Below are 114,186 nucleotides of genomic sequence, written 5' to 3' on the forward strand. Positions count from 1 at the left end.
GCATCGCGCAAGGACTCGATGATGCTGCGCGCCGTCAGCTCAAGCAGCGTGGCCTGAACATCTTCGTCACGATAATGCGGCATGCGAGCGAGATGGCCATCCAGCCAAGGCAGGTTGAACACTTCGCGGCCAGTACTCTTAGGGCCGCTGCCGGCGAAGAAAGGGTCGCTCAGCAACGCGTCCAGCAAATCGGTCTGGACCACTCCAGTAGCTGCCCAGGCGCCGTCTGCGTCATAAGCCTGGCCGCGTTTACGCTCGACCCAGGCATCCAGCAATACATTGCCGGGGCCGCAGTCGAAACCGTGGACCGGCTTGTCGTGCTCGATCAGGCTGAGGTTGCTGAAACCGCCTACGTTGAGCACTGCCAGCCGCTGGCCAAGACGGCCGAACAGGGTTTCATGAAACGCGGGCACCAACGGAGCGCCTTGGCCGCCAGCAGCCACATCGCGCCGGCGGAAGTCGGCTACCACTGTGATCCCGGTCAGCTCGGCGAGTAATGCCGGGTTGCCGATCTGCACGGTAAAGCCACGGGCAGGCTCGTGGCGGATGGTCTGGCCATGGCTGCCGATGGCGCGGATGGCGTCAGGCTGCAGCCCCTGTGTTTTCAGTAGCTGCTGTATACCTTCCGCGGCCAGGCTGGCCCAGCGGTTTTCCGCCAACGCTGCACGTGCGATTTCGTCAGGGCCGCTGGCGCACAGGGCTAGCAGTTGCTGACGCAGGTCGGCGGGCATTGGCAGGTAGTGGGTGGCGAGCAGCTTCAGCTGCTCGCCTTGCTCGATCAGTGCAATGTCCAGGCCGTCGAGGCTGGTGCCAGACATTACTCCCAGGTAGAGCGCCATAGCTCAGCGCTTGTTCGCTGCGAGCATGGTGGCCTTTTCCTGATCCATGCGCGCGATCAGTGGCTTGCTCTGCTGCAAGAACCGCTGACGTTCGGCCTTGGCGATCGGATCGGACATCGGTACCTTCTGGCTCAGCGGGTCGACGTGGACGCCATTGACCTGGAACTCATAGTGCAGGTGCGGCCCTGTAGACAGGCCGGTGGTACCGATATAACCGATGATCTGCCCCTGCTTCACACTGCTGCCGGTCTTGATGCCTTTGGCAAAGCCCTGCATGTGCCCGTAGAGAGTTTTGTACCGGTTGCCGTGGGCGATGATCACTGTGTTGCCGTACCCACCGCGACGGCCGGCCAGCTCGATGCGACCGTCACCGGCTGCCTTGATTGGTGTGCCGCGTGGCGCGGCATAGTCGACGCCCTTGTGTGCGCGGATCTTGTTCAGAATCGGGTGCTTGCGGCCAGCGGAAAACCGCGAGCTGATACGGGCAAAGTCCACGGGGGTACGGATGAACGCCTTGCGCAAGCTGTTGCCGTCGGCTGTGTAGTAGCTGGTGTTGCCCTGCTTGTTGGTGTAGCGCACCGCAGTGTAGGTCTTGCCGCGGTTGGTGAAGCGGGCGGACAGGATGTTGCCTGTACCGATCACCTTGCCATCCATGACTTTCTGCTCGTAGACGACGTCGAATTCGTCACCCTGGCGGATGTCCTGAGCGAAATCGATGTCGTAGCCCAGTACTTTGGCCATGTCCATGGTCAGGCTGTGCGACAGGCCGGCACGCTGGGCCGAGGCCGACAACGAACTTTTGATCACGCCGTGGGCGTAGGCAGTACGTACCAACGGCTTGCTGATTTCGCGGTCGAAGCTGTAGCCCTTGGCGGTCTTTGTCAGGCGGATGGTCTCGAGGGTACTGACCTTGCTTTGCAGGCTGGCCAGTTGGCCGTCCTTGTCGAGTTCGAATTGCAGCACCTGGCCATGCTTGAGCTGGCTGAACTGCTTGGCCTGCTTATTGCTGGCCAGCAGGTCGTGCACCGCATTGGCTGGCAGGCCGACTTTTTCGAACAGGGTGGACAGTGTATCGCCACGCGCCACGGTGACTTCGCGATGCCCAGGCTCCTTGGCCTCTGGTTTCTGTTCTAGGGCTGGGAGTTCTTGAGTAGCTTGCTCGGTTTTGGAGTCGGCACCTTCGATTTGTGCGAACGGTGAGCCTTGATCTGCTTCGCTCTGCACCAGTGGCGCGGCACCGGGCTCGCCCTTCAGTTGCTCTGCCGGGCTTTCCAGCTCGAGGCTGAGGGTGGTCTTCTTGGCTTCGACTTCGCTGGACGGAAATACCAGCAGAGCCAGGCTGAGCAGGGCGGCGATGCCGCTGGCGGCCAGCAGATGGCTTTTCGGATAAAGCGGTGGCGCTTTAGGCGTTTCGTCGGTCATAGGTAAGGTGGCTTTTTGAAGAAAAGTGAATATGGAAAAGATGAATGACATGATGAAGATGAAATAACTGTATAAAATATAACCAAATCCAATTTCACGCAAGGGCGCGTAGACGCCGCGAGGCTGCGGTCAGGTCACATCCCGTTGCGAAACTTGTATTTGATGGCCGATCTTGTATGGTTGGCTCCCCTTGAATCTGAGCCTTGCGGGTCTGTCTATGAAGTCGGTTGAAGAGCAGCTGGCGCTTATCAAGCGCGGTGCGGAAGAAGTGTTGGTCGAGTCGGAACTGGTCGAGAAGCTCAAGCGCGGCCAGCCTCTGCGTATCAAAGCAGGTTTCGATCCGACTGCGCCCGACCTGCACTTGGGGCACACCGTGCTGATCAACAAGCTGCGCCAGTTCCAGGAGCTGGGTCATCAGGTCGTCTTCCTGATCGGCGACTTCACTGGAATGATCGGTGATCCGAGTGGCAAAAGCGCGACGCGCCCGCCGTTGACCCGTGAGCAGGTGCTGGATAATGCCGAGACCTACAAGCAGCAGGTGTTCAAGATTCTCGACCCGGCCAAGACCGAGGTCGCGTTCAACTCCACCTGGATGGACAAGCTGACACCGGCGGACTTCATTCGCCTGGCGTCGCAGTACACGGTGGCGCGCATGCTTGAGCGCGACGACTTCGACAAGCGCTATACCACCAATCAGCCGATCGCCATCCATGAGTTCCTTTACCCGCTGGTGCAGGGGTACGACTCGGTAGCCCTCAAGGCTGATGTGGAGCTGGGTGGTACCGACCAGAAGTTCAACTTGCTGATGGGGCGCGAGCTGCAGCGCGCCTACGGCCAGGAAGCGCAGAGCATCGTGACCATGCCGCTGCTCGAAGGGCTGGACGGCGTTAAGAAAATGTCCAAGTCGCTGGGCAACTATGTAGGTATCCAGGAAGCGCCTGGGGTGATGTACAGCAAGCTGGTGTCGATCCCGGACACGCTGATGTGGCGTTACTTCGAATTGCTGAGCTTCCGCTCCATGGAGGAGATCGAGCAGTACCGTGCTGATGTCGCCAATGGTGCGAACCCGCGCGACATCAAGATCAAGCTGGCGGAAGAGCTCGTTGCGCGTTTCCATGGTGAAGAGGCGGCTGCCAACGCCCACCGTGCGGCGGGTAATCGCATGAAAGAGGGAGAGTTGCCGGAAGATCTGCCCGAGATTGAAGTGACCGCGACTGAAGACTTGCCGATCGCTGCTGTGCTGAACCGTGCTGGCCTGGTGAAGAACTCGGCGATGGCGCGCGATCTGCTCAATGGTGGTGCGGTCAAGGTTGATGGGGCGGTGGTCGAGCGTGACTTCATGTTTGCGATTGGCGCCACTCATGTGTGTCAGGCGGGCAAGAAGGCGTTTGCCCGGGTTACGCTCAAGGCGGAGTGAGCGTCTGGTGGCGTAGCTATATATAGAAGCGGGGAGGCCTACAGGCCTCCCCGCTTTGTTTTAGGCGATATCAAGGTTTATTGAAATTAAGCCTTGACGGGCGTTCGAATCCCCTTATAATGCGCCCCACTTCCAGCGTAGTCGGAATGAGAAACTCCTTGAAATTCAAAGAGTTGCTTAATCCAGGTAGTACTGGTGGTGCTTCGATCGCCTGATCGATAGCGGTTGAAATGGTGGTTGACAGCGCTTCTAAGTGCTGTATGATTCGCCTCCCGCTACGAGAGATCGCAGCGAGCCAAGTGTTTGAAGTTGAACGAGTTTCTCGCAAAAACTTCAAAATAAACGCTTGACAGGCTCTGAGGAAAGCGTAGAATGCGCGCCTCGGTTGAGACGAAAAGCTCTTAACCAAACGCTCTTTAACAAATCGAATCAAGCAATTCGTGTGGGTGCTTGTGAGTATGGACTGATAGTCAGAAAGATTATCAGCATCACAAGTGACCATGCGAGAAATCACATAGTCATTTGAGATTGCTGAGCCAAGTTTAGGGTTTCTTAAAAACCCAAGCAGTATTGAACTGAAGAGTTTGATCATGGCTCAGATTGAACGCTGGCGGCAGGCCTAACACATGCAAGTCGAGCGGATGACGGGAGCTTGCTCCTTGATTCAGCGGCGGACGGGTGAGTAATGCCTAGGAATCTGCCTGGTAGTGGGGGACAACGTTTCGAAAGGAACGCTAATACCGCATACGTCCTACGGGAGAAAGCAGGGGACCTTCGGGCCTTGCGCTATCAGATGAGCCTAGGTCGGATTAGCTAGTTGGTGGGGTAATGGCTCACCAAGGCGACGATCCGTAACTGGTCTGAGAGGATGATCAGTCACACTGGAACTGAGACACGGTCCAGACTCCTACGGGAGGCAGCAGTGGGGAATATTGGACAATGGGCGAAAGCCTGATCCAGCCATGCCGCGTGTGTGAAGAAGGTCTTCGGATTGTAAAGCACTTTAAGTTGGGAGGAAGGGCATTAACCTAATACGTTAGTGTTTTGACGTTACCGACAGAATAAGCACCGGCTAACTCTGTGCCAGCAGCCGCGGTAATACAGAGGGTGCAAGCGTTAATCGGAATTACTGGGCGTAAAGCGCGCGTAGGTGGTTTGTTAAGTTGGATGTGAAAGCCCCGGGCTCAACCTGGGAACTGCATCCAAAACTGGCAAGCTAGAGTACGGTAGAGGGTGGTGGAATTTCCTGTGTAGCGGTGAAATGCGTAGATATAGGAAGGAACACCAGTGGCGAAGGCGACCACCTGGACTGATACTGACACTGAGGTGCGAAAGCGTGGGGAGCAAACAGGATTAGATACCCTGGTAGTCCACGCCGTAAACGATGTCAACTAGCCGTTGGAATCCTTGAGATTTTAGTGGCGCAGCTAACGCATTAAGTTGACCGCCTGGGGAGTACGGCCGCAAGGTTAAAACTCAAATGAATTGACGGGGGCCCGCACAAGCGGTGGAGCATGTGGTTTAATTCGAAGCAACGCGAAGAACCTTACCAGGCCTTGACATGCAGAGAACTTTCCAGAGATGGATTGGTGCCTTCGGGAACTCTGACACAGGTGCTGCATGGCTGTCGTCAGCTCGTGTCGTGAGATGTTGGGTTAAGTCCCGTAACGAGCGCAACCCTTGTCCTTAGTTACCAGCACGTTATGGTGGGCACTCTAAGGAGACTGCCGGTGACAAACCGGAGGAAGGTGGGGATGACGTCAAGTCATCATGGCCCTTACGGCCTGGGCTACACACGTGCTACAATGGTCGGTACAGAGGGTTGCCAAGCCGCGAGGTGGAGCTAATCTCACAAAACCGATCGTAGTCCGGATCGCAGTCTGCAACTCGACTGCGTGAAGTCGGAATCGCTAGTAATCGCGAATCAGAATGTCGCGGTGAATACGTTCCCGGGCCTTGTACACACCGCCCGTCACACCATGGGAGTGGGTTGCACCAGAAGTAGCTAGTCTAACCTTCGGGAGGACGGTTACCACGGTGTGATTCATGACTGGGGTGAAGTCGTAACAAGGTAGCCGTAGGGGAACCTGCGGCTGGATCACCTCCTTAATCGACGACATCAGCCTGCTGATGAGCTCCCACACGAATTGCTTGATTCTTTGTAAAAGGCGATCAGGACCTAAATATAGGTCCAGCGCTGTTCCTGATCAGAATTCAGAAATGAACATTTGGCTTGAATGTTGATTTCTGACTTTTGTCAGATCGTTCTTTAAAAATTCGGATATGTGATAGAAATAGACTGAACACCAGTTTCACTGCTGGTGGATCAGGCTAAGGTAAAATTTGTGAGTTCTGCTCGAAAGAGCAACATGCGAATTTTCGGCGAATGTCGTCTTCACAGTATAACCAGATTGCTTGGGGTTATATGGTCAAGTGAAGAAGCGCATACGGTGGATGCCTTGGCAGTCAGAGGCGATGAAAGACGTGGTAGCCTGCGATAAGCTTTGGGGAGTCGGCAAACAGACTGTGATCCAGAGATCTCTGAATGGGGGAACCCACTCAGCATAAGCTGAGTATCTTGTACTGAATACATAGGTGCAAGAGGCGAACCAGGGGAACTGAAACATCTAAGTACCCTGAGGAAAAGAAATCAACCGAGATTCCCTTAGTAGTGGCGAGCGAACGGGGACCAGCCCTTAAGTTGGTTTGAGATTAGTGGAACGCTCTGGAAAGTGCGGCCATAGTGGGTGATAGCCCCGTACACGAAAATCTCTTATCAATGAAATCGAGTAGGACGGAGCACGAGAAACTTTGTCTGAACATGGGGGGACCATCCTCCAAGGCTAAATACTACTGACTGACCGATAGTGAACCAGTACCGTGAGGGAAAGGCGAAAAGAACCCCGGAGAGGGGAGTGAAATAGATCCTGAAACCGTATGCGTACAAGCAGTGGGAGCCTACTTTGTTAGGTGACTGCGTACCTTTTGTATAATGGGTCAGCGACTTATATTCAGTGGCGAGCTTAACCGAATAGGGGAGGCGTAGCGAAAGCGAGTCTTAATAGGGCGTTTAGTCGCTGGGTATAGACCCGAAACCGGGCGATCTATCCATGGGCAGGTTGAAGGTTAGGTAACACTGACTGGAGGACCGAACCGACTACCGTTGAAAAGTTAGCGGATGACCTGTGGATCGGAGTGAAAGGCTAATCAAGCTCGGAGATAGCTGGTTCTCCTCGAAAGCTATTTAGGTAGCGCCTCATGTATCACTGTAGGGGGTAGAGCACTGTTTCGGCTAGGGGGTCATCCCGACTTACCAAACCGATGCAAACTCCGAATACCTACAAGTGCCGAGCATGGGAGACACACGGCGGGTGCTAACGTCCGTCGTGAAAAGGGAAACAACCCAGACCGTCAGCTAAGGTCCCAAAGTCATGGTTAAGTGGGAAACGATGTGGGAAGGCTTAGACAGCTAGGAGGTTGGCTTAGAAGCAGCCACCCTTTAAAGAAAGCGTAATAGCTCACTAGTCGAGTCGGCCTGCGCGGAAGATGTAACGGGGCTCAAACCATGCACCGAAGCTACGGGTATCACCTTTGGTGATGCGGTAGAGGAGCGTTCTGTAAGCCTGTGAAGGTGAGTTGAGAAGCTTGCTGGAGGTATCAGAAGTGCGAATGCTGACATGAGTAACGACAATGCGAGTGAAAAACTCGCACGCCGAAAGACCAAGGTTTCCTGCGCAACGTTAATCGACGCAGGGTTAGTCGGTCCCTAAGGCGAGGCTGAAAAGCGTAGTCGATGGAAAACAGGTTAATATTCCTGTACTTCCAGTTATTGCGATGGAGGGACGGAGAAGGCTAGGCCAGCTTGGCGTTGGTTGTCCAAGTTTAAGGTGGTAGGCTGAGATCTTAGGCAAATCCGGGATCTTAAGGCCGAGAGCTGATGACGAGTTGCCTTTAGGCGACGAAGTGGTTGATGCCATGCTTCCAAGAAAAGCTCCTAAGCTTCAGATAACTGGGAACCGTACCCCAAACCGACACAGGTGGTTAGGTAGAGAATACCAAGGCGCTTGAGAGAACTCGGGTGAAGGAACTAGGCAAAATGGCACCGTAACTTCGGGAGAAGGTGCGCCGGTGAGGGTGAAGGACTTGCTCCGTAAGCTCATGCCGGTCGAAGATACCAGGCCGCTGCGACTGTTTATTAAAAACACAGCACTCTGCAAACACGAAAGTGGACGTATAGGGTGTGACGCCTGCCCGGTGCCGGAAGGTTAATTGATGGGGTTAGCGCAAGCGAAGCTCTTGATCGAAGCCCCGGTAAACGGCGGCCGTAACTATAACGGTCCTAAGGTAGCGAAATTCCTTGTCGGGTAAGTTCCGACCTGCACGAATGGCGTAACGATGGCGGCGCTGTCTCCACCCGAGACTCAGTGAAATTGAAATCGCTGTGAAGATGCAGTGTATCCGCGGCTAGACGGAAAGACCCCGTGAACCTTTACTATAGCTTTGCACTGGACTTTGAATTTGCTTGTGTAGGATAGGTGGGAGGCTTTGAAGTGGGGACGCCAGTTCTCATGGAGCCATCCTTGAAATACCACCCTGGCAACTTTGAGGTTCTAACTCAGGTCCGTTATCCGGATCGAGGACAGTGTATGGTGGGTAGTTTGACTGGGGCGGTCTCCTCCCAAAGAGTAACGGAGGAGTACGAAGGTGCGCTCAGACCGGTCGGAAATCGGTCGTAGAGTATAAAGGCAAAAGCGCGCTTGACTGCGAGACAAACACGTCGAGCAGGTACGAAAGTAGGTCTTAGTGATCCGGTGGTTCTGTATGGAAGGGCCATCGCTCAACGGATAAAAGGTACTCCGGGGATAACAGGCTGATACCGCCCAAGAGTTCATATCGACGGCGGTGTTTGGCACCTCGATGTCGGCTCATCACATCCTGGGGCTGAAGCCGGTCCCAAGGGTATGGCTGTTCGCCATTTAAAGTGGTACGCGAGCTGGGTTTAGAACGTCGTGAGACAGTTCGGTCCCTATCTGCCGTGGACGTTTGAGATTTGAGAGGGGCTGCTCCTAGTACGAGAGGACCGGAGTGGACGAACCTCTGGTGTTCCGGTTGTCACGCCAGTGGCATTGCCGGGTAGCTATGTTCGGAAGAGATAACCGCTGAAAGCATCTAAGCGGGAAACTTGCCTCAAGATGAGATCTCACTGGGATCTTGAATCCCCTAAAGGGCCGTCGAAGACTACGACGTTGATAGGTTGGGTGTGTAAGCGCTGTGAGGCGTTGAGCTAACCAATACTAATTGCCCGTGAGGCTTGACCATATAACACCCAAGCAATTTGCTTCTGCAAATTGTGGTGGTGAAGACGAAAGAACCGAAAGTTCGCAACATCACAACTATCGCATATCCGAATTCGCTGGGCTGTCCATCTGGACATTCTGGCTACAGAATTTCTTGACGACCATAGAGCATTGGAACCACCTGATCCCATCCCGAACTCAGTAGTGAAACGATGCATCGCCGATGGTAGTGTGGGGTTTCCCCATGTGAGAGTAGGTCATCGTCAAGATTCATTTCGCAAAACCCCTATCTGCGCAAGCAGGTAGGGGTTTTGTCTTTTCTGGCTTTATACACGGGATTTGGCTCGTTTCGGGCGGCCCTTTTCCTATGCAAGCCCACTACCCATAGCTATCATGCCAGCCTTATTCCAAGTCGAGACTGGCATGCTGAAGTTGTTGAATCTCCTCAAGGATGGCCGGTTCCATTCCGGAGAAGCCTTGGGGGCAGCCCTCGGGGTGAGCCGCAGCGCCGTTTGGAAGCAGCTGCAGCATCTGGAGAGTGAGCTGAATCTCACCATTCACAAGGTTCGTGGGCGTGGCTATCAGCTAGCGGCGCCCTTGGCCTTGCTCGAAGCAAAGGCAATTGCCGAATTTGCTGGTGGTGAGCAATGGCCAATGTTCATCCACGAAACCATCGGCTCGACTAACGCTGAAGGGTTGCGGCTCGTGGGGGAGGGGCTGGCAGCTCCCTTTCTGGTGCTTGCCGAGCGACAGAGCGCTGGGCGTGGCCGTCGCGGTCGTCAGTGGGTAAGTCCTTTCGCGGAAAACCTTTACTACAGCCTGGTGTTACGTGTCGAAGGCGGCATGCGACAGCTCGAAGGGCTGAGTCTGGTGGTCGGCTTGGCGGTAATGCGCACCTTGGAAGGCTTCGGTGTTAAGGAAGTTGGGCTCAAGTGGCCTAATGATGTTCTTGTGCGTGGGCAGAAAATCGCCGGCATCCTGCTTGAGTTGGTCGGTGATCCGGCGGACGTCTGTCACGTTGTTCTTGGCATTGGCGTCAATGTGAACATGCAGGTAAACGTCCAGGTCGATCAGCAGTGGACATCCATACGGCGTGAGGTTGGCTCTCCCATCGATCGTAATCGCCTGGTGGCAATGCTCAGCCAGCAACTGCAGCACGAGCTGGCGCGTCACCGACGTTATGGTTTTGCCGCTTTTCAGGAGGAATGGGAGCAAGCACATCTATGGCAGGGGCGTAACGTATCGCTTGTTGCCGGCAGTACCCAGATCGATGGAGTAGTGCTTGGAGTGGATGGGCAGGGTGGCTTGCGCCTGGAGATCGATGGCGTGGAGAAGAGCTTCAGTGGTGGTGAGCTCAGTTTGAGGTTGCGTGATGATTCTTGAGCTCGATTGCGGTAACAGCTTCATCAAATGGCGAGTCATTCATGCTGTCGACGCTACTATCGTGGGTGGCGGCATTGTGGATTCGGATCAGGCGCTTGTGGCCGAGGTCGGTACTTTGGCTTCGCTGCGTTTGTCGGGTTGTCGTATCGTCAGTGTGCGCAGCGAGGAAGAAACGGCAGCGCTCTGTACGCTGATCGCTCAGGCGTTTTCTGTGTTGCCGCGTGTCGCGGAACCGGCTCGTGAGATGGCCGGGGTGCGCAATGGATATGAAGATTTCCAGCGCCTGGGCATGGATCGCTGGCTCGCGGCGTTGGGCGCTTTCCACTTGGCCAAGGGTGCGTGCTTGGTGATCGACCTGGGTACAGCTGCCAAGGCCGACTTCATTGGCGCTGATGGCGAGCATCTTGGGGGGTACATCTGCCCAGGTATGCCACTGATGCGCAGCCAGTTGCGCACGCACACTCGACGCATCCGCTACGACGACGCATCTGCGGAGCGTGCCTTGACCAGCCTTGCTCCTGGGCGCTCGACCGTCGAGGCGGTCGAGCGTGGCTGCGTGTTGATGCTGCAGGGCTTTGCTCGTACGCAGCTGGAGCAAGCACGCTCGCTGTGGGGGGAGGACTTTACTGTATTCCTCACTGGGGGGGATGCACCATTGGTGCGTGAAGCAGTACCGCAGGCGCGCGTGGTTCCCGACTTGGTATTCGTTGGCTTGGCAATGGCCTGCCCTTTGAGCTGAGGTGTTTATGCGTTGGTTGTTTCTGCTATTGCTGGTGCTCAACGTCTTCTATTACGTCTGGCACCAACAGGAAGCCCCGCTAAAAGCCAAGGATGTCGCCCCGCTCTCGTTGTACAAAGGCAATCAGCAGGAGATTCGTCTCTTGCGTGAAACGGGTGTGGCCACGCCGCCCCGTCGCCGCGACGAATGTCTGGTGGTGGGCGGCCTGGCAGGGCGAGATCAAATCGATGCCCTGCGCCAGCGCTTGTTGAGCTTGGATATCAGTGCATTGCCGGTATCTGGGCAGCTGCCCGGCGCTGATGGCCTCTGGCTCAAGATTTCCCCGGAAAGCGAGCGTTTGCTGGATCAAACGGTCCTCGCCACTCTTTCCAACGATTTCAAAGACTTAAAACATAAAATTATTTTCTGCCAGGGTATTGCAACTGGCGAATAGCTTGATAGAATGGCGCCCGCTTCACAGGGAACACCACTGAGGTGGTAGAGCTGGAGGCAGTGTCAAAGTTGCTAAGCTTCAGATTTGATTGAAAAAATTTGAAAATAAGCTTGACACTAGGGCGGCAGACAAATAGAATGCCGGCCACATCTGGAGGGATTCCCGAGCGGTCAAAGGGGACGGACTGTAAATCCGTTGCGAGAGCTTCGAAGGTTCGAATCCTTCTCCCTCCACCAGTTTTAGCGAGAGCCGCAAGCTCCGCGGGTATAGTTTAGTGGTAGAACCTCAGCCTTCCAAGCTGATGATGCGGGTTCGATTCCCGCTACCCGCTCCAAGTTTGCTGGGTTTTGCACAATGTGTTTCGCTCTTGTAGCTCAGTTGGTAGAGCACACCCTTGGTAAGGGTGAGGTCAGCGGTTCAAGTCCGCTCAAGAGCTCCATATAAACAAGGCAGATATGAAAATATCTGCCTTTGTTTTATCAGCGTAAGACTATTTCTTCTGCGGAGGATTGTATCGATGGCTAAGGAAAAGTTTGATCGTTCCCTTCCCCACGTTAACGTCGGCACTATCGGCCACGTTGACCACGGTAAGACCACTCTGACCGCAGCTCTGACTCGCGTTTGCTCCGAAGTTTTCGGTTCGGCAATCGTTGAGTTCGACAAGATCGACTCGGCTCCGGAAGAAAAAGCGCGCGGTATCACCATCAACACCGCTCACGTTGAGTACAACTCGACCATTCGTCACTACGCTCACGTTGACTGCCCAGGTCACGCTGACTACGTGAAGAACATGATCACCGGTGCTGCCCAGATGGACGGCGCGATTCTGGTTTGCTCGGCCGCCGATGGTCCGATGCCACAAACCCGTGAGCACATCCTGCTGTCCCGTCAGGTTGGCGTTCCGTACATCGTGGTCTTCCTGAACAAGGCTGACCTGGTAGACGACGCCGAGCTGCTGGAACTGGTCGAGATGGAAGTTCGCGACCTGCTGTCCACCTACGACTTCCCAGGCGACGACACTCCGATCATCATCGGTTCTGCTCGTATGGCCCTGGAAGGCAAAGACGACAACGAAATGGGCACTACCGCTGTCAAGAAGCTGGTAGAAACTCTGGACAGCTACATTCCTGAGCCAGTTCGTGCCATCGACCAGCCGTTCCTGATGCCGATCGAAGACGTATTCTCGATCTCGGGTCGTGGTACCGTTGTTACCGGTCGTATCGAGCGTGGTATCGTCCGCGTTCAGGATCCGCTGGAAATCGTTGGTCTGCGTGACACCACCACCACCACCTGCACCGGTGTTGAGATGTTCCGCAAGCTGCTGGACGAAGGTCGTGCTGGCGAGAACTGCGGCGTTCTGCTGCGTGGTACCAAGCGTGATGACGTTGAGCGTGGCCAGGTTCTGGTCAAGCCAGGTTCGGTCAAGCCGCACACCAAGTTCACCGCAGAAGTCTACGTTCTGTCGAAGGAAGAAGGCGGCCGTCACACTCCGTTCTTCAAAGGCTACCGTCCTCAGTTCTACTTCCGTACCACTGACGTGACCGGTAACTGCGAACTGCCGGAAGGCGTTGAAATGGTAATGCCAGGTGACAACATTCAGATGACTGTTACCCTGATCAAGACCATCGCAATGGAAGACGGTCTGCGCTTCGCTATCCGTGAAGGCGGTCGTACCGTCGGCGCCGGCGTCGTAGCAAAAATTATCGAATAAGTAGTTGATTTACTTGATCAGGCCGGTATAATGGCCGGCCTGATACAGCGTTACAGGTCAGTAGCTCAATTGGCAGAGCGACGGTCTCCAAAACCGTAGGTTGGGGGTTCGATTCCCTCCTGACCTGCCATTCACCTCAGTGTGATTGGCTTTCTTCTTACAGGATCCTCCCCGATGACTCCCAAAACTGAAGCCCAAGAATCGCGTTTTGATCTGTTCAAGTGGCTGGCTGTAGTGGCTTTGGTGGTTGTTGGTGTAGTGGGTAATCAGTATTACTCCGCCTCCCCAATCCTGTACCGCGTTCTTGCGCTTCTCGCCCTGGCTGCTGTTGCAGGCTTTGTAGCTCTGCAGACTGCGAAGGGTAAGTCGTTCTTTGCGCTTGCGAAGGAAGCTCGTACTGAGATCCGTAAAGTCGTGTGGCCGACCCGCCAGGAAACCACCCAGACCACGCTGATTGTCGTGGCTGTCGTGCTGGTTATGGCACTGCTGCTGTGGGGTCTTGATTCCCTGCTCGGCTGGGCGGTCTCCCTGATCGTTGGCTAAAGGTGTCCCGTGGCTAAGCGTTGGTATGTTGTGCATGCTTACTCGGGTTACGAGAAGCATGTTATGCGCTCCCTGATAGAGCGCGTCAAGCTGGCAGGCATGGAAGACGGTTTCGGCGAGATCCTGGTCCCGACCGAAGAAGTCGTCGAAATGCGCAACGGCCAGAAGCGCAAAAGTGAGCGTAAATTCTTCCCTGGCTATGTTCTGGTCCAGATGGAGATGAACGAAGGGACTTGGCACTTGGTCAAGGACACCCCTCGTGTGATGGGCTTTATTGGTGGCACTGCAGATAAGCCTGCACCGATCACTGATAAAGAAGCTGAGGCTATCCTGCGTCGCGTTGCCGATGGTAGTGACAAGCCGAAGCCGAAGACGTTGTTCGAGCCCGGTGAAGTGGTTCGAGTCATTGACGGTCCGTTCGCTGACTTCAATGGTAACGTCGAAGAGGTTAACTACGAAAAGAGTCGCCTCCAGGTGGCGGTGCTCATTTTCGGTCGCTCTACTCCGGTAGAGCTCGAGTTCAGCCAGGTCGAAAAGGTCTAGGCGGACGAAGCATCCCATACCCCGCAGCCCTGTGTGCTGCGGGGTTTTGTCGTCACTGGGATAAAACGCAAGTCATCCGGGGAGCCATCTGGCGTTCGTACCCGATATTGGAGTAGCTCATGGCTAAGAAGATTCAGGCTTACATCAAGCTGCAAGTTAAGGCCGGCCAGGCCAACCCAAGCCCACCCGTTGGTCCAGCACTGGGTCAACACGGTGTGAACATCATGGAATTCTGCAAGGCCTTCAACGCCCGTACTCAGGGTCAAGAAGCCGGCCTGCCGACTCCTGTGATCATCACTGTTTACAGTGACCGTAGCTTCACTTTCGAAACCAAGAGCACCCCTGCCTCGGTTCTGCTGAAGAAAGCTGCTGGCCTGACCAGTGGTTCGGCTCGCCCGAACACCGTCAAAGTCGGTACCGTGACCCGTGCTCAGCTGGAAGATATCGCCAAAGCTAAACAGGCTGATCTGACCGCTGCTGACCTGGACGCTGCTGTACGCACCATCGCTGGCTCTGCCCGCAGCATGGGCCTGAACGTGGAGGGTGTGTAATGGCTAAGCTGACCAAGCGCCAAAAGGCTATTGCTTCGAAAATCGAAGCTGGCAAAGTTTACAACTTCGAAGACGCAGCTGCGCTGCTGGCTGAACTGTCCACCGTGAAGTTCAGCGAATCTTTCGACGTTGCTGTCAACCTCGGTGTTGACCCGCGTAAATCCGACCAGGTCGTACGTAGCGCTACTGTGCTGCCACACGGCACTGGCAAGACCGTACGCGTTGCTGTCTTCACCCAGGGTCCAGCTGCTGAGGCCGCTCTGGCTGCCGGCGCTGACCGTGTAGGTATGGACGATCTGGCTGCCGAAATGAAAGGCGGCGACCTGAACTATGACGTAGTCATCGCATCGCCAGATGCCATGCGCGTTGTGGGTCAGCTGGGTCAGGTTCTGGGTCCTCGCGGCCTGATGCCTAACCCGAAAGTCGGTACTGTGACTCCTGATGTTGCCACGGCTGTGAAAAACGCCAAGGCCGGTCAGGTTCGCTATCGCACCGACAAAAACGGTATCATCCACACCTCCGTTGGCAAGGTCGGCTTCGAAGCTGGCAAGCTGAAGGAAAACGTTGAGGCCCTGATCGCTGATTTGAAGCGTATCAAGCCGGCTTCTTCGAAAGGTATCTACGTCAAGCGCGTTACCCTGAGCACCACTATGGGCCCAGGTCTGGTCATCGATCAGAGCTCGCTGAACGCGTAAGGCAATGATGGCGCGATCCGTCGCGCCATCAGCAAAATTGGGGTCCCTGCCTGGCGGGGGCTATCCAAGACCGTAGGCGGCGCAAGCCTTAAACCTCAAGCCTACGCAGATGGTGCTCCCGATTCGTTACCGAATCAGACACCAAAACGACATCCGGCTTCGGCCAGATGAAACGGTAAAAACCAGGAGTAAACCCGTGGCAATTAAACTCGAAGACAAGAAAGCCATCGTCGCTGAAGTCAACGAGGCTGCCAAAGTCGCTCTGTCCGCTGTCGTGGCCGATGCCCGTGGTGTGACTGTAAGCGCAATGACCGGACTCCGTAAAGAGGCCCGCGAAGCTGGCGTATACGTACGTGTCGTACGTAACACCCTGCTCAAGCGCGCAGTTGAAGGCACCGAGTATTCGATCCTCAACGACGCGTTCAAAGGCCCGACCCTGATTGCTTTCTCCAACGAACACCCGGGCGCTGCTGCTCGTCTGTTCAAAGAGTTCGCCAAGGGTCAGGACAAGTTCGAGATCAAGGCAGCTGCGTTTGACGGCAATTTCATTGCCGCCAACCAGATCGATGTACTGGCTACCTTGCCGACCCGTGACGAAGCTATCGCACGTCTGATGAGCGTTATTCAAGGCGCTACCAGCAAGCTGGCTCGTACTCTGGCGGCCGTTCGCGACCAGAAAGAAGCTGCTGCTGCCTAAGGCCGCGTAACCTCTTTCAAAATCATATGTTTAATTTGATGGCTGCGTAGGCTGTCACCCCAATACAGGATTTAAGTCATGTCCCTGACTAACGAGCAAATCATCGAAGCAATCGGCCAGAAAACCGTTCTGGAAGTTGTTGAGCTGATCAAAGCTATGGAAGAAACCTTCGGCGTTACCGCTGCTGTTGCCGCTGCTGGCCCAGCTGCTGCTGCTGCCGTTGTTGAAGAGCAGACCGAGTTCAACGTTGTTCTGGTTGAAGCCGGCGACAAGAAAGTGAACGTGATCAAAGCCGTTCGCGAGCTGACCGGTCTGGGCCTGAAAGAAGCCAAAGAGAAAGTCGATGGCGCTCCTCAGGTCGTAGCTGAAGGCGTTTCGAAAGAAGCCGCTGAAGACGCTAAGAAGAAGCTGGAAGAAGCAGGCGCTAAAGTCGAGCTGAAGTAATCTCGACTTTGCGACTCCAGCCGGAGCGTTGAGCAAAGGCTGATGGCTGGTGGCTTATGCCACCGGCCTTTTTCCGTTATTGGTGGCCGATCAGGTCGGCCCCGATAACAAGCTGCAAGACACCCATGTGGGTGGCGCAAACCAAGGGGTTTGCACGATTTTCTGGCTGCTCCCGCCGGGAGAAGCCAAACAAGCAGGTGACCAAGCTGGGGAACGCTGATGGCTTACTCATACACTGAGAAAAAACGTATCCGCAAGGACTTTAGCAAGTTGCCGGACGTCATGGATGTGCCTTACCTCCTGGCCATCCAGCTGGATTCGTATCGCGAATTCCTGCAAGCGGGAGCATCCAAGGATCAGTTCCGCGACGTCGGCCTGCACGCGGCCTTCAAATCGGTATTTCCGATCATCAGCTACTCCGGCAATGCTGCCCTGGAGTACGTAGGCTATCGCCTGGGCGAACCCGCCTTCGATGTGAAGGAATGTGTCCTGCGTGGCGTGACCTTCGCGGTCCCGCTGCGGGTCAAGGTGCGCCTGATCATCTTCGACAAGGAATCGTCGAACAAAGCGATCAAGGACATCAAAGAGCAAGAAGTCTACATGGGTGAAATCCCCCTGATGACTGAGAACGGTACCTTCGTTATCAACGGTACCGAGCGTGTGATCGTTTCCCAGCTGCACCGTTCGCCTGGTGTGTTCTTCGACCACGACCGTGGCAAGACGCACAGCTCCGGCAAGCTGCTGTACTCCGCTCGCATCATTCCGTACCGCGGCTCCTGGTTGGACTTCGAGTTCGACCCGAAAGACTGCGTGTTCGTCCGTATCGACCGTCGTCGCAAACTGCCGGCCTCGGTACTGCTGCGCGCCTTGGGTTACAGCACCGAAGAGGTTCTGAGCACCTTCTACACCACCAACGTGTTCCATATTTCCGGCGAGAAACTCAGCCTGGAACTGGTGCCTCAGCGTCTGCGTGGTGAAGTTGCGGTCATGGACATCCATGACGAAACCGGCAAGGTCATCGTTGAGCAGGGCCGCCGTATTACCGCGCGCCACGTCAACCAGCTCGAGAAGGCCGGTGTGAACCAGCTGGACGTTCCGATGGAATACGTCCTGGGCCGCACCACCGCCAAGGCCATCGTGCATCCGGCCACCGGCGAGATCATCGCCGAGTGCAACACCGAGCTGACCACCGAGCTGCTGATCAAGATCGCCAAGGCTCAGGTCGTTCGCATCGAGACGCTGTACACCAACGACATCGACTGCGGTCCGTTCATCTCGGACACCCTGAAGATCGACACCACCAGCAACCAACTGGAAGCGCTGGTCGAGATCTATCGCATGATGCGCCCAGGCGAGCCGCCAACCAAGGATGCTGCCGAGACCCTGTTCAACAACCTGTTCTTCAGCGCTGAGCGTTACGACCTGTCGGCCGTAGGCCGCATGAAGTTCAACCGTCGTATCGGTCGTACCGAGATCGAAGGTTCGGGCGTGCTGAGCAAGGAAGACATCGTCGAGGTTCTCAAGACCCTGGTCGATATCCGTAACGGTAAAGGCATTGTCGACGACATCGACCACCTCGGTAACCGTCGCGTACGTTGCGTCGGCGAGATGGCCGAGAACCAGTTCCGTGTTGGCCTGGTGCGCGTCGAGCGCGCGGTCAAGGAACGCCTGTCGATGGCTGAAAGCGAAGGCCTGATGCCGCAGGACCTGATCAACGCCAAGCCGGTTGCGGCGGCGGTGAAAGAGTTCTTCGGTTCCAGCCAGCTTTCGCAGTTCATGGACCAGAACAACCCGCTCTCCGAGATCACCCACAAGCGCCGTGTTTCCGCACTCGGCCCGGGCGGTCTGACCCGTGAGCGCGCTGGCTTCGAAGTCCGTGACGTACACCCGACCCACTACGGCCGCGTGTGCCCGATCGAGACCCCTGAAGGTCCGAACATCGGTCTGATCAACTCTCTGGCGGCCTATGCCCGCACCAACCAGTACGGCTTCCTGGAAAGCCCGTACCGCGTGGTGAAGGAAGGCGTGGTCAGCGATGACATCGTGTTCCTGTCGGCGATCGAAGAAGCTGATCACGTCATCGCCCAGGCTTCGGCCGCGATGAACGACAAGAAGCAACTGATCGACGAACTGGTGGCCGTTCGTCACCTGAACGAATTCACCGTCAAGGCGCCGGAAGACGTCACCCTGATGGACGTATCGCCGAAGCAGGTTGTTTCCGTTGCTGCCTCGCTGATTCCGTTCCTCGAGCACGACGACGCCAACCGTGCCCTCATGGGTTCGAACATGCAGCGTCAGGCTGTACCAACCCTGCGTGCTGACAAGCCGCTGGTCGGTACCGGCATGGAGCGCAACGTTGCCCGTGACTCCGGTGTCTGCGTGGTTGCTCGTCGCGGTGGTGTGATCGACTCCGTCGACGCCAGCCGTATCGTCGTTCGCGTAGCTGACGACGAAGTCGAGACCGGTGAAGCAGGTGTAGATATCTACAACCTGACCAAGTACACCCGCTCCAACCAGAACACCTGCATCAACCAGCGTCCGCTGGTTAGCAAAGGTGACAAGGTTGCGCGCGGCGACATCATGGCCGACGGCCCGTCCACCGACATGGGTGAACTGGCGCTGGGTCAGAACATGCGCATCGCGTTCATGGCGTGGAACGGCTTCAACTTCGAAGACTCCATCTGCCTGTCCGAGCGTGTGGTTCAGGAAGACCGCTTCACCACAATCCACATTCAGGAACTCACCTGTGTGGCGCGTGACACCAAGCTTGGCCCAGAGGAAATCACTGCGGACATCCCGAACGTGGGTGAAGCTGCGCTGAACAAGCTGGACGAAGCCGGTATCGTCTACGTAGGTGCTGAAGTCGGCGCTGGCGACATCCTGGTCGGCAAGGTCACGCCAAAAGGCGAAACCCAGCTGACTCCGGAAGAAAAACTGCTGCGCGCGATCTTCGGTGAGAAGGCCAGCGACGTTAAGGACACCTCCCTGCGCGTGCCGACTGGCACCAAGGGTACCGTCATCGACGTACAAGTCTTCACTCGTGATGGCGTAGAGCGCGACAGCCGCGCACTGGCCATCGAGAAGATGCAGCTGGACGAGATTCGCAAGGACCTCAACGAAGAGTTCCGTATCGTCGAAGGTGCAACCTTCGAGCGTCTGCGTTCTGCCCTGAACGGCCAGGTGGTCGACGGTGGTGCGGGCCTGAAGAAAGGCACCGTGATCACTGACGAAGTTCTGGACGGTCTGGAGCACGGCCAATGGTTCAAGCTGCGCATGGCTGAAGATGCACTGAACGAGCAGCTGGAAAAGGCTCAGCAGTACATCGTCGATCGCCGTCGCCTGCTGGACGACAAGTTCGAAGACAAGAAGCGCAAGCTGCAGCAGGGCGATGACCTGGCACCGGGCGTACTGAAGATCGTCAAGGTTTACCTGGCCATCCGCCGTCGCATCCAGCCGGGTGACAAGATGGCCGGTCGTCACGGTAACAAAGGTGTGGTCTCGGTCATCATGCCGGTAGAAGACATGCCGCACGATGCCAACGGTACTCCGGTCGACGTCGTACTGAACCCTCTGGGCGTACCTTCGCGTATGAACGTCGGTCAGATCCTTGAAACCCACTTGGGCCTCGCGGCCAAAGGTCTGGGCGAGAAGATCGACCGCATGATCGAAGAACAGCGCAAAGCCGCTGAGCTGCGTGGCTTCCTCACCGAGATCTACAACGAGATCGGTGGTCGTCAGGAGAACCTGGAAGAGTTCACCGACGAAGAGATCCTCGCCCTGGCGCACAACCTGAAGAAAGGCGTGCCTATGGCTACTCCGGTCTTCGACGGTGCCAAGGAGCGCGAGATCAAGGCCATGCTGAAGCTGGCTGACCTGCCAGAGAGCGGCCAGATGGTGCTGTTCGACGGTCGCACCGGCAACAAGTTCGAGCGTCCTGTGACCGTTGGTTACATGTACATGCTCAAGCTGAACCACTTGGTGGACGACAAGATGCACGCGCGTTCCACTGGTTCCTACAGCCTGGTTACCCAGCAGCCGCTGGGTGGTAAGGCGCAGTTCGGTGGTCAGCGTTTCGGGGAGATGGAAGTGTGGGCGCTGGAAGCATACGGCGCGGCATACACCCTGCAAGAAATGCTCACAGTGAAGTCGGACGACGTGAACGGCCGTACCAAGATGTACAAGAACATCGTGGATGGCGATCACCGTATGGAGCCGGGCATGCCCGAGTCCTTCAACGTGTTGATCAAAGAGATCCGTTCGCTCGGTATCGATATCGATCTGGAAACCGAATAACACGTGACGCGAAGGGGAGTGGGGCTGGTACAGCCCGCTTCCTGCTCCGCCAGGAGGAAAGGCCTTGAAAGACCTACTGAATTTGCTGAAAAACCAGGGTCAAGTCGAAGAGTTCGACGCCATCCGCATCGGTCTGGCGTCGCCTGAAATGATCCGTTCGTGGTCGTTCGGTGAAGTTAAGAAGCCGGAAACCATCAACTACCGTACGTTCAAACCTGAGCGTGACGGCCTTTTCTGCGCCAAGATCTTTGGCCCGGTCAAGGACTACGAGTGCCTGTGCGGCAAGTACAAGCGCCTCAAGCACCGCGGTGTGATCTGCGAGAAGTGCGGCGTTGAAGTTGCCTTGGCCAAGGTTCGTCGTGAGCGCATGGCGCACATCGAGCTGGCCTCGCCGGTTGCCCATATCTGGTTCCTGAAGTCGCTGCCGTCCCGTATCGGCCTGCTGATGGACATGACCCTGCGTGACATCGAGCGCGTTCTCTATTTCGAGAGCTACGTCGTCATCGACCCAGGCATGACTACCCTCGAGAAGGGTCAGCTGCTGAACGACGAGCAGTACTTCGAAGCGCTGGAAGAGTTCGGTGACGATTTCGACGCCCGCATGGGTGCCGAGGCTGTCCGCGAGCTGCTGCACGCTATCGACCTGGAGCACGAGATCGGTCGCCTGCGCGAAGAGATTCCGCAGACCAACTCGGAAACCAAGATCAAGAAGCTGTCCAAGCGCCTGAAGCTGATGGAAGCTTTCCAGGGCTCGGGCAACCTGCCTGAGTGGATGGTCCTGACCGTTCTGCCAGTACTGCCGCCGGACCTGCGTCCGCTGGTTCCGCTGGATGGCGGCCGCTTCGCGACCTCCGACCTGAACGACCTGTATCGTCGGGTGATCAACCGTAACAACCGTCTGAAGCGCCTGCTCGATCTGTCGGCGCCGGACATCATCGTGCGCAACGAAAAGCGCATGCTGCAGGAAGCGGTAGACGCCCTGCTGGACAACGGCCGTCGCGGTCGCGCCATCACTGGCTCGAACAAGCGTCCGCTGAAGTCCCTGGCCGACATGATCAAAGGTAAGCAAGGTCGTTTCCGTCAGAACTTGCTCGGCAAGCGTGTGGACTACTCCGGCCGTTCGGTAATTACCGTAGGCCCGACCCTGCGTCTGCATCAGTGCGGTCTGCCGAAGAAGATGGCCCTCGAGCTGTTCAAGCCGTTCATTTTCGGCAAGCTGGAAATGCGTGGTCTGGCGACCACCATCAAGGCTGCCAAGAAGATGGTCGAGCGCGAGCTGCCAGAGGTATGGGACGTTCTCGCTGAGGTGATTCGCGAACACCCCGTACTGCTGAACCGTGCACCGACCCTTCACCGTCTGGGTATCCAGGCGTTCGAGCCTGTGCTCATCGAAGGCAAGGCCATTCAGCTGCACCCACTGGTCTGTGCTGCGTACAACGCCGACTTCGACGGTGACCAGATGGCCGTTCACGTGCCTCTGACCCTGGAAGCACAGCTTGAAGCGCGCGCGCTGATGATGTCGACCAACAACATTCTGTCGCCAGCCAACGGTGAGCCAATCATCGTTCCGTCGCAGGACGTTGTACTGGGTCTGTACTACATGACCCGTGAAGCCATCAATGCCAAGGGCGAAGGTCGCGTGTTCGCCGACCTGCAGGAAGTCGATCGTGTATTCCGCGCCGGCGAAGCCGCTCTGCACGCGAAAATCAAGGTCCGTATCAACGAGACCGTGAAAGACCGTGATGGCAGCATCACCAAGAACACCCGCATCGTCGACACCACTGTCGGCCGTGCACTGCTGTTCCAGGTTGTACCGGCAGGCCTGCCGTACGATGTGGTCAACCAGCCGATGAAGAAAAAGGCGATCTCCAAGCTGATCAACCAGTGCTACCGCGTGGTTGGTCTGAAAGAGACCGTTATCTTCGCCGACCAGTTGATGTACACCGGTTTCGCCTACTCGACCATTTCCGGCGTTTCCATCGGTGTGAATGACTTCGTCATCCCTGATGAAAAAGCACGCATCATTGGCAGCGCCACTGATGAAGTGAAGGAAATCGAGAGCCAGTACGCCTCCGGCCTGGTAACCCAGGGCGAGAAGTACAACAAGGTCATCGACTTGTGGTCCAAGGCGAACGACGAAGTGTCCAAGGCGATGATGGCCAACCTCTCGAAAGAGAAGGTCATTGACCGCGAGGGCAAAGAAGTCGAGCAAGAGTCCTTCAACTCGATGTACATGATGGCTGACTCCGGTGCGCGGGGTTCCGCAGCACAGATCCGTCAGCTGGCCGGTATGCGTGGCCTGATGGCCAAGCCGGACGGCTCGATCATCGAGACGCCGATCACTGCGAACTTCCGTGAAGGTCTGAGCGTACTCCAGTACTTCATCTCGACTCACGGTGCTCGTAAAGGTCTGGCGGATACCGCATTGAAGACTGCGAACTCCGGTTACCTGACCCGTCGTCTGGTGGACGTTGCGCAAGACCTGGTTGTAACCGAGATCGATTGCGGTACCGACCACGGCCTGCTGATGACTCCGCACATCGAAGGCGGTGACGTCGTGGAGCCGTTGGGTGAGCGTGTACTGGGCCGTGTCATCGCCCGTGACGTGTTCAAGCCAGGCACCGAGGACGTCATCGTTCCTGCCGGTACCCTGGTCGACGAGCAGTGGGTCGAGTTCATCGAGCTGAACAGCATCGACGAAGTTGTCGTACGTTCGCCGATCAACTGCGAAACCCGCTACGGTATCTGTGCCAAGTGCTACGGTCGTGACCTGGCCCGCGGTCATCAGGTGAACATCGGTGAAGCTGTCGGCGTTATCGCTGCCCAGTCGATCGGTGAGCCTGGTACCCAGCTGACCATGCGTACGTTCCACATCGGTGGTGCTGCAAGCCGGACTTCGGCTGCCGACAGCGTCCAGGTGAAGAACGGCGGTATGGTGCGTCTGCACAACCTGAAGCAGGTCGAGCGTGCCGATGGCAACCTGGTTGCCGTATCGCGTTCCGGTGAGCTGGCCATTGCCGATGAATTCGGCCGTGAGCGCGAGCGTTACAAGCTGCCTTACGGTGCGGTGATTTCGGTCAAGGAAGGTGACAAGGTCGAAGCTGGCGCCATCGTCGCCAAGTGGGATCCGCACACCCACCCGATCGTTACCGAGCTGAAAGGTACCGTGACCTTCGTGGGCATGGAAGAAAACATCACCATCAAGCGCCAGACCGACGAGCTGACCGGCCTGACCAACATTGAAGTGCTGGACGTCAAGGATCGCCCTGCCGCAGGCAAGGAAATCCGTCCGGCAATCAAGATGGTCGACGCCAATGGCAAGGATCTGTACCTGCCAGGTACCGACGTACCTGCACAGTACTTCCTGCCAGCGAACGCCTTGGTTGGTGTTGCTGACGGTGCGCAGATCGGCGTTGGTGACGTTATTGCGCGTATCCCGCAAGAAACGTCGAAGACCCGTGACATCACCGGTGGTCTGCCGCGTGTTGCCGACCTGTTCGAAGCGCGTCGTCCGAAAGAAGCCTCGATTCTGGCTGAGGTCAGCGGCACCATCGCATTCGGCAAGGAGACCAAAGGCAAGCGTCGCCTGGTCATTACCCCGACCGACGGTAGCGATCCGTACGAAGAGCTGATTCCGAAGTGGCGTCACCTGAACGTCTTCGAAGGCGAACAGGTAAACCGCGGTGAAGTTATCTCCGACGGCCCGAGCGATCCGCACGACATCCTGCGTCTGCTGGGTGTGAGCGCGCTGGCGAAATACATCGTCAACGAGATCCAGGACGTTTACCGTCTGCAAGGCGTTAAGATCAACGACAAGCACATCGAGACCATCCTGCGTCAGATGCTGCGTAAGGTCGAGATCTCCGAGTCGGGCGATTCCAGCTTCATCAAGGGCGACCAGATGGAACTGACTCAGGTGCTGGTCGAGAACGAGCGTCTCGCCGCCGATGACAAGTTCGTCTCGAAGTTCACCCGTGTGTTGCTGGGTATCACCAAGGCGTCGCTTTCGACCGAGTCGTTCATCTCCGCGGCTTCCTTCCAGGAAACCACCCGCGTGCTGACCGAAGCGGCCGTAACCGGCAAGCGCGATTACCTGCGCGGCCTGAAAGAGAACGTGGTCGTGGGTCGTCTGATCCCGGCCGGTACCGGTCTGGCCTACCACAGCGAGCGTAAGCGTCGCCGTGAAGCCGACAAACCGCTGCGCGTAAGTGCCAGTGAGGTGGAAGCCGCACTGACCGAAGCGCTGAATTCCAGCGGTAACTAAGTACAGGGCAGGGCCCCGGCAAGCCCCGAACGGTCATCGGAGACATGAAATGTTGCCGATGATCGGGCGGGGAGGGCCGGGGCCTTGTCTTGACTGGGTGCAAGATCCTCTTTAGACTTTTGTACCCTTAAATTTGGTGAGGCTCCGTCTCGCCAATTTTTGGCTTTCTTGCAAGACAATAGAGTCGCAAGACAATCAGTGGAGCTAGTAGATGGCAACTATCAACCAGCTGGTACGTCAGCCGCGTAAGCGTTCGGTCGAAAAGTCCGACGTTCCTGCGCTGCAGAACTGCCCGCAACGTCGTGGCGTGTGCACCCGCGTGTACACCACCACGCCGAAAAAACCTAACTCGGCACTGCGTAAAGTATGCCGTGTGCGTCTGACCAACGGTTTCGAGGTTTCCTCGTACATCGGCGGTGAAGGCCACAACCTGCAAGAGCACAGCGTCGTCCTGATCCGTGGCGGCCGTGTAAAAGACTTGCCAGGTGTTCGTTACCACACCGTTCGCGGCTCTCTGGATACTTCGGGCGTCAAAGGCCGTAACCAGGGTCGTTCGAAGTACGGTACCAAGCGTCCGAAGTAATCGGCCGTTTGCAGACATCCATTTTTTTGAGTCGATAAGAGTAAGGTCGGGCAGGGGTCGAAGACCCACGTCCCGGGCTAACCTGAAGACCGTTTGAGGGCTTATCATGCCAAGACGTCGTGTAGCAGCAAAACGTGAGATCCTTGACGATCCGAAGTACGGATCCCAGATCCTCGCCAAGTTCATGAACCACGTGATGGAAAGCGGCAAGAAGGCCGTAGCCGAGCGCATCGTTTACGGTGCCCTGGATACCGTCAAAGCACGCAAGAACAGCGACCCCCTGGAAATCTTCGAGAAAGCTCTCGACGCCATCGCTCCGCTGGTCGAAGTAAAGTCCCGTCGTGTCGGCGGTGCCACTTACCAGGTTCCGGTTGAAGTTCGTCCATCCCGTCGTAACGCTCTGGCAATGCGCTGGCTCGTAGACTACGCCCGCAAGCGCGGCGAGAAGTCGATGGCTCTGCGCCTGGCTGGCGAGCTGCTGGATGCTGCCGAAGGCAAGGGTGCTGCAGTCAAGAAGCGTGAAGACGTGCACCGTATGGCTGAAGCCAACAAAGCGTTCTCGCACTACCGCTTCTAATTCAAGCATCAACATTTTTGCGAGGGCTTTATGGCTCGTACTACAGCAATTAACCGCTACCGTAACATCGGTATCTGTGCTCACGTTGACGCGGGCAAGACTACCACTACCGAGCGGATCCTGTTCTACACAGGTCTGAGCCACAAGATGGGCGAGGTGCACGACGGCGCCGCGACCACCGACTGGATGGTGCAGGAGCAGGAGCGCGGTATCACCATTACCTCCGCTGCCGTTACCACCTTCTGGAAGGGTTCCGTTGGTCAGTACGACAACTACCGTGTAAACGTCATCGATACCCCTGGCCACGTTGACTTCACCATTGAAGTAGAGCGTTCGCTGCGTGTGCTCGACGGCGCGGTCGTTGTGTTCTGCGGTACCTCCGGCGTTGAGCCTCAGTCCGAAACCGTATGGCGTCAGGCCAACAAGTACGGCGTTCCACGTGTTGTTTACGTGAACAAGATGGACCGTGCCGGTGCAAACTTCCTGCGCGTCGTAGGTCAGATCAAGAATCGCCTGGGTCACACCCCGGTTCCTGTTCAGCTGGCCATCGGTTCGGAAGATAACTTCCAGGGTCAGGTCGACCTGATCAAGATGAAGGCTATCTACTGGAACGACGACGACAAAGGCACCACTTATCGCGAGGAAGAAATTCCTGCCGATATGCTGGAGCTGGCTCAAGAGTGGCGCTCCAACATGGTTGAAGCTGCTGCCGAGTCCAGCGAAGAGCTGATGAACAAGTACCTGGAAGGCGAAGAGCTGACCGTCGAAGAGATCAAAGCCGGTCTGCGCGCGCGCACCCTGGCCAGCGAAATCGTACCGGCTGTCTGCGGTTCGTCGTTCAAGAACAAGGGCGTTCCCCTGGTTCTCGACGCCGTCATCGACTACCTGCCTGCTCCGACCGAGATCCCTGCAATCCAGGGTATCAACCCGGACGACAAGGACCTGGACAAAGACGATCCGGCTGTTCGTAAAGACGAGCGTCACGCCGACGACAACGAGCCGTTCTCTGCTCTGGCGTTCAAGATCGCGACCGACCCGTTCGTTGGTACTCTGACCTTCGTTCGCGTCTACTCCGGCGTTCTGAGCTCCGGTGACTCGGTCATCAACTCGGTCAAGGGCAAGAAAGAGCGCGTTGGTCGTATGGTGCAGATGCACGCCAACCAGCGTGAAGAGATCAAGGAAGTGCGCGCTGGCGACATCGCGGCACTGATCGGCATGAAGGACGTGACCACGGGCGAAACCCTGTGCAACGCCGACAAGCCAATCATTCTTGAGCGTATGGACTTCCCTGAGCCGGTCATTTCGCTCTCCGTCGAGCCTAAAACCAAGGCTGACCAGGAGAAGATGGGTATTGCTCTGGGCAAGCTGGCCCAGGAAGACCCGTCGTTCCGCGTCAAGACCGACGAAGAGACTGGCCAGACCATCATCTCGGGCATGGGTGAGCTGCACCTGGACATCCTCGTTGACCGCATGAAGCGCGAGTTCAACGTCGAAGCCAACATCGGTAAGCCGCAGGTTTCGTACCGCGAGAAGATCACCAAGTCCGGCGTTGAGATCGAAGGCAAGTTCGTTCGTCAGTCGGGTGGTCGTGGTCAGTTCGGTCACTGCTGGATCCGTTTCTCGGAGCCAGATCAGGACGAGAAAGGCAACATCACCGAAGGTCTGGTGTTCTCCAACGAAGTCGTTGGTGGTGTGATTCCTAAGGAATTCATCGCCCCGATCCAGAAGGGTATCGAAGAGCAGATGAAAAACGGCGTCGTTGCCGGTTATCCTCTGATCGGCCTGAAGGCCACGGTATTCGACGGTTCGTACCACGACGTCGACTCCAACGAAATGGCGTTCAAGATCGCTGCTTCGATGGCAACCAAGCAGCTGGCCCAGAAGGGCGGTGGCGTGGTCCTCGAGCCGATAATGAAGGTCGAAGTTGTAACCCCGGAAGACTACCTGGGTGACGTGATGGGTGACCTGAACCGTCGTCGTGGTCTGGTCCAGGGTATGGATGAGTCGGTCTCCGGCCGCGTCGTCCGTGCTGAAGTACCGCTCGGAGAAATGTTCGGTTATGCGACCGACGTTCGTTCCATGTCTCAGGGTCGCGCAAGCTACTCCATGGAATTCTCCAAATACGCCGAAGCTCCGTCGAACATCGTCGAAGCACTCGTTAAAAAACAAGGCTAATCCCCTTTAGGCAAGAGGTTCACTGTCGTGGCTAAAGAAAAATTTGATCGTTCCCTTCCGCACGTTAACGTTGGCACCATCGGCCACGTTGACCACGGTAAGACCACTCTGACCGCAGCTCTGACTCGCGTTTGCTCCGAAGTTTTCGGTTCGGCAATCGTTGAGTTCGACAAGATCGACTCGGCTCCGGAAGAAAAAGCGCGCGGTATCACCATCAACACCGCTCACGTTGAGTACAACTCGACCATTCGTCACTACGCTCACGTTGACTGCCCAGGTCACGCTGACTACGTGAAGAACATGATCACCGGTGCTGCCCAGATGGACGGCGCGATCCTGGTTTGCTCGGCCGCCGATGGTCCGATGCCACAAACCCGTGAGCACATCCTGCTGTCCCGTCAGGTTGGCGTTCCGTACATCGTGGTCTTCCTGAACAAGGCTGACCTGGTAGACGACGCCGAGCTGCTGGAACTGGTCGAGATGGAAGTTCGCGACCTGCTGTCCACCTACGACTTCCCAGGCGACGACACTCCGATCATCATCGGTTCTGCTCGTATGGCCCTGGAAGGCAAAGACGACAACGAAATGGGCACTACCGCTGTCAAGAAGCTGGTAGAAACTCTGGACAGCTACATTCCTGAGCCAGTTCGTGCCATCGACCAGCCGTTCCTGATGCCGATCGAAGACGTATTCTCGATCTCGGGTCGTGGTACCGTTGTTACCGGTCGTATCGAGCGTGGTATCGTCCGCGTTCAGGATCCGCTGGAAATCGTTGGTCTGCGTGACACCACCACCACCACCTGCACCGGTGTTGAGATGTTCCGCAAGCTGCTGGACGAAGGTCGTGCTGGCGAGAACTGCGGCGTTCTGCTGCGTGGTACCAAGCGTGATGACGTTGAGCGTGGCCAGGTTCTGGTCAAGCCAGGTTCGGTCAAGCCGCACACCAAGTTCACCGCAGAAGTCTACGTTCTGTCGAAGGAAGAAGGCGGCCGTCACACTCCGTTCTTCAAAGGCTACCGTCCTCAGTTCTACTTCCGTACCACTGACGTGACCGGTAACTGCGAACTGCCGGAAGGCGTTGAAATGGTAATGCCAGGTGACAACATTCAGATGACTGTTACCCTGATCAAGACCATCGCAATGGAAGACGGTCTGCGCTTCGCTATCCGTGAAGGCGGTCGTACCGTCGGCGCCGGCGTCGTAGCCAAAATCATCGAGTAATCACTCGACCGATTGAAAAAAACCCCCGCTCAGCGGGGGTTTTTTTTATTGGGTTGACACTAAATAGGGGCGTCTATAGAATCACGCCTCCTTTTAGCGGGCGTAGTGCGTCCGTTGGGAACAGCCTGGAGTCTGAAATCCAATGCAAAATCAGCAAATCCGAATCAGGTTGAAGGCTTTCGACCATCGCCTGATCGACCAATCCACCCAGGAAATCGTGGAAACCGCGAAACGTACTGGTGCACAAGTGCGTGGTCCAATTCCACTGCCTACCCGCAAAGAGCGTTTCACCGTTCTGGTCTCCCCGCACGTCAACAAAGACGCGCGTGACCAGTACGAGATCCGCACTCATAAGCGTGTTCTGGACATCGTCCAGCCGACGGATAAAACCGTTGACGCGCTGATGAAGCTTGATCTGGCGGCAGGTGTGGAAGTGCAGATCAGCCTCGGCTAAGACTTCGGTCTTGTCGTGTAACGCTCTGAAATGGGCGGCCATAGCGGGTGAAAGCCCCGTACACTCATGAGGTTTACAACATGACTATTGGTGTAGTCGGTCGCAAGTGCGGTATGACCCGCATTTTCACCGAAGAAGGTGTCTCCATTCCGGTCACGGTCATTGAGATCGAGCCGAATCGCGTCACCCAGTTCAAAACTGAAGAAACCGATGGCTACCGTGCAGTGCAAGTCACTGTCGGCGAGCGTCGTGCTTCGCGTGTGACTGCCGCTCAGGCAGGTCACTTCGCCAAGGCCAACGTTGCCGCTGGTCGCGGTGTCTGGGAGTTCCGCCTTGAAGAAGGCGAGTTCCAGGCTGGCGACTCGATCAAAGCTGAACTCTTCACTGCAGGCCAGCTGGTAGACGTTACTGGTCAGTCCAAAGGTAAAGGCTTTGCCGGTACCATCAAGCGCTGGAACTTCCGTGGCCAGGACAACACCCACGGTAACTCCGTGTCGCACCGTGTCCCAGGCTCCATCGGCCAGTGCCAGACTCCTGGTCGTGTGTTCAAGGGCAAGAAAATGTCCGGTCACATGGGCGCCGAGCGCGTGACTGTTCAGTCCCTGGAAGTAGTTCGCGTAGACGCTGAGCGCAACCTGCTGCTGGTCAAGGGTGCCGTTCCTGGCGCTACTGGCGGCGACGTGGTTGTACGTCCGGCTGTCAAGGCTCGCGGTTAAGGGGAAACTGACATGCAACTTAATGTAAATGACGCTCAGGCGATCGAAGTTTCCGAACTGACTTTCGGTGGCGAATTCAACGAGACGCTGGTACACCAAGCAGTCGTGGCCTATATGGCCGGCGGCCGTCAGGGCACCAAGCAGCAAAAGACCCGTTCCGACGTGGCTGGTGGCGGTAAGCGCCCATGGCGTCAGAAGGGTACTGGCCGTGCTCGTGCTGGTACCACTCGTGGTCCGATCTGGCGTGGCGGTGGTGTAACCTTCGCAGCTCGTCCTCAGGATCACTCGCAGAAGCTCAACAAGAAGATGTACCGCGCAGCTCTGCGCTCCATCCTCGCTGAGCTGGTGCGTAGCGACCGTCTGGTCGTGGTTCAGGACTTCGCTGTTGAAGCACCGAAAACCAAAGATCTGCTGAACAAGCTGAACGGCATGGGTCTGAGCGATGTTCTGATCGTTTCGGACGCTGTTGATCAGAACCTGTACCTGGCTGCTCGTAACCTGCCGCACGTCGATGTACGTGACGTTCAAGGTTCCGACCCGGTCAGTCTGATCGCATACGAGAAAGTGTTGATCACTGTCTCGGCCGTGAAGAAATTCGAGGAGCTGCTGGGATGAACCAGGAACGCGTATTCAAAGTCCTCCTTGGCCCGCACGTTTCCGAGAAGGCTACCGTTCTGGCTGAGAAAAAAGGCCAGTTCGTATTCAAGGTTGCTACTGACGCAACCAAGCTGGAAATCAAGAAAGCTGTCGAAGGCCTGTTCAACGTAAAAGTTGAAAACGTGTCGACTGTTAACGTTCTGGGTAAAACCAAGCGTACCGCACGTGGTCTGGGCAAGCGTAATGACTGGAAGAAGGCGATCGTCTCCCTTCAGCCAGGCCAAGATCTCGATTTCAGCAGCAGTGCTGAGTAAGGAAGGGGTGCATCATGGCAATCGTTAAATGCAAACCGACTTCCCCTGGCCGCCGTTTCGTGGTCAAGGTGGTCAACCAGGAGCTGCATAAAGGCGCTCCTCACGCACCGCTGCTCGAGAAGAAATCGAAGTCTGGTGGTCGTAACAACAATGGCCGCATCACCACTCGTCACGTTGGTGGTGGTCATAAGCAGCATTACCGTCTGGTCGACTTCCGTCGCAACGACAAAGATGGCATCCCAGCCACTGTCGAGCGTATCGAATACGATCCAAACCGTACTGCTCACATCGCCCTGCTGTGCTACGCAGACGGTGAGCGTCGCTACATCATCGCCCCTAAAGGCGTGAGTGCTGGCGACCAGCTGATCGCAGGTGCTCTGGCCCCAATCAAGGCCGGTAACTCCCTGCAGCTGCGCAACATCCCAGTAGGTAGCACCATTCACGGCATCGAACTGAAGCCGGGTAAAGGTGCTCAGATCGCTCGTTCCGCTGGTGCCTCGGCTCAGCTGATCGCTCGTGAAGGCGTCTACGTGACTCTGCGTCTGCGTTCCGGTGAGATGCGTAAAGTACTGGCTGAGTGCCGTGCGACCCTGGGCGAAGTCTCGAACTCCGAGCACAGCCTGCGCTCGCTGGGTAAAGCTGGTGCCAAACGCTGGCGCGGCGTTCGCCCAACCGTTCGTGGTGTTGCCATGAACCCGGTTGACCACCCACATGGTGGTGGTGAAGGTCGTACCTCCGGTGGTCGTCATCCGGTATCGCCATGGGGCTTCCCAACCAAGGGTGCTAAAACCCGTGGTAATAAGCGTACCGACAACATGATCGTCCGTCGTCGCAAGTAACTAGAGGGATACGACAGTGCCACGTTCTCTGAAAAAAGGTCCTTTTATCGATCTTCACCTGCTGAAGAAGGTCGAAGTGGCGGTGGAGAAGAATGATCGCAAGCCAGTTAAAACCTGGTCGCGTCGTTCGATGATCCTGCCACAAATGGTCGGTCTGACCATCGCGGTTCACAACGGTCGCCAGCATGTTCCAGTTCTCGTGAACGAAGACATGGTCGGCCACAAACTGGGCGAGTTCGCCGGTACCCGCACCTATCGCGGGCACGTGGCTGACAAGAAAGCCAAGCGTTAAGGGGTAAGGAAATGGAAGTAGCCGCTAAGTTGTCGGGCGCTCGCATCTCCGCCCAGAAAGCCCGCTTGGTCGCCGACCAGATCCGCGGGAAGAAGGTGGGCGAAGCGCTCAACCTGTTGGCCTTCAGCAGCAAAAAAGCCGCTGAAATCATGAAGAAAGTCCTCGAGTCGGCCGTTGCCAACGCCGAACACAACGAAGGCGCAGACGTTGATGACCTGAAGGTCTCCACCGTCTTCGTCAACGAAGGGCGTTCGCTGAAGCGCATCATGCCACGTGCCAAAGGCCGTGCTGATCGCATCGTCAAGCGGTCTTGCCATATCACTGTCAAGGTTGCGGACAAGTAACGGAGTCGATCAGATGGGTCAGAAAGTACATCCCACTGGCATTCGCCTGGGAATCGTCAAGGAGCACACCTCCGTCTGGTACGCAGACGGTGCTACTTACGCAGATTACCTCTTGAAGGATCTGAAAACGCGTGAGTACCTCCAAGACAAACTAAAAAGCGCGTCCGTAAGCCGTATCGATATTCATCGTCCGGCTCAAACTGCACGCATCACCATCCACACCGCTCGTCCCGGTATCGTTATCGGTAAGAAAGGTGAGGATGTCGAGAAGCTGCGTCAGGACCTGACCAAGCAGATGGGTGTGCCTGTGCACATCAACATCGAAGAGATCCGCAAGCCGGAACTCGACGCTATGCTGGTTGCGCAGAGCGTAGCTCAGCAGCTGGAACGCCGCGTAATGTTCCGTCGCGCCATGAAGCGCGCCGTACAGAACGCCATGCGTATTGGTGCCAAGGGCATCAAGATCCAGGTGAGCGGTCGTCTCGGCGGTGCTGAGATTGCTCGTACCGAGTGGTATCGCGAAGGTCGTGTGCCTCTGCACACCCTGCGTGCCGATATCGACTACAACACCTACGAAGCTCACACCACTTACGGTGTGATCGGTGTGAAGGTTTGGATCTTCAAAGGCGAAGTTATTGGTGGTCGCCAAGAAGAACTGAAACCACAAGCACCAGCGCCTCGTAAAAAAGCTGCTAAGTAAGGGGTACGCCAAATGTTGCAACCAAAGCGTACAAAATTCCGCAAGCAGATGACCGGCCACAACCGTGGTCTGGCACTGCGCGGTAGCAAAGTCAGCTTCGGCGAATTCGCCCTGAAAGCTGTTGCTCGCGGTCGCCTCACCGCCCGCCAGATCGAGTCGGCACGTCGTGCTCTGACCCGTCACGTTAAGCGTGGCGGCAAGATCTGGATCCGTGTCTTCCCGGACAAGCCGATCTCCAAGAAGCCTCTCGAGGTTCGTATGGGTAAAGGTAAGGGTTCCGTGGAATACTGGGTTGCCCAGATCCAGCCAGGCAAAGTCCTGTACGAGATCGAGGGTGTTTCTGAAGAGCTGGCGCGCGAAGCTTTCGCCCTGGCTGCTGCAAAGCTGCCTCTCGCCACCTCCTTTGTTAAGCGGACGGTGATGTGATGAAAGCGAATGAACTTCGTGAAAAATCTGCACAGCAACTGAATGAGCAACTGCTCGGCTTGCTGCGCGACCAGTTCAATCTGCGTATGCAGAAGGCAACTGGCCAGTTGGGGCAGTCGCACCTGCTCTCGCAAGTTAAGCGTGACATCGCTCGCGTGAAAACTGTGCTTAACCAGCAGGCAGGTAAGTGATCATGGCTGAAGCTGAAAAAACCGTCCGTACGCTGACTGGCCGTGTCGTCAGCGACAAAATGGACAAGACCATCACCGTTCTGATCGAGCGTCGCGTCAAGCACCCGATCTACGGTAAATACGTTAAGCGTTCGACTAAGCTGCACGCGCACGACGAATCCAACCAGTGCAAAATCGGCGACAAGGTTTCCATCCGTGAAACCCGTCCGCTGGCCAAGACCAAGTCCTGGGCACTGGTTGAAGTCCTCGAACGCGCTGTTGAAGTCTAAGGGCTAGGGGTCGGAGAAATTTTATGATTCAGACTCAATCCATGCTCGATGTGGCCGATAACAGCGGCGCTCGTCGCGTCATGTGCATCAAGGTGCTCGGTGGTTCGCACCGCCGTTACGCCGGCATCGGTGACATCATCAAAGTAACCGTCAAGGAAGCAATTCCGCGCGGTAAGGTCAAAAAAGGCCAGGTGATGACCGCTGTTGTCGTCCGTACCCGTCACGGTGTACGTCGCGCTGACGGTTCCATCATTCGTTTCGACGGCAACGCTGCTGTTCTGCTGAACACCAAGCAAGAGCCGATCGGCACTCGCATCTTCGGGCCAGTGACCCGTGAACTTCGTACTGAGAAGTTCATGAAGATCGTCTCGCTCGCCCCTGAAGTGCTGTAAGGAGATCCGACATGCAAAAGATTCGTCGTGACGACGAGATCATCGTGATCGCCGGCAAAGACAAAGGTAAGCGCGGTAAGGTGCTGAAGGTTCTCGCTGACGACCGTCTGGTCATCGGTGGTGTGAACCTGGTCAAGCGTCATACCAAGCCTAACCCGATGGCGGGCGTTCAGGGCGGTATCGTCGAAAAAGAAGCGCCTCTGCACGCTTCCAACGTTGCCATCTTCAATGGCGAAACCAACAAGGCTGACCGCGTTGGTTTCAAAGTAGAAGACGGTAAGAAAATTCGTGTCTTCAAGTCGACCCAAAAAGCGGTTGATGCTTGAACACTGCTAGGTAGAAGACCATGGCACGACTGAAAGAGATTTACCGGAACGAAATCGCTCCTAAGCTTAAGGAAGAACTTAAGCTGTCGAACGTGATGGAAGTTCCGCGCGTTACCAAGATCACCCTGAACATGGGCCTGGGCGAAGCGATCGGCGACAAGAAAGTCATCGAGCACGCTGTTGCCGACCTGGAAAAGATCACCGGTCAAAAGCCGGTTGTGACTTTCGCTCGTAAATCCATCGCGGGCTTCAAAGTCCGTGAAGGATGGCCGATCGGTGTCAAGGTGACCCTGCGTCGCGAAAAGATGTACGAATTCCTGGACCGCCTGCTGGCGATCTCCCTGCCTCGGGTCCGCGACTTCCGCGGCCTGAATGCCAAGTCCTTCGATGGCCGTGGCAACTACAGCATGGGCGTGAAAGAGCAGATCATCTTCCCGGAAATCGATTACGACAAGATCGATGCTCTGCGCGGTTTGGACATCACCCTGACCACCACTGCTCGTTCGGATGACGAAGGCCGCGCTCTGCTGCGTGCATTCAAATTCCCGTTCCGCAACTGATTGGAGTAGGAAAATGGCCAAGAAGAGCATGAAAAACCGCGAGCTGAAGCGTCAGCTCACGGTAGCCAAGTTCGCCAAAAAGCGTGCTGAGCTGAAAGCGACCATCGTCAACCTGAACGCCTCTCCTGAAGAGCGTTTCGCTGCCGTTGTCGCTCTGCAGAAGCAGCCACGTGATGCCAGCGCTGCGCGTCTGCGCAACCGTTGCCGCCTGACCGGTCGTCCTCACGGTGTATACCGTAAGTTCGGCCTGGGCCGTAACATGCTGCGTCAAGCCGCAATGCGCGGTGACGTACCAGGTCTGGTCAAGGCCTCCTGGTAATCGCTGCAGGTGTGACCCTGGCGGAAGGGGGGTAATCTTCCGACCGCCGGTGTTCTCGCCAACAAACAAGCCCCTTCATGGGGCTTGTTTCGTTTCTGTCTTGTGTCTAGAATGACCGGCTCACCTGAGCCCGGGTTTTTACCCTGCCTGCTTGGGTGGTTGTGATAGCCGCAAGGCTAATAATTCTTGTATCAGGAGCATCTAGCCCATGAGTATGCAGGACCCGTTAGCGGACATGCTAACTCGCATCCGTAATGCCCAGATGGCTGAAAAGTCCGTCGTAAGCATGCCTTCCTCCACTCTGAAGGTCGCGGTTGCCAAAGTTCTGAAAGACGAAGGTTACATCGCTGGCTACCAGGTTACTGGTGAGGCCAAGCCGTCCCTGTCGATCGAACTCAAGTACTTCGAAGGCCGTCCGGTCATCGAGGAACTGAAGCGTTCCAGCCGTCCTGGCCTGCGCCAGTACAAGTCCGTCACAGACCTGCCGAAAGTTCGTGGCGGCCTGGGCGTGTCTATCGTCTCCACCAACAAAGGTGTGATGACTGACCGCGCTGCGCGCGCTGCCGGTGTCGGCGGCGAAGTTCTGTGCACAGTGTTCTAAGGGGAGATAGGCATGTCTCGCGTCGCTAAGAACCCCGTTAAGCTGCCAGCTGGTGTCGAAGTCAAATTCGCCGGTCAGCAGCTTTCGGTGAAGGGTGCCAAAGGCACTCTCGAACTGAACGTTCACTCGTCTGTTGAAGTTACCGAAGAGTCCGGCGAACTGCGTTTCGTCGCTCGCAACGGTGATCAGCAAGCTCGCGCCATGGCCGGTACTACCCGTGCTCTGGTCAACAACATGGTCCAGGGCGTAAGCCAAGGCTTTGAGCGCAAGCTCCAGCTGGTCGGTGTTGGTTACAAGGCACAGGCTAAAGGCACCGTCCTGAACCTGGCTCTGGGCTTCTCGCATCCAGTGGACTACGAACTGCCAGCCGGTATCACTGCTGAAACTCCCAGCCAAACCGACATCCTGATCAAGGGTATCGACAAGCAGCTGGTAGGTCAGGTGGCCGCTGAAATCCGCGACTTCCGTCCGCCAGAGCCTTACAAAGGCAAGGGTGTGCGTTACGCGGACGAAGTAGTCCGTCGTAAAGAAGCCAAGAAGAAGTAGGGCCTAGCAAATGACCGACAAAAAAGTTACTCGACTGCGTCGCGCTCGCAAAGCACGTCTCAAGATGCACGAACTCGAAGTCGTGCGCCTGTGCGTGTTCCGCTCCTCGCAGCACATCTACGCCCAGGTCATTTCGGCCGACGGCAGCAAGGTTTTGGCAAGCGCCTCGACCTTGGACAAAGACCTGCGTGATGGCGCCACTGGCAACATCGACGCGGCCACTAAGGTTGGCAAGCTGGTAGCTGAGCGTGCGAAAGCCGCCGGTGTATCTCAAGTTGCCTTTGACCGTTCCGGCTTCAAGTACCATGGCCGCGTCAAAGCGCTGGCTGATGCTGCTCGTGAAGGCGGGCTGGAGTTCTAAGTTATGGCAAATAACGATCAAAAGCGCGACGAAGGCTACATCGAGAAGCTGGTTCAAGTTAACCGCGTAGCTAAAACCGTTAAAGGCGGCCGTATCTTCACCTTCACCGCGCTGACCGTGGTTGGTGATGGTAAAGGTCGCGTCGGCTTCGGCCGTGGCAAATCGCGCGAAGTACCTGCCGCGATTCAGAAAGCCATGGAAGCTGCTCGTCGCAACATGATCCAGGTTGACCTGAAGGGCACCACCCTGCAGTACGCCACCAAGGCCGCCCACGGCGCCTCGAAGGTTTACATGCAGCCTGCTTCGGAAGGTACCGGTATCATCGCCGGCGGCGCCATGCGTGCTGTCCTGGAAGTTGCTGGTGTTCAGAACGTCCTGGCCAAGTGCTACGGTTCGACCAACCCAGTGAACGTGGTTTACGCCACCTTCAAGGGTCTGAAAGCCATGCAATCTCCTGAGTCCATTGCTGCCAAGCGCGGCAAGAGCGTTGAGGAGATCTTCTGATCATGGCAACCGTAAAAGTAACGCTGATCAAGAGCGTCTCGGGCCGTATCCCTAACCACAAACTGTGCGTTAAAGGTCTGGGTCTGCGTCGCATCGGTCACACTGTAGAAGTCCAGGATACTCCCGAGAACCGCGGGATGATCAACAAGGCTTACTACATGCTGCGCGTCGAGGGTTAATCGATGAAACTCAATGATCTGAGTCCAGCGCCGGGTTCCCGTCGCGAAAAGCATCGTCCGGGTCGTGGTATCGGTAGCGGTCTGGGCAAGACCGGCGGCCGTGGCCACAAAGGTCAGACCTCCCGTTCGGGTGGTTCGATCGCTCCGGGCTTCGAAGGCGGTCAACAGCCGCTGCACCGTCGCCTGCCGAAGTTCGGCTTCGTTTCCCTGAAGGCCATGGACCGCGCAGAAGTGCGTCTGTCCGAGCTGGCCAAAGTGGAAGGCGACGTGATCTCCGTGCAATCCCTGAAGGATGCCAACGTGATCAACCAGCACATTCAGCGTGTGAAAATCATGCTGTCTGGCGAAGTTACTCGCGCAGTCACCATCAAGGGTATCGCAGCCACCAAGGGTGCGCGTGCGGCTATCGAAGCAGCTGGCGGCAAATTCGAGGAATAAATGGCTAAGCAAGGTGCTCTCTCTTCGCTCGGTAAGGGCGGGATGTCGGAACTCTGGGCTCGTCTGCGCTTTCTGTTCATGGCGATCATCGTCTATCGGATAGGTGCGCATATCCCGGTTCCAGGCATCAATCCGGACCGTCTGGCGGATCTGTTTCGGCAGAATGAGGGGACCATTCTTAGCTTGTTCAACATGTTTTCCGGTGGCGCGCTTGAGCGCATGAGCATCTTTGCATTGGGGATCATGCCGTACATCTCGGCATCGATCATCATGCAGCTGATGACCGCGGTCAGCCCGCAACTGGAGCAGTTGAAGAAGGAAGGTGAAGCTGGCCGTCGCAAGATCAGCCAGTACACCCGCTACGGCACCGTTATTCTGGCGCTGGTTCAAGCCATTGGCATGTCCATTGGCCTGGCCAACCAGGGCGTGGCGTTTTCTGCGGGCCTTGGCTTCCATGTCGTCGCGGTTTCCACGTTTGTGGCAGGCGCGATGTTCATGATGTGGCTGGGTGAGCAGATCACCGAGCGCGGTGTGGGCAACGGTATCTCGATGTTGATTTTCGCAGGTATCGTTGCCGGTCTTCCGAGAGCAATCGGGCAGTCTTTCGAGTCTGCGCGCACAGGCGATATCAACATTTTCGCCCTGGTCGCTATCGGTTTGCTGGCAGTAGCGATTATCGGTTTCGTGGTGTTCATTGAGCGTGGTCAGCGTCGTATCGCCGTTCACTACGCCAAGCGTCAGCAGGGCCGCAAGGTCTTTGCAGCGCAGACCAGCCACTTGCCGCTTAAAGTGAACATGGCGGGGGTTATCCCGGCCATTTTCGCGAGCAGCATTCTGCTGTTCCCGGCTTCGCTGGGTGCCTGGTTCGGTCAGTCCGAAGGTATGGGCTGGCTGCAGGACATCTCGCAGTCGATCGCTCCTGGTCAGCCGTTGAACATTCTGCTGTTTAGTGCAGGGATCATTTTCTTCTGCTTCTTCTACACAGCGTTGATGTTCAACCCGAAAGACGTAGCGGAAAACCTGAAGAAGTCCGGTGCCTTTATTCCGGGTATCCGTCCTGGTGAGCAGTCGGCGCGCTACATTGATGGCGTTCTGACTCGTCTGACCATGTTCGGTGCTCTTTACATGATGGCCGTCTGCCTTCTGCCCCAGTTCCTGGTGGTGGCAGCAAATGTGCCGTTCTACCTTGGCGGGACCTCGTTGCTGATTGTGGTAGTGGTTGTGATGGACTTCATGTCCCAAGTACAATCGCACCTCGTTTCGCACCAGTACGAATCCCTGATGAAGAAAGCCAACCTGAAAGGCTACGGTGGCAGCGGTTTGCTGCGCTGATACGCCCCTAAGGTTCGAGGAGTCGGTAATGAAAGTTCGTGCATCGGTGAAAAAGCTGTGCCGCAACTGCAAGATCATCCGTCGCGAAGGCGTCGTACGAGTGATCTGCAGCTCGGAACCGCGTCACAAACAGCGCCAAGGCTGAGTGTGATCTGCGTTTCAAACCCAGCAGCTAGTGTGCTGCTGGGTTGATTATTCGTTTCTACAGCGATATTATCTCGCGCCCTATTTCTTGGCTTCCGGGGCGTAGGTAGCTGTCAATTGGAGTCCCACTGAATGGCCCGTATTGCAGGCGTCAACATTCCAGATAACAAGCATACTGTTATCTCGCTGACCTACATCTATGGTGTCGGTCGCACAACTGCACAGAAGATCTGTGCAGATGCTGGTGTAAATCCAGCCGCTAAGATCAAGGATCTGAGCGACGAGCAAATCGAAACCCTGCGTGGCGAAGTTGCGAAGTTCACCACCGAAGGTGACCTGCGTCGTGACGTCAACATGAAGATCAAGCGCTTGATGGACCTGGGTTGCTACCGCGGCCTGCGTCATCGTAAAGGTCTGCCGGTTCGCGGTCAGCGCACCAAGACCAACGCACGCACCCGTAAGGGCCCGCGTAAGCCGATCCGCAAGTAATCGCCCAGGAATATAGACATGGCAAAACCTGCTGCTCGTCCTCGTAAGAAAGTCAAAAAGACAGTGGTTGATGGCATCGCCCACATCCATGCGTCTTTCAACAACACCATCGTGACCATCACCGACCGTCAGGGCAATGCTTTGTCCTGGGCGACCTCCGGTGGTTCGGGTTTCCGTGGTTCGCGCAAATCCACCCCGTTCGCAGCTCAGATCGCTGCTGAGCGTGCTGGTCAAGCTGCGCTGGAATACGGTCTTAAGAACCTCGACGTAAACGTCAAGGGTCCAGGTCCAGGTCGTGAGTCCGCCGTTCGTGCATTGAACAGCTGCGGCTACAAGATCGCCAGCATCACCGACGTGACGCCAATCCCGCACAACGGGTGCCGTCCGCCGAAGAAGCGCCGCGTGTAATCAGGAGACAGAAGAATGGCACGTTACATTGGTCCAAAATGCAAACTGTCTCGTCGTGAAGGCACCGACCTGTTCCTGAAGAGCGGCGTTCGCGCTCTGGAATCGAAGTGCAACATCGAAGCAGCCCCAGGTATCCACGGCCAGCGCCGTGGCCGTCAGTCCGACTACGGTACCCAGCTGCGCGAGAAACAAAAAGTCCGTCGTATCTACGGTGTTCTGGAGCGTCAGTTCCGCGGTTACTACCAGGCTGCTGCCTCGAAAAAAGGCGCAACCGGTGAGAACCTGCTGCAACTGCTCGAGTGCCGTCTGGATAACGTCGTCTACCGTATGGGCTTCGGCTCGACTCGTTCCGAGTCCCGTCAGCTGGTTTCGCACAAAGCGATCAGCGTCAACGGTAAGACTGTAAACATTCCATCCTACCAAGTTCGTCCGGGTGACGTGGTCGCGGTTCGCGAGAAGTCGTCGAACCAGCTGCGCATTGTTCAAGCCCTTGAACTGTGCGCCCAGCGTGGCCGCGTTGAGTGGGTAGACGTAGATTCCGCTAAGAAGTCGGGCGTTTTCAAGAACGTTCCTGCTCGCGGCGACCTGTCTGCCGACATCAACGAAAACCTGATTGTCGAGCTCTACTCCAAGTAAGGGCTAGAAAATAGGTGCATCCATGCAGATTTCGGTAAATGAGTTCCTGACTCCCCGCCATATTGATGTGCAGGTAGTCAGTCCGACCCGCGCCAAGATCACGCTCGAGCCTCTCGAGCGTGGCTTCGGCCATACCCTGGGCAACGCGCTGCGCCGCATCCTGTTGTCCTCCATGCCTGGCTGTGCAGTAGTCGAGGCCGAGATCGATGGCGTACTCCATGAGTACTCCGCGATCGAAGGTGTACAGGAAGACGTAATTGAAATCCTGTTGAACCTTAAAGGCCTGGCTATCAAACTGCACGGTCGTGACGAAGTTACGCTGACCTTGTCGAAAAAGGGTTCGGGGGTGGTTACCGCTGCCGATATTCAGCTGGATCACGATGTCGAGATCGTCAACCCCGATCACGTAATCGCGAACCTGGCGTCCAACGGCGCCCTGAACATGAAGCTCACTGTAGCTCGTGGTCGCGGTTACGAGCCGGCTGACTCCCGTCAAACCGACGAAGACGAAAGCCGTAGCATTGGCCGTCTGCAGCTGGACGCTTCGTTCAGCCCGGTGCGTCGTATCGCCTATGTGGTCGAGAACGCCCGTGTTGAACAGCGTACCAACCTGGACAAGCTGGTCATTGATCTGGAAACCAACGGCACCCTGGATCCTGAAGAGGCTATCCGCCGCGCTGCGACCATCCTGCAACAGCAGTTGGCCGCGTTCGTCGACCTCAAAGGTGACAGCGAGCCTGTCGTAGTCGAGCAGGAAGACGAGATCGATCCGATCCTGCTGCGTCCGGTTGACGACCTGGAACTGACTGTACGTTCGGCCAACTGCCTCAAGGCGGAGAACATCTACTACATCGGCGACCTGATTCAGCGTACCGAAGTAGAGTTGTTGAAGACTCCTAACCTGGGCAAGAAGTCCCTGACTGAAATCAAGGACGTGCTGGCCTCTCGTGGTCTGTCTCTCGGCATGCGCCTCGACAACTGGCCGCCTGCAAGTCTTAAGAAAGACGACAAGGCGACCGCCTGATCGTCGTAATCACCGAACGTAGTGTTTGGTAAGGAATGAATCATGCGTCATCGTAAAAGTGGACGTCACCTGAGCCGTACCAGCTCTCACCGCAAAGCTATGTTCCAGAACATGGCTGTGTCGCTGATCGAGCACGAGCTGATCAAAACCACCCTGCCGAAAGCCAAGGAACTGCGCCGCGTTGCCGAGCCGCTGATCACCCTGGCCAAGGAAGACAGCGTTGCTAACCGCCGTCTGGCCTTCGACCGTACCCGTTCGAAGTCGGCTGTTGGCAAACTGTTCAACGATCTGGGCAAGCGTTACGCCACCCGTCAGGGCGGCTACCTGCGCATCCTGAAGTGCGGTTTCCGCGCTGGCGACAACGCGCCTATGGCGTACGTCGAGCTGGTTGATCGTCCAGTCGGTGGTGCTGTAGAAGCTGCCGAGTAAGACGTTCTGTCTGCTACAAAAAACCGGGCCTAGTGCCCGGTTTTTTGTTTCTGCAGGTATTGTTTATTTCTATTGATACAAGACATGTAATGAATTTGTTTTGAAACAACCGCTCGTCGATACTCCTATCCAAGCCGATTCGCCGGCAGTCCAAGACCGATATGGAGAGCCCATGAGCAAGATTCTCACCACCGCCAGCGGTGCCCCCGTAGCTGACAACCAGAATTCCCGCTCTGCTGGCCCGCGCGGCCCGCTGCTGCTCGACGATTTCCACCTGATCGAGAAACTCGCTCACTTCAACCGAGAGAACATCCCTGAACGGCGTGTACACGCCAAGGGCTCCGGAGCCTATGGCACTTTTACAGTCACCCAGGACATCACTCGATTCACCAAGGCCAAGCTGTTCGACACGATTGGTAAGCAGACTGAAACCTTCCTGCGTTTTTCTACCGTCGGTGGCGAGCGCGGTTCGGCAGATACCGAGCGTGATCCTCGTGGCTTTGCAGTAAAGTTTTACACCGAGGAAGGCAACTGGGACATCGTGGGTAACAACACCCCGGTTTTCTTCATTCGTGACCCGCTAAAATTCCCGGACTTTATTCACACCCAGAAGCGCCACCCGCAAACCAACCTGAAGAACGCCCAGATGATGTGGGACTTCTGGTCGCATTCGCCGGAGGCGTTGCACCAGGTCACCATCCTGTTCTCTGATCGTGGCATCCCGGACGGCTACCGCCACATGCACGGCTTCGGCAGCCACACCTATAGCCTGATCAGCGCTGCTGGCGAGCGTACCTGGGTCAAATGGCACTTCAAGACCCAACAAGGCATCAAGAACCTTACGCCCGCCGATGCTGCGCGCCTGGCCGGTACAGACCCTGACTACGCCCAGCGCGACCTGTTCGAGGCCATCGAACGCGCAGACTACCCGCGTTGGACCGTGTGCATTCAGGTCATGACTGAAGAGGAGGCGGCCAGTCGCGATGAAAATCCGTTCGATGTGACCAAGACCTGGTCGCAGAAGGACTATCCGTTGATCGAGGTAGGTGTGCTGGAACTTAACCGCAACCCGCTCAACTATTTCGCCGAAGTCGAGCAGGCAGCGTTTGGCCCGAGCAACATGGTGCCGGGCGTGGGGCTTTCGCCAGATCGCATGCTGCAGGGCCGCGTGTTCGCCTATGCCGATGCGCATCGCTACCGCGTGGGCACCAACCACCAGCAGTTGCCCGTCAACGCGCCACGCTGCCCGGTCAATAGCTACCAGCGTGATGGTTCGATGGCTTTTGGTAGTTATGGCGGTGCGCCCAATTACGAGCCCAACAGCTATCGCGACGCGCCTAAGCAGTCGCCTGACCATGGCGAACCAGCATTGGCCCTCAATGGAGCAGCTGATCGCTACGATCACCGTGAAGACAACGACTATTACAGCCACGCCGGTGCACTGTTCCGCTTGATGAGCGATGAGCAAAAGGCACTGCTGATCAGCAATATCGCTGGAACCATGGCAGGCGTCAGTGAAGATGTCATCCAGCGTCAGTTGCAGTACTTCTTCAGGGCTGATCCGGCCTACGGTGAAGGCATCGCCAAGGCATTGGGCGTGAATCTCGCCTAACTCGAAGTGATAAGGAGAACCGCCCTCATTTGGGCGGTTTTTCAATGAATATCACTACTGTTTACCCGATTTTTTGCCCCTGATTGCGCAGTTTTCAGTGACCGCAAGCAATTCCTGGTTCAAACTATGTTTCATTAGACGTATCCACACGGAGAATCAGGGCGATGCAAGGTCACCCGGACGTAATCAATTATCTCGTCACGTTGCTGAAGGGCGAACTGGCCGCACGCGATCAGTATTTCATTCACTCGCGCATGTACGAAGACTGGGGCCTGTCCAAGCTCTACGAACGCATCAACCATGAAATGGAAGAGGAAACCCAGCACGCCGATGCGCTGATGCGGCGTATCCTCATGCTCGAAGGCACCCCCGATATGCGCGCGGATGACCTGGAAGTGGGCAGTACCGTGCCCGAAATGATCGAAGCGGACCTCAAGCTTGAGTACAAGGTTCGTGCCGCCCTGTGCAAGGGCATCGAGCTGTGCGAGCTGCACAAGGACTACATCAGTCGCGATATCCTGCGTGCCCAGCTGGCCGATACCGAAGAAGATCACACCTATTGGCTTGAGAAGCAGCAGGGCCTGATCAAGGCCATCGGCCTGGAAAACTACCTGCAGTCGCAGATGTAAGTTATCCACAGACTAAAAAAGAGCCCCTGGCACCATCGGTAACCAGGGGCTTTTTCATGCACAGGCAGATCAGGCCCGGTCACGCTCCAGAAGCGGTTTGAGATAGTGCCCTGTGTACGACTGCTTCATCTTTGCCAGCTCTTCCGGTGTACCGCTGGCAATAATTTGCCCACCCTTTGAACCACCCTCCGGGCCCAGGTCAACCAACCAGTCCGCGGTCTTGATCACATCGAGGTTATGTTCGATAACCACCACGGTGTTGCCGTGGTCGCGCAGGCGATGCAACACATCCAGCAACTGCTGGATATCGGCGAAGTGCAGGCCGGTGGTCGGCTCGTCAAGGATGTACAACGTCTTGCCAGTATCGCGCTTGGACAGTTCGCGTGAGAGCTTGACCCTTTGCGCTTCACCGCCCGACAGCGTGGTCGCCGACTGCCCCAGTTTGATGTAAGACAGCCCCACATCCATCAGGGTTTGCAGCTTGCGCGCCAGGGCCGGCACCGCATCGAAGAATTCGCGAGCATCCTCGATGGTCATTTCCAGCACCTCGTGGATGTTCTTGCCCTTGTATTTGATCTCCAGGGTTTCGCGGTTGTAGCGCTTGCTCTTGCACACGTCGCACGGCACGTAGATATCTGGCAGGAAGTGCATCTCCACCTTGATCAGCCCATCGCCTTGGCACGCCTCGCAACGCCCGCCCTTGACGTTGAACGAGAAACGCCCTGGGCCGTAGCCGCGCGAGCGCGATTCCGGCACGCCGGAAAACAGCTCGCGAATCGGGGTAAAGATGCCGGTATAGGTCGCCGGGTTCGAACGCGGTGTGCGGCCGATCGGGCTCTGGTCGATATCGACAACCTTGTCCAGGTGCTGCAGGCCATCCATGCTGCTGTGCGGGGCGGCTTCCAGGCTGCTCGCACCATTGAGGGCTGTAGCGGCCAGGGGATACAGCGTGTTGTTGATCAACGTCGACTTGCCCGAGCCGGATACGCCAGTCACGCAGGTCAGCAGACCGATCGGGATTTCCAGATCAACGTTCTGCAGGTTGTTGCCACGCGCACCCTTGAGCTTGAGGGACAGCTTTTTGTCGCGGGGGGTGCGTTTGGCCGGTACAGCGATTTTCTTGCGCCCAGACAGGTACTTCCCGGTCAGCGAGTCGGGATGTGCCATGACTTCCTGAGGCGTGCCCTCGGCAACGATCTGGCCACCGTGTACGCCGGCACCCGGGCCGATGTCCACCACGTAGTCAGCCAGGCGAATGGCGTCTTCGTCGTGCTCGACCACGATCACGGTATTACCCAGATCGCGCAGGTGGTTCAGGGTGGCGAGCAGGCGGTCGTTGTCGCGTTGATGAAGACCGATGGACGGCTCATCAAGGATATACATCACTCCGACCAGCCCTGCACCAATCTGGCTGGCAAGGCGGATCCGCTGCGCTTCGCCGCCGGACAGGGTGTCGGCACTGCGATCCAGGGTGAGGTAGTCCAGGCCGACGTTGACCAGAAACTGTAGGCGTTCGCAGATTTCCTTGAGGATCTTTGCAGCGATTTCACCGCGACGCCCGGTCAAGGTCAGCTCGCCGAAGTAGCTGCTGGCTTCACCGATAGGCAGGTTGGTCACCGCCGGCAGGGTTTTTTCGCCTACCCAGACATGACGGGCTTCCCGGCGCAGGCGGGTGCCGCGGCAGTCGGGGCAGGGCTGGGTGCCGAGGAACTTGGCCAGCTCCTCGCGCACCGTGGCCGACTCGGTCTCGCGGTAACGCCGCTCCAGGTTGGGCACGATCCCTTCGAACGGGTGCGAACGCTTGACGATATCGCCACGGTCGTTCAGGTACTTGAAGTCGACGCTCTGCTTGCCGCTGCCTTGCAGGATCACTTTCTGGTGTTCGGCCGACAGCTCGCCGAACGGCTCCTCCAGGCTGAAGCCGTAATGCGCTGCCAGCGAGCCAAGCATCTGGAAGTAATAGACGTTGCGCCGATCCCAGCCGCGGATAGCACCCTCGGCCAATGTCAGCTCGCTGTTGACCAGACGCTTGATATCGAAAAATTGCTTCACCCCCAGGCCGTCGCAGGTCGGGCAGGCGCCGGCCGGGTTGTTGAAGGAGAACAGCTTGGGCTCCAGCTCGCTGATCGCATGGCCGCAGACCGGGCAGGCGAAGCGGGCGGAGAAGATCGTCTCTTCGCCTTCCTCATCGTCCATCGGTGCAACCAGGGCGATGCCGTCGGCCAGCTTGAGAGCGGTCTCGAATGACTCGGCAAGGCGTTGTTGCAGGTCGGCGCGGACCTTGAAGCGGTCCACTACCACATCGATGCTGTGCTTCTTCTGCTTGTCCAGCTTGGGCAGTTCGTCGAGTTCGTAGAGCTTGCCGTTGACGCGTGCCCGAACGAAGCCCTGGGCACGCAATTCGTCGAACACGGCCAGGTGCTCACCCTTGCGCTCGCGGATCACCGGTGCCAGCAGCATCAGCTTGCTGCCTTCCGGGCGCTCCAGCACCAGGTCGACCATCTGGCTGATGGTCTGCGCCTCCAGCGGAATGTCGTGGTCCGGGCAGCGCGGCGTACCCACGCGAGCATAAAGCAGGCGTAGGTAGTCGTAGATTTCGGTGATGGTACCTACCGTCGAACGCGGGTTGTGCGAAGTCGACTTCTGCTCGATGGAGATGGCGGGCGACAGGCCTTCGATGGTGTCGACGTCAGGCTTTTCCATCATCGACAGGAATTGCCGGGCGTAGGCCGACAGCGATTCCACATAGCGGCGCTGACCCTCGGCGTACAAGGTATCGAATGCCAGGGAAGACTTCCCCGACCCGGACAAGCCGGTGATCACGATCAGCTTGTCCCGCGGCAGGGTCAGGTCGATGTTCTTCAGGTTGTGGGTACGTGCCCCACGAATCAGGATCTTGTCCACTGCGGCCTCGCTTGGCGGGCATAAACAAGGAAGTATACGGCGCGCTGCCAGTACGCGGCAAAGCGTCGCGTAGATGCCGTCAAGCTGTCGGACTGATAGAATCGCCGCCGGTTCACACGAGGTTAATCCATGCACGACACCCACAACGAGCGCATGAGTGGCAGCGAAACGCGCGCCGCTGGCGGCCTGGCCCTGGTCTTTGCCTTTCGTATGCTGGGCATGTTCATGGTCCTGCCGGTGCTGGCCACTTACGGCATGGACATGGCCGGCGCCACGCCCGCGCTGATCGGCCTGGCCATCGGTGCCTATGGCCTGACCCAGGCGTTTTTTCAGATCCCGTTCGGGATGATTTCCGACCGCATCGGGCGACGTCCGGTGATCTATCTGGGCCTGGTGATCTTCGCCCTGGGCAGTGTGCTGGCGGCTCAAGCCGACTCCATCTGGGGCGTGATTGCCGGGCGCATTCTGCAAGGCGCCGGGGCAATTTCTGCTGCAGTCATGGCGCTGCTGTCCGACCTGACCCGCGAGCAGCACCGTACCAAGGCCATGGCCATGATCGGCATGAGCATCGGCCTGTCGTTCGCCGTGGCGATGGTCGTCGGCCCGCTTCTCACCAGCGCCTTCGGCCTGTCAGGATTGTTCCTCGCCACGGCAGGACTTGCCCTGGTCGGCATTTTGCTGATCGCTTTTGTCGTGCCCAACACCCACAGCACTTTGCAGCACCGCGAGTCGGGTGTGGCGCGCCAGGCGCTCGGCCCAACCCTGCGCCATCCGGACCTTCTGCGCCTGGACACCGGTATCTTCATCCTCCACGCGATCCTCATGGCGAGCTTCGTCGCGCTGCCTCTGGCCTTCGTCGAGCGCGGCGGCTTGCCCAAGGAAGAGCATTGGTGGGTATACCTGACCGCGCTGTTCATCTCATTTTTTGCAATGGTCCCGTTCATCATCTATGGCGAAAAAAAGCGCAAGATGAAACGCGTATTGGCTGGAGCGGTCAGTGTGTTGCTGCTGGTGGAGGTGTTCTTCTGGCAGTGGGCTGACAACTTGCGCGGACTGGTGATTGGCACCGTGGTATTCTTTACTGCATTCAACCTGCTGGAGGCATCGCTGCCGTCGCTGGTTAGCAAGGTGTCGCCTGCTGGCGGCAAGGGGACGGCGATGGGGGTGTATTCCACCAGCCAGTTCCTTGGCGCAGCGCTGGGTGGAATCCTTGGTGGCTGGCTGTTCCAGCACGGTGGGCTGAACACGGTGTTCCTCGGTTGCGCGGTGCTGTGTGCCGTATGGCTGGTGGTCGCGTTGCGCATGAACGAGCCGCCTTATGTGACCAGCCTGCGCATGCCACTGACGCCTGAGGCAGTCCGGGAAGCCGGCCTGACCGAGCGCCTGATGGCCGTGCCGGGTGTGACCGACGCCGTTGTGGTGGCAGAAGAAGCTGCCATCTATATCAAACTGGATACGAAAATTTTGGACCGTGCGACCCTCGAGCGTCTGGTGAACCCAGCCTCATCGGCGTGCGAAGCCTAGGAGAACGTTATGGCCCGTGGGGTTAACAAAGTCATTCTGGTCGGCACCTGTGGCCAGGATCCCGAAGTCCGCTACCTGCCCAACGGTAACGCCGTGACCAACCTGAGCCTGGCTACCAGCGAGCAGTGGACCGACAAGCAGTCGGGCCAAAAGGTCGAGCGTACCGAGTGGCACCGTGTGTCGATGTTCGGCAAGGTTGCTGAAATCGCTGGCGAATACCTGCGCAAGGGTTCGCAAGTGTACATCGAAGGCAAGCTGCAGACCCGCGAGTGGGAAAAAGACGGCATCAAGCGTTACACCACCGAAATCATCGTCGACATGCAGGGCACCATGCAGCTGCTTGGTGGGCGTCCGCAGAACCAACAAGGTGGCGGCGACCAGTACAACCAGGGTGGTGGTAACAACTACAACCAGGGTGGCCAGCAGCAACAGTACAACCAGGCCCCACCGCGTCAGCAGGCCCCGCGCCCGCAACAGGCCCAGCAGCGCCCAGCGCCGCAACAGCCCGCGCCGCAGCCGGCTGCTGACTTTGACAGCTTTGATGACGATATTCCGTTCTAGAGCAACTCCAGGCCTGTAAGACGTCCCGCTTCATCGAAAACCCAGGGCATTTGCCCTGGGTTTTTTTTGGGAGGCTTCACGGATGGCCGGGAAGATCGGGAAGTATATGCCAAGGGCTTTTCACTGCGCCCCTGAGATCGTTGATCCCAGGGCCGGCCTGCGTTTGCCCCCGAGCCTGCGAGTAGTGGGTTTTCGGATGCGCCCATCCAACGCTTTGATTCGACGATTGCAGTGACTGCCTGACGGGCACGCCGGCAAGCCGGCCACAGGGTAGGCGCATTGTCGAAACACTGGCGCAAGCCCTGTGGGTGCAGGTTTACCCGCGAAGAAACCAGCGCCTACCTCAAGGCCTGCGTTCGAAGTTCTTCGCCGCTGCCGCCGCCAGGTCCGGTGGCAGGAAGTCCTTGTCCGGGTTGTAGTCCGCCTTCAGGTACCGCTTGAGGTCCACCAGGTCCTGTGGGCTCAAGGTGCCGGCTGCCTGCTTCAGGCTCAGGTTGTCGAGAATGTAGTCGTACCGGCTGTTGTTGTAGTCGCGAACCGAGGTGTACAGCTGGCGCTGGGCATCGAGCACGTCGACGATGTTGCGGGTACCGACCTGGTAACCGATCTCGGTGGCTTCCAGCGCGCTCTGGTTGGAAATGATCGACTGCTTGCGCGCTTGCACCTGTTCCACATCGGTATTCACGGCACGGTGCAGGTTGCGTGTGTTCTCCACCACCTGGCGGCGCAGGCTCTCGCGTTGTTGCTCGCTCTGGCTCAGGCGCTGGTATGCCTCGCGTACCTGCGAGCTGGTCAGGCCGCCGCTGTAGATCGGAATGTTCAGTTGCAGGCCGATGCTGGTCTGCTCCACGTCACCGCTATAGCGCACGCCCAGTTGCGAAGGGTTGGTGAAGCCCAGGCTGTCGTTGTCGCCTTTCTGGTACTTGGCTACCGCATCCAGTGTCGGGGCGTGGCCGGCCTTGCGCTGGCGCAGGGTTTCTTCGGCGGCATCGACTGCGTAGTTGGTTGCCAGCAGGTTGAGGTTCTGCCGCCCGGCAGTCTCGACCCAGGCCTTGGCATCGTTGGGCGTGGGCACCTGTATGGGCAAGGTGTGGACAACGCCCTGGATCGACGTGTATTCGCGGTTGGTGAGGGTCACCAATGCCTCGAAGGCATCCTGCACCTGGCGTTCGGCGATGATCCGGTTGGCCCGGGCGGTGTCATAGCTGGCCTGGGATTGCAGTACGTCGGTCTTGTCGGACAGGCCGACATCGAAACGTTCGTTGGACTGGTCGAGTTGGCGCTTGAAAGCCGATTCTTCGGCCTTGGTGGCTGCAAGGTTGTCCTGGGCCCGCAGCACGGCAAAGTAGCTTTGCGCGGTCTGCAGGATCAGATTCTGTTCGGTGGCAGACAACTCCAGCGCTGCCTGCTCATTGACAGCTTCGGCGGCCTGCAACTGGAACCAGCGGTCGGCGCGGAAGACAGGTTGCGCCAGGGTGGCGCTCCAGGCGTTGCCGCTGCGGTTGGAGGTGATCGAGGGTTCGTCGAGCTTGGTGCGGGTGTTCATCATTTCGGCACCTGCCGACAGGTTGGGCAGCAGGCCGGCGCGGGCCTGGGGCACCACTTCGCGGCGCGCGCCATAATCGGCGCGGGCGGCGGCAAGATCGGCGTTGTTGTCGACCGCTTCCTGGTAGACGCTGACCAGGTCAGTCTTGACCGTCATGGGCACATCCGCTGCCCAGGCCACTCCGTTGGACGCACAAGACACGGCAATCGCCAGTGAAAGTTTGCGCAGCATAGAGGCAATCCTTGTACGAAATTTAATTACTGAACTGTTGAGTATCGAGCGTTGGGGCAGTGTAGTGCCATGCGCAACTGGCAACAATCGTTGGCTGTGCCTTTCATCATCCCCCCGTTTTACACGCTTGGCTTTGCCGGCCACTCCAGTCTAGACTGCGCACGTTCTTGTCGGGGTGCCTTGAAGCAAAGGCTGAGATCGCATAGGTGCGGATCCCGTTGAACCTGATCAGGTTAACGCCTGCGTAGGGAACAAGATTGCTCGCCTTCCCGGGGAGCCTCTTGTGCCAGGTCCGGGAATGTCGCAGCTGCAAGCAGCTCAAGGCACTCCATGTATCCGGCACTGCATGCCCGCCAAGGGGTGCGTCCGCGTCTTTCAGGTTCTCCCCGACATTCCACCGCTAGGAAGCTGTCTGGAGCCTGTGATGAGCAAACAAGAAAAAACGATCAACCTCAGCGAGTCGGCGCAAGTCGATCAGCAGTCCGTGCAACCCTTCCCGCGTTCGCGCAAGGTCTATGTCGAGGGCTCGCGCCCGGACATACGCGTGCCGATGCGCGAAATCAGCCTGCACGACACCCCCACCGACTTTGGCGGCGAAGCCAACGCGCCGGTGATGGTCTATGACACTTCCGGCCCCTACACCGATCCCGACGTCATCATCGATGTGCGCAAAGGCCTGGCCGATGTGCGTTCGGCCTGGATCGACGCCCGTGGCGATACCGAGCGCCTGGGTGGGCTGAGCTCGAACTTCGGCCAGCAGCGGCTGAACGACGCCGAACTGGCCAAGCTGCGCTTCAACCATGTGCGCAACCCGCGCCGCGCCAAGGCTGGCGCCAACGTCTCGCAGATGCACTACGCCCGCCAGGGCATCATCACCGCCGAGATGGAATACGTCGCCATCCGCGAGAACATGAAGCTGCAGGAGGCCCGCGCTGCTGGCTTGCTCAAGCAGCAGCACGCCGGCCACAGCTTCGGCGCCAACATCCCCAAAGAGATCACCGCCGAATTCGTGCGCGAGGAAATCGCCCGCGGTCGCGCGATCATCCCGGCCAACATCAACCACACGGAACTGGAGCCGATGATCATCGGCCGCAACTTCCTGGTGAAGATCAACGGCAACATCGGCAACAGCGCCCTGGGTTCCTCGATCGAGGAGGAAGTAGCCAAGCTGACCTGGGGTATTCGCTGGGGCTCGGACACGGTCATGGACCTGTCGACCGGCAAGCACATCCATGAAACCCGCGAGTGGATCATCCGCAACTCGCCGGTACCCATCGGTACCGTACCGATCTACCAGGCCCTGGAGAAGGTCGGTGGGGTTGCCGAGGACCTGACCTGGGAGCTGTTCCGCGACACGCTGATCGAGCAGGCCGAGCAGGGCGTGGACTACTTCACCATCCATGCTGGCGTGCTGCTGCGCTACGTGCCACTGACCGCCAAGCGGGTCACCGGTATCGTCAGCCGCGGCGGTTCGATCATGGCCAAGTGGTGCCTGGCGCATCACCAGGAGAATTTCCTGTACACGCATTTCGATGAGATCTGCGAAATCATGAAGGCTTACGACGTGAGCTTCTCGCTCGGTGACGGGCTACGCCCAGGCTCGATTGCCGATGCCAACGACGCTGCGCAGTTCGGTGAGCTGGAAACCCTTGGCGAGCTGACCAAGATCGCCTGGAAGCACGACGTGCAGTGCATGATCGAAGGCCCTGGCCATGTGCCGATGCAGCTGATCAAGGAGAACATGGACAAGCAGCTGGAGTGCTGCGACGAAGCGCCGTTCTACACCCTCGGCCCTTTGACCACCGACATTGCGCCTGGTTACGACCACATCACCTCGGGCATCGGTGCGGCCATGATCGGCTGGTTCGGCTGCGCCATGCTGTGCTACGTCACCCCCAAGGAGCACCTGGGCCTGCCGAACAAGGATGACGTCAAGACCGGCATCATCACTTACAAGATCGCCGCGCATGCAGCCGACCTTGCCAAGGGCCATCCGGGCGCGCAGATCCGTGACAATGCCCTGTCCAAGGCGCGTTTCGAGTTCCGCTGGGAGGACCAGTTCAACCTGGGCCTGGACCCTGACACCGCACGTGCCTTCCACGATGAAACCCTGCCGAAGGAATCGGCCAAGGTCGCGCACTTCTGCTCGATGTGCGGGCCGAAGTTCTGCTCGATGAAAATCACCCAGGAAGTACGGGAATACGCCGCCAACCTGCGCATCGATGCGGTGGATGTATCGGTTGAGGAGGGGATGCGCGAGCAGGCCGAACGGTTCCGCCAGGAAGGCAGCCAGCTGTACCACAAGGTGTAAGCCGCAGCGCTGATCTGTTGCAGGAGCGGCCTTGCCGGTGCGCCGCTCCTGCAACGACCGTGTCGATTTGTTTTCTTTTGTCGAGTAACAACAATGACAACTCCCAGCCATTTTTCCCCCGACCACCCTGTCCCCACCAGCCAACGCCCGTTCGGTGGTCGCGACCTGTTCTCGCTCTGGTTTTCCCTCGGTATCGGCCTGATGGTCCTGCAGGTCGGCGCGATGCTCGCTCCAGGCCTGGGCCTGGCCGGCGCGGTGCTGGCCATCGCCCTGGGCACCGGCGTGGGCGTGCTGCTGCTTGGGGCGGCAGGCGTGATTGGCAGCGATACGGGCCTTTGCGCCATGGCCACCCTGCGCCTGAGCCTGGGCAGCCAAGGCGTGCGCCTGCCAGCGCTGCTCAACCTGCTGCAACTGGTCGGTTGGGGCGCGTTCGAGATCATTGTCATGCGTGACGCCGCCAGCCTGCTCGGCGCGCGCACCTTCGGTGAAGGCAGTCTATGGAACAGCCCGATGTTCTGGACCCTCTGCTTCGGTGGCCTGGCTACGCTGCTCGCGGTCAGCGGGCCGCTGGCATTCGTGCGCAAGGTGCTGCGCAAATGGGGGATCTGGCTGTTGTTGGGCGCTTGCCTGTGGCTGACCTGGAACCTGTTCGCCAAGGCTGACCTGGGCGAGCTGTGGCGGCGCAGCGCAGATGGGTCGATGTCGCTGGCTGTGGGCTTCGACATCGTCATCGCCATGCCGCTGTCCTGGTTGCCATTGATCGCCGACTACTCACGTTTTGCCCGCAGCGCCAAGCGAGTGTTCGGCGGGACCGTGCTCGGTTACTTCATTGGCAATACCTGGTTGATGAGCCTTGGCGTGGCCTACACCCTGGCCTTTGCGCCGAGCGGTGAGGCCAATGCGCTGCTGCTGGCCCTGGCCGGTGCCGGGCTGGGTATTCCGTTGCTGCTGATTTTGCTGGACGAGTCGGAGAAGGCCTTTGCCGATATCCACTCGGCTGCGGTATCGACCAGTCTGCTGGTACGCCTGAAGGTCGAGTACCTGGCGTTGGGCATCGGTGTGCTATGCACCCTGATTGCCCTGCTGGCGCCGCTTGCCCAGTACGAAAACTTCCTGCTGCTGATCGGCTCGGTGTTCGCGCCGCTGTTCGGTGTGGTGCTGACGGACCACTTCGTGATCCGCCGCCGCCGCCTTCCAGCACAAATTGATGGTTTGCACTGGCAGGCGCTGCTGGCCTGGGCGGTGGGTGTGGTGGCCTATCACAGCATCGCTGCGCAAGCGCCAGAGTTCGGCGCTACCCTGCCGGCATTGTTGCTGGCGGGTGGGCTGCATGCGCTACTGAGTCTCAGCCGCGGCCGGGGAACAGTTCGGGCTTGAGCACGCCGTTCAGGCGTGGGTAGGGGATTTTCAACTCCACGTGGCCCATGGAGTAGGGCGCGATGGTATAGACCTCATATTTGACCACCACTGCGCCGTACGTCAGGGCGATGTGCGGCGACTTCTTGAATGGCCAGGTTTTGACGAACTCGGCATCCTTGTCCATGCCCACGCTGATCAACCAGGCGCGGTGCGATTCTTCTACCGTTTTCCAGAAGGTATCTTCCTGGCCCGGCACCAGCATGTCTTGCAGGGTCAGCACCTTGTCCAGCTTGCGCGAATAGTTGATGAAGCCCCGGCCTGGCATGCCATGGGCGCCGCCGCTGTCGAGGTAGCTGGACAGCTCGATGATCACCAGCCCGTCATGCTGTTCACGTACCTTGGCTTGCAGGTAGCTGCTGTTGCGTTTGTCGGCGGTGGCCAGGTATTGCTGCTCATACGCCTGCAAAGTGCTTGGTGCGGTGCCATGCTGGTTGTCTTCGGTCAGTTGCAGCAGGCGTTTTTCGACGATGCCGTCGAGCTTGGGCAGGTCCGGGAAGTGAATGGTGTCAATGTTCACCAGTGGGCAGTCACTCTCGCTGCAACCTGGCTTTACGTGCTCCCAGGCGTCGCGCTTTACCTCCAGTGGGGCACGGTAATTCGGCGCGAACAGGCTCTGGCAGGCACCGAGGGCCAAGGCCAGCACAGCCACGGCAGTCAGTTTGACAAGTGTCATGATGATCCTTGCAATACAGGGAAAAGTCGGCCTTTGACCGCCTGCGCGGCCTTCAGTTCGCCACTAAGCTAACAGAGAGAAGAGCCGCTGTCCCGACTGCGCGAACGGTTACCGGAAAGGGGTGAAACAGGCAGGCGTGCAGAGTAGGATGGCGCGAAGCAGTATTTGAGGTAATGAGGATTTCCATGTCAGACGCGTTGAATTCAGTGCCCAAGGGCTTCGACATCATCGAACGGGCCAATTGCTTCCAGGGCTTCTACAAGCTCGACAAGCTTCGCCTGCGCCATGAGCTGTTTGCCGGGGGCATGGGCCGCGAGATCAGCCGCGAACTGTTCGTGCGCCATGATGCCGTCTGCGTGCTGCCTTACGATCCACTGCGTGATGAAGTGGTGTTGATCGAGCAGTTTCGCGTCGGCGCGCTGGATAAAGTCGACAATCCCTGGCTGATCGAGATGGTTGCCGGCCTGATCGACAAGGACGAACAGCCTGAAGAGGTCGCTCATCGTGAAGCCGAAGAAGAAGCCGGTCTGACCTTCAGCGCCCTGTGGCCGATGACCCGTTATTTCCCATCGCCCGGCGGCAGTGATGAATACGTGCACCTGTTCCTTGGCCGCTGCAGCAGCGAAGGCGCCGGGGGGCTGCATGGCCTGGAAGAAGAGGGCGAAGATATCCGCGTGCGGGTCTGGTCGTTCGAAGATGCCTTGCAGGCCGTGCGCGACGGGCGCATCTGCAATGCGGCGACGATCATTGGCCTGCAATGGCTGGCGCTCAACAGAGATGAAGTACGAGGTATGTGGAAGTGAACCTGCTGCGTGAGCGTTATCGGGTCGATCTGGCCGGGCTGCAGGCAGCCTGTGAAGCCAACTACGCCCGGCTCATGCGCCTGCTTCCCGACATGCGTACCACCCAGAGTTCGCGCCGCATCGGCATGACCCAGGGCGACCAGATGCTCGGCGTGCTGGTGCTCGATGTGGTGCTGGCCTGCCCCTACACCACCACCCTGCGGGTGCGCCAGGAGCACAGCCTGCCTTGGCTACCGGTGCCCCACCTGGAGGTGCAGGTGTACCACGATGCGCGCATGGCCGAAGTGGTCAGCGCCGAGCATACCCGGCGCCTGCGCAGCATCTACCCGTACCCCAACCAGTCCATGCACCAGCCGGATGAAAAGGCCCAGCTCAATCTGTTTCTCGGGGAATGGCTGAGCCACTGCCTGGCCTGTGGTCACGAGCTGGCAAGTGTGCGCTGAAATGTGATGCCGGTCGGTTTCGACTATTTGCTCGCAACCAATCCCCCGCCATAATTCGTGCTGAATTCCCCGAGGAGACGGCCGGTGCCGCACCCAGACCCCTCTCAGGCACCCGTATGCGTGGTGCAATTGACTGACGCTCACCTGTTCGCTGACCCTGCGGGCACGCTGCTGGGGCTGCGCACGCGCGATAGCCTGCGCCATGTGATCGCCCAGGTGCGCCGCGAACAGCCGTGTGTCGATTTGCTGCTGTGCACCGGTGATCTTTCGCAGGATGGCAGTGCTGCCTCGTATCAGGCGTTCCGTGATCTGACGGGTGACTTCGCCGTACCGGCGCGCTGGTTGCCGGGTAATCATGATGAAGCCAGGGTCATGGCCGAGGTGGCGCCGGAGCTGGTGCAGGCGGTAACCGATATCGGCGCCTGGCGTATCATCATGCTCAATTCGGCGGTGCAAGGTGCGACCCATGGGCTGCTTGAGCCGGCACAGCTGTCGCTGCTCGATGATGCGCTGGTGTCGGCAGGGGGGCGCCATTGCCTGGTCTGCTGTCACCATCAACCTGTGGATATCGGCTGCGCCTGGATAGCACCGATCGGTTTGCGCAATGCTGACGAATTGTTGCGCCGGCTTGAGGGTTATCCACAGGTGAAGGCGCTGCTTTGGGGGCATATTCATCAGGAGTGGGATGAGCTGCGTGGCGGTTTGCGCCTGCTGGCCACGCCATCGACCTGCATACAGTTCGCCGCTCGTAGCGAAGACTTCAAGGTGAGCGAGGAGCAGCCGGGTTACCGGTGGTTGCGCCTGCATGCCGACGGGCGGCTGGAGACCGGGGTGCAGCGGGCCACGGACTTTGAGGTGAAGCTCGATTTTGATAGCCTGGGCTATTGAAACCAGGGGCCGCCGTGCAGCCCAAAAATTGTTGCGAAAAACCCGCCGCAGCGCCAAAACACGGCGAACACGCTACACTGCGCATCCCTGCGCCTCCACCATCGGGCGCGAAGCCAAAGATTCCGGGGGCAGCATGTCGGGTTCCATCCTCTATATCCATGGCTTGAACAGCTCACCGCTCTCCACCAAGGCGCGTCAGCTCCAGGCTGTGATGCAGCAGCTAGGTCTGTCAGGCCAGTTGCGCGTACCCGCCTTGCACCATCACCCGCGCCAGGCCATTGCACAGCTCGAAGCCGCCATCGCCGAACTGGGGGCGCCCCTGCTGGTCGGCAGTTCGCTCGGCGGCTACTATGCCACCCATCTGGCCGAGCGCCATGGCCTCAACGCCCTGCTGATCAACCCGGCGGTCACCCCGCACAAACTGTTCGACGGCTACCTGGGCACCCAGCGCAACCACTACAGCGGCGAAACCTGGGAACTGACCCACGATCATGTCCAGGCCCTCGCTGAACTGGAAGTGCCGGCCCCAGCGGACGCCAGCCGCTATCAAGTGTGGTTGCAGACCGCCGATGAAACCCTGGACTATCGACACGCCGAGCGTTATTACCGGGCGTGCGCGTTGCGTATCCAGGCCGGTGGCGACCATGGCTACCAGGGTTTTGCCGAGCAGATACCAGCCCTGCTTGCCTTCGCCGGAGTTGCCCGGGGGCAGTATGCGGCGCTCGATTTTTCTGTATTTTGATTTTTTCGCATTCACCAGACTGACGACGAGAACCCATGGCCAATCCCAGCGCTAGCGCCTATAACGCAGACGCCATCGAAGTCCTCTCGGGCCTTGACCCGGTCCGTAAACGGCCGGGCATGTACACCGATACCAGCCGGCCGAACCACCTGGCCCAGGAAGTCATCGACAACAGTGTCGACGAAGCCCTGGCTGGCCACGCCCGTTCGGTGCAGGTCATCCTGCATGCCGACCACTCGCTGGAGGTCAGCGACGATGGCCGCGGCATGCCGGTGGATATCCATCCGGAAGAGGGTGTATCGGGGGTCGAGCTGATCCTCACCAAGCTGCACGCCGGCGGCAAGTTCTCCAACAAGAACTACCAGTTCTCCGGGGGCCTGCACGGCGTCGGCATCTCGGTGGTCAATGCCCTGTCGACCCAGGTGCGCGTGCGCGTCAAGCGGGACGGCAATGAATACCAGATGACCTTCGCCGATGGCTTCAAGGCCAGCGAGCTGGAGGTGGTCGGTACGGTCGGCAAACGCAACACCGGCACCAGTGTGTACTTCAGCCCCGACCCGAAGTATTTCGATTCTCCCAAGTTTTCCATCAGCCGCCTCAAGCACGTGCTCAAGGCCAAGGCCGTATTGTGCCCGGGCCTGTTGGTCAGCTTCGAGGACAAGGCCAGCGGCGAGAAGGTCGAATGGCACTACGAGGATGGCCTGCGTTCCTACCTGGTCGACTCGGTCAGCGAGTTCCAGCGCCTGCCGGACGAGCCCTTCTGCGGCAGCCTGGCCGGTAACAAGGAAGCCGTGGACTGGGCCTTGCTGTGGCTGCCAGAAGGTGGTGACAGTGTTCAGGAAAGCTACGTCAACCTGATCCCCACCGCCCAGGGCGGTACCCACGTCAATGGCCTGCGTCAGGGGCTGCTCGATGCCATGCGCGAGTTCTGCGAGTTCCGCAACCTGCTGCCGCGTGGGGTCAAGCTGGCGCCCGAAGACGTCTGGGAACGCATCACTTTCGTGCTCTCGATGAAAATGCAGGAGCCACAGTTCTCTGGGCAGACCAAAGAGCGCCTGTCGTCCCGCGAGGCTGCGGCATTCGTTTCGGGCGTGGTCAAGGATGCCTTCAGCCTGTGGCTCAATGCACACCCCGAGCTGGGCATGCAACTGGCGGAACTGGCCATCAGCAACGCCGGCCGCCGCCTCAAGGCCAGCAAGAAAGTCGAGCGCAAGCGCGTCACTCAGGGCCCTGCGCTGCCGGGCAAGCTGGCCGACTGCGCAGGCCAGGACCCAATGCGGGCCGAGCTGTTCCTGGTCGAGGGTGATTCGGCCGGTGGCTCTGCCAAGCAGGCTCGTGACAAGGAATTCCAGGCGATCCTGCCGCTGCGCGGCAAAATCCTCAATACCTGGGAAGTGGACGGTGGCGAGGTACTGGCCAGCCAGGAAGTGCACAACATCGCCGTGGCCATCGGTGTCGACCCGGGCGCTGCCGACCTGTCGCAACTGCGCTACGGCAAGATCTGCATCCTTGCCGACGCCGACTCCGACGGCCTGCACATCGCGACCCTGCTGTGCGCGCTGTTCGTCCAGCACTTCCGTCCGTTGGTCGAAGCAGGCCACGTCTATGTCGCCATGCCGCCGCTGTACCGTATCGACCTTGGCAAGGAAATCTACTACGCCCTCGACGAGGCTGAACGCGACGGCATTCTCGACCGCCTGGTGGCCGAGAAAAAGCGTGGCAAGCCACAGGTCACCCGCTTCAAGGGGCTGGGCGAGATGAACCCGCCGCAATTGCGCGAAACCACCATGGACCCGAACACCCGGCGCCTGGTCCAGCTGACACTGGATGACCTGCAGGGTACTACCGAAATCATGGATATGCTGCTGGCCAAGAAACGCGCGGGCGATCGCAAGAACTGGCTGGAGACCAAAGGCAATCTGGCCGAGGTTCTGGTTTGATTCGTCTGTTTGTCGCGGTTTTATTGACGCTGGTTACTCTGCCGAGCCTGGCAGCCGACTGGCCGGAGCTGAAGCTGGCATCCGAGCATCCGATTGACGGCATGCGCGGCGGCAATCTGTCCGGGCTGGCTTTTTGCCGGGGTGCGCTGTGGGGTGTTTCAGACCGTGATGATGACCGTATCTACCGCTTCGACCAGCACAATGAGGTGTGGCGCGCCCAGCCTTTGACTTTTTCCCCGCCCCCGGTACCGGAGAGCGGGTTGCCCTGGGGGCTGAAGTCGCGCAACTGGGCGGTGTCGTACATTCGTGGTGGCCAGTTTGATTACGAAGGTATCACTTGCGATCAGGCCGGTAATATCTACCTGGTCAGCGAAGCGCATGTGGCCGTGTTGCAACTGCCGGTCGTAGGCGCGCCTGCCTGGCTCAGGGTTGACCCGGCGATGATGCGCCAGGCCAGGGCCACTGGCATGCTGCTGAACTTCAATGCCCTGTTCGAAGGCCTGGCGATCAACCCTGCCGGTGACCGCCTGTGGCTTGCGGCCGAGCGTGAGCGCCGCGGCTTGGTAAAGATAGAGCGCCAGCAGTCGGTATGGACGTGCGGACGCACTTGCGTACTGCTCAGTGAAGCCGGGGTCGAGATGCAACCGCCTCAAATGCCCAATGCCCGTGCGCTTTCGCGTGATTTCGCCGACCTGGCCTGGTTCGAGGGCAAGCTGTTCACCCTCGAACGTAATGCATACCGTGTGTGCCGACGCCATGCCGACAGCGGTGAGGTCGAGCGCTGCTGGTCGTTCGCAGCCGATGCTCTGGTACCCGAGCGACGCTATGATCAGCCGTTCGGCCTGGCCGAAGCGCTGGTCATCGATACCAAGGGCGCATGGATCGGTCTTGACAACAACAACGCTGACCGCGCCGATGGTGAAAGCCGGCCGGTCGTCTGGCGCTTCGCCGCGCCGCAGGGCGGTTGGAGCACCACACCATGAGCCAGCCACCGGGCAAGCGTGCGGGCAGGGTACTGATGATCGTCGCCTGGGCGGCGGCGATGTTCCTGGCTACGCGCTTTTTCGGTGAATGGGAGGCGCGCGAGCGCAACCCCAATACCCAGGTGCAGTCCGAGCACGGCGAAGGCTTCATCGAAGTGCGCCTGCTGGGCAATGGCCAGGGCCATTTCGTGGCAGATGGCGCGATCAACGGCAAGGCTGTGCATTTCATGCTCGATACCGGAGCCACCGACGTGGCGATCCCCGAGGCGCTGGCCCGTGACCTGAGCCTGCAACGTGGCAGCCCGGTCATCCTCAGCACCGCCAACGGTCGCACCGAAGGTTACCGCACGCGACTGGACAGCCTGCAACTGGGGGACATCCGCCTGCAGGGCGTGCGCGCCCTGGTGGTGCCGGGGCTGGATGGGCAGACGGTGCTGCTCGGCATGAGCGCTCTGAAACAACTTGAATTTACCCAGCGCGGCGGCACCATGCTGCTGCGCCAGAACCTGAAATGACGAGGCCCGCATGAGCGACTCACTGGAACTCAGCCTCGACGGCGTCGAACGCCGTTCGCTGGCTGACTTCACCGAACAGGCCTACCTCAACTATTCCATGTACGTGATCATGGATCGGGCCTTGCCGCACATCGGCGACGGCCTCAAGCCTGTGCAACGACGCATCGTCTATGCCATGAGCGAGTTGGGGCTCGATGCCGATGCCAAGCACAAGAAGTCGGCGCGTACCGTCGGCGACGTGCTCGGTAAATTCCACCCCCACGGCGATTCGGCCTGCTACGAAGCCATGGTGCTGATGGCGCAGCCGTTCAGCTACCGCTACACGCTGGTCGATGGCCAGGGTAACTGGGGTGCGCCGGACGATCCGAAGTCGTTCGCGGCGATGCGTTACACCGAAGCGCGCCTGTCGCGCTACTCCGAGGTGCTGCTCGGTGAGCTGGGCCAGGGTACCGTGGACTGGGTGCCCAACTTCGACGGTACCCTGCAGGAGCCTGCAGTATTGCCGGCACGGCTGCCGAACATCCTGCTAAACGGCACCACCGGTATTGCCGTCGGCATGGCCACCGACGTGCCGCCACATAACCTGCGCGAAGTGGCCAGTGCCTGTGTGCGCCTGCTCGACGAGCCCAAGGCCACCCTTGAGCAACTGTGTGAACACATCCAGGGGCCGGACTACCCGACCGAAGCTGAAATCATCACGCCGCGTGCCGAGATCCTCAAGATCTACGAAAGCGGCCGCGGTTCGATCCGTATGCGCGCCGTATACCGGGTCGAGGACGGCGACATTGTCGTCACTGCGTTGCCGCACCAGGTCTCCGGGGCCAAGGTGCTGGAGCAGATCGCCGCGCAGATGCAGGCGAAGAAGCTGCCGATGGTCGCTGACCTGCGTGACGAGTCGGACCATGAAAACCCCTGCCGTATCGTGATCATCCCACGCTCCAATCGGGTGGATGCCGATGAACTGATGCAGCACCTGTTCGCCACTACCGAGCTGGAAAGCAGCTATCGGGTCAACGTCAACATCATCGGCCTGGATGGCCGGCCGCAGCTCAAGAACCTGCGTGCCTTGCTCCTGGAGTGGCTGCAGTACCGTATCGGTACCGTTCGTCGCCGCCTGCAGCATCGCCTGGAGAAGGTCGAGAGGCGCCTGCACCTGTTGGAAGGCTTGCTCACTGCATTCCTCAACCTCGATGAAGTCATCCACATCATCCGTACCGAGGAGCATCCCAAGCAGGCATTGATCGCTCGTTTCGACCTCACCGAAATCCAGGCCGACTACATCCTCGAGACGCGCCTGCGCCAGCTGGCCCGTCTGGAGGAGATGAAAATCCGCGGTGAGCAGGACGAACTGCTCAAGGAACAGGCCAAGCTGCTGGCCCTGCTCGGCAGCGATGCCAAGCTACGCAAGCTGGTGCGCAGCGAACTGATCAAGGATGCGGAAACTTACGGCGACGACCGCCGGTCGCCGATCGTCGCGCGCGCCGAAGCCAAGGCGCTGTCGGAAAACGAGCTGATGCCGACGGAGCCAGTCACGGTCGTGCTGTCGGAAAAAGGCTGGGTGCGTTGCGCCAAAGGCCACGATATCGATGCAACCGGCCTGTCGTACAAGGCCGGGGATGGCTTCAAGGCTGCAGCGGCGGGGCGTTCCAACCAGTTTGCCGTGCTCATCGACTCCACCGGGCGCAGCTACTCTGTGGCGGCGCATACCTTGCCATCGGCGCGTGGCCAGGGCGAGCCGCTGACCGGTCGCCTGACGCCGCCGCCGGGGGCTACCTTCGAGTGCGTGCTGTTGCCGGACGATGATGCGCTGTACGTGGTGGCATCGGATGCCGGTTACGGCTTTGTGGTCAAAGGTGAGGACCTGCAGGCCAAGAACAAGGCCGGCAAGGGGCTGCTCAGCCTGCCTAACGGTGCCAAGGTCATCGGTCCGCGCCCGGTGGCCAACCGTGAGCAGGACTGGCTGGCGGCAGTGACCACCGAAGGCCGCTTGCTGGTGTTCAAGGTCGCTGACCTGCCACAACTGGGCAAAGGCAAGGGCAACAAGATCATCGGTGTGCCCGGTGATCGGGTCGCCAGCCGTGAAGAATATGTTACAGATCTGGCGGTGATCCCCGAGGGCGCGACCCTTGTATTGCAAGCTGGCAAGCGTACCCTGTCTTTGAAGCCGGACGACCTTGAGCATTACAAGGGCGAGCGTGGACGGCGGGGTAGCAAGCTGCCGCGCGGGTTCCAGCGCGTTGACGGTTTGCAGGTGGAAGTTCCGGCGTAACCGGTAGAAATGTCTGGGGCGGCAATTTCAGCGCCGTTCCAGGCAGAAATGCTGGAGTCGGACCGACATTTCGCGGATGATAGTGCCCTTGTGGTGCCGGCGTGGCCGTGTGCCCGATTGAATCTATATCAGTATCAATGCGGTTAGCCTGGTGGCGACCGCCTGGATGGGATGAATGAAATTTCTGCGCCTTCCATTTGCGCTATTGATGACGGGCCTGCTGGGGCTGAGCGGATGCAGCATGCATCAGCCGGTTGCCCTGTATCAGCTCGACAGCGGTGATCCTGGCCAGCCCTCGCAGAGTGCGGGCATGGCCGTGGTGCTCGGCCCGGTATCGGTTGCCGATTACCTGCAGCGTGAAACCTTTTTGCAGCGCCAGGCTGATGGCAGCCTGAGTTCGGCGACGGACGGTCGTTGGGCCGGTAGCCTGTCGGCAGACATCGATCAACTGTTGGTGCGTCAGCTGGCCTGGCGCCTGGACAGCCAACGGGTCGTTCTGGCGCCGGCCAGCAGTGGCTTCTCGCCTGACGTACAGGTATTGCTGTCGATCACCCGTCTGGACTCGGGCAAGAACCAGCCGGCCATCCTCGACGCGCAATGGCGTTTGCTGGACCGTCGCGGCAATGTGCGCGACAACCGTATCGTTCACCTCGAGCAGCCGCACGAAGGCAGCGAGTCGTCGCAGGTGCAGGCTCAGGGGCAGTTGTTGCAGAAGCTGGCAGAGCAGTTGAGCGCTGCAGTCAAACCCTTGGCCAACCAGCCAGCGATTGCCGAAGAGTCGCGCAAAAAACCTGCAGCACCGGTTCAGGTCAAGAAAACACCGGAGAAGTCGAAGATCCCCATGGCTTCCCCTATCCGGACCGATATGGAAGTTTATCGGTTCTGATGTTTGCCCCAGATACAGAAAAGCCCGCACATGTGCGGGCTTTTTTGTGGGTGTCAGAGCAGGGGGCTCGATATCAGACCCTGCGCTCGTGCATCCGCGCCAACTGTCGCTCCAGCATCGAGGGGTAAGGCTCCATCAAGCGCTCGACACAGCAGGCGCCTTCAGGGCTGGCAATCGGCCGAATCCGCGCACGCTGGCGAATCAGCGAGTCATCACTGATCTGCCGCTCCACCAGCAGTAGGTTGCGGCTGTGCTGGGAAAGAGCCAGGGCGTCCTGGGCTTTTTCGGTCATCAGCAGGTCTACCTGTTCCAGCCCATGCAGGTCATCGCCCAAGGCCAGGCCCAGTTGCAGTTGCAAGGTGATGCCGCTGTCGGCTACCTCGATCTGCAGGGCGTGGCCGAGGGCGCGCAGCAGCTCGCCGCAGCAGATTGCGTTGGTCAGGTAATCCTCGCCGCAGTCGCGGCTGTGGAACAGCACCAGAGTGCTGCCGTCGTTGAGCGTGTGGGTCTCGCCATCGTACAGCGACGCGGCCTGCTCCAGGCAGTCGCGGTAGCGTTCCAGCAGCTCGGTCAGGCGGGTGCGTGGCAGCCGGCGCAGTTGCTCCTGCGAGCCTAGCTGAACGGCCAGCACCGCAGTGCTCTGCGGCTCGTCGGAGTCGACTACGGCGGCCTTCGGCGCGCTTTCTTCGTGGTCCAGCAGGCCGGCAAAGGCTTCATCGTCGTCTTCGTCGTCTACCTGGGCGGCAACCTTGGCCCGTGGCGCGGCTTTGACCGGCGCAGGGGTATCGTGCAGGTCGTCGAAGTCGTCTTCGTCTTCGTACTCCTCCGGCTCAGGTTCCGGAGGTGGCGGCGGGGCCAGGCGGGCATGCAACTGGCGGGCAATATCGCCGATCTCATCCTGACGATCGATTGCCGGGGTGTAGGGGTGCGGGTCGCGCAACCATACGCGCAGTTGCAGCAGCGGCAGGGTGATGTGGCGGCCTTGGCGCAGGCTCAGGCTCAGCGCCAGGGCCAGCAGGATCGCGGCCAGGATGCCCATGCTCTGCAGGCTGATCAGCATCGGCTGCTGGAACTGGCTCATGTCCAGGCTGATGCGCAGTTGCCCGGCGGTCACGTCCTGGAAGGTGATCTTGGTCTGGTACAGGCCTTCGGCCTCACCCAGCAGGCTGTTGCGTGGGCGCTGCCCGGCCTCGGCCAGGATGCGGCTATCCACGCTATATATAGCCGCATGGGCCACCAGCGGGTTCTTCACCAGGTTGCCCAACAGCACGTTGAGGCTGAGGATGTCGTTGGACACCAGCAGCTCGGTCGCCGATGTGGCTGTCTGGGTGGTCAGGCTCTGGCCAAGGGCGTCAGCCTGCTCGTGCATGGCCTGCTTGAACTGCAGACCCATCACGCAGGCATAGATCACCAGCGCCAGCGCCACCAAGAAAATGTTGGTGCTGGCGATGCGCAGTGCCAGGGGAACGCGACGTTGGCGCAGGGCACGGAAGATCATGAGGAAGAAGTTGTCTGGTTTGACGGGCGTGGGCCGGTTCACAGAGCGCGGCTCTTAATGGCATGAAAGTGCGCGCAGTATAGCGACCCGAGTTTTGTCGGCAAAGTATCGTTGGCGCCCGATGGTCACGGAAAATCGGTAGAATGCGCATTTTTCATCGAAGTCGGAGCCAGGTTGTGCGCGAAATCGTTCTGATCAACATCACCGGTGAGGACCGTCCGGGTCTCACTGCCGCCATCACCGGCGTCCTGCTCCAGGGCGGTGTGAACATTCTCGACATCGGCCTGGCTGTCATGCACGGCACCCTGTCGTTCGGCATTCTGGTCGATATACCGGACAACGAAGTGGCCACCAGCCTGTTGCAAAGCGTGCAGTCCAAGGCCCATGAGCTGAATCTGCAGGCCCGCTACACGCCGATTTCCGAGTCCGATTACCAGCACTGGGCCGATGGTCAGGGCGAGGCTCGCTATATCGCTACCGTCCTCAGCCGCAAGATCACCCCGGAGCAACTGCAGAGTGTCAGCGCGGTCATCAGCCAATATGGCCTGACCATCGAGCGGATCGAGCGCCTGTCTGCACGTGTTGCCCTGGGCGCGCAGCGCGAGAAAGGCAAGGCTGCCCTGGAAATTTCCGTCCGCGGTGAGCCAAGCGATGCCCAGGCGCTGCGCGCCGACTTCTTTGCATTGTCCGAAGCGCTGAACATCGACATCGCCTTCCAGAAGGACGACCTGTTCCGTCGCAACCGCCGCCTGGCCGTGTTTGACATGGATTCGACCCTGATCGAAGCCGAAGTCATCGACGAACTGGCCAAGGCTGCAGGTGTCGGCGAGCAGGTGGCGGCGATTACCGAACGTGCAATGCGCGGCGAACTGGACTTTCGCGCCAGCTTCAAGGAGCGCATGGCGCTGCTCAAAGGCCTGGATGTTGGTGTGCTGGACCAGATCGGTGCTTCGCTGCGCCTCACCGAAGGTGCCGAGAACCTGTTCGCCGAGCTCAAGCGCATGGGCTACAAGACTGCAATCCTTTCGGGTGGCTTCACCTACTTTGCCAAGCAGGTGCAGGCACGCCTGGGCATCGATTACGTGTTCGCCAACGAGCTGGAAGTGGTCGATGGCAAGGTGACCGGCGTGGCCGTCGAGCCCATCGTCGATGCCCAGCGCAAGGCAGAACTGCTGCAGCATTTGGCGAGCGAAGAGGGCCTGCAACTGGAGCAGACCATTGCCGTAGGTGACGGTGCCAACGACCTGCCGATGCTGTCGCTGGCCGGCCTGGGCGTCGCCTTCCGCGCCAAGCCACTGGTACGTCAATCGGCCAAGCAGGCCATCTCGACTCTGGGGCTGGACGGCGTGCTGTATCTGCTGGGGCTGCGCGACCGCGACGCGCGGGGCTGACACAAGCCTCGCTGACAAAAAGGCCCTGCATGACTTCAGTCATGCAGGGCCTTTTCATTTTTTGCCAGAATCAAGCCTGCGCGGGAACCGCCAACAGCTCACCCATGCGCGTTGCCGAACCGGCACCCAGGGTTTCAGCCCACTTCACCTGCTCCGGCCCAAACAGCACGATAGCCGTAGAGCCCAGCTTGAAGCGGCCCAGTTCCGCACCCTTCTCCAGATGGATCGGCGCACGGCTGCCTTCGTCATAGCGGAAGGTTTTAAGTTCGCGCTTGGGTGGAGTGACCAGGCCGGCCCACACGGTCTCGATCGAGGCAACGATCATCGCCCCCACCAGCACGACGGCCATCGGCCCGCGCTCAGTGTCGAACAGGCACACCACACGCTCGTTGCGGGCAAACAGCTCGGGGACGTTTTCTGCGGTGGTCTGGTTAACCGAGAACAGGCGACCCGGCACATAGACCATTTCGCGCAGGGTACCGGCCAGCGGCATGTGCACGCGGTGGTAGTCCTTCGGTGACAGGTAGATGGTAGCGAATTCACCACCCATGAACGGGGCGGCCAGCGCCGGGTCGCCGCCGAGCAGCTCCAGAGCGCTGAAGCTGTGGCCCTTGGCCTGGAAGATGCGACCGTGCTCGATCGGGCCCAGCTGGCTCACAGCGCCATCGGCCGGGCACAGGATTGCCCCCGGGGTTTCATCCAGCGGGCGTGCACCCGGCTTGAGGGCGCGGGTGAAGAAGGCATTGAAGTGCTCGTAGGCGGTGAGGTCTTCGACCAGTGCCTCGTTCATGTTCACCTGGTAGCGCTTGGCGAACCAGGCGGTGAAGGCATTCTTGAACCAGCGTGAGCGGCACTCGGCGACGCAGCCGGCAAGCCGCGACAGAAGATGGTGCGGCAGCAGGTACTGGCTGATGATGAACAGACGGGATTTCATGCAGGTTCCTTAAACTTCTACAGGCGTGTCCGGGTGGTTGCCCCATTCGCTCCACGAGCCGGCATAGGCCTTGACGCGTGGATAGCCGAGGGCTTTGGCCACCAGGTAGGTAAAACCGGAGCGGCGGTGGGACTGGCAATGGGTGATCACCTCCTTGTCGGGGGTGATGCCCAGTTGCTGGAGGACTTCGGCGATGTCCTTGCGGATGCGCAGATGGTCGTTGAGGTCCATGCCGGCCGTCCATTCAAAGTTGACCGCGCCGGGTATATGGCCACCCCTGGCTGCCAGGACCTTTTCACCAGAGAATTCTTGCGGGGCGCGGGCATCCCAGATCACCAGGTCATCGGCGCCCAGGCGGCTTTGCAGGTATTCGCGAGTGGCAGTCGGTTCGCTGTGCAATTGCAGGCGTACCGGTACGGTGGCGGGCGCGGGTGCCTCCGTCGAGAGCTTGTCCGCCGGCCAGGCCTGGATGCCGCCATTGAGGTAATGGCAGGCCTTGTGGCCGATGACGTCGAGCAGCCAGATGAAGCGCCCGGCCCAGCCGCCGCCCTCATCGTCGTACACCACGTAGACCGCATCATCCCGGTGGCCGAGTTCGCTGAACAGTTTTTCCAGGTCGCCAATGGCCGGCAAAAGCCCCGGCGCGGGCGGCATGCCCAGCTGGGTACGTTTGCCTTCGACGAAGCGGGCGCCCGGGATATGACCGCTGACATAGCGGTTGGCGCTGCTCAGGTCGACCAGGATCAGCTGGGGGGAAGCCAGGCGCGCAAGCAGGTCCGCGGGCTCGATCACCAGCGGTAGTCCGGCAAAATCAGTCATCCACGGTCTCCAGTGTGGAAAGAGGGGCGATTGTAGCGCAAGGGTCAGGCATTGCGGTTGGCAAACACCGCAAGGGCGCGCTCGATACATTGCGCGGTTTTGCCGAACGCCTGGACACTGACATCGGCCAGCGGTTTGCCGCCTTGGTCGGCCACCGCCAGCATCAGTACCTGGTTGTTGACTGCCAGCGAGCGCAGCAACAGGTGTTCGCTACGGAAGAACGCACGCAATGGGGCCGGCAGCAGGGCCGCGAACTGGGCATGGTTGTCTGGTGACAGGCGCAGCTGCGCGGCCTGCCCGACCAGCTTCTGCAAAAGCTTGCTCTGCGTGACAGGCAAGGCGATGGCTGCAGCCTCCTTGGGCAAGCCGGCAGTTTGCTGCACGCGCAGGTAATCACTGGCCTTGTCCAGGGTCAGCAGCATGATGCGCTGCATGCCGCAGGCCAACAGTGCTTCGCGGGCCTGGGTGGCCAGATGCACGGTATTGGTGAACGGGCTGGGCTGTGCCAGCAGCTCCTGGCACAGCTTGCGCCAATGGCCGAGCGCCTCGCTGGAAGGCGGTGGTGGCGTCAGCATGTCCGGATGCGGGCGACGCTGTTCCCAGGGCCAGATCAAGGCCTCGGCAGGGTGGAACAAGGCATGCCTGGCGTGCCGGCGGGCACTGGCGGCGGCCTGTTGGTGAACTTGCTGTTGCACGTCCTCCAGTGTGGTCTGCAGGTACAGCGCGGTGAGCAATTGCCAGCGCAGCAGGTGCGGGTTGTCCCAGCCTACCTGTGCCGCCAGGGCCAGGTTGTTGGCCAGCAGCACGGTATTGGCCGGCTGGTTGAACCAGCGGCTCAGTGCCGGCGCCTCGTCCAGGCGGTGCTGTTGGCTGAGCAGGTCTTCGTCGCGGGCGATGCTCAGTATCTGCCCCAGCTGCTCACGCTCTTCGAGCAGCATGCGGTAACCCTGGGTTACCCATTGCGACAGGCGCCAGTGTTCAGCCATGGCTTGGCACAGTGCCAGGATGCGCACGCCAAACAGCTCGAGCTCGACCTCTTGCGCCTCTTCGCCCTTGTGGATAACCCGCAGTTCCCAGGCATCGAGCAGCTTGGGGTAGGCCAGGGCCATCGGCCATAGGGGCGAGAGGAACAGCAGGCTACCCCAGTGAATTTCCTGCCACAGCCGCGCCAGGCGGCTGGCGAACAGGCCGCTGGCTTGCTGCGAAGCATGCTGGCTGATCAGCAGGAACTGCCGCAGTACCGGCGGTATGTCGTCGTCCGGCAGCGCTGGCAGGCGGGTAAGCAATTCCCTGCTGCGCGCCAGGCCCAGCCTGTTAAGGGCGATTTCCAGGCTTTCGGCGGGTTCTGCCTGGCTGGCGTTGGCGGGATGATTGGCCTCGCGCATCACCGACAGCACCAGGGCCGGGCTGTCCTGCATCAGTTCGGCGATATCGCGAAGCGAACGGCGGCTATCGTTGATAGCGCTCATGACCCGGTCGTAACTCTGCTTCGGTACCGGAACACGAATACCGTCGAGCAGCTTTACCCAGGCCTCTAGCGTACGCGGATTCTGAGTGGGCACCTTGGATTCCATTGGCATTTTGACATCAGTCCGAACTGGCTTTTCGCTTTGAGTGGCTATAGTCTGGCGCAGTTCTGCCGATAAGTAGAAGAAGAGTTTTAAAGCTCCCGTCCCTCATCCTGACCACGACAGCAAGTGCTTTGAACCTATGGCTAAAATTATCGGCATCATCGTCGTATTCGCGAGCGTGCTCGGCGGATATGTGCTCTCCCACGGCAAGATCGCGGCACTGATCCAGCCGTTCGAAGTGCTGATCATCGGCGGTGCAGCCTTTGGCGCCTTCATGCAGGCCAACCCCGGTTACATGACCATGCATGTAATCAAGAAGTCGCTGAAGATGTTCGGCACGCGCTTCACCCATACTTTCTACCTGGAAGTGCTGGGCCTGGTGTACGAAATCCTCAACAAGAGCCGTCGCGAAGGCATGATGGCGATCGAGGGCGATATCGAGGACGCCGCGGCCAGCCCGATCTTTGCCAAATACCCAGCGGTGCTGGGTGATGAACGCATGACTGCCTTCATCTGCGACTACCTGCGCATCATGTCCACCGGCAACATGGCCCCCCACGAGCTCGAAGGCTTGTTCGACATGGAACTGTTGAGCATGAAGGAAGAGCTCGAGCACCCGTCGCATGCGGTCAACGGCATTGCCGACGGCATGCCCGGTTTCGGTATCGTCGCGGCAGTACTGGGTATCGTGGTGACCATGGCGTCTCTGGGCGAGGGCGACCAGGCCTCCATCGGCCTGCACGTCGGCGCCGCGCTGGTCGGTACCTTCTTCGGTATCCTTGCAGCCTATGGTTTCTTCGGCCCGCTGGCCAAGTGCCTGGAGCACGATGCCAAGGAAGAGCTCAACCTCTATGAGTCGATCAAGGCTTCGCTGGTCGCTTCGGCCTCTGGCATGCCACCTTCGCTGGCCGTTGAATTCGGGCGCAAGGTGCTGTATCCGAAGCATCGCCCGAGCTTTGTCGAGCTGGAACAAGCAGTTCGCGGTCGCTGAGCCATGGAAAACAATCAGCCGATAATCATCAAGCGCGTCAAGCGCTACGGTGGTGGCCACCATGGCGGCGCCTGGAAGATCGCTTTCGCTGACTTCGCCACGGCGATGATGGCGTTCTTTCTGGTGCTGTGGCTGCTGTCCACCGCAACGCCGGAGCAGAAGATCGCCATTGCCGGCTACTTCAAGGACCCGATCGGTTTCTCCGAAAGCGGTACGCCCTACGTGATCGACCTTGGCGGCTCGCCCCAGCTGGCGCCGGAAAAGACCATCAACCCGGAGGAGAAGTCCGAGCCTACGCCCGATACCAGCATTCAGCTGGACAAGGACCAGGTCGAGACCTTGGCTGAACAGGTTGAGCGAGAACGCCTCGAACTGCTGTTGCAGGAGCTGCAGAACAAGGTCGAGGAAAACCCCCAGCTGCAGAAGTTCAAGGACCAGATTCTCTTCGAGATCACTCAGGACGGCCTGCGCATCCAGATCATGGATGCCGAGAACCGGCCGATGTTCGACATCGGCAGCGCCCGCCTGCAGCCGTATTTCGAGGACATTCTGCTGGCCATGGCCGACACCATCAAGGCGGTGCCGAACAAGATCAGCGTCAGTGGTCACACCGATGCCAAGCCTTATTCGGACAGCGGCGAGTTCGGCAACTGGGAGCTGTCGGCCAATCGCGCCAATGCCGCACGGCGTGCGCTGGTTGCCGGTGGCTATCCGGATGACCAGGTCGCGCGGGTGGTGGGTTATGCGTCGTCTTCGCTGTTCGACCGCAAAGACCCGTTCAACCCGGTAAACCGCCGTATCGACATCATCGTCCTGACCAAGAAGGCCCAGCGCAACATTGAGGGTGAGCAGGGTACGTCGCCTGCACAGCCAAGCCAGCCAGCGCCGCCTGCCGGCGCTGCGCCTGATGCTTCGGCGGCACCTGCTGCGCAGGATGCACCGATGCAGCCGCGTGAACTGCGCCAGAAGCTGAACATCTTCGAGGAAGGCACCTTGAGGATGGACGAGCCCAACGACCAGTGACGCAGGGGCCGCCCAGCGGCCCCGATTCATCAGAACCCCCGCCGGATCTTGGCCTTCAGATCCGCATGAAAGAAGTCAGCATTGTCCCTGTCGGCGCAGCTTCCGCGCCCCGGCGGCAACGTCATGGCGCGGGTGAACGTGCACTCATCGTGATAGGCCCGCACAAACAGGTCGATGTGCCTGCGCTCGCGCATTACCGGCCATTTGCCAAAGCACTCAGGCAGAGCGCCGCCGTTTCTTTGATAAAAGCTGACACGCCGGCTGCTCATGACTGCAGCCCCCAGCAGCCAGGGTGTCCACCAGTCTGCGGCGGCCCATTCGGACAAAAGCCCAATCCAGTGGGTTGCATCGCTCATGTATCGACAGAAGCTGCAATACAGATCTTCGCGGGTCTGCCCTTGGCAGTCGAACAGGACCAGCTGCGCGGGAATGCTTTCGAGCAGCAAGCGTTCATTGAGGATAAAGGCGTCAAGCCGCTCTTCGTGGCGGTAAGTGATTAAAACCGGCATCGCGGTTGCCCTCCCTGATAGGAAGTCATGACCATCAGGGAAAGCTGCAGGCGGGGCAATAGATGACGGCAAAACCGGAATAGCCCTACGCGCCCCGGTAATATTTCCTACGAATCAGTAGCTGTCTTCCGGCAGGCTGGCAATGATCGAGCGGTAGCTGTTCATGCGCTGCTGCTTGATACGGCCGTCTTCCAGTGCCGTGAGCAGCGCGCAGCCTGGCTCGCGATCATGCTTGCAGTCGCGAAAGCGGCAGGTGCCGAACAGGTCGCGGAACTCGATGAAGCCATCTTCCACATCGTCGCGGCTGACATGGCCAAGGCCGAACTCCCGGATGCCTGGCGAGTCGATCAGGTCGCCGCCATTGGGGAAGTGGTAAAGGCGCGCGGTGGTGGTGGTGTGGGTGCCTTGGCCCGACCATTCGGACAGGTCACCGACCCGGGTGTCGGCAGCCGGCAGCAGGCTGTTGACCAGAGAAGACTTGCCCACACCCGACTGGCCGACGAACACGCTGATATGGCCGTCCAGCATTTGCTGCAGGCGCTGCATGCCGTCGCCATGGTGGGCGGAAACCTCCAGCAGCGGGTAGCCGAGGTCGCGGTACACCTCGAGCAAGGCATGCAGGGCCGGGCCGTTCTCGTCGTTGATCAGGTCGGCCTTGTTCAGCAGCAGCAGTGGGCGGATACCCGCGTGCTCGGCAGCGACCAGGTAACGGTCGATCAGGTTCGGGTGCGGTTCGGGCGCTGGCGCGAAGACGATCACGATGAGGTCGACGTTGGCGGCAACCGGCTTGAGCTGACCGTGGTTGTTCGGCCGGCACAGCTCGGTGCTGCGCGGCATCTGCGCGACGATTACGCCAATGCCCTGGTTGCCGGCACGCCAGACCACGCGGTCACCGGTGACCAGCGCCGGCAGGTTTGCGCGCAGGTGGCAGCGGAATACCTGGCCTGCAGACTCGCCGTCCTTGGCCTCCACCTCGACCTGCACGCCAAAGTGAGCGATCACCAGGCCCAGTTGCTCCGGCCCCAGGTCGCCCCCTTCAAGCTCCTGCAGCGCATGCTGCTCGCGTTTGGCAGCGCGAGCGGCGCGTTCGTTCTGGATCTTTTCGATACGCCAGTTTTGGCGGCGATTGAGCTGGCGTTTGGCCATTAGTGTTCCGTGCGAGTTGCGTGAGAGAGCCGTGGTGGGGCATTGAAAACGGCAGGCAGTTTAGCACGACGGGCGGCGGACCATTCTGGTTACCTTTGCGCCGGGAATGCGCGGGGCTATGCCGCTAGGCTAATATGACGGCCTATACGAGGAGCCCTTCATGCAGAACCCACAGAACCTGATCTGGATCGATCTGGAAATGACCGGCCTGGATCCGGACAACGACGTCATCATCGAGATGGCCACCATCGTCACCGACAGCGAGCTGAACACGCTGGCCGAAGGGCCGGTGATCGCCATCCACCACAGTGACGAAGTGCTGGCGCGCATGGACGAGTGGAATACCCGCACCCATGGCGGCTCGGGGCTGACCCAGCGTGTACGCGAAAGCAAGGTCGGCATGGCCGAGGCCGAAGCGCAGACCATCGCCTTCCTGGAACAATGGGTTCCCAAAGGCAAGTCGCCGATCTGTGGCAACAGCATCTGCCAGGATCGCCGCTTTCTCTATCGCCATATGCGCAGCCTGGAAAACTACTTCCACTACCGCAACCTCGATGTCTCCACCGTGAAGGAGCTGGCTGCGCGCTGGGCACCGGACGTGCGGGACAGCTTCAAGAAGGGCAGCACCCACCTGGCGCTGGACGATATCCGCGAGTCGATTGCCGAACTGCGCCACTACCGCACGCACTTCATCAAGGTGTGAGTCGAAAAAGGGCGCATAGAATGTGCGCGCGCCCTCTTTTGGTGCCTTGGGCAACTGGTTAGACTGCGCGCCTTTCCCGCACGGACCCGCGCCATGTTGTTGATGCTCTACCTTATTGCCATCACCGCCGAAGCCATGACCGGCGCCCTGTCTGCCGGGCGGCGTGGCATGGACTGGTTTGGCGTGGTACTGATCGCCTGTGTGACTGCCCTGGGTGGTGGCTCGGTGCGTGATGTGCTGCTCGGGCACTACCCACTGACTTGGGTGAAGCATCCGGAATACCTGGTGCTGACCAGCTTTGCCGCGCTGCTGACGATTTTCATCGCACCGATGATGCGCCGCCTGCGGTCACTGTTCCTGGTGCTGGATGCCTTGGGGCTGGTGGCCTTTACCCTGATTGGCTGCATGACTGCGCTGGAGATGGGGCAGGGCATGCTGGTGGCGTCGATCAGCGGGGTCATTACAGGGGTGTTCGGTGGGATCCTTCGGGATATTTTCTGTAACGACATCCCACTGGTGTTCCGGCGTGAACTGTATGCCAGCGTGTCTTTTGCCGCGGCGTGGTTTTACCTGGGCTGTGTGTATTTCAAGGTGCCGGCAGAGCAGGCCATGCTGCTGACCTTGTTTGGTGGGTTCCTGGTTCGGCTATTGGCGATCCGCTTCCATTGGGAAATGCCGAAGTTTCACTACAACGACCAGCAGTGAAACCTCAGGGGCTGCTTGGCGGCCCCGGCTATGTAATGCCATGCCGCGCCAGCGCCCACTCCACATGCTCACGCACCAGCTCCGACGGGTCTTCCCGGCGCGCCTTCAAGGCTTCCAGCACCGGAATCGTCGACGGCGCATTGCCCAGGCCCACCGCCAGGTTGCGTAGCCAGCGCTCATACCCGGCGCGCCGCAAAGGCCCGCCCTCGGTCTTGCGTAGAAAAGTCTTTTCATCCCACAGGAACATCTCGGCCAGCTCGGCATTCTCCAGGCCATGCCTGGGCTTGAAGTCGTTTTCCTGGGTTGGACGTGCAAAACGATTCCACGGGCAGACGATCTGGCAGTCATCGCAACCGAACACCCGATTGCCCATCATCGAGCGCAATTCCACGGGGATGGCGCCCTTCAACTCGATGGTCAGGTAAGAAATGCAGCGCCTGGCATCCAGCACATAGGGCCCGACAAAGGCCTTGGTCGGGCAGATGTCCAGGCACGCCTGGCAGCGTCCGCAATGCTCGCTGGCATGCGCCTCGTCTACCGGCAGTGGCAGGTCGACGAACAGTTCGGCCAGGAAGAAATAGCTGCCGGCCTTGCGATTGAGCAGCAGCGTGTTCTTGCCGATCCAGCCTAGCCCCGCCTGTTCGGCAATGGCCTTTTCCAGCACCGGGGCACTGTCGACGAACGCCCGGTAACCGAACGGACCGATGTCTTCCTGGATGCGATCGGCCAGGTGCTGCACGCGTTTGCGCACCAGCTTGTGGTAATCGCGGCCAAGGGCATAGCGCGATACGTAGGCTTTTTCCGCCTGGGCCAGGCGTTGAGCCATCTGTGTATCGCCGGGCAAGTAGTCCATACGCAGCGAAACCACCCTCACGGTGCCAGGGATCAACTGGTCGGGGTGGGCGCGTTTGCCATCGTGGGCGGCCAGGTATTCCATTTCGCCCTGGTAGCCGGCGTCGAGCCAGCGCTGCAGGTGCTGTTCGTGCTCGCCAAGGTCCACACCGGCGATGCCGACGTGGGCAAAACCGAGTTCTCGGCCCCAATTTTTGATCGATTGGGCCAGGGCGGCGAGGTCAAGTGTGCAAGCGGACATGGATGGGCAAGGCAATACGGGCTCAGGTGCGTATAATTCTGCCAGACATTGGAGCCTTTGACCCCATGCCGCAGACCAAACACCCAAGCCATGCCCCGCTCCTGCTAAGCAGCGTGACCGTCACGCGCCTGCCCGCCAGGCATCCGCACGCCCATAAAGGTGACTTCGGCCACGTGCTGGTGGTGGGTGGCGACCTCGGTACCGGTGGCGCAGTGCTGCTGAGCGCCGAAGCCGCGCTACGCTGCGGCGCCGGGCTGGTCAGCGTGGCGACTCGCCCCGATCACGTGGCCGCAAGCCTTGCCCGCTTGCCCGAAACCATGTGCCTGGGGGTCGATTCGGCCAACCAGCTGATGGGGGTATTGGAGCGCGCTTCGGTGCTGGTGGTCGGCCCGGGCCTGGGCCAGGCCGCCTGGGGGCGCAGCCTGCTGTCGGCTGTTGCCAATGCCGAGCGGCCGCAAGTGTGGGATGCCGATGCACTCAACCTGCTGGCGCGCACGCCCCTGGCATTACCCAGTGGCAGTATCCTCACTCCGCACCCGGGGGAGGCCGCGCGGCTGCTGGGCATTTCCACCGAGGCGGTACAGGCCGACCGGCCGGGCGCTGCTCGCAAGCTGGCGCGCCGCTATGCCAGTGTCTGCGTGCTCAAGGGCGCCGGTACGTTGGTGGCGGACCCGTCGGGGCAGTTGGCGCTGTGCCAGCGCGGGCATCCGGCAATGGCAGGGGCAGGCTTGGGTGACGTGCTCACCGGTGTACTGGCGGCGTTATTGGCTCAAGGGCTGGACGCCTGGCAGGCCGCGAGTCTTGGAGTGTGGTTGCACGCGTGTGCCGGCGAGCGGTTGGGTGTGAAAGGTAGAGGCCTGGCGGCCAGTGATCTGGCGCCGGTCATTCGTGAGTTGTTGGAGGAGCATTCTGCGTGTCTGGCATAACCCTGTTTCTGGCCGATGAAGAGGCTACGGTCAAATTCGGTGCATCACTGGCCGAGGTGACCGGCGGTCGCGGCATCATCTTTCTCGAGGGCGACCTGGGCGCGGGCAAGACTACGCTGTCCCGTGGCCTTATTCGCGGCTTGGGCCATACTGGTGCAGTGAAAAGCCCGACCTTCACCGTGGTTGAACCCTACGAGATCGGTGAGGTGCGCGCCTACCATTTCGACCTGTATCGCCTGGTCGATCCGGAGGAACTGGAGTTCATGGGCATTCGCGACTATTTCGAGGGAGATCCGCTGTGTCTGTTCGAGTGGCCAGAAAAGGGTGCGGGCGTTTTGCCAAAGCCTGACCTGACCATTACCATAAGACCCCAAGCGGGCGGACGCTCGCTGATCCTTGCGCCGCAGGGGGCTCGCGGCGAGGCCTGGTGCATTGCGCTGGCCAAACACTATAAACAGTAAGTGGGGTAGGTATGCGCATACGCGCACTGGTCGCTGTCGTTGGTCTGCTGCTGACAGCGGTGACTGTTGACGCTCTGGCCGTCACTCAAGTCAAGAGCATGCGTCTGTGGCGCGCGCCGGACAACACGCGGCTGGTCTTCGACCTGTCTGGCCCCGTGCAGCATAGCGTCTTCACCCTCAGCGCACCGGATCGCCTGGTAATCGATATCAACGGGGCGACCCTGGCCGCGCCACTGAACGTGTCCACCTCGAATACACCCATCAGCAACGTGCGCTCGGCGCAGCGTACGGCGACTGACCTGCGGGTGGTGGTCGACCTGAAAAAGTCGGTCACGCCCAAGAGTTTCACCCTGGCGCCCAATGCTCAATACGGCAACCGCCTGGTGGTCGACCTCTATGACCAGGAAGCCGATGCCATCGCCGCCACGGCGCCTGCTGCACCGCCAACGCCTGTGCGAACCCCGGCGACCACGCCGGCGGTGCCGGTAAGCCCGGCCCAGCCGGCGATCAAGCTGCCGCCTGTGCCCAGCGGCAAGCGCGACATCGTGGTCGCCATCGACGCCGGTCATGGCGGTGAGGACCCGGGTGCTTCGGGATCGCGTGGCCAGCATGAGAAAGACATCGTGCTGCAGATCGCCAAGGAACTGCAGCGCCAGATCAATACCGAGAAGGGCTACCGTGCCGAACTGACCCGCACTGGTGACTACTTCATTCCGCTGCGCAAACGTACCGAGATCGCCCGCAAGAAAGGCGCCGACCTGTTCATCTCGATCCACGCCGACGCTGCACCGTCGCGGGCCGCTTTTGGCGCCTCGGTGTTCGCCCTGTCGGACCGTGGCGCCACGTCCGAGACCGCCCGCTGGCTCGCCGATGCGGAAAACCGCTCCGACCTGATCGGTGGCGCTGGTAACGTCAGCCTCGACGACAAAGACCGCATGCTTGCAGGCGTGCTGCTCGACCTGTCGATGACCGCGACGCTCAGTTCCAGCCTCAACGTCGGGCAAAAAGTGCTGGGCAACATGGGGCGCATCACCTCGCTGCACAAGCAGCGTGTCGAGCAAGCAGGTTTCATGGTGCTGAAGTCGCCGGACATTCCGTCGATCCTGGTCGAAACCGGGTTCATCTCCAACAACAACGAAGCCGCCAAGCTGGCCACGCGCAGCCATCAGCAGGCACTGGCCCGCTCGATCCATACCGGTGTGCGCCAGTACTTCCAGCAGAACCCGCCGCCTGGTACCTACATCGCCTGGATGCGCGACAGCGGCAAGATCGCGCAGGGGCCACGTGAGCACACGGTACGTCCGGGCGAGACCCTGGCGATGCTTGCCGTGCGCTACCAGGTCAGCGTGGCTAGCCTGCGCAACACCAACAGCCTCAAGAGCGATGAGCTGAAGGTCGGTCAGCACCTCAATATTCCCTCGACGACCCTGGCCTCGCAGCAATGAGTGGGGGGTCGCGCATCCAGCTGCTCAGCCCGCGGCTGGCCAACCAGATTGCCGCCGGTGAGGTGGTCGAACGCCCGGCTTCGGTGGCCAAGGAGTTGCTGGAGAACAGTCTGGACTCCGGTGCCCGACGCATCGATGTCGAAGTGGAGCAGGGCGGCGTCAAGTTGTTGCGGGTACGTGACGACGGCAGCGGTATTTCCGCTGACGACCTGCCATTGGCTCTGGCCCGGCACGCCACCAGCAAGATCCGTGAGCTGGAAGACCTCGAAGGTGTGCTGAGCCTGGGCTTTCGTGGCGAGGCCCTGGCCTCCATCAGCTCGGTGGCGCGCCTGACCCTGACGTCGCGCACCGCCAGTGCAAGCGAAGCCTGGCAGGTCGAGACCGAAGGTCGCGACATGACTCCGCGTGTGCAGCCTGCCGCACACCCTGTCGGCACCTCGGTGGAAGTGCGTGACCTGTTCTTCAATACCCCGGCCCGTCGCAAGTTTCTCAAGGCCGAGAAGACCGAATTCGATCACCTGCAGGAAGTCATCCGGCGCCTGGCCCTGGCCCGCTTCGATGTGGCCTTCCACCTGCGGCACAACGGCAAGAGCATCCTCAGCCTGCACGAGGCTCATGACGAAACGGCCCGTGCGCGGCGGGTCGGCGCCATTTGTGGCGGAGGGTTCATGGAGCAGGCGCTGCCGATCGATGTCGAGCGTAACGGCCTGCGTCTGTGGGGCTGGGTCGGCCTGCCGACTTTCTCGCGTAGCCAAGCAGACCTTCAGTACTTCTTCGTCAACGGCCGTGCGGTGCGCGACAAGCTGGTAGCCCATGCGGTGCGCCAGGCTTACCGTGATGTGCTGTTCAATGGCCGTCACCCCACGTTCGTGCTGTTCCTTGAGCTTGAGCCCAACGGCGTCGACGTCAACGTGCACCCGACCAAGCACGAAGTGCGTTTCCGTGAGGGTCGTTCGGTTCACGATTTTCTCTACGGCACGCTGCACCGTGCCTTGGCCGACGTGCGCCCGGAAGACCATCTGGCGTCGGCGCCTGCCGCCGCTGCCGAGGTCGTCCGCCCGACGGGGCAACAGGCGGGCGAATTCGGCCCGCAAGGCGAGATGCGCCTGGCCTCGCCGGTGCTCGAACAGCCCCAGGTGCCCCAGCATTCGATTTCCAACGGCGGCAGTGGCGCAGGTTACCAGTACCAGTACACCCCCCGGCCATCACAGCCGTTGCCCGCTGCCGAGGCCCAGGCGGTCTACCGCGAGTTCTACAAGCCGCTGAACGATGACGCTGCCGGGCCTGCGACGTTGCCGCAGAGCCAGGGCGACATCCCGCCCTTGGGGTACGCTCTGGCCCAGCTCAAAGGCATCTACATTCTCGCCGAGAATGCTGCCGGCCTGGTGCTGGTCGACATGCATGCAGCCCACGAGCGGATCATGTATGAACGGCTCAAGGTGGCGATGGCCAGCGAGGGCCTGAGTGGCCAGCCGCTGCTGGTGCCCGAGTCACTGGCGCTGAGCCAGCGCGAGGCCGATTGCGCCGAGGAGCATGCCCAGTGGTTCCAGCGCCTGGGCTTTGAGTTGCAGCGCCTGGGCCCCGAGACGCTGGCGATCCGCCAGATTCCTGCCCTGCTCAAGCAGGCCGAGGCCAACCGCCTGGTCCAGGATGTGCTTGCCGACCTTATGGAGTACGGCACCAGCGATCGCATTCAGGCGCACCTCAACGAACTGCTCGGTACCATGGCCTGTCACGGCGCCGTACGTGCCAACCGGCGCCTGGCGATTCCTGAAATGAACGCCCTGTTGCGCGACATGGAAAACACCGAGCGTAGCGGCCAGTGCAACCATGGCCGACCGACCTGGACCCAGATGGGCCTGGACGACCTGGACAAACTTTTCCTGCGCGGTCGATGACATGAGCGGCAAGCCCCCAGCAATATTCCTCATGGGCCCGACGGCGGCCGGCAAGACCGACCTTGCCATCGAGCTGACCGAGGTCCTGCCCTGCGAGCTGATCAGCGTCGACTCGGCCCTCGTCTACCGCGGCATGGACATCGGCAGCGCCAAACCCTCCAAGGAGGTATTGGCTGCCCATCCACATCGTCTTATCGATATTCGCGACCCTGCCGAGAGCTACTCGGCTGCGCAGTTTCGCACCGATGCCCTTCAGGCCATGGCCGAAATCACCGCGCGCGGCAAAGTCCCGCTGCTGGTCGGTGGCACCATGCTCTACTACAAGGCATTGATCGATGGCCTGGCGGACATGCCGCCGGCTGACGCTGCGGTGCGTGCCGAACTCGAGGCCCGGGCGCAGGCGCTGGGTTTGGCCGAGTTGCACCGCCAGCTCGCCGAAGTGGACCCGGAGTCGGCCGCACGCATCCACCCCAACGACCCGCAGCGCCTGATCCGTGCGTTGGAGGTCTATCAGGTGAGTGGCGAGAGCATGACAGCCCATCGCCAGCGTCAATTCGCGGAAAGTAGCGGCGCAGACGCAGGCGCTGGCGGGCATTTGCCCTATACTGTCGCGAGTTTGGCGATTGCTCCTACAGATCGTCACATTCTGCATCAGCGAATTGCGTTACGATTTTCGCAGATGCTGGAACAGGGCTTCGTCGACGAGGTCCGATCGCTGCGAGCCAGAAGTGACTTGCACGCCGGGCTGCCGTCTATACGGGCAGTGGGATATCGGCAGGTCTGGGACTACCTCGACGGCAAGCTGACTGAGAATGAGATGCGCGAACGCGGTATCATTGCTACTCGCCAGCTGGCCAAGCGTCAGTTCACCTGGTTGCGCGGTTGGTCCGACGTGCACTGGCTCGACAGCCTGGCCTGCGACAATCTGTCCCGCACCTTGAAATACCTTGGGGCCATCTCCATATTGAGCTGAGTCCCTGCTGATTGCCGTCTATTCTTCCGAAGGGGCGGCCTAACTTATCGATTTTTTTGATTTTCTACTATTTATCCTTACAGGAGTGCGGCATATGTCAAAAGGGCATTCGCTACAAGACCCTTACTTGAACACCTTGAGAAAAGAAAAGGTCCCGGTTTCGATCTATCTGGTCAACGGGATCAAGCTGCAGGGCTCGATCGAATCGTTCGACCAGTTCGTGGTGCTGCTGAAGAACACCGTCAGCCAGATGGTCTACAAGCACGCGATTTCGACCGTGGTTCCAGCCCGTCCGGTTCGCCTGCCAAGCCCGTCCGATTCCGAACACGGCGACAGCGAACCAGGCAACGCCTGATAGGAGCCTGCATTGTTCTTTGAGCGCCACGGTGGTGGTGAGCGGGCGCTGCTCGTTCACTTGGAAGGTCAGAACCCTGAGGCGCGCGAAGACCCGCAGGAGTTTCAGGAACTGGCATTGTCGGCCGGAGCCGACATCGTCTCGCTGGTCACAGTGGCAAGGCATCAGCCTACCGCCAAATACCTGATTGGCAGCGGCAAGGTCGAGGAATTGCGCGACCTGGTCAAAGCCGAACAGGTTGACCTGGTGATTTTCAATCACACCCTCACGCCCAGTCAGGAGCGCAACCTCGAACGAGTCTTCGAGTGTCGCGTGCTTGATCGTACCGGGCTGATTCTCGACATCTTCGCCCAACGGGCGCGTACCCATGAAGGCAAGCTGCAGGTCGAACTGGCCCAGCTCGAGCACATGAGCACGCGGCTGGTGCGCGGCTGGACCCACCTCGAGCGTCAGAAGGGTGGTATCGGTATGCGCGGCCCGGGTGAAACCCAGCTGGAAACCGACCGGCGCCTGTTGCGGGTGCGCCTGCGGCAGATCAAGTCGCGCCTGGAAAAGGTTCGCAGCCAGCGTGAGCAGGCTCGCCGGGGTCGTCGCCGCGCGGATATCCCGTCGGTATCGCTGGTGGGTTACACCAACGCTGGCAAGTCCACGTTGTTCAACGCGCTGACCGAATCCGACGTGTACGCCGCCGACCAATTGTTCGCCACCCTCGACCCGACCCTGCGCCGGCTCCAGCTCGACGACCTTGGGCCTATCGTGCTGGCTGACACCGTGGGCTTCATTCGCCACCTTCCGCACAAGCTGGTCGAGGCATTTCGGGCTACGCTCGAAGAGTCGAGCAACTCCGACCTGCTGCTGCATGTGATCGACGCCCATGAGCCTGAGCGCATGGAGCAGATCGAGCAGGTGCTGGCAGTATTGGGCGAGATCGGTGCCGAAGGCTTGCCGATCCTCGAGGTCTATAACAAACTCGACCTGCTTGAAGATGTCGAGCCGCAGATCCAGCGCAATGCCGATGGCAAGCCGGAGCGGGTCTGGGTATCGGCTCGAGATGGCCGTGGCCTGGAGCTGGTCGGTCAGGCCATTGCCGAGTTGCTGGGGGATGATCTTTTTGTCGGTACCCTGTGCCTGGAGCAGCGTTTTGCCCGCTTGCGCGCGCAATTCTTTGACTTGGGTGCGGTGCAGAGTGAAGAGCATGACGAAGAAGGGCGCAGCCTGCTGAGTGTGCGATTGCCCAGGGTCGAGTTGAATCGCCTGGTCAGCCGCGAAGGCATGGAGCCGCAAGTGTTTGTCGAGCAACACACTTTGCAATAAATGCCCGCCGAGGTCGTCGGGCAGCAGTGGCAGGCATTCTGTAGCATTGGACGGCGCGCCGTGGGCGCGTCTTTGCTTTATCAGATGGAGAGCGCTATGGCTTGGAACGAGCCGGGTGGCAACTCGAACAATCAGGATCCCTGGGGCGGCCGCCGCGGTGGTGGTGGCGGTGGTGGCGATAAAAAAGGCCCGCCGGATCTGGACGAGGCCTTCCGCAAACTGCAGGACAGCCTTAACGGCATGTTCGGCAGCGGCAAGAAACGTGGCGGCGGTGACCGCAATGTCGGCAAGGGCGGTGGCTACGGCCTGCTGGGCATCGGCCTGGCGGTACTGGCTGCCATCTGGCTGTACAGCGCCGTGTACGTGGTCGACGAGCAGGAGCAGGCCGTTGTGCTGCGCTTCGGCAAGTACTATGAAACGGTCGGTCCCGGCCTGAACATCTACTTCCCGCCGATCGATCGCAAGTACATGGAAAACGTCACGCGTGAGCGTGCCTATACCAAGCAGGGCCAGATGCTCACCGAAGACGAGAACATCGTCGAGGTGCCACTGACCGTCCAGTACAAGATCACCAACCTGCAGGACTTCGTGCTCAACGTCGACCAGCCCGAGGTCAGCCTGCAGCATGCCACCGAAAGCGCCCTGCGCCACGTGGTGGGTTCCACCTCGATGGACCAGGTGTTGACCGAGGGTCGTGAGCAGATGGCCGTGGATATCCGCGAACGCCTGCAGCGCTTCCTCGACAACTACCGTACCGGTATCACGGTCACCCAGGTCAACGTACAGAGCGCGGCAGCCCCGCGTGAAGTGCAGGAAGCCTTCGACGACGTGATCCGTGCCCGCGAAGACGAGCAGCGTGCCCGTAACCAGGCCGAATCCTACGCCAATGGCGTGGTGCCGGAAGCCCGTGGTCAGGCCCAGCGCATCATCGAGGACGCCAACGGTTACCGCGACGAAGTCATCGCCCGCGCCAAGGGTGAGGCGGACCGCTTCACCAAGCTGCTCGCCGAGTACCGTAAGGCACCGGACGTGACCCGTCAGCGTCTGTATCTGGAGACCATGCAAAAGGTTTACAGCAATACCAGCAAGGTCATGGTGGCAACCAAGGACGGGCAGAACAACCTGCTCTACCTGCCGCTGGACAAGATGGTCGAAGGCGGCCGCAACACGTCCGCGCCGGCTGCCAGTGTGTCGCCGTCGGCCAATGATGCTGCCGCACGTGCGGCGCAGGACCTGCAACAGCAACAGCAGCAGATGCGCACTAGGGAGAGCCGCTGATGAGCAATAAATCGCTGATCGCCCTGATCGCAGCTGTGGTGCTGGCCGTCGTGGCCTGGAACAGCTTCTACATCGTGGCCCAGACCGAACGTGCGGTACTGCTGCAATTCGGCCGTGTGGTCCAGGCGGATGTCCAGCCTGGCCTGCATGTGAAGATTCCTTATGTGAACCAGGTGCGCAGGTTCGACGCCCGCCTGATGACCCTCGACGCCCCGACCCAGCGGTTCCTGACCCTGGAGAAAAAAGCGGTGATGGTCGACGCCTACGCCAAGTGGCGCGTTCAGGATGCCGAGCGTTTCTATACCGCGACTTCCGGCCTCAAGCAGATCGCCGATGAACGTCTGTCTCGTCGCCTGGAAAGCGGCCTGCGTGACCAGTTCGGTAAGCGTACCCTGCACGAAGTGGTTTCCGGTGAACGTGACGCGCTGATGGCTGACATCACGGCATCACTGAATCGCATGGCCAGTAAGGAGCTGGGTATCGAGGTGGTGGATGTGCGCGTCAAGGCCATCGACCTGCCGAAGGAAGTCAACCGCAGTGTGTTCGACCGTATGAGCACCGAGCGTGAGCGCGAAGCCCGCGAGCATCGTGCCAAGGGTAACGAGCTGGCAGAGGGTATCCGTGCGGATGCCGACCGTCAGCGCCGCGTACTGCTGGCCGAAGCCTATCGTGAAGCGGAAGAAACCCGCGGTGATGGTGATGCCCAGTCGGCCGCCATCTATGCCAAGGCTTACACCCAGGACGCTGAGTTCTATGCGTTCTACCGTAGCCTTCAGGCATACCGCGAGAGCTTCTCCAGCAAGAGCGATGTCCTGGTCCTGGATCCGAAGAACGAGTTCTTCCGCTTCCTGGACAAGAGCAGGCCCTGATGCTCTGATCGGGAAATGCCCCGCCTGGCAGCTAAAACACCAGGCGGGGTGCATCCTGATTAAAAAGGGGTGTATGATGAGGCAGCCGGGAAATTTCCCGGCTTTTTTGCGTCTGCAAGGTTGATTGGCAAAGCGCCAGTTGACGGTTTGGTCAGTTCGCAAGGCAATTCGAGGGTATTGGGTACGGTGGCGGCGCTGGGATCAGTGCTGCCTGCTGCTGTGCGCCAATGCCTGCTTCACTGACGGCTCGCCTGCAGGCAAGCCGCCCGGACCAGAGGGGAAATGGCGTAATGGCAACGGTAGACCGCTGGCTACTGCCAGATGGCATCGAGGAAGTACTGCCACCTGAGGCTGCGCGTATCGAGATCGCGCGTCGTCAGGTGTTGGACCTGTTCCAGAGTTGGGGCTACGAACTGGTCGTCACCCCGCATATCGAGTACCTGGAGTCGCTGCTAACCGGCGCCGGCCAGGACCTGGATCAGCGTACCTTCAAGGTGGTGGACCCGCAGTCCGGTCGCCTGATGGGCTTCCGTGCCGACTTTACCCCGCAGGTGGCGCGCATCGACGCCCACACCTTGCGCCGCGAAGGCCCGAGCCGTCTGTGCTATGCCGGCAGTGTGCTGCACGCCCAGCCGCGTGCGCTGTCCACCTCGCGCAGTCCGATCCAGCTCGGTGCCGAGCTGTACGGCGATGCCAGCCCTACCAGTGATGTCGAAGTCATCAGCCTGATGCTCGCCACGCTGCAGCTGACCGACGTCGCGGATGTGCACATGGACCTCGGTCATGTCGGTATCTACCGTGGCCTGGCGCGCGCCGCCGGCTTGTCCGGCGCAGTCGAACAGCAGCTGTTCGATGCCCTGCAGCGCAAGTCGGTCGATGAAGTGCAGGCACTGACTGCCGACTTGCCGAAGGACCTGGGCAACATGCTGCGCGCTCTGGTCGAGCTGTGCGGTGGCCGCGAAGTGCTGGCCGAAGCCCGTGTGCGCCTGGGTCGTGCCCCGGCCAGCGTGCTGGCGGCGCTTGACGACCTGTTGGCGATCGCTGATCGCCTGGCGTCGCGCTATCCGGAGCTGCCGCTGTACTTCGACCTTGGCGAGTTGCGTGGCTACAACTACCACACCGGTGTGGTGTTCGCCGTGTTCGTGCCTGGCGAAGGTCAATCGATCGCCCAGGGCGGGCGCTACGACGACATCGGCGCAGATTTCGGTCGGGCACGCCCGGCCACCGGTTTCTCTACGGATTTGAAGACCCTGGTCACACTGGGGCGAGCGGAGGTCGTATTGCCAGCTGGCGGCATCTGGATGCCCGACAGCGGTGACGCGGCCCTCTGGCAGCAGGTCTGCCAGTTGCGCAACGAGGGCCAGCGTGTGGTCCAGGCTCTGCCTGGCCAGCCGTTGAGTGCTGCTCTCGAGGCGGATTGTGATCGGCAATTGATTCAGCAAGACGGGCGCTGGCAGGTTCTGCCGCTGACCCATTGAGTTTCTGCGTCGGCAGTAGGCCGGCAACCAAGTTTGCGTGAATGAGGACCAATGTAATGGGTAAGAATGTCGTCGTCCTGGGCACCCAGTGGGGTGATGAGGGCAAAGGCAAGATCGTCGATCTGCTGACCGAACATGCTGCCGCCGTAGTGCGCTACCAGGGTGGCCACAACGCGGGCCACACGCTGGTGATCAACGGTGAAAAAACCGTTTTGCACCTGATCCCGTCCGGCATCCTGCGCGAAGGCGTGCAGTGCCTGATCGGCAACGGCGTGGTCGTTGCGCCCGATGCCCTGATGCGTGAAATCACCAAGCTGGAAGAGAAGGGCGTACCAGTGCGCGAGCGCCTGCGCATCAGCCCGGCTGCTCCGCTGATCCTGTCGTACCACGTGGCCCTGGACCAGGCCCGCGAGAAAGCCCGTGGCGAAGCCAAGATCGGCACCACCGGCCGTGGTATCGGCCCAGCCTACGAAGACAAGGTTGCCCGTCGCGGCCTGCGCGTTGGCGACCTGTTCCACCGTGAGCGTTTCGCCGCCAAGCTGGGGGAGCTGCTGGATTATCACAACTTCCAGCTGGTGAACTACTACAAAGAGCCGGCCATCGACTTCCAGCAGACCCTGGACGAGTGCATGGCTTACGCCGAGCAGCTCAAGCCGATGATGCTCGATGTCACCGCCGAGCTGCACAACCTGCGTCGCGCTGGCAAGGACATCATGTTCGAAGGTGCCCAGGGCTCGCTGCTGGACATCGACCACGGTACCTACCCGTACGTCACCAGCTCCAACACCACTGCTGGCGGTATCTCCACTGGTTCTGGCGTTGGCCCGATGTACCTGGACTACATCCTCGGCATCACCAAGGCCTACACCACTCGCGTCGGTTCCGGTCCGTTCCCGACCGAACTGTTCGACGAGACGGGCGCCACCCTGGCCAAGCGTGGCCACGAGTTCGGTTCGACCACCGGCCGTGCCCGTCGTTGCGGCTGGTTCGATGCCGTCATTCTGCGTCGCGCCATCGACGTCAACAGCATCTCGGGCATCTGCCTGACCAAGCTGGACGTACTGGACGGCCTGGAAACCATCAACATCTGTGTCGGCTACAAGAACGAGAACGGCGCGGTCATCGACGCACCGTCCGACGCTGACAGCTACATCGGCCTGGAGCCGGTGTATGAAGAGATGCCAGGCTGGAGCGAGTCGACCCTGGGCGCCAAGACCCTGGAAGAGCTGCCAGCGGCTGCCCGCGCTTACATCAAGCGCATCGAGGAGCTGACCGGCGCACCGATCGATATCATCTCCACCGGGCCGGACCGCAACGAGACCATCGTGCTGCGTCATCCGTTCGCCTGATCTGCCACCTGGCTGATCTGACGCCGCGCTCTTGAAAGGGAGCGCGGCGTTTTTGCATCTGCTCGATGCTGACAATGGCACTGCTTAACCTTGGCGTTTATCCCTGCTGTGTCCGGCACAACCCTTGCTGTAAGAAGTTTCTGTAGATGCCATCAAAATAGTGGCGCCAGAAAGCACGAGGGTTTCACCGTGTCTGCCATCCTCTCACTGTTACGAAGCCGCCTCTTGCGGCCTGTGTTTGTTGCCCTTGGTATCGCTCTTTTGGTGCAGGTAGTGGTTGCCGTTGCGCTGACCCGAAGCACTGTCACCGCCCTTGAGGCCGACCTGGGCGAGCGCCTGGGCAGCGATAGCCGTAAGCTCGCCAGCGACCTTGAACAAGCTGGGCAGGACGTACGCGCCGGTCTGGACAGCCTCTCCAGCAGTACACGACAGCGCCTTAGCGCCGGGCTGTCCGAGCGCCTGCAAAGCGAGCAGCAGCAACTGCGCACTACGCTGGAAAAGAACCTCAAGGACTCGGCCAACGACATGGCCCAACTGCTGGCATCGGTCGCGCCGCGGGCTATCTGGGACAACGATGTGCCAGTGCTGTCCGATTTCGCACGTCGGGCCCAGCGCAACCCCAACGTACTGTTCGTGATCTATGACGACGCCCAGGGTCAGCACCTGACCCGCTACCTGAACCGGCAGAACCCGATCAACCAGGCCTTGATGGAAAAGGGCCAGGGTGAACGGGCATTGGACAAGGTACTGGATGCCGCTCGCCGCGACCCTTCGGTGTACTTCGTCGAGGCCTCGATCAGCCCCAACGGCGCGGAAATCGGCAAGGTGCTGATGGGGGTATCGACTGCCGGTGTCGATCAGGAACTCAAAGCCCTGGACCAGCGCTTCGCTGCCTTGATCACCAGCGGTGAACAATTGGTGGGCGACAGCCTCGGTGCAGCCGCAGCCGACAGCGGCAAGGCCTTGCGCGAGCGCCTGGAAACCGCACAGGGCAGTGCTACGGCGATGCAGGCCAATACCGCACAAACCGTGCGCGACGCTGCGGCAGAGCTGCGTTGGCGCATCGGGCTGGGCCTTGTGGTGGTGGGGGTTGGCGTGTTGCTGGTAGTGGCCCTGGTGCTAGGTCGCCGCGTGCTCAGCAAGCTGCGCCTGCTGATTACTGCGCTCAACGATTTGGCTGCAGGCGAAGGTGACCTGACCAAGCGCGTCAACCTCGACAGTCGCGACGAGATAGGCGACATGGCCTCGGCGGTCAATCGCTTCGTCGACAAGTTGCAGCCCATTGTCCGCGAGGCGGGCGAGGTGGCACAGCGTACAGGGATCGAGATCGGCAGCATGACGCAGCGCAACGCAGGCGCCGATGCTGCCGCAGCGCTGCAACGCGACGAAGTGGCCGCCAGCTTGCGCGATCTGTCGAGCATGGCTGATGAGGCTCAGGCTGAAAGCCAGGCCATGCAGGCGGCGCTGCAGCAGGTGGTTGATATCCGCCAGGCGACCGATGAGAACAGCCGCGCTTCGACGCAACTTGCCGGCATGATCGAGAACCTGGCAGGTCAGGTCGAAACCGGCTCGCAGGTAATCGAGCGGCTGGCCAAGCAGAGCGAGCAGATCGAAGTGGTGCTGACCGTGATCCACGGTATCGCCGAGCAGACCAACCTGCTGGCGCTCAACGCAGCCATTGAAGCCGCAAGAGCCGGTGAGACCGGGCGCGGGTTTGCGGTGGTGGCCGATGAGGTGAGGGCATTGGCGAGCAAGACGCAAAGCTCTACCGGCGACATCCAGGCGCATATCGCGGCGCTGCAGAAGGGCGCCAAGGAGGCCGTGACAACCATCGGCCAGGCCGGCCTCAAGGCCAGCGAAGGCCTGCGAGTGCTGCGCGACAACGAGCGCCGGCAGCAGTCGGTGCAGGCGGCTGTGGAGCAGGTGCATGCGGCCATCGGCCTGGCGACTCGGGCGGCGGAACAGCAGGCACATGGCGCTCAGGCGGTGCGTGGGCGGGTCGAGAATATTCATGCCCAGGCAGAGCGTTCGGCAGAAGTGGTGATGCAGACCACAGCAAGCAGCAAGGTGCTGGATGACTTGGCGGCGCAGCTGCGGGCGAGCCTGGGGCAGTTCAGGGCTTGAGTCGAGGTGGGTTCGGGTTGTTCGCCTTTGGGTTTTCTGCGCCTGTGGGACCGAACGTCGCCCGCGCGGCGCTAGGTTTCATAAACGCTGGAGATGTCGAGGCGAGCACCTGCGCCCCCTGATACGTTCCTCTCATCAACCACTGAACATCGTTCAGCCCGATCAAGCGCCTTTATCGTCAAATTTGTAGGCTATTTCCTAATTTGACCTCCAACGTCTGCGTTCTATTGCGTCTGCAGTTAGGTACGGCTAGTGTCAACTGGGCCTCAAGCCTGGCGGCATGCCCTGCTTCGCCTCTTGAGGAACAACGTCAGATCGACGCTGTCCGAGCACCGTCGTTTTCAGACCAATCGTTACCAGGGAGAGGTACACATGGCTTTCGACGCCTATATCCACATCGCGGAAATCACTGGCGAAGCGCTGGACCAGCAATACGCCAACTGGATCGAAATCGTCGGCTACAAATTCGGTGCCAGCCAAAGCACGTCTGCCACCGCAAGTTCTGCGGGTGGCGCATCTTCAGGGCGCACCACCCTCACCAATTTCACCTTCACCAAATACCTCTGGACAGTGCCAGCTGCAAGCTTCTTGAAGCCAGTTGTGCGGGCCAGCACCTGAAGGAAGTGAAGCTGGTGGTGTGTCGCGCCGGTACCGACAAGCTCAAGTACTACGAAGTCGTGCTCGAAGAAGTGATCATCGCTGACTACGCCCAGAGCGCCAGTTCCGGTGTGCCGATGGAGGTCGTACAGCTCAACTACGGGCGGATCAAAACCACCTACACGCGGCAGAAGCGCCTCGACGGCAGTGCCGGTGGAAACGTGACGGGTGGATGGGACCGTATCAACAACAAAAAGTATGCGTGAGGGGCGACCATGTCCGAGGCACGCAGCTTCATCAATTCGCATGCGCAGTCATATGAGTCGCTGAAGGCCGATACGCCGATGTCGGCCAATCAGCGGGCCAAATTTGATGTGTTGAATGCGCATATTGTGAATAGCGTGGTTTTCGCCGGCGAGCTTGTGATTGTCGGCGATCCTGGTACGCCTTCCTGTACGAGCCATGAAGCATTTCTGATGGGCAAGGCGGCCAGTATTCACCGCGATATTGAGTTCAACGGTGGAGGTGTCGATGGGTACCTCTTGGAAAACTTCGAAATGCTTCAGAGTTTGCTGGCGCATGCTTCCATGGGGGCTGGTGCAATCAGTGATGGCTGGGCCAAGCATCTGGAGGGGATCAAAGGTACTTTGGGGCAAATAGAACTTTTGCATCGTGAGTATTTGGGTGCTGGAACGATTAGGGCTCGTGATGAATTTTATGCCAAGCGCACAGTGCTTTTCATGAGGCTGGAAGATCAGCTTAATAAATTGGCTGCTTTTGGTTCAGGGCTGCGCAAGCAAGGGTCTATTAAGCGGATGCTGGAGATTTCTACCAAGAGCTATTTGAGTTCCGGCGAAATCTCTAAATACGCTGATAAAATTACAGGGGTGAGCAAGGCGGCGAGTTTTATCAAGAAAGGTACGTATATTGGTATTGCATTGGATGTGGCCGCCACGAGCTTGTCAATTCATAAAGCGTGCACATTGGGGCGTGAAGAAGACTGCAGGAAAGCAAAATATGTTGAATCTTCAACTCTAATAGGGGCGGTAAGTGGAGCTAGCGCTGGTAGTTATGCCGGAGGTTTTATGGGTGGCATGATTTGCAGCGTTATTCTAGGGGTGCCGACAGGGGGCGCAGGTGCCCTTGCTTGTGCAGTTGCTGGGGGAGTTACAGGCGGTATGTTAGGTGGTGAAGTAGGTGGCAAAACAGGTGAAGTTATTGGGGAGATGATTTATGAAGGGGCTCTAAGGTGACTTCTATTCATCCTGGGTTGATTGGGCTGTTGATCATGGGGCCTATGATATTTAGCATGCTGGCTATTGTTTATGTGGCGCATTATTACGTCGAATCGTTCGAGGCAATGATGCCAAATAGTCGTATTGTTCGTGATTATAGAAGGGTTTTTTCCAGTGCCGGTTTAGTTGGAAAGCTCATGCGTACAGGTTCGATTTCCATGATACTGATGATGCCAAAGATGTATGCGCGCAGAGGGCTCGTTGACTTGGATGAAGTAAGAGGCTTTCCTCGTCGACTAAAGCGTGTGCTGGTTGGATTGCACTTATTACTATTTGTGCTATTAAGCGCTCTTGTGGGGTTCCGTTTTTTATTACTTTAGATCGATTCGTGTAACGCTAGCCCAGGCCGCATGGCAGCCTGGGCAAATTCTTAGGCCTTGTTCAAATACATCCGCGTAGTCAGCAGATACACCGGCAACCCCGAAACCACAATCAACAACGCCGCATAAGGCGCCGCCGCTGCGAACTCGACGTTGGCGGTATGCGCCCAGACCTCGGTGGCCAAGGTGGTCATGCCCGTCGGGCTGAGCAGCAGGGTGGCAGTCAGCTCCTTCATGGCATCGAGGAACACCAGTGCGAAGGCGGCCGCCAATGCCGGGAAGATGATCGGCAAGGTCACCCGGCAGAACGCCGCGAAACTGCTGGCACCCAGGGTGCGGGCCGCTTCTTCCAGGGTTGGCGATGCCTTGTTCAACGCGGTGCGCACAGGGGCCTGCGCCAAAGGCAGGAACAACAGCGCATAGGCCAGCAGCAGCAATGCAGTGGTCTGGTACAGCGCCGGCACGTAGTGCAGGGAAAACACTACCAGCGTCAGGGCGATCACCAGGCCGGGAAGGGCATGCAGCAGGTAGGGCAGGCGCTCGGCCCAGAGCGCCAGGCGGCCTTTGTAGCGCACCACCAGGAAGCTCACCGGCAACGCCAGCAGCACGCAGAAACCGGCGCCGCCCAGTGACACCGACAGGGAGGTCAGCAGCGCCTTAGAAATCTCCGCCACCGGGAAAGCGGCCGAAGACCCCACGCTCAGCCAGTAACCGAGCATGGCCAGCGGAATACCGCTGCCCAGTATCGCCAGGCCCAGGCAGAACAGCTGCGCCAGCGGCGCCCAGCTACCCAGGCGTACCGGCTGCGCGCGGCGTGCCACGCCCTGACCGATGCGTACGTGGCGGGCCTTGCCGCGCACCTTCAGTTCCAGCCAGAGCATCACCAGGCACAGTGCCAGCAGTACCGCCGAGAGCATGGCGGCGTTGGCGTTGCTGAACTCCAGCTCGAACTGTTGGTAGATCGCCGTGGTGAAGGTCTGCAGGCCCAGGATCGACAACGCGCCAAACTCCACCAGCATGTGCAGGGCGATCAGCAATGCGCCGCCGAGCATCGACGGCCACAGCAGCGGCAGGGTGACCTTGGTGAAAACGCCCCAGCGGCTGCAGCCCAGCGTACGCGCCGACTCCTCAAGCGAAGTGTCGAGGTTGCGCAGGGTGGCGGCCACCGGCAGGAATATCAGCGGGTACTTGGACAGGGCCATGACCAGGATAGCTCCGCCCAGCCCCTCGAAGTCCGAGCTCAGCGACACCCAGGTAAAGCTGCTGACGAACGAAGGTACGGCGAATGGCAGGCATAGCACTACGCCCCACAGCCGACGGCCCGGCAGGTTGCTGCGTTCGAGCAGCCACGCCAGCGCCAGGCCAACCACCATGCACGCCAGCGTCACCCCGACCATCAGCATCAGGGTGTTGCGCATCAGGCCCCAGACGAACGGGCGCCAGAGCAGGTGCAAGGCTTCTCGCCAGCCGGCTTCCCAGGCTTTCATCGCGACGTACAGCAATGGCAGCAAGCTCATCGCCACCAGAAACAGTACAGGCAGCACCACCCAGATGGAGGGGCGCTTGCGGCGCGGTACGAAGCGTACCGGCACCGGCTCGGACAGGGCGGCGGTCATCAGAGCAGGCCGACCTCGCGTTCAAGCTCCAGCGCTTCCTCGGCATTGCCCAGGTCGGCCGGCGAGATTTTCGGCGGGCGCAGGTCTTCGAACGGCTTCAGGCCACGGTCGGAGACCATGCCTTTGTGCAGCGGGTATTCAGCGGTGGTCTGGGTGATCACACGCTGACCTTCTTCGCTGGCCATCCAGTTGAGCAGGGCCTGCGCTTCTTTCGGGTGCTTGCTGGCCTTGACCGCTGCGGCGCCGGAGATGGTCACCAGGCCACCGGCATCGCCGTCGGCCAGGTAATACAGCTTCGAATCGAGCTTGCCGCGCTCGCGCTCCAGGGCGTACCAGTAGTAGTTGTTCACCAGCACGGCGGCGACTTCGCCTTTTTCCACGGCCTTGAGTGCGACCATGTTGTTGGTGTAGGTCTTGCCGAAGGCTTTCAGGCCGGTCAGCCACTCTTCGGCAGCGTCACGCCCGTGCATCTTGAGGATGGCCACGGCCTGTTCCTGGAATGCACCGCTGGTCGGTACGAAACCGACCTTGCCGTCCCACTCGGGGTTGGCGAAATCCATTACCGATTGCGGCAAGTCTTTCTCATCAATCTTCTTCGGGTTGAACACCACCACGCGGGTGCGGGCGGTCACGCCCATCCAGGAACCGTTGGCGGCAACGTATTCCTTGGGCAGCATGTTCAGCGTGGCGTCGTCGATCTTCGCCAGCAAGCCCAGTTCGCCCAGGTTGTTCAGTGGTGGCGATTCTTCGGTGTAGATGATGTCGGCCGGCGAGCGGTCGCCTTCCTCGATGATCTGGCTGGCCAGCTGATTGCTGCTGCCTTTGCGGATATTGATATGGATGCCGGTCTTGGCCTCGTAGGCCTTGGCGATGGCTTCGCCGATTTCCTTGTGTTGACCGTTGTACATGGTCAGAGTGACCGGGTCGTCTGCCATGGCGGCCGGAGCGCCCATCACCAGGCTAAGGACAGCGGCGGCCAGGGTGCGCATCAGCGGTTGCGGACGGATCGTCATGCGGGTACTTCCTCGCTTACGGCTACATATTTGGAAACAATGGTAAACGAAATCGTTTCTCAAGTGGCCGTGTGACGAGAAATTCATGGTTAGCCCATCGTCGGATGGCTGGCCCTGCAGGGGAGGGTGACACAAAAATCGCAGGCAAGAAAAAACCCACTAGCAAGCTAGTGGGTTTTTTGAATGGTGCCCAGGAGAAGACTCGAACTTCCACGACCGTTAAGTCACTGATACCTGAAACCAGCGCGTCTACCAATTCCGCCACCTGGGCAAAGCTTTACATCGTCTGATGAAGGCGACTATCGTTCGCTTTCACACAGTAGTAACAGATCCTTGGTCATCTGTTACTTGAAATACTTGGTGCCCAGGAGAAGACTCGAACTTCCACGACCTTGCGGTCACTGATACCTGAAACCAGCGCGTCTACCAATTCCGCCACCTGGGCACACATTCGAGATAAAAAGATGCTTTACAGCGCCGTTCATCTCTACTACAACTTCGGGGTTGTCCGTCGTTGTGGTGCGCACTATACGGACGCTCCCAGGGGCTGTAAAGCCCTTGATCAAAAAAAATTTCAAAAAATTCAACTTGTTGATTCCACACGCCTATTGCCGCACTGCGGACATGCTGCTGGGGCTGTCCAAGCCCGACATTTCCGGTTTCAATAGGCCTATGCCAGAATTCATATCTATATACCCCAAGGTGAACCCCTTCTGATGGCCGATTGGCAATCCCTCGATCCCGAGGCCGCTCGCGAAGCGGAAAAATACGACAACCCTATCCCCAGCCGTGAGCTGATCCTGCAGCGCCTTGCCGACCGTGGCGAACCGGCCGCGCGCGAGGAGCTGGCGGCCGAGTTCGGTCTTTACGAAGAAGACCAGATCGAAGCTTTGCGCCGTCGTCTGCGCGCCATGGAGCGTGACGGCCAGCTTATCTATACCCGGCGCGGCACATATGCCCCGGTAGACAAACTGGACCTGATCTGCGGCCGGGTCTCCGGCCACCGCGACGGTTTCGGCTTCCTTATCCCTGACGATGGCAGCGACGACCTGTTCCTCAGCCCGTCGCAAATGCGCCTGGTATTCGATGGCGACCGTGCCTTGGCGCGTGTCTCGGGGCTCGACCGCCGTGGCCGCCGTGAAGGTGTGCTGGTAGAAGTCATTTCCCGCGGCCACGAAAGTGTGGTCGGCCGCTACTTCGAAGAAGGCGGCATCGGTTACGTGACGCCGGACAACCCGAAGATCCAGCAGGAAGTGCTGGTGACCGCGGGCCGTAACGGTGGCGCCAAGATCGGCCAGTTCGTCGAGATCAAGATCACCCACTGGCCAACCCCGCGGTTCCAGCCACAAGGCGATGTGGTCGAAGTGATCGGCAACTACATGGCGCCGGGCATGGAAATCGATGTTGCCCTGCGCAGCTATGACATCCCGCACGTCTGGCCCCAGGACGTGATCAAGGAAGCGCGCAAGTTCCGCTCCGATGTCGAAGAGAAGGACAAGGAAAAGCGTATCGACCTGCGCCACTTGCCCTTCGTCACCATCGACGGCGAAGATGCCCGCGACTTCGACGACGCTGTTTATTGTGAGCCGCTTGGCAAGCTGCGGCTGTTCTCTGGTGGCTGGCGCCTCTATGTGGCCATCGCCGACGTGTCCAGCTACGTGCGTCTGGGCTCTGCCCTGGATGTCGAGGCGCAGCAGCGTGGCAACTCGGTGTACTTCCCCGAGCGTGTTGTCCCGATGCTCCCCGAGGAGCTGTCCAACGGCCTGTGCTCGCTGAACCCGCACGTCGATCGCCTGGCCATGGTCTGCGAAATGACCATGAACAAGGCCGGCCAGATGGTCGACTACCAGTTCTACGAAGGGGTGATCCACTCCCATGCCCGCCTGACCTACAACAAGGTCAGCAGCATGCTCGAGCATGCCCGTACCCGCGAGGGCAAGGCGCTGCGCGAGGAGTACCAAGAGGTCCTGCCGGACCTGAAGAACCTGTACAACCTGTACAAGGTGCTGCTCGATGCCCGTCACGCCCGCGGCGCTATCGACTTCGAAACCCAGGAAACCCGCATCATCTTCGGTGAAGAGCGCAAGATCGCGGAAATCCGCCCGACCGTGCGCAACGATGCCCACAAGCTGATCGAGGAATGCATGCTGGCGGCCAACGTCGCCACGGCCGAGTTCCTCAACAAGCATGGCGTGCCGGCGCTGTACCGCGTGCACGATGGCCCGCCACCGGAGCGCCTTGAAAAGCTGCGTGCCTTCCTCGGCGAGCTGGGCCTTAGCCTGCACAAAGGCAAGGACCCTTCGCCCAAGGACTACCAGGCACTGCTTGCAAGCATTGCCGGGCGCCCGGACTTCCACCTGATCCAGACGGTGATGCTGCGTTCGCTGAGCCAGGCGGTGTACAGCACCGACAACAACGGCCACTTCGGTTTGAACTACGAGGCGTACACGCACTTTACCTCGCCGATCCGTCGTTACCCGGACCTGCTGGTGCACCGCGCCATCCGCAGCATCATCCGTTCCAAGGTCGATACTCCGCACGTCAAGCGTGCCGGCGCCATGAGCATTCCCAAAGCACGTATCTATCCGTACGACGTGAACACCCTCGACCAGCTCGGCGAGCAGTGCTCCATGACCGAGCGCCGCGCCGACGAAGCTACCCGCGATGTGGTCAACTGGCTCAAGTGCGAGTTCATGAAGGACCGTGTGGGCGAGACCTTCCCGGGTGTGATCACTGCGGTCACCGGTTTTGGGCTGTTTGTCGAGCTTACCGATATCTACGTCGAAGGCCTGGTGCATGTCAGTGCGCTGCCGGGTGACTACTACCACTTCGACCCCGTGCATCACCGCTTGTCGGGTGAGCGCACCGGGCGTAGCTTCCGTCTGGGCGACACCATCGAGGTCAAGGTCATGCGCGTTGACCTAGACGAGCGCAAGATCGACTTCGAGGTGTCCGATCAGCAGCTCGCTGCGCCGATAGGGCGCAAGGGCCGTGGCGCCGCACCGGCTGCAGAAAAGGCCGAGCAGCAGCCAGTGGTGGAGGCCAAGGCCACACCGAAACCGCGCAGCCGCAAGAGCGAGACCGCCGAGGCTTACTTCCCGAAAGATGCCGTGCAGCGTAATGCTGAAGTGCGCAAAAGTCGCGAAATGAAGAAGGCGCTGATGACCGACGCGCGCACTGGTGGCAACGCCGGCAGCAAGTCGGACAAAGGCGGCAAGCCCTCCGGCAAGCCCACCAAGCACCGTAAAGGCCCGCCGAAATCCGGCGCGCCACGCAAGAGCAAGAACAAGTCATGAGTCAGCTGGAAAAAATCTACGGTGTGCATGCCGTGCAGGCGCTGCTGCAGCACCATCCGAAGCGGGTCAAGCAGATCTGGCTGTCGGAAGGGCGCAGCGAGCCACGCATCCAGGCGTTGCTGGCGCTGGCCGCAGAAAACCGTGTGCAGGTTGGCCAGGCCGAGCGCCGTGAGCTCGATGCCTGGGTCGAGGGCGTGCACCAGGGCGTTGTTGCCGAGGTCAGCCCAAGCCAGGTGTGGGGCGAATTGATGCTCGAGGAGTTGCTCGAGCGCACCGAAACGCCACCGCTGATCCTGGTACTGGACGGCGTCACTGACCCGCACAACCTCGGCGCCTGCCTGCGCACCGCCGATGCTGCCGGGGCTACGGCAGTGGTGGTGCCCAAGGATAAATCGGCGACGCTGACACCGGTGGTGCGCAAGGTGGCCTGCGGCGCAGCGGAAGTGATTCCGCTGGTGGCGGTGACCAACCTGGCGCGTACCCTGGAGAAGCTTCAGCAGCGTGGCCTGTGGGTGGTGGGTACAGCCGGTGAGGCCGAGCAGGAGATCTATCAGCAGGACCTGACCGGCCCATTGGTGATGATCATGGGCGCGGAAGGCAAGGGCATGCGCCGGCTGACCCGTGAACACTGCGATTTCCTGGTCAAGTTGCCAATGTCGGGCAGCGTGAGCAGTCTGAACGTTTCAGTGGCTACGGGCGTCTGCCTGTTCGAGGCAGTGCGCCAGCGCCAGGCCAAGCGCTGATCTGTCGACACTGTAGCGGCCCTATCGCCGGTAAGCCGGCTCCCAAAAGCACCACGCCAGGTTCAATGGCTGTGGTGCTTCGCTGCAAGCCGGCGAGCTGGCGGTAGGGCTCGCCCAAGGTAAAGTGTTTCCGGCTGTTCAAATAATCGCCAATCACCTTGCTTGTGCGCACCGCCTTCTCTACAATTGCGCCCCTTGCCGAGCTGGCAGGCGCGCATGTGCCTCCCCTCCATGGCAAGACATACAGTGTCATTCACTCCTTGTCTGACCAGATACGCTGGCAGACTACTAACCCGTAAGGAGCATTCATGCGTCATTACGAAATCATCTTCCTGGTTCACCCGGACCAGAGCGAGCAAGTCGGCGGCATGGTTGAGCGTTACACCAAGCTGATCGAAGAAGATGGTGGCAAGATCCACCGCCTGGAAGACTGGGGCCGTCGTCAACTGGCCTACGCAATCAACAATGTTCACAAGGCTCACTACGTGATGCTGAACGTTGAGTGCACCGGCAAGGCCCTGGCCGAGCTGGAAGACAACTTCCGCTACAACGATGCCGTGATCCGTAACCTCGTCATCCGTCGCGACGAAGCCGTAACCGGTCAGTCCGAGATGCTGAAGGCCGAAGAGAACCGCAGCGAGCGCCGTGAGCGTCGTGAGCGTCCTGAGCATGCTGACTCCGCCGAAGGCGACGACAGCAATGACAGCGACTCCAGCGATAACGCTGACGAGTAATCCACGGACCTTTTGAGGAGCCTATTACATGGCACGTTTCTTCCGTCGTCGTAAATTCTGCCGCTTCACTGCTGAAGACGTGAAAGAGATCGACTTCAAAGATCTCAACACCCTGAAAGCTTACGTATCCGAAACCGGCAAAATCGTTCCAAGCCGTATCACCGGTACCAAAGCTCGTTATCAGCGTCAGCTGGCTACCGCTATCAAGCGCGCCCGCTTCCTGGCCCTGCTGCCCTACACCGACAGCCACGGCCGCTGAGACCGGGTTGTCGACAAGTAGTAAGGGATAAGCATGCGAGCGTTGGCTGATTTCATCATGCGCGGTCGTGTGCAGGCCACCTTGGTGGTGGTCGTGAGTGCGGTATTACCGCTGCTGTTCTGGTTGAGTGCCGCTGCCGGGAGCCTTGTGCTGCTGCGGCGCGGGTTCAAGGACGCTTCAACGGTCATCGCTTTCGGCCTTTTGCCGGCGGTGGCCATTTGGGCCTTCGGTGATCCAAGCACCTTGCTGGTGCTGTTGGGAACACTGGGGCTGGCCGCCTTGTTGCGTGCCGGGCATTCCTGGAGCCGGGTGTTGTTGTCCAGTGTTGTGTTGGGGTTGGTCTACAGCCTCATCCTGGACGCGGTACTGCGCGAAACCTTCGAAGTGTTGGCCAAGGCGCTTTCCGAAGCGTTGCCGCAAATCGAAGGCAAGCCAGTCATTCCCGGTGAGCTGATCGGCCCTGTGCTGGTCGCTTCCACAGCGGTGATGCTGCAGTTGTTCAGCGTGCTGGCTTTGATGCTGGCGCGTTATTGGCAAGCAGCGTTGTACAACCCTGGAGGCTTCGGTCGCGAGTTTCGCGCCCTGAAGTTGCCGCGGGCAGTCATGCTGGCTCTGGTTGCCGCGATGGTGTTGGGTCCGTTCATCGGCCCGCAGTTCATCGTCCTGGCTTCCGCGTCCAGCCTGGTGCTCGTCCTGGCCGGCATCGCCTTGATGCATGGGCTGGTGGCACAGGGTCGGCTGGCCGGTTTCTGGCTGGTCGGCATGTACGTGACACTGCCGCTGATACTGCAGCTGATTTATCCGTTGCTCGTGGTTCTGGCCATTGTCGACAGCCTGATTGATTTTCGCGGTCGCAAGTCCCCTGAGGGGAATGACTCCGCGAACGGTGAAGGTTAAAAGTTAAGAGGTTTTACCAAATGGAACTGATCCTGCTGGAAAAAGTCGCTAACCTGGGCAACCTGGGCGACAAAGTTAAGGTTAAGGCTGGTTACGGCCGTAACTTCCTGCTGCCATTCGGCAAGGCCACCGTTGCCAACGCCGCCAACCTGGCTGCGTTCGAAGAGCGTCGCGCCGAGCTGGAAAAAGCAGCTGCTGACCGTAAATCGTCGGCTGAAAGCCGCGCTGCCCAACTGGCCGAGCTGGAAGTGACCATCACTGCCACCGCTGGCGACGAAGGCAAGCTGTTCGGTTCGATCGGCACCCACGACATCGCTGACGCCCTGACCGCCTCCGGCGTTGAAGTGGCCAAGGCTGAAGTTCGTCTGCCGAACGGCACCATCCGTCAGGTTGGCGAATACGACGTAGCCGTGCACCTGCACAGCGACGTTGAAGCCACCGTACGTGTGGTCGTCGTAGCTGCCTAAGCTGCGCTGACTGGGTAGCTCCTCGCGGGCTGCCCGGTTAACATCGGGCACGTCCTGTCTCTGAACAGGCCGTGCCCTTTGTCTTTTTCATCCTCCAGAATTCTTTCGTGGCCATGAACGAGATCACCAATCCCGAACAGCTAGACCTGCAAACCGCTGCCCTCAAGGTGCCGCCGCATTCCATCGAGGCCGAACAGGCCGTGCTCGGTGGCCTGATGCTGGACAACAACGCCTGGGAGCGGGTGCTGGATCAGGTTTCGGATGGCGATTTCTATCGGCATGACCACCGCCTGATCTTCCGTGCCGTGCACAAGCTGGCCGACGCCAACCAGCCATTCGACGTCGTCACCCTGCACGAGCAGCTTGACAAGGAAGGCTTGTCGACCCAGGTTGGCGGCCTGGCGTACCTGGCAGAACTTGCCAAGAACACCCCGTCGGTTGCCAACATCAAGGCCTACGCCGCGATCATTCGCGAGCGGGCAACGTTGCGCCAGCTGATCAGCATCAGTACCGACATCGCCGACAACGCCTTCAACCCGCAAGGGCGCAATGCCGCCGAAATCCTCGATGATGCCGAAAGGCAGATCTTCCAGATCGCCGAGGCGCGGCCCAAGACCGGCGGCCCGGTGGGCGTCAACGAACTGTTGACCCTGGCTATCGACCGGATCGACACGCTGTTCAACTCCGACAGCGACATCACCGGCGTTTCCACCGGCTTCACCGACCTGGACGCGAAAACCAGCGGCTTGCAGGCTGCCGACCTGGTCATCGTAGCCGGCCGTCCGTCGATGGGTAAGACCACCTTCGCCATGAACCTCGTGGAAAATGCCGTGTTGCGTACCGACAAGGCGGTGTTGGTGTTCTCCCTCGAGATGCCAGGTGAGTCGCTGATCATGCGTATGCTCTCGTCCCTTGGTCGCATCGACCAGACCAAGGTGCGTTCCGGTCAGTTGGACGATGACGACTGGCCGCGCCTGACGTCGGCGGTCAACCTGCTCAACGACCGCAAGCTGTTCATCGACGATACCGCCGGCATCAGCCCCTCGGAGATGCGGGCGCGTACCCGCCGCCTGGCGCGTGAGCACGGCGAGATCGCCATGATCATGGTCGACTACCTGCAGCTGATGCAGATCCCGGGCTCGGCCGGTGACAACCGGACCAACGAAATTTCCGAGATTTCCCGCTCGCTAAAGGCCTTGGCCAAGGAATTCAACTGCCCGGTCATCGCCCTTTCGCAGCTCAACCGCTCCCTGGAACAGCGCCCGAACAAACGCCCAGTGAACTCCGACTTGCGTGAATCGGGTGCAATCGAGCAGGACGCCGACGTGATCATGTTCGTGTACCGGGATGAGGTGTACCACCCGGAGACAGAGCACAAAGGCGTTGCCGAAATCATCATCGGCAAACAGCGTAACGGCCCCATCGGCTTCGTCCGCCTGGCGTTCATCGGTAAGTACACCCGCTTCGAGAACCTCGCACCGGGCATGTACAACTTCGACGACGACGAATAAATCTGCTTTCATGCAGTTGCGCATAACTCACTGAGTTTGCAAGGCCCGTTCGAAGCGGCTTCAGCCGTGAAGAATTCAGTGCGGCGGGTCGCACCGGCTGCGCCGTTGTTCGGGGCTAAAGCCGGTCCCGCAAGGTGTGCGACGCGCCGGCTAGCTCAGGGTTCTGAGCAATTTTCGCTTGCACCTGGCTAACTATCCGCCCCTCGCTCAGTGTGATCACTCGGTCAAATCGTGACAGCGCGCTTTGATCATGCGTCACGCAAATCAGCCCTCTCCCTTGGAACGCTTCGAACAACAGATCCCAGGTACGCTCGGCCGATCCGGCATCGAGCCCAGCTGTGGGTTCGTCAAAGAAATTGAATTCGCCTGGCTGATTGAGAACGCGTAGCAGCGTCAGCCTTCGTGCTTCGCCGCCCGAAATGGATTCTGCGCGTGCATCCAGGTCAAGTTCGTACCAGTCTTTATCCAAGCCCAGCCGCTCAAGCCATCGTTCGATTTGAGCGCGATCATGATCATGCTCGAACAGTACTGCACGGGGCAGTGGGCCGGGTAGAAAGTGCGCATCCTGAGGGCAGAGTCTTAAGCGACTGAACTGCGCGCAAGCATCGAGCTCAGCCAGGCACCTGCCGTACAATTGAACATGCTCGCGCAACTGGAATACCGTTCCAGCCAGCGCATGCAGAAGCGTCGATTTGCCACACCCGCTGGACCCTATCAGCGCGACCCGTTCTCCTTTGTGCAGCACCAAGGGTTCTTCGATTTCCAGTTGCACACTGTTCCGAGCGCTTAGCAGGCACGGGGCGATGCGCAGCCCTGCGTTGTTATCATGTGATTTCGACTCAGCAGAGCATGTCGGACCGAACGGCGGGAGTCGGAGCCAGTGTTCAAGTTTTTGTTTGTCGAGCCTGAACTGGTCTAGTAGTCGCCAGGCCTCAGCCAGTTGCGCAACCCCTGCCAGCAATCCGCTCACCAAGGTGAAAAGAGCAACGAGTTCGCCCAAGCTCAATTGCGGTGTTGTCAGAGCCTGATCCTGGATGCCCCACATGAGCAGACCGCCACTGCCCAGGCCAATGAACAAAGTGCGCAAGCCCTGAACCCAGCCCCCGCTGTGGGCTACCCTCACCGCTGAGTCGGCATAGGCCGAGAGTGTATGGTTGACCGGGAGCATCGCCGCATGCTCCGCCTTTTCCAGTTTGACCGTCGCCGCGCTCGCGAAGGTATCCACCCATTGTTCCGCCAGTTCATCCTCTCGCGAGTTCACTGCCTCTATATGTGGTCGGCGCCAGCGCACCAGTCGATCATTTGCCCATAGATACGCCAGACTCAAGGGGATGAGACCGATCAATACCGAGGTAGCCCCCAGATATGCGAAGAGCGTTATCAGCACTGTAGCTTCAGCTAGTACCGGCCAAGCTGAACCAATCAGAAAGCCTAGCCAGCGCTCCTGTGCCGTAATTCCCCTATCCAGCACCTTTACCAGTGTTCCGCCATGGAGTTGTCCATAGGCCTCGAAGCGTTTGTCCAACAACGCTCGGCACCAGCGGATGGAGAGCTGTTTCACGCGATCCTGGCAGAGCCGTGCAAGACACCAGGCTTGCAAAGGGGTCATTGAGGCTTGTAATGCGATAAGGAATATGAAGGCTCCGAGTAGAAGCTGGGTAGGCGCGGCTGAGCTGGATATGTTGTCAATGATGTCGGCCAGTATCAGGGCGGGTACGACGGTCGCGACTTTCAGGACCAATGTCGCGCTCAAGGCGGCGATGATTCCTCGATAGATATGCATGTCATTCCCTAATGCCTTTGAATGCGCTCTGCGGCGCGACTGGAATACCTGATCTGATCAGGTGGAATCGCTCCAGTCCGGGTATGAAAACCTGCAGAACCGTGGCGAGATTCGGGTGTTCATAAAGTGTGCGATAAAATACGGCCTTATTTTGTTTTTTCAGATTGATGTGTATGCGCTTGATTTGCCCGCGCACGCTGAGCTCGGTGTGCGGAGGGTGAAGCGTGGGCACGGCGTACGTGGGGCAGGGATTTATAAGTGAAGCCAGCCGGGCTGAGTGGGCAAGCATTTTTTCAGCAGAGAGGTCTTCTTGTTTTTCTCTTGGGCCATAAAGTTGTTTGCACTGAAGGTGCTCGGTTACGGCACGATACATTGCAGTGTATGGGTCGAGTGAACTACCGGAGCCTACGCTACTGAGTGAGCCTTCTGTTTTATCGGGAGAAACAGCGATGCAAAATGGCACCTCATAGAAATCGTGGGTCAAGAATATTTTCAGTTTCTTTGCGTGACGAAGAAGCTCGGCATCATGAGCGAAGGTCTCTTCCAAGAATGAAGTAGAGGGGCGGTAGAGTTCTGGCGGTGAGGCCAGTCCGCAGAGTGACAGGTAGTAAACCGAGAGGGCGTGGCGTTCGATCGCTTCATTAATGGCGTGTAGCAGAGCCTCGTTCTCTGTGCAACCAAGAGCTGTGCCAGAGTTGGTGGCATATTTGGAAAGAAAGCCCGCTGCCGTTTTTTCTATGTCATCAATGTTTCTGGTTGATGGTGCTATTATTATTGCAGGTATTTTTATTTCGTCGTAGCTGTCCAGGCCTTGAAGTCTGAGATAAGGTACCTGGCAACCAGGCGGTAGTGAGTTGAGCAACCAGTCGTCAAATGGTTCTATCGACTTCAATATTTGGTCGCTGTCGATGATGGTAGAAGTTATATCGTCGACGAAGTAATGCTCCAGGCTTTCGGCAAGCGCTCCAAGTTCGCAGTACTCGCCCTTTCCTGCTCCGCAAGAGACCTCTTTGTAGGCGCTGTCGTACAAGTGGCAGGTGGCGACCAGTTTGTTGGTTCTTGCTAATGTTGTTCTTGAATTAAGTCCCAAGTGCTGATGCAGCCTGGTCAGGCGATCGTAGGCTTCGTCTATGTTCAGCTCGCGCTCGGTAATCATCTATGACTCCTTGGTAGTGCCAGAAGGGGTAGCCCCTTCTGGCTTATCGCTTACAGGAGGTTGAGGAAGTCAATCTCGGATTCGATGAATGTGTAGTTCATCACGCGAGGGATCTGCAGCGTGTTGATTTCAGAACGACGACGTCCCATGGTTAGTACTCCTTCAGAGTTGGTTTGAGTGCGCTTTCCGCGCATGAGTGTTGTATCACTTATTTTTTTGCGGGTTCAAGAACTGGTCGGGATTCGTGGCGGAAAGTTATCGTAGGATTTCTTCCCGGTGTTTGAAGTTCGATTCCTACAATTTTTTAAGAGGCAAAGAAAACGTTCTAACAATTAACAAGTTAGCGTTTGCTGAGGGTTAGAGGGGCTAAATATTCTGTAAAAAATCTGGAAGGATTACGGTCGCTCCTCAAAGAGGAGGTGCGATCATCATAGAGCTGAGCGGGTACGAGTTTCCTGCGGGCAGTCGCTCTGATCCTTGGGCCCGTCCCGATCTCATCGGCGCCGAAACTGTTTTGGTAAATACTGGCGACCCAACCACAAACCCCCAAGCCAGCCACGTGGCGCTTCCCGCCCCAACCGTCGCCCCACCCGCCAATCCCCACGAAGGCAGTCGGATTTGGTCAAGTTTTGTGCTATATTCCGCGCCCGCGATTTCCCTGCACAACAGAACCGGTCACTGACATGCAAGCAGCCAAACCACTCTACGACTATCCCAAGTACTGGGCCGAATGCTTCGGGCCAGCACCTTTCCTGCCGATGAGCAGGGAGGAGATGGATCTGCTCGGCTGGGATTCCTGCGACATCATCATCGTGACCGGTGATGCCTACGTCGATCATCCGTCATTCGGCATGGCCATCATCGGCCGCCTGCTGGAAGCCCAGGGCTTTCGCGTGGGCATCATTGCCCAGCCGAACTGGCAGTCCAAAGACGACTTCATGAAGCTTGGTGAGCCGAACCTGTTCTTCGGCGTCGCGGCGGGCAACATGGACTCGATGATCAACCGCTACACCGCAGACAAGAAAATCCGCTCTGACGATGCCTACACCCCGGGGGGCATGGCCGGCAAGCGCCCTGACCGCGCCAGCCTGGTGTACAGCCAGCGCTGCAAGGAAGCCTACAAGCACGTGCCGATCGTGCTCGGTGGCATCGAGGCATCGCTGCGCCGCATCGCCCACTATGACTACTGGCAGGACAAGGTTCGCCATTCGATCCTGATCGACGCCAGCGCCGACATCCTGCTGTACGGCAACGCCGAGCGGGCGATCGTCGAGGTCGCCCAGCGCCTGTCCAGTGGCCAGAGCATCGAAAGCATCACCGATGTGCGCGGTACCGCATTCGTGCGTCGTGACACGCCCGAGGGCTGGTACGAGATCGACTCGACCCGCATCGACCGCCCTGGCCGCGTCGACAAGATCATCAACCCGTACGTCAATACCCAGGACACCCAGGCCTGCGCCATCGAGCAGGCCAAGGGCGACCAGGAAGACCCGAACGAAGCCAAGGTCGTGCAGATCCTCGACAGCCCGCGCATGACCCGCGACAAGTCGGTGATCCGCCTGCCATCGTTCGAGAAGGTGCGTAACGACCCGGTGCTCTACGCCCACGCCAACCGTGTGCTGCACCTGGAAACCAACCCGGGCAACGCTCGTGCGTTGGTGCAGAAGCACGGCGAAGTGGATGTGTGGTTCAACCCGCCACCCATTCCCATGACCACCGAGGAAATGGACTACGTGTTCGGCATGCCCTATGCCCGTATTCCGCACCCGGCCTACGGCAAGGAGCGCATCCCGGCCTACGAGATGATCCGCTTCTCGGTGAACATCATGCGTGGCTGCTTCGGCGGCTGCACCTTTTGCTCGATCACCGAGCACGAAGGCCGGATCATCCAGAACCGCTCCCACGAGTCGATCCTGCACGAAATCGAGGAAATGCGTGACAAGGTGCCGGGCTTCACCGGCGTGGTCTCCGACCTTGGCGGGCCGACGGCCAACATGTACCGCATCGCCTGCAAGAGCCCGGAGATCGAGAAGCACTGCCGCAAGCCGTCGTGCGTGTTCCCGGGCATCTGCGAAAACCTCAACACCGACCACAGCTCGCTGATCGAGCTGTATCGCAAGGCACGCGCCCTGCCGGGTGTGAAGAAGATCCTGATTGCGTCGGGCCTGCGCTATGACCTGGCAGTGGAATCGCCGGAGTACGTCAAGGAGCTGGTCACCCACCACGTGGGCGGTTACCTGAAGATTGCCCCGGAGCACACCGAGCGTGGCCCGCTGGACAAGATGATGAAGCCCGGCATCGGCTCCTACGACCGCTTCAAGCGCATGTTCGAGAAGTACTCGAAAGAGGCGGGCAAAGAGCAGTACCTGATCCCGTACTTCATCGCTGCGCACCCAGGCACCACCGACGAAGACATGATGAACCTCGCCCTGTGGCTCAAGGGCAACGGCTTCCGCGCCGACCAGGTGCAGGCGTTCTACCCGTCGCCCATGGCCTCGGCCACAGCCATGTACCACTCGGGCAAGAACCCGCTGCGCAAGGTCACTTACAAGAGTGAAGGCGTGGAGATCGTCAAGAGCGACGAGCAGCGCCGCTTGCACAAGGCGTTCCTGCGTTATCACGACCCGAAGGGCTGGCCGATGCTGCGCGAGGCACTGGAGCGTATGGGCCGTGCCGACCTCATTGGCCCGGGCAAGCATCAGTTGATCCCGCTGCACCAGCCGCAGACCGACACCTACCAGAGTGCACGGCGCAAGAACTCGACGCCGGCCGGCAGCCACAAGGTGGGCAAGGATCAGAAGATCCTCACCCAGCACACCGGTTTGCCGCCGCGTGGCAGTGACGGCAGCAAGCCGTGGGACAAGCGTGAGAAGGCCAAGGCTGAAGCGTTCGCCCGCAACCAGCAGGCGGCCAAGGAACGCAAGGAAGCGGCAAAAGGTGGTGGCAAAGGCAGCAAGAAGCCGCGCCAGCCTGTCATTCCGCGCTGATTGATTCTTGGGGCTGCTTTGCAGCCCATCGCGACACAAGGCCGCTCCTACAATGTCCGCGCAAGCACAATTCATTTGGCAGCGCGGTCGATGTTGGAGCGGCCTTGTGTCGCGAAAGGACCGCAAAGCGGTCCCAAAAGCCTCTGGGTCAATCAGGCTTCTTGTCGACCCACTTCGCCGCCAAGGCCGAGAAAACCACGCGACTTCTCGTTGAGTCCATCCGCATCAAACAAGCCTGGCCTTAATGTTCGAAGGCAGTTGTCACTCCGGGCGGGAGAATTCACAGATCGCACCGCTGGCCCCGTGGGCGTAGGCGGCGAGCAGGCTGTTCATGAAACTTGAGAGGGCCATTGCAGTTGCTCCTGAATGAGAGGTTGTCCCATCGTCCATTAAAAGGGCATGATGTGCCCTTAGATTGGTTGTATACAATCCATTGAACAATTCAACTGGCTGGCCACTTGACACCCTTTGATGCATGTCAGCAAGGGGCTGAACGGTTTCAGGCAGTCTCGCAATTGATAAAACCCTGCCAAGGAGATTCATGATGTTTGCGAAAGCTGTAGCGGTATCCCTGCTGACCCTCGCCAGCGCCTCCGTCTTCGCCGCCGAGTGCTCGGTAACTGTCGACTCGACTGACCAGATGTCCTTCAATACCAAGGAAATCGTCATCGACAAGAGCTGCAAGCAATTCACCGTGAACCTGGAACATTCGGGCAAATTGCCAAAGAATGTCATGGGTCACAACATTGTCATCAGTAAGGCAGCTGACATGCAGCCGATCGCGACCGATGGTCTGAGCGCCGGTATCGAGAAGTCCTATCTGAAAGAAGGTGATGAGCGTGTCATCGCTCACACCAAGATCATTGGGGCGGGCGAAAAAGACGCGGTGACCTTTGATGTGTCCAAGCTGGTTGCTGGTACAGACTACGGCTTCTTCTGCTCATTCCCAGGCCATATCTCGATGATGAAAGGCACGGTAGTCGTCAAGTAATGACACTTTGAAGCAGGGGAGGGCTTTGCCCTCCTTCGCGACACAAGGCCGCTCCTACAGTCCTGTAGGAGCGGCCTTGTGTCGCGAAAGGGCCGCAAAGCGGCCCCAGAGGTCTCACGGTGCGAACGGTAGTTCGCGCTTGTGCTGGGTCTTGCGGTAGGTGGCGACGATGATGTCGAACGCTTCCTGCTCAACCGGCAGCCCATGCAGGAAGGCATCGATCTGTTGGTAGGTCACGCCATGCGACGCCTCGTCAGGCTTGCCTGGTTCCAGGTCTTCCAGGTCCGCAGTAGGCACCTTCTCCACCAGCGATTCCGGCGCCCCAAAGCTGCGCGCAATGGCCCGCACCTGGTTCTTAACCAGGCCGCTCAACGGGGCCAGGTCGCAGGCACCGTCACCAAACTTGGTAAAGAAGCCCATCACTGCCTCGGCGGCGTGGTCGGTGCCGATCACCAGGCCAGCGCGGGCGCCAGCGATGGTGTACTGCGCGACCATGCGCGTACGCGCCTTGACGTTGCCCACGACGAAGTCCACCAGTGACGGCGAGCCGTCTTTCAATGCTTGCACCTCTGCGGCCAGTGCACGCACGGCAGGTGCAATATCAACGGTGTGCACTTCATCGGCGTTGATCACTTCCAGGCACGCCTGGGCGTCGTGCTCGTCATGCTGTACCTGGTACGGCAGGCGCACGGCAATGAAGCGGTAGGCCGGGTCGCTGGTTTCGGCGCGCAACTCGTTGATGGCGCGTTGGGCGAGCAGGGCGGCAGTCAGCGAATCGACGCCCCCGCTGATGCCCAGTACCAGGGTCTTGAGGCGGGCGTTGGCCAGGCAATCCTTGATGAACGCCACGCGCCGGGCGACTTCGGCCTCGAGCGCAGCGGCGTCTGCGAACGGCGGCTGCACGTTGAGCGCCTGGGCAATCTCTTGCTGAACGGCTTGCATGGGTTACTCCTTGCTGGGGATTTTGAACACGTGACGCATGTAGGCGACGAAATTCTCGTCGCGGCACTGGGTCTTGGCGGCCTCGTCAGAGATCTTCGCCACCGGCGAGCCGTTGCAGTCGGTCATTTTAAGCACGATATTCATCGGCGCCACGCCGGGGATGTCGCAGGTCAGGTTGGTGCCGATGCCG

The 114,186-nt window shown here is 59.4% G+C and carries 108 protein-coding genes, 6 tRNA genes, 3 rRNA genes, 1 pseudogene and 1 riboswitch (2 of these 119 only partly in view); of the genes and pseudogenes, 97 read left to right on the forward strand and 21 right to left on the reverse strand.

Annotation, left to right across the window (positions count from 1 at the left end):
- Together IWW33_RS13545 and IWW33_RS13550 are read right to left on the reverse strand one after the other, a co-directional pair.
- Positions 1-839: the 5' portion of an anhydro-N-acetylmuramic acid kinase gene (locus IWW33_RS13545; RefSeq protein WP_115273016.1), read on the reverse strand. The gene continues 253 nt to the left of window position 1, outside the view; the window shows 839 of its 1,092 coding nt (coding positions 1-839); it begins with the start codon at positions 837-839; its stop codon lies beyond the left edge, outside the window.
- Between the two features lie 3 nt (positions 840-842).
- Positions 843-2,261 carry a peptidoglycan DD-metalloendopeptidase family protein gene (locus tag IWW33_RS13550; RefSeq protein WP_115273015.1) on the reverse strand — a complete coding sequence of 473 codons (1,419 nt, stop codon included), beginning with the start codon at positions 2,259-2,261 and terminating at the stop codon, positions 843-845.
- Positions 2,262-2,478: 217 nt separating this feature from the next.
- Here IWW33_RS13550 and tyrS point away from each other — a divergent pair, with 217 nt between their 5' ends.
- The 55 genes from tyrS (at position 2,479) to bfr (ending at position 45,898) form a co-directional block, all read left to right on the forward strand.
- The gene (tyrS, locus tag IWW33_RS13555; RefSeq protein ID WP_115273014.1) at positions 2,479-3,678 is read left to right on the forward strand and encodes a tyrosine--tRNA ligase; all 1,200 of its coding nucleotides are present in this window, start codon (positions 2,479-2,481) and stop codon (positions 3,676-3,678) included.
- Positions 3,679-4,250: 572 nt separating this feature from the next.
- Positions 4,251-5,787 (forward strand): 16S ribosomal RNA (locus tag IWW33_RS13560).
- 318 nt (positions 5,788-6,105) lie between these two features.
- A 23S ribosomal RNA gene (locus tag IWW33_RS13565) occupies positions 6,106-8,997 on the forward strand.
- 131 nt (positions 8,998-9,128) lie between these two features.
- A 5S ribosomal RNA gene (gene rrf / locus IWW33_RS13570) occupies positions 9,129-9,244 on the forward strand.
- Together the 16S, 23S and 5S rRNA genes form the textbook arrangement of a ribosomal RNA operon.
- Before the next feature lie 154 nt (positions 9,245-9,398).
- Positions 9,399-10,358, forward strand: coding sequence for a bifunctional biotin--[acetyl-CoA-carboxylase] ligase/biotin operon repressor BirA (birA, locus tag IWW33_RS13575; protein WP_115273746.1), 960 nt, complete (start codon positions 9,399-9,401; stop codon positions 10,356-10,358).
- A complete protein-coding gene (locus IWW33_RS13580; protein WP_115273747.1) occupies positions 10,348-11,097 on the forward strand; it encodes a pantothenate kinase in 750 nt (249 codons plus the stop codon). Before birA ends, IWW33_RS13580 begins: the two co-directional genes overlap by 11 nt.
- 7 nt (positions 11,098-11,104) lie before the next feature.
- Positions 11,105-11,530, forward strand: a complete 426-nt coding sequence (locus tag IWW33_RS13585; RefSeq protein WP_046788138.1) for a hypothetical protein — start codon at positions 11,105-11,107, stop codon at positions 11,528-11,530.
- Between the two features lie 152 nt (positions 11,531-11,682).
- A tRNA-Tyr gene (locus IWW33_RS13590) sits at positions 11,683-11,766 on the forward strand.
- Positions 11,767-11,790: 24 nt separating this feature from the next.
- Positions 11,791-11,864, forward strand: a tRNA-Gly gene (locus IWW33_RS13595).
- A 29-nt stretch (positions 11,865-11,893) separates the two neighbouring features.
- Positions 11,894-11,969 (forward strand) — tRNA-Thr (locus IWW33_RS13600).
- 78 nt (positions 11,970-12,047) lie between these two features.
- Positions 12,048-13,241: an elongation factor Tu gene (gene tuf, locus IWW33_RS13605; RefSeq protein WP_003255489.1), complete on the forward strand. Its 1,194-nt coding sequence runs from the start codon at positions 12,048-12,050 to the stop codon at positions 13,239-13,241.
- A gap of 54 nt (positions 13,242-13,295) precedes the next feature.
- Positions 13,296-13,371 (forward strand) — tRNA-Trp (locus tag IWW33_RS13610).
- A gap of 44 nt (positions 13,372-13,415) precedes the next feature.
- Positions 13,416-13,784 carry a preprotein translocase subunit SecE gene (gene secE, locus IWW33_RS13615; protein ID WP_008089117.1) on the forward strand — a complete coding sequence of 123 codons (369 nt, stop codon included), beginning with the start codon at positions 13,416-13,418 and terminating at the stop codon, positions 13,782-13,784.
- A gap of 9 nt (positions 13,785-13,793) precedes the next feature.
- A complete protein-coding gene (gene nusG, locus IWW33_RS13620; protein ID WP_012316525.1) occupies positions 13,794-14,327 on the forward strand; it encodes a transcription termination/antitermination protein NusG in 534 nt (177 codons plus the stop codon).
- 119 nt (positions 14,328-14,446) lie between these two features.
- Entirely contained in the window at positions 14,447-14,878 is a 432-nt protein-coding gene (gene rplK, locus IWW33_RS13625) for a 50S ribosomal protein L11 (protein ID WP_003255500.1), read from the forward strand.
- On the forward strand, positions 14,878-15,573 hold the full coding sequence (gene rplA / locus IWW33_RS13630) for a 50S ribosomal protein L1 (protein ID WP_008089131.1): 696 nt from the start codon (positions 14,878-14,880) through the stop codon (positions 15,571-15,573). Before rplK ends, rplA begins: the two co-directional genes overlap by 1 nt.
- A 196-nt stretch (positions 15,574-15,769) precedes the next feature.
- Positions 15,770-16,270: a 50S ribosomal protein L10 gene (gene rplJ, locus IWW33_RS13635; protein ID WP_012316523.1), complete on the forward strand. Its 501-nt coding sequence runs from the start codon at positions 15,770-15,772 to the stop codon at positions 16,268-16,270.
- Positions 16,271-16,348: 78 nt separating this feature from the next.
- A complete protein-coding gene (gene rplL, locus IWW33_RS13640) occupies positions 16,349-16,714 on the forward strand; it encodes a 50S ribosomal protein L7/L12 (RefSeq protein ID WP_003255496.1) in 366 nt (121 codons plus the stop codon).
- A gap of 49 nt (positions 16,715-16,763) precedes the next feature.
- A complete protein-coding gene (locus tag IWW33_RS13645) occupies positions 16,764-16,934 on the forward strand; it encodes a hypothetical protein (protein ID WP_155294789.1) in 171 nt (56 codons plus the stop codon).
- Positions 16,934-21,007 carry a DNA-directed RNA polymerase subunit beta gene (gene rpoB / locus IWW33_RS13650; RefSeq protein ID WP_174142038.1) on the forward strand — a complete coding sequence of 1,358 codons (4,074 nt, stop codon included), beginning with the start codon at positions 16,934-16,936 and terminating at the stop codon, positions 21,005-21,007. Before IWW33_RS13645 ends, rpoB begins: the two co-directional genes overlap by 1 nt.
- A 64-nt stretch (positions 21,008-21,071) precedes the next feature.
- On the forward strand, positions 21,072-25,271 hold the full coding sequence (rpoC, locus tag IWW33_RS13655; protein WP_039601744.1) for a DNA-directed RNA polymerase subunit beta': 4,200 nt from the start codon (positions 21,072-21,074) through the stop codon (positions 25,269-25,271).
- Positions 25,272-25,482: 211 nt separating this feature from the next.
- Positions 25,483-25,854: a 30S ribosomal protein S12 gene (gene rpsL, locus IWW33_RS13660; protein ID WP_003255492.1), complete on the forward strand. Its 372-nt coding sequence runs from the start codon at positions 25,483-25,485 to the stop codon at positions 25,852-25,854.
- A gap of 106 nt (positions 25,855-25,960) precedes the next feature.
- Positions 25,961-26,431, forward strand: a complete 471-nt coding sequence (gene rpsG / locus IWW33_RS13665; protein ID WP_003246741.1) for a 30S ribosomal protein S7 — start codon at positions 25,961-25,963, stop codon at positions 26,429-26,431.
- A 30-nt stretch (positions 26,432-26,461) separates the two neighbouring features.
- Positions 26,462-28,606 carry an elongation factor G gene (gene fusA / locus IWW33_RS13670; RefSeq protein ID WP_046788136.1) on the forward strand — a complete coding sequence of 715 codons (2,145 nt, stop codon included), beginning with the start codon at positions 26,462-26,464 and terminating at the stop codon, positions 28,604-28,606.
- Between the two features lie 27 nt (positions 28,607-28,633).
- A complete protein-coding gene (tuf, locus tag IWW33_RS13675) occupies positions 28,634-29,827 on the forward strand; it encodes an elongation factor Tu (RefSeq protein ID WP_003255489.1) in 1,194 nt (397 codons plus the stop codon).
- A 142-nt stretch (positions 29,828-29,969) separates the two neighbouring features.
- On the forward strand, positions 29,970-30,281 hold the full coding sequence (gene rpsJ, locus IWW33_RS13680; RefSeq protein ID WP_003186070.1) for a 30S ribosomal protein S10: 312 nt from the start codon (positions 29,970-29,972) through the stop codon (positions 30,279-30,281).
- Positions 30,282-30,361: 80 nt separating this feature from the next.
- Entirely contained in the window at positions 30,362-30,997 is a 636-nt protein-coding gene (gene rplC, locus IWW33_RS13685) for a 50S ribosomal protein L3 (RefSeq protein WP_012316519.1), read from the forward strand.
- 12 nt (positions 30,998-31,009) lie between these two features.
- Positions 31,010-31,612: a 50S ribosomal protein L4 gene (rplD, locus tag IWW33_RS13690; RefSeq protein WP_003255485.1), complete on the forward strand. Its 603-nt coding sequence runs from the start codon at positions 31,010-31,012 to the stop codon at positions 31,610-31,612.
- Positions 31,609-31,908, forward strand: a complete 300-nt coding sequence (gene rplW, locus IWW33_RS13695) for a 50S ribosomal protein L23 (RefSeq protein ID WP_003255484.1) — start codon at positions 31,609-31,611, stop codon at positions 31,906-31,908. The genes rplD and rplW overlap by 4 nt, the downstream gene beginning before the upstream one ends.
- Before the next feature lie 14 nt (positions 31,909-31,922).
- Positions 31,923-32,747 carry a 50S ribosomal protein L2 gene (gene rplB, locus IWW33_RS13700; RefSeq protein WP_012316518.1) on the forward strand — a complete coding sequence of 275 codons (825 nt, stop codon included), beginning with the start codon at positions 31,923-31,925 and terminating at the stop codon, positions 32,745-32,747.
- A 16-nt stretch (positions 32,748-32,763) separates the two neighbouring features.
- The gene (gene rpsS, locus IWW33_RS13705) at positions 32,764-33,039 is read left to right on the forward strand and encodes a 30S ribosomal protein S19 (protein WP_003255482.1); all 276 of its coding nucleotides are present in this window, start codon (positions 32,764-32,766) and stop codon (positions 33,037-33,039) included.
- A gap of 11 nt (positions 33,040-33,050) precedes the next feature.
- A complete protein-coding gene (gene rplV, locus IWW33_RS13710) occupies positions 33,051-33,383 on the forward strand; it encodes a 50S ribosomal protein L22 (RefSeq protein WP_003103908.1) in 333 nt (110 codons plus the stop codon).
- Positions 33,384-33,396: 13 nt separating this feature from the next.
- Entirely contained in the window at positions 33,397-34,083 is a 687-nt protein-coding gene (rpsC, locus tag IWW33_RS13715; protein ID WP_003255481.1) for a 30S ribosomal protein S3, read from the forward strand.
- Between the two features lie 12 nt (positions 34,084-34,095).
- Positions 34,096-34,509 carry a 50S ribosomal protein L16 gene (gene rplP, locus IWW33_RS13720; protein ID WP_003255479.1) on the forward strand — a complete coding sequence of 138 codons (414 nt, stop codon included), beginning with the start codon at positions 34,096-34,098 and terminating at the stop codon, positions 34,507-34,509.
- Positions 34,509-34,700, forward strand: a complete 192-nt coding sequence (gene rpmC / locus IWW33_RS13725) for a 50S ribosomal protein L29 (RefSeq protein WP_002555481.1) — start codon at positions 34,509-34,511, stop codon at positions 34,698-34,700. The genes rplP and rpmC overlap by 1 nt, the downstream gene beginning before the upstream one ends.
- A 2-nt stretch (positions 34,701-34,702) precedes the next feature.
- Entirely contained in the window at positions 34,703-34,969 is a 267-nt protein-coding gene (gene rpsQ / locus IWW33_RS13730) for a 30S ribosomal protein S17 (protein WP_008089812.1), read from the forward strand.
- Positions 34,970-34,992: 23 nt separating this feature from the next.
- Positions 34,993-35,361, forward strand: coding sequence for a 50S ribosomal protein L14 (rplN, locus tag IWW33_RS13735; RefSeq protein ID WP_008089810.1), 369 nt, complete (start codon positions 34,993-34,995; stop codon positions 35,359-35,361).
- Positions 35,362-35,372: 11 nt separating this feature from the next.
- Positions 35,373-35,687, forward strand: coding sequence for a 50S ribosomal protein L24 (gene rplX / locus IWW33_RS13740; protein ID WP_003255476.1), 315 nt, complete (start codon positions 35,373-35,375; stop codon positions 35,685-35,687).
- A gap of 20 nt (positions 35,688-35,707) precedes the next feature.
- Entirely contained in the window at positions 35,708-36,247 is a 540-nt protein-coding gene (gene rplE / locus IWW33_RS13745; protein ID WP_012316517.1) for a 50S ribosomal protein L5, read from the forward strand.
- Positions 36,248-36,260: 13 nt separating this feature from the next.
- The gene (gene rpsN / locus IWW33_RS13750) at positions 36,261-36,566 is read left to right on the forward strand and encodes a 30S ribosomal protein S14 (RefSeq protein WP_012316516.1); all 306 of its coding nucleotides are present in this window, start codon (positions 36,261-36,263) and stop codon (positions 36,564-36,566) included.
- A 208-nt stretch (positions 36,567-36,774) separates the two neighbouring features.
- Positions 36,775-37,167, forward strand: coding sequence for a 30S ribosomal protein S8 (gene rpsH, locus IWW33_RS13755; RefSeq protein WP_008089805.1), 393 nt, complete (start codon positions 36,775-36,777; stop codon positions 37,165-37,167).
- Positions 37,168-37,179: 12 nt separating this feature from the next.
- On the forward strand, positions 37,180-37,713 hold the full coding sequence (rplF, locus tag IWW33_RS13760) for a 50S ribosomal protein L6 (RefSeq protein ID WP_009681972.1): 534 nt from the start codon (positions 37,180-37,182) through the stop codon (positions 37,711-37,713).
- 10 nt (positions 37,714-37,723) lie between these two features.
- The gene (gene rplR, locus IWW33_RS13765; protein ID WP_008089801.1) at positions 37,724-38,074 is read left to right on the forward strand and encodes a 50S ribosomal protein L18; all 351 of its coding nucleotides are present in this window, start codon (positions 37,724-37,726) and stop codon (positions 38,072-38,074) included.
- 3 nt (positions 38,075-38,077) lie between these two features.
- A complete protein-coding gene (rpsE, locus tag IWW33_RS13770) occupies positions 38,078-38,578 on the forward strand; it encodes a 30S ribosomal protein S5 (RefSeq protein ID WP_003255465.1) in 501 nt (166 codons plus the stop codon).
- 2 nt (positions 38,579-38,580) lie between these two features.
- On the forward strand, positions 38,581-38,757 hold the full coding sequence (gene rpmD, locus IWW33_RS13775; protein ID WP_008089798.1) for a 50S ribosomal protein L30: 177 nt from the start codon (positions 38,581-38,583) through the stop codon (positions 38,755-38,757).
- A gap of 3 nt (positions 38,758-38,760) precedes the next feature.
- Positions 38,761-39,195 carry a 50S ribosomal protein L15 gene (gene rplO, locus IWW33_RS13780; RefSeq protein ID WP_003255461.1) on the forward strand — a complete coding sequence of 145 codons (435 nt, stop codon included), beginning with the start codon at positions 38,761-38,763 and terminating at the stop codon, positions 39,193-39,195.
- Complete coding sequence (secY, locus tag IWW33_RS13785) at positions 39,196-40,527, forward strand: preprotein translocase subunit SecY (protein WP_003255459.1); 1,332 nt, start codon at positions 39,196-39,198, stop codon at positions 40,525-40,527.
- Positions 40,528-40,555: 28 nt separating this feature from the next.
- Entirely contained in the window at positions 40,556-40,672 is a 117-nt protein-coding gene (rpmJ, locus tag IWW33_RS13790) for a 50S ribosomal protein L36 (protein WP_046788135.1), read from the forward strand.
- Between the two features lie 131 nt (positions 40,673-40,803).
- On the forward strand, positions 40,804-41,160 hold the full coding sequence (gene rpsM / locus IWW33_RS13795; RefSeq protein WP_012316515.1) for a 30S ribosomal protein S13: 357 nt from the start codon (positions 40,804-40,806) through the stop codon (positions 41,158-41,160).
- An 18-nt stretch (positions 41,161-41,178) separates the two neighbouring features.
- The gene (rpsK, locus tag IWW33_RS13800; protein WP_003255454.1) at positions 41,179-41,568 is read left to right on the forward strand and encodes a 30S ribosomal protein S11; all 390 of its coding nucleotides are present in this window, start codon (positions 41,179-41,181) and stop codon (positions 41,566-41,568) included.
- A gap of 15 nt (positions 41,569-41,583) precedes the next feature.
- A complete protein-coding gene (gene rpsD / locus IWW33_RS13805; RefSeq protein WP_012316514.1) occupies positions 41,584-42,204 on the forward strand; it encodes a 30S ribosomal protein S4 in 621 nt (206 codons plus the stop codon).
- Between the two features lie 22 nt (positions 42,205-42,226).
- On the forward strand, positions 42,227-43,228 hold the full coding sequence (rpoA, locus tag IWW33_RS13810; RefSeq protein ID WP_003255452.1) for a DNA-directed RNA polymerase subunit alpha: 1,002 nt from the start codon (positions 42,227-42,229) through the stop codon (positions 43,226-43,228).
- A 42-nt stretch (positions 43,229-43,270) separates the two neighbouring features.
- On the forward strand, positions 43,271-43,657 hold the full coding sequence (rplQ, locus tag IWW33_RS13815; protein ID WP_003255451.1) for a 50S ribosomal protein L17: 387 nt from the start codon (positions 43,271-43,273) through the stop codon (positions 43,655-43,657).
- 172 nt (positions 43,658-43,829) lie between these two features.
- Positions 43,830-45,269 carry a catalase gene (locus IWW33_RS13820; protein ID WP_046788134.1) on the forward strand — a complete coding sequence of 480 codons (1,440 nt, stop codon included), beginning with the start codon at positions 43,830-43,832 and terminating at the stop codon, positions 45,267-45,269.
- Between the two features lie 164 nt (positions 45,270-45,433).
- Positions 45,434-45,898, forward strand: coding sequence for a bacterioferritin (gene bfr, locus IWW33_RS13825; protein ID WP_012316512.1), 465 nt, complete (start codon positions 45,434-45,436; stop codon positions 45,896-45,898).
- A gap of 69 nt (positions 45,899-45,967) precedes the next feature.
- Here bfr and uvrA read toward each other — a convergent pair whose 3' ends face one another.
- Positions 45,968-48,802 carry an excinuclease ABC subunit UvrA gene (gene uvrA / locus IWW33_RS13830; protein ID WP_174142037.1) on the reverse strand — a complete coding sequence of 945 codons (2,835 nt, stop codon included), beginning with the start codon at positions 48,800-48,802 and terminating at the stop codon, positions 45,968-45,970.
- A 129-nt stretch (positions 48,803-48,931) separates the two neighbouring features.
- Here uvrA and IWW33_RS13835 point away from each other — a divergent pair, with 129 nt between their 5' ends.
- A complete protein-coding gene (locus IWW33_RS13835) occupies positions 48,932-50,326 on the forward strand; it encodes an MFS transporter (protein WP_046788131.1) in 1,395 nt (464 codons plus the stop codon).
- Positions 50,327-50,335: 9 nt separating this feature from the next.
- The gene (locus IWW33_RS13840) at positions 50,336-50,887 is read left to right on the forward strand and encodes a single-stranded DNA-binding protein (RefSeq protein ID WP_012316509.1); all 552 of its coding nucleotides are present in this window, start codon (positions 50,336-50,338) and stop codon (positions 50,885-50,887) included.
- Between the two features lie 343 nt (positions 50,888-51,230).
- Here the strand turns inward: IWW33_RS13840 and IWW33_RS13845 are convergent, their stop codons facing one another.
- Positions 51,231-52,664, reverse strand: a complete 1,434-nt coding sequence (locus tag IWW33_RS13845) for a TolC family outer membrane protein (protein WP_115273751.1) — start codon at positions 52,662-52,664, stop codon at positions 51,231-51,233.
- Between the two features lie 161 nt (positions 52,665-52,825).
- Positions 52,826-52,932: riboswitch (TPP riboswitch) on the forward strand.
- A 156-nt stretch (positions 52,933-53,088) separates the two neighbouring features.
- Here IWW33_RS13845 and thiC point away from each other — a divergent pair.
- Together thiC and cytX are read left to right on the forward strand one after the other, a co-directional pair.
- Positions 53,089-54,975 (forward strand): phosphomethylpyrimidine synthase ThiC, encoded by a 1,887-nt coding sequence (gene thiC, locus IWW33_RS13850; RefSeq protein WP_046788121.1) that lies wholly within the window; start codon positions 53,089-53,091, stop codon positions 54,973-54,975.
- Between the two features lie 93 nt (positions 54,976-55,068).
- The gene (cytX, locus tag IWW33_RS13855) at positions 55,069-56,352 is read left to right on the forward strand and encodes a putative hydroxymethylpyrimidine transporter CytX (protein ID WP_046788120.1); all 1,284 of its coding nucleotides are present in this window, start codon (positions 55,069-55,071) and stop codon (positions 56,350-56,352) included.
- Here cytX and IWW33_RS13860 read toward each other — a convergent pair.
- Positions 56,321-57,067 carry an RsiV family protein gene (locus IWW33_RS13860; RefSeq protein ID WP_115273752.1) on the reverse strand — a complete coding sequence of 249 codons (747 nt, stop codon included), beginning with the start codon at positions 57,065-57,067 and terminating at the stop codon, positions 56,321-56,323. The genes cytX and IWW33_RS13860 overlap by 32 nt on opposite strands.
- A 185-nt stretch (positions 57,068-57,252) precedes the next feature.
- Between IWW33_RS13860 and IWW33_RS13865 the strand changes: the two genes are divergently transcribed.
- The 9 genes from IWW33_RS13865 (at position 57,253) to IWW33_RS13905 (ending at position 66,536) form a co-directional block, all read left to right on the forward strand.
- Complete coding sequence (locus IWW33_RS13865) at positions 57,253-57,870, forward strand: NUDIX domain-containing protein (protein WP_012316503.1); 618 nt, start codon at positions 57,253-57,255, stop codon at positions 57,868-57,870.
- Positions 57,861-58,313, forward strand: a complete 453-nt coding sequence (locus IWW33_RS13870) for a DUF1249 domain-containing protein (protein ID WP_042111790.1) — start codon at positions 57,861-57,863, stop codon at positions 58,311-58,313. The genes IWW33_RS13865 and IWW33_RS13870 overlap by 10 nt, the downstream gene beginning before the upstream one ends.
- A gap of 84 nt (positions 58,314-58,397) precedes the next feature.
- On the forward strand, positions 58,398-59,201 hold the full coding sequence (gene cpdA, locus IWW33_RS13875) for a 3',5'-cyclic-AMP phosphodiesterase (protein ID WP_174142036.1): 804 nt from the start codon (positions 58,398-58,400) through the stop codon (positions 59,199-59,201).
- A 133-nt stretch (positions 59,202-59,334) separates the two neighbouring features.
- A complete protein-coding gene (locus tag IWW33_RS13880) occupies positions 59,335-59,943 on the forward strand; it encodes a YqiA/YcfP family alpha/beta fold hydrolase (protein WP_046788117.1) in 609 nt (202 codons plus the stop codon).
- A 35-nt stretch (positions 59,944-59,978) separates the two neighbouring features.
- The gene (gene parE, locus IWW33_RS13885; protein WP_012316499.1) at positions 59,979-61,883 is read left to right on the forward strand and encodes a DNA topoisomerase IV subunit B; all 1,905 of its coding nucleotides are present in this window, start codon (positions 59,979-59,981) and stop codon (positions 61,881-61,883) included.
- Entirely contained in the window at positions 61,880-62,866 is a 987-nt protein-coding gene (locus IWW33_RS13890) for an esterase-like activity of phytase family protein (RefSeq protein ID WP_115273755.1), read from the forward strand. The genes parE and IWW33_RS13890 overlap by 4 nt, the downstream gene beginning before the upstream one ends.
- Complete coding sequence (locus IWW33_RS13895; RefSeq protein WP_046788114.1) at positions 62,863-63,381, forward strand: TIGR02281 family clan AA aspartic protease; 519 nt, start codon at positions 62,863-62,865, stop codon at positions 63,379-63,381. Before IWW33_RS13890 ends, IWW33_RS13895 begins: the two co-directional genes overlap by 4 nt.
- A 10-nt stretch (positions 63,382-63,391) precedes the next feature.
- Entirely contained in the window at positions 63,392-65,650 is a 2,259-nt protein-coding gene (gene parC / locus IWW33_RS13900) for a DNA topoisomerase IV subunit A (RefSeq protein ID WP_046788113.1), read from the forward strand.
- 175 nt (positions 65,651-65,825) lie between these two features.
- Positions 65,826-66,536 carry an ABC-type transport auxiliary lipoprotein family protein gene (locus tag IWW33_RS13905; RefSeq protein ID WP_046788112.1) on the forward strand — a complete coding sequence of 237 codons (711 nt, stop codon included), beginning with the start codon at positions 65,826-65,828 and terminating at the stop codon, positions 66,534-66,536.
- A gap of 73 nt (positions 66,537-66,609) precedes the next feature.
- Here IWW33_RS13905 and IWW33_RS13910 read toward each other — a convergent pair whose 3' ends face one another.
- Positions 66,610-68,076 carry an AhpA/YtjB family protein gene (locus IWW33_RS13910; RefSeq protein ID WP_115273757.1) on the reverse strand — a complete coding sequence of 489 codons (1,467 nt, stop codon included), beginning with the start codon at positions 68,074-68,076 and terminating at the stop codon, positions 66,610-66,612.
- Positions 68,077-68,210: 134 nt separating this feature from the next.
- Here IWW33_RS13910 and serB point away from each other — a divergent pair, with 134 nt between their 5' ends.
- Positions 68,211-69,425 (forward strand): phosphoserine phosphatase SerB, encoded by a 1,215-nt coding sequence (gene serB, locus IWW33_RS13915; protein ID WP_046788110.1) that lies wholly within the window; start codon positions 68,211-68,213, stop codon positions 69,423-69,425.
- A 70-nt stretch (positions 69,426-69,495) separates the two neighbouring features.
- Here the strand turns inward: serB and asd are convergent, their stop codons facing one another.
- From asd to IWW33_RS13925, 3 genes are read right to left on the reverse strand one after another with little or no spacing between them, the layout of a single operon-like run.
- Positions 69,496-70,359, reverse strand: coding sequence for an archaetidylserine decarboxylase (gene asd, locus IWW33_RS26650; protein WP_046788109.1), 864 nt, complete (start codon positions 70,357-70,359; stop codon positions 69,496-69,498).
- A 9-nt stretch (positions 70,360-70,368) separates the two neighbouring features.
- Positions 70,369-71,178 (reverse strand): rhodanese-like domain-containing protein, encoded by an 810-nt coding sequence (locus IWW33_RS26655; RefSeq protein ID WP_174142035.1) that lies wholly within the window; start codon positions 71,176-71,178, stop codon positions 70,369-70,371.
- Between the two features lie 44 nt (positions 71,179-71,222).
- Positions 71,223-72,758: an HDOD domain-containing protein gene (locus IWW33_RS13925; RefSeq protein WP_115273758.1), complete on the reverse strand. Its 1,536-nt coding sequence runs from the start codon at positions 72,756-72,758 to the stop codon at positions 71,223-71,225.
- A gap of 130 nt (positions 72,759-72,888) precedes the next feature.
- Between IWW33_RS13925 and motA the strand changes: the two genes are divergently transcribed.
- Positions 72,889-73,740, forward strand: coding sequence for a flagellar motor stator protein MotA (gene motA, locus IWW33_RS13930; protein WP_046788106.1), 852 nt, complete (start codon positions 72,889-72,891; stop codon positions 73,738-73,740).
- Positions 73,741-73,743: 3 nt separating this feature from the next.
- A complete protein-coding gene (gene motB, locus IWW33_RS13935) occupies positions 73,744-74,763 on the forward strand; it encodes a flagellar motor protein MotB (protein ID WP_115273759.1) in 1,020 nt (339 codons plus the stop codon).
- Between the two features lie 29 nt (positions 74,764-74,792).
- Here the strand turns inward: motB and IWW33_RS13940 are convergent, their stop codons facing one another.
- Positions 74,793-75,272, reverse strand: a complete 480-nt coding sequence (locus tag IWW33_RS13940; protein WP_115273760.1) for a molecular chaperone Tir — start codon at positions 75,270-75,272, stop codon at positions 74,793-74,795.
- A gap of 114 nt (positions 75,273-75,386) precedes the next feature.
- Positions 75,387-76,418 (reverse strand): small ribosomal subunit biogenesis GTPase RsgA, encoded by a 1,032-nt coding sequence (gene rsgA / locus IWW33_RS13945; RefSeq protein ID WP_046788104.1) that lies wholly within the window; start codon positions 76,416-76,418, stop codon positions 75,387-75,389.
- 160 nt (positions 76,419-76,578) lie between these two features.
- Here rsgA and orn point away from each other — a divergent pair, with 160 nt between their 5' ends.
- Together orn and IWW33_RS13955 are read left to right on the forward strand one after the other, a co-directional pair.
- Positions 76,579-77,121: an oligoribonuclease gene (gene orn, locus IWW33_RS13950; protein ID WP_046788103.1), complete on the forward strand. Its 543-nt coding sequence runs from the start codon at positions 76,579-76,581 to the stop codon at positions 77,119-77,121.
- Between the two features lie 93 nt (positions 77,122-77,214).
- On the forward strand, positions 77,215-77,826 hold the full coding sequence (locus IWW33_RS13955) for a trimeric intracellular cation channel family protein (RefSeq protein ID WP_003249516.1): 612 nt from the start codon (positions 77,215-77,217) through the stop codon (positions 77,824-77,826).
- A gap of 28 nt (positions 77,827-77,854) precedes the next feature.
- On the opposite strand, the gene queG is transcribed toward IWW33_RS13955, so the two are convergent.
- Positions 77,855-78,919 (reverse strand): tRNA epoxyqueuosine(34) reductase QueG, encoded by a 1,065-nt coding sequence (gene queG / locus IWW33_RS13960; protein WP_115273761.1) that lies wholly within the window; start codon positions 78,917-78,919, stop codon positions 77,855-77,857.
- Positions 78,920-78,984: 65 nt separating this feature from the next.
- On the opposite strand from queG, the gene IWW33_RS13965 reads away from it, so the two are divergent.
- The 15 genes and pseudogenes from IWW33_RS13965 to IWW33_RS14035 all read left to right on the forward strand — a co-directional run bounded on the left by IWW33_RS13965 (position 78,985) and on the right by IWW33_RS14035 (position 95,601).
- Positions 78,985-79,845, forward strand: coding sequence for an NAD(P)H-hydrate dehydratase (locus IWW33_RS13965; protein WP_046788101.1), 861 nt, complete (start codon positions 78,985-78,987; stop codon positions 79,843-79,845).
- Complete coding sequence (gene tsaE, locus IWW33_RS13970) at positions 79,833-80,306, forward strand: tRNA (adenosine(37)-N6)-threonylcarbamoyltransferase complex ATPase subunit type 1 TsaE (RefSeq protein ID WP_174142034.1); 474 nt, start codon at positions 79,833-79,835, stop codon at positions 80,304-80,306. The genes IWW33_RS13965 and tsaE overlap by 13 nt, the downstream gene beginning before the upstream one ends.
- An 11-nt stretch (positions 80,307-80,317) precedes the next feature.
- Positions 80,318-81,751 (forward strand): N-acetylmuramoyl-L-alanine amidase, encoded by a 1,434-nt coding sequence (locus tag IWW33_RS13975; RefSeq protein ID WP_046788099.1) that lies wholly within the window; start codon positions 80,318-80,320, stop codon positions 81,749-81,751.
- Complete coding sequence (gene mutL, locus IWW33_RS13980) at positions 81,748-83,649, forward strand: DNA mismatch repair endonuclease MutL (RefSeq protein WP_125924567.1); 1,902 nt, start codon at positions 81,748-81,750, stop codon at positions 83,647-83,649. Before IWW33_RS13975 ends, mutL begins: the two co-directional genes overlap by 4 nt.
- Before the next feature lies 1 nt (position 83,650).
- Positions 83,651-84,622 carry a tRNA (adenosine(37)-N6)-dimethylallyltransferase MiaA gene (gene miaA / locus IWW33_RS13985; RefSeq protein WP_174142033.1) on the forward strand — a complete coding sequence of 324 codons (972 nt, stop codon included), beginning with the start codon at positions 83,651-83,653 and terminating at the stop codon, positions 84,620-84,622.
- Between the two features lie 94 nt (positions 84,623-84,716).
- Positions 84,717-84,977 carry an RNA chaperone Hfq gene (gene hfq / locus IWW33_RS13990; protein ID WP_003258160.1) on the forward strand — a complete coding sequence of 87 codons (261 nt, stop codon included), beginning with the start codon at positions 84,717-84,719 and terminating at the stop codon, positions 84,975-84,977.
- A gap of 12 nt (positions 84,978-84,989) precedes the next feature.
- Positions 84,990-86,291, forward strand: coding sequence for a ribosome rescue GTPase HflX (gene hflX / locus IWW33_RS13995; RefSeq protein ID WP_012316478.1), 1,302 nt, complete (start codon positions 84,990-84,992; stop codon positions 86,289-86,291).
- A 96-nt stretch (positions 86,292-86,387) separates the two neighbouring features.
- On the forward strand, positions 86,388-87,569 hold the full coding sequence (gene hflK, locus IWW33_RS14000; protein WP_046788096.1) for an FtsH protease activity modulator HflK: 1,182 nt from the start codon (positions 86,388-86,390) through the stop codon (positions 87,567-87,569).
- Positions 87,569-88,438, forward strand: a complete 870-nt coding sequence (hflC, locus tag IWW33_RS14005; RefSeq protein ID WP_046788095.1) for a protease modulator HflC — start codon at positions 87,569-87,571, stop codon at positions 88,436-88,438. The genes hflK and hflC overlap by 1 nt, the downstream gene beginning before the upstream one ends.
- 290 nt (positions 88,439-88,728) lie before the next feature.
- Positions 88,729-89,916: an ATP phosphoribosyltransferase regulatory subunit gene (locus IWW33_RS14010; RefSeq protein WP_012316475.1), complete on the forward strand. Its 1,188-nt coding sequence runs from the start codon at positions 88,729-88,731 to the stop codon at positions 89,914-89,916.
- Between the two features lie 56 nt (positions 89,917-89,972).
- Entirely contained in the window at positions 89,973-91,265 is a 1,293-nt protein-coding gene (locus IWW33_RS14015; protein WP_012316474.1) for an adenylosuccinate synthase, read from the forward strand.
- Between the two features lie 189 nt (positions 91,266-91,454).
- A complete protein-coding gene (locus IWW33_RS14020) occupies positions 91,455-93,389 on the forward strand; it encodes a methyl-accepting chemotaxis protein (RefSeq protein ID WP_161872049.1) in 1,935 nt (644 codons plus the stop codon).
- Positions 93,390-93,761: 372 nt separating this feature from the next.
- Positions 93,762-94,252: pseudogene (locus tag IWW33_RS14025) on the forward strand (type VI secretion system tube protein Hcp).
- A 9-nt stretch (positions 94,253-94,261) separates the two neighbouring features.
- Positions 94,262-95,239, forward strand: coding sequence for a hypothetical protein (locus IWW33_RS14030; RefSeq protein WP_115273765.1), 978 nt, complete (start codon positions 94,262-94,264; stop codon positions 95,237-95,239).
- A complete protein-coding gene (locus tag IWW33_RS14035; protein WP_125924570.1) occupies positions 95,236-95,601 on the forward strand; it encodes a hypothetical protein in 366 nt (121 codons plus the stop codon). The genes IWW33_RS14030 and IWW33_RS14035 overlap by 4 nt, the downstream gene beginning before the upstream one ends.
- A 50-nt stretch (positions 95,602-95,651) precedes the next feature.
- Here IWW33_RS14035 and IWW33_RS14040 read toward each other — a convergent pair whose 3' ends face one another.
- From IWW33_RS14040 to IWW33_RS14055, 4 genes are all read right to left on the reverse strand, one after another.
- The gene (locus IWW33_RS14040; protein WP_119687843.1) at positions 95,652-97,217 is read right to left on the reverse strand and encodes an iron ABC transporter permease; all 1,566 of its coding nucleotides are present in this window, start codon (positions 97,215-97,217) and stop codon (positions 95,652-95,654) included.
- A complete protein-coding gene (locus IWW33_RS14045; protein ID WP_012316468.1) occupies positions 97,217-98,230 on the reverse strand; it encodes an extracellular solute-binding protein in 1,014 nt (337 codons plus the stop codon). The genes IWW33_RS14040 and IWW33_RS14045 overlap by 1 nt, the downstream gene beginning before the upstream one ends.
- Before the next feature lie 184 nt (positions 98,231-98,414).
- Positions 98,415-98,501, reverse strand: a tRNA-Leu gene (locus tag IWW33_RS14050).
- 87 nt (positions 98,502-98,588) lie between these two features.
- Positions 98,589-98,675 (reverse strand) — tRNA-Leu (locus IWW33_RS14055).
- 271 nt (positions 98,676-98,946) lie between these two features.
- Here IWW33_RS14055 and rnr point away from each other — a divergent pair.
- From rnr to dnaB, 7 genes are all read left to right on the forward strand, one after another.
- Positions 98,947-101,526 (forward strand): ribonuclease R, encoded by a 2,580-nt coding sequence (gene rnr, locus IWW33_RS14060; RefSeq protein WP_046787806.1) that lies wholly within the window; start codon positions 98,947-98,949, stop codon positions 101,524-101,526.
- Entirely contained in the window at positions 101,523-102,269 is a 747-nt protein-coding gene (rlmB, locus tag IWW33_RS14065; RefSeq protein WP_012316466.1) for a 23S rRNA (guanosine(2251)-2'-O)-methyltransferase RlmB, read from the forward strand. The genes rnr and rlmB overlap by 4 nt, the downstream gene beginning before the upstream one ends.
- A gap of 308 nt (positions 102,270-102,577) precedes the next feature.
- A complete protein-coding gene (rpsF, locus tag IWW33_RS14070; RefSeq protein WP_003249557.1) occupies positions 102,578-103,003 on the forward strand; it encodes a 30S ribosomal protein S6 in 426 nt (141 codons plus the stop codon).
- Between the two features lie 28 nt (positions 103,004-103,031).
- On the forward strand, positions 103,032-103,262 hold the full coding sequence (gene rpsR / locus IWW33_RS14075) for a 30S ribosomal protein S18 (RefSeq protein WP_003249563.1): 231 nt from the start codon (positions 103,032-103,034) through the stop codon (positions 103,260-103,262).
- 33 nt (positions 103,263-103,295) lie between these two features.
- Positions 103,296-104,159 (forward strand): hypothetical protein, encoded by an 864-nt coding sequence (locus IWW33_RS14080; RefSeq protein WP_046787807.1) that lies wholly within the window; start codon positions 103,296-103,298, stop codon positions 104,157-104,159.
- Between the two features lie 20 nt (positions 104,160-104,179).
- A complete protein-coding gene (gene rplI / locus IWW33_RS14085) occupies positions 104,180-104,626 on the forward strand; it encodes a 50S ribosomal protein L9 (RefSeq protein WP_012316464.1) in 447 nt (148 codons plus the stop codon).
- Positions 104,627-104,739: 113 nt separating this feature from the next.
- The gene (gene dnaB / locus IWW33_RS14090; protein WP_046787808.1) at positions 104,740-106,137 is read left to right on the forward strand and encodes a replicative DNA helicase; all 1,398 of its coding nucleotides are present in this window, start codon (positions 104,740-104,742) and stop codon (positions 106,135-106,137) included.
- A gap of 115 nt (positions 106,138-106,252) precedes the next feature.
- On the opposite strand, the gene IWW33_RS14095 is transcribed toward dnaB, so the two are convergent.
- The 3 genes from IWW33_RS14095 to IWW33_RS14105 are packed head-to-tail and all read right to left on the reverse strand — an operon-like array spanning position 106,253 to position 109,225.
- On the reverse strand, positions 106,253-107,920 hold the full coding sequence (locus IWW33_RS14095) for an ATP-binding cassette domain-containing protein (protein WP_196914288.1): 1,668 nt from the start codon (positions 107,918-107,920) through the stop codon (positions 106,253-106,255).
- A gap of 1 nt (position 107,921) precedes the next feature.
- On the reverse strand, positions 107,922-109,076 hold the full coding sequence (locus tag IWW33_RS14100) for a YcaO-like family protein (RefSeq protein ID WP_115273770.1): 1,155 nt from the start codon (positions 109,074-109,076) through the stop codon (positions 107,922-107,924).
- A gap of 50 nt (positions 109,077-109,126) precedes the next feature.
- The gene (locus IWW33_RS14105; protein WP_115273771.1) at positions 109,127-109,225 is read right to left on the reverse strand and encodes an alginate O-acetyltransferase; all 99 of its coding nucleotides are present in this window, start codon (positions 109,223-109,225) and stop codon (positions 109,127-109,129) included.
- Positions 109,226-109,759: 534 nt separating this feature from the next.
- Here IWW33_RS14105 and IWW33_RS14110 point away from each other — a divergent pair.
- Both IWW33_RS14110 and azu read left to right on the forward strand, forming a co-directional pair.
- Complete coding sequence (locus IWW33_RS14110) at positions 109,760-112,063, forward strand: YgiQ family radical SAM protein (protein WP_046787809.1); 2,304 nt, start codon at positions 109,760-109,762, stop codon at positions 112,061-112,063.
- 544 nt (positions 112,064-112,607) lie between these two features.
- Positions 112,608-113,054, forward strand: coding sequence for an azurin (gene azu, locus IWW33_RS14115; protein WP_046787810.1), 447 nt, complete (start codon positions 112,608-112,610; stop codon positions 113,052-113,054).
- A 114-nt stretch (positions 113,055-113,168) separates the two neighbouring features.
- Here azu and nadE read toward each other — a convergent pair whose 3' ends face one another.
- Complete coding sequence (gene nadE, locus IWW33_RS14120; RefSeq protein ID WP_115273772.1) at positions 113,169-113,996, reverse strand: ammonia-dependent NAD(+) synthetase; 828 nt, start codon at positions 113,994-113,996, stop codon at positions 113,169-113,171.
- Between the two features lie 3 nt (positions 113,997-113,999).
- Positions 114,000-114,186, reverse strand: the end of a protein-coding gene (pncB, locus tag IWW33_RS14125; protein ID WP_174142032.1) for a nicotinate phosphoribosyltransferase. The gene runs 1,019 nt beyond the window's last position; only the last 187 of its 1,206 coding nucleotides appear in the window; its start codon lies off the right edge, out of view; the stop codon is at positions 114,000-114,002.

It is taken from the genome of Pseudomonas sp. M2, from assembly GCF_015751845.1.
In the GTDB taxonomy this organism is placed as follows: Bacteria; Pseudomonadota; Gammaproteobacteria; order Pseudomonadales; family Pseudomonadaceae; genus Aquipseudomonas; species Aquipseudomonas putida_E.

Bases quoted from the DNA above. Each gene is read 5' to 3' on its own strand.
- IWW33_RS13550 (WP_115273015.1), bottom strand. From the start codon at position 2,261: ATGACCGACGAAACGCCTAAAGCGCCACCGCTTTATCCGAAAAGCCAT.
- tyrS (WP_115273014.1), top strand. From the start codon at position 2,479: ATGAAGTCGGTTGAAGAGCAGCTGGCGCTTATCAAGCGCGGTGCGGAA.
- birA (WP_115273746.1), top strand. From the start codon at position 9,399: ATGCTGAAGTTGTTGAATCTCCTCAAGGATGGCCGGTTCCATTCCGGA.
- IWW33_RS13580 (WP_115273747.1), top strand. From the start codon at position 10,348: ATGATTCTTGAGCTCGATTGCGGTAACAGCTTCATCAAATGGCGAGTC.
- IWW33_RS13585 (WP_046788138.1), top strand. From the start codon at position 11,105: ATGCGTTGGTTGTTTCTGCTATTGCTGGTGCTCAACGTCTTCTATTAC.
- tuf (WP_003255489.1), top strand. From the start codon at position 12,048: ATGGCTAAGGAAAAGTTTGATCGTTCCCTTCCCCACGTTAACGTCGGC.
- secE (WP_008089117.1), top strand. From the start codon at position 13,416: ATGACTCCCAAAACTGAAGCCCAAGAATCGCGTTTTGATCTGTTCAAG.
- rplK (WP_003255500.1), top strand. From the start codon at position 14,447: ATGGCTAAGAAGATTCAGGCTTACATCAAGCTGCAAGTTAAGGCCGGC.
- rplA (WP_008089131.1), top strand. From the start codon at position 14,878: ATGGCTAAGCTGACCAAGCGCCAAAAGGCTATTGCTTCGAAAATCGAA.
- rplL (WP_003255496.1), top strand. From the start codon at position 16,349: ATGTCCCTGACTAACGAGCAAATCATCGAAGCAATCGGCCAGAAAACC.
- rpoB (WP_174142038.1), top strand. From the start codon at position 16,934: ATGGCTTACTCATACACTGAGAAAAAACGTATCCGCAAGGACTTTAGC.
- rpsL (WP_003255492.1), top strand. From the start codon at position 25,483: ATGGCAACTATCAACCAGCTGGTACGTCAGCCGCGTAAGCGTTCGGTC.
- rpsG (WP_003246741.1), top strand. From the start codon at position 25,961: ATGCCAAGACGTCGTGTAGCAGCAAAACGTGAGATCCTTGACGATCCG.
- fusA (WP_046788136.1), top strand. From the start codon at position 26,462: ATGGCTCGTACTACAGCAATTAACCGCTACCGTAACATCGGTATCTGT.
- rpsJ (WP_003186070.1), top strand. From the start codon at position 29,970: ATGCAAAATCAGCAAATCCGAATCAGGTTGAAGGCTTTCGACCATCGC.
- rplC (WP_012316519.1), top strand. From the start codon at position 30,362: ATGACTATTGGTGTAGTCGGTCGCAAGTGCGGTATGACCCGCATTTTC.
- rplD (WP_003255485.1), top strand. From the start codon at position 31,010: ATGCAACTTAATGTAAATGACGCTCAGGCGATCGAAGTTTCCGAACTG.
- rplW (WP_003255484.1), top strand. From the start codon at position 31,609: ATGAACCAGGAACGCGTATTCAAAGTCCTCCTTGGCCCGCACGTTTCC.
- rplB (WP_012316518.1), top strand. From the start codon at position 31,923: ATGGCAATCGTTAAATGCAAACCGACTTCCCCTGGCCGCCGTTTCGTG.
- rplV (WP_003103908.1), top strand. From the start codon at position 33,051: ATGGAAGTAGCCGCTAAGTTGTCGGGCGCTCGCATCTCCGCCCAGAAA.
- rpsC (WP_003255481.1), top strand. From the start codon at position 33,397: ATGGGTCAGAAAGTACATCCCACTGGCATTCGCCTGGGAATCGTCAAG.
- rplP (WP_003255479.1), top strand. From the start codon at position 34,096: ATGTTGCAACCAAAGCGTACAAAATTCCGCAAGCAGATGACCGGCCAC.
- rpmC (WP_002555481.1), top strand. From the start codon at position 34,509: ATGAAAGCGAATGAACTTCGTGAAAAATCTGCACAGCAACTGAATGAG.
- rpsQ (WP_008089812.1), top strand. From the start codon at position 34,703: ATGGCTGAAGCTGAAAAAACCGTCCGTACGCTGACTGGCCGTGTCGTC.
- rplN (WP_008089810.1), top strand. From the start codon at position 34,993: ATGATTCAGACTCAATCCATGCTCGATGTGGCCGATAACAGCGGCGCT.
- rplX (WP_003255476.1), top strand. From the start codon at position 35,373: ATGCAAAAGATTCGTCGTGACGACGAGATCATCGTGATCGCCGGCAAA.
- rplE (WP_012316517.1), top strand. From the start codon at position 35,708: ATGGCACGACTGAAAGAGATTTACCGGAACGAAATCGCTCCTAAGCTT.
- rpsN (WP_012316516.1), top strand. From the start codon at position 36,261: ATGGCCAAGAAGAGCATGAAAAACCGCGAGCTGAAGCGTCAGCTCACG.
- rpsH (WP_008089805.1), top strand. From the start codon at position 36,775: ATGAGTATGCAGGACCCGTTAGCGGACATGCTAACTCGCATCCGTAAT.
- rplF (WP_009681972.1), top strand. From the start codon at position 37,180: ATGTCTCGCGTCGCTAAGAACCCCGTTAAGCTGCCAGCTGGTGTCGAA.
- rplR (WP_008089801.1), top strand. From the start codon at position 37,724: ATGACCGACAAAAAAGTTACTCGACTGCGTCGCGCTCGCAAAGCACGT.
- rpsE (WP_003255465.1), top strand. From the start codon at position 38,078: ATGGCAAATAACGATCAAAAGCGCGACGAAGGCTACATCGAGAAGCTG.
- rpmD (WP_008089798.1), top strand. From the start codon at position 38,581: ATGGCAACCGTAAAAGTAACGCTGATCAAGAGCGTCTCGGGCCGTATC.
- rplO (WP_003255461.1), top strand. From the start codon at position 38,761: ATGAAACTCAATGATCTGAGTCCAGCGCCGGGTTCCCGTCGCGAAAAG.
- secY (WP_003255459.1), top strand. From the start codon at position 39,196: ATGGCTAAGCAAGGTGCTCTCTCTTCGCTCGGTAAGGGCGGGATGTCG.
- rpmJ (WP_046788135.1), top strand. From the start codon at position 40,556: ATGAAAGTTCGTGCATCGGTGAAAAAGCTGTGCCGCAACTGCAAGATC.
- rpsM (WP_012316515.1), top strand. From the start codon at position 40,804: ATGGCCCGTATTGCAGGCGTCAACATTCCAGATAACAAGCATACTGTT.
- rpsK (WP_003255454.1), top strand. From the start codon at position 41,179: ATGGCAAAACCTGCTGCTCGTCCTCGTAAGAAAGTCAAAAAGACAGTG.
- rpsD (WP_012316514.1), top strand. From the start codon at position 41,584: ATGGCACGTTACATTGGTCCAAAATGCAAACTGTCTCGTCGTGAAGGC.
- rpoA (WP_003255452.1), top strand. From the start codon at position 42,227: ATGCAGATTTCGGTAAATGAGTTCCTGACTCCCCGCCATATTGATGTG.
- rplQ (WP_003255451.1), top strand. From the start codon at position 43,271: ATGCGTCATCGTAAAAGTGGACGTCACCTGAGCCGTACCAGCTCTCAC.
- IWW33_RS13820 (WP_046788134.1), top strand. From the start codon at position 43,830: ATGAGCAAGATTCTCACCACCGCCAGCGGTGCCCCCGTAGCTGACAAC.
- bfr (WP_012316512.1), top strand. From the start codon at position 45,434: ATGCAAGGTCACCCGGACGTAATCAATTATCTCGTCACGTTGCTGAAG.
- IWW33_RS13835 (WP_046788131.1), top strand. From the start codon at position 48,932: ATGCACGACACCCACAACGAGCGCATGAGTGGCAGCGAAACGCGCGCC.
- IWW33_RS13840 (WP_012316509.1), top strand. From the start codon at position 50,336: ATGGCCCGTGGGGTTAACAAAGTCATTCTGGTCGGCACCTGTGGCCAG.
- IWW33_RS13845 (WP_115273751.1), bottom strand. From the start codon at position 52,664: ATGCTGCGCAAACTTTCACTGGCGATTGCCGTGTCTTGTGCGTCCAAC.
- thiC (WP_046788121.1), top strand. From the start codon at position 53,089: ATGAGCAAACAAGAAAAAACGATCAACCTCAGCGAGTCGGCGCAAGTC.
- cytX (WP_046788120.1), top strand. From the start codon at position 55,069: ATGACAACTCCCAGCCATTTTTCCCCCGACCACCCTGTCCCCACCAGC.
- IWW33_RS13860 (WP_115273752.1), bottom strand. From the start codon at position 57,067: ATGACACTTGTCAAACTGACTGCCGTGGCTGTGCTGGCCTTGGCCCTC.
- IWW33_RS13865 (WP_012316503.1), top strand. From the start codon at position 57,253: ATGTCAGACGCGTTGAATTCAGTGCCCAAGGGCTTCGACATCATCGAA.
- IWW33_RS13880 (WP_046788117.1), top strand. From the start codon at position 59,335: ATGTCGGGTTCCATCCTCTATATCCATGGCTTGAACAGCTCACCGCTC.
- parE (WP_012316499.1), top strand. From the start codon at position 59,979: ATGGCCAATCCCAGCGCTAGCGCCTATAACGCAGACGCCATCGAAGTC.
- IWW33_RS13895 (WP_046788114.1), top strand. From the start codon at position 62,863: ATGAGCCAGCCACCGGGCAAGCGTGCGGGCAGGGTACTGATGATCGTC.
- parC (WP_046788113.1), top strand. From the start codon at position 63,392: ATGAGCGACTCACTGGAACTCAGCCTCGACGGCGTCGAACGCCGTTCG.
- IWW33_RS13905 (WP_046788112.1), top strand. From the start codon at position 65,826: ATGAAATTTCTGCGCCTTCCATTTGCGCTATTGATGACGGGCCTGCTG.
- asd (WP_046788109.1), bottom strand. From the start codon at position 70,359: ATGAAATCCCGTCTGTTCATCATCAGCCAGTACCTGCTGCCGCACCAT.
- IWW33_RS26655 (WP_174142035.1), bottom strand. From the start codon at position 71,178: ATGACTGATTTTGCCGGACTACCGCTGGTGATCGAGCCCGCGGACCTG.
- IWW33_RS13925 (WP_115273758.1), bottom strand. From the start codon at position 72,758: ATGCCAATGGAATCCAAGGTGCCCACTCAGAATCCGCGTACGCTAGAG.
- motA (WP_046788106.1), top strand. From the start codon at position 72,889: ATGGCTAAAATTATCGGCATCATCGTCGTATTCGCGAGCGTGCTCGGC.
- motB (WP_115273759.1), top strand. From the start codon at position 73,744: ATGGAAAACAATCAGCCGATAATCATCAAGCGCGTCAAGCGCTACGGT.
- IWW33_RS13940 (WP_115273760.1), bottom strand. From the start codon at position 75,272: ATGCCGGTTTTAATCACTTACCGCCACGAAGAGCGGCTTGACGCCTTT.
- rsgA (WP_046788104.1), bottom strand. From the start codon at position 76,418: ATGGCCAAACGCCAGCTCAATCGCCGCCAAAACTGGCGTATCGAAAAG.
- orn (WP_046788103.1), top strand. From the start codon at position 76,579: ATGCAGAACCCACAGAACCTGATCTGGATCGATCTGGAAATGACCGGC.
- IWW33_RS13955 (WP_003249516.1), top strand. From the start codon at position 77,215: ATGTTGTTGATGCTCTACCTTATTGCCATCACCGCCGAAGCCATGACC.
- queG (WP_115273761.1), bottom strand. From the start codon at position 78,919: ATGTCCGCTTGCACACTTGACCTCGCCGCCCTGGCCCAATCGATCAAA.
- IWW33_RS13965 (WP_046788101.1), top strand. From the start codon at position 78,985: ATGCCGCAGACCAAACACCCAAGCCATGCCCCGCTCCTGCTAAGCAGC.
- IWW33_RS13975 (WP_046788099.1), top strand. From the start codon at position 80,318: ATGCGCATACGCGCACTGGTCGCTGTCGTTGGTCTGCTGCTGACAGCG.
- mutL (WP_125924567.1), top strand. From the start codon at position 81,748: ATGAGTGGGGGGTCGCGCATCCAGCTGCTCAGCCCGCGGCTGGCCAAC.
- miaA (WP_174142033.1), top strand. From the start codon at position 83,651: ATGAGCGGCAAGCCCCCAGCAATATTCCTCATGGGCCCGACGGCGGCC.
- hfq (WP_003258160.1), top strand. From the start codon at position 84,717: ATGTCAAAAGGGCATTCGCTACAAGACCCTTACTTGAACACCTTGAGA.
- hflK (WP_046788096.1), top strand. From the start codon at position 86,388: ATGGCTTGGAACGAGCCGGGTGGCAACTCGAACAATCAGGATCCCTGG.
- hflC (WP_046788095.1), top strand. From the start codon at position 87,569: ATGAGCAATAAATCGCTGATCGCCCTGATCGCAGCTGTGGTGCTGGCC.
- IWW33_RS14010 (WP_012316475.1), top strand. From the start codon at position 88,729: ATGGCAACGGTAGACCGCTGGCTACTGCCAGATGGCATCGAGGAAGTA.
- IWW33_RS14015 (WP_012316474.1), top strand. From the start codon at position 89,973: ATGGGTAAGAATGTCGTCGTCCTGGGCACCCAGTGGGGTGATGAGGGC.
- IWW33_RS14030 (WP_115273765.1), top strand. From the start codon at position 94,262: ATGTCCGAGGCACGCAGCTTCATCAATTCGCATGCGCAGTCATATGAG.
- IWW33_RS14040 (WP_119687843.1), bottom strand. From the start codon at position 97,217: ATGACCGCCGCCCTGTCCGAGCCGGTGCCGGTACGCTTCGTACCGCGC.
- IWW33_RS14045 (WP_012316468.1), bottom strand. From the start codon at position 98,230: ATGACGATCCGTCCGCAACCGCTGATGCGCACCCTGGCCGCCGCTGTC.
- rnr (WP_046787806.1), top strand. From the start codon at position 98,947: ATGGCCGATTGGCAATCCCTCGATCCCGAGGCCGCTCGCGAAGCGGAA.
- rlmB (WP_012316466.1), top strand. From the start codon at position 101,523: ATGAGTCAGCTGGAAAAAATCTACGGTGTGCATGCCGTGCAGGCGCTG.
- rpsF (WP_003249557.1), top strand. From the start codon at position 102,578: ATGCGTCATTACGAAATCATCTTCCTGGTTCACCCGGACCAGAGCGAG.
- rpsR (WP_003249563.1), top strand. From the start codon at position 103,032: ATGGCACGTTTCTTCCGTCGTCGTAAATTCTGCCGCTTCACTGCTGAA.
- IWW33_RS14080 (WP_046787807.1), top strand. From the start codon at position 103,296: ATGCGAGCGTTGGCTGATTTCATCATGCGCGGTCGTGTGCAGGCCACC.
- rplI (WP_012316464.1), top strand. From the start codon at position 104,180: ATGGAACTGATCCTGCTGGAAAAAGTCGCTAACCTGGGCAACCTGGGC.
- dnaB (WP_046787808.1), top strand. From the start codon at position 104,740: ATGAACGAGATCACCAATCCCGAACAGCTAGACCTGCAAACCGCTGCC.
- IWW33_RS14095 (WP_196914288.1), bottom strand. From the start codon at position 107,920: ATGCATATCTATCGAGGAATCATCGCCGCCTTGAGCGCGACATTGGTC.
- IWW33_RS14100 (WP_115273770.1), bottom strand. From the start codon at position 109,076: ATGATTACCGAGCGCGAGCTGAACATAGACGAAGCCTACGATCGCCTG.
- IWW33_RS14105 (WP_115273771.1), bottom strand. From the start codon at position 109,225: ATGGGACGTCGTCGTTCTGAAATCAACACGCTGCAGATCCCTCGCGTG.
- IWW33_RS14110 (WP_046787809.1), top strand. From the start codon at position 109,760: ATGCAAGCAGCCAAACCACTCTACGACTATCCCAAGTACTGGGCCGAA.
- azu (WP_046787810.1), top strand. From the start codon at position 112,608: ATGTTTGCGAAAGCTGTAGCGGTATCCCTGCTGACCCTCGCCAGCGCC.
- nadE (WP_115273772.1), bottom strand. From the start codon at position 113,996: ATGCAAGCCGTTCAGCAAGAGATTGCCCAGGCGCTCAACGTGCAGCCG.